Below are 86,735 nucleotides of genomic sequence, written 5' to 3'. Positions count from 1 at the left end.
AGCGTCTGCGTGGAATGCAAACGCCGCGGCACCGTCTGCGTCGCGGTCGCCAACGGGACACCGTGCCTCGGACCGGTCACCCAGGCGGGTTGCGGCGCGCTGTGCCCGGCGTTCACCCGCGGCTGCTACGGCTGTTTCGGTCCTCAGGACACCCCCAATACCTCAGCGCTGGCCGACCGGCTGCTCACCCTGGGCATGCGCCGGGACGAGGTCATGCGCATCTACCGCACCTTCAACGCCGCGGCGGAGCCCTTCCGCCGCGAATCGGAGCGGCACGAGAACGGCACGCCGGGCGAGGCATTCGGGACGGGACCGTCATGAGTCACCAGTTGAAATCCGGTGGGCAGGTCATGCACGTGGGCACCCTGGCCCGGGTGGAGGGTGAGGGGGCTCTGCACATCGAGTACTCGGGCGGTCAGGTGAGCACCGTGCAGCTGCGGATCTACGAGCCGCCCCGGTTCTACGAGGCGTTCCTGCGCGGCCGGGCGTGGACGGAACCGCCGGACATCACGGCGCGGATCTGTGGGATCTGCCCGGTCGCCTATCAGATGAGCTCCTGCGGCGCGATCGAGGATGCCTGCGGGGTAGAGGTTTCCGAGGACATCCGGCAGCTGAGGCGGCTGCTGTACTGCGGGGAGTGGATCGAGAGCCATGCCCTGCACATCTTCCTGCTGCATGCCCCGGATTTCCTGGGCTACGACGGGGCGATCGAGATGGCCGCCGACCATCCCACGGTGGTCGAGCGCGGCCTGCGGCTGAAGAAGGCCGGCAACGACCTGATGGATCTGGTCGGGGGGCGGTCGGTGCACCCGATCAACGTCCGGGTCGGCGGCTTCTACAAGATGCCGACGGCGGCCGAGCTGCGCGCGATCCGTCCGACGCTCGACCGGGCCCGCGACGAGGCAATCGAAACCGTCCGTTTGGTCGCCGGTTTCGACTTCCCGGAGCTGGAGCAGCCGTACGAGTACCTCGCGCTGCGGCCGGCCGTCGGCTACCCGATCGAATCCGGGGACGTCGTGACCACGGCCGGGCAGGCCTTCGCCGTGCGGGACTTCCCCGACCACATCCGGGAACAGCACGTCGAGTGGTCGAACGCGCTGCACGCCACGCTCGACGGCCGCTCACCCTACGTGGTCGGACCCCTGGCCCGGTACACGCTCAACTTCGACCGGCTGTCCCCGCTGGCACAGGACATCGCCCGGGAGGCCGGACTGGGACCGGTGTGCCGCAACCCGTTCCGGTCGATCATCGTGCGTGCCGTCGAGCTGGTGTACGCCTACGACGAGGCGATCCGGATCATCGACGGCTGGCAGGACGGTGGGCAACCGGCGGTGCCGGTGCCACCCCGCGCCGGCTCGGGGTTCGGCGCGAGTGAAGCCCCGCGGGGAGTGCTGTTCCACCGGTACGTCCTGGACGCCGACGGCATCATCACCGACGCCCAGATCGTTCCCCCGACATCGCAGAACCAGGGCAGCATCGAGGCCGACCTGCGCACGATGGTCCAGGCCTGGGCCGACCTGGACGACCACGCCCTGACTCACCGGTGCGAGCAGGCAATCCGCAACTACGACCCCTGCATCTCCTGCGCGACGCACTTCCTGGACCTGACGGTGAGCCGGTCATGAGACCCGTTCCAGTAGAGGGCGGTCGGGTGGCCGTGGTGGGCCTGGGCAACCCGGACCGCGGGGACGACGCGGTGGGCCCGGCGGTGGCCGGCCGGGTGGCCGCGCTACGGCTGCCCGGACTCGAAGTGGTGCAGCGGGAGGATCCGACCTCCCTCATCCACTGGTGGGGCGAGAAGGACCTGGTGGTCGTGGTGGACGCCGTGCGCTCGAACCGTGCCCCGGGCACCGTGCGCATCACCGAGGCCGGTGTCGGCCGCGCCCCGTTGACGAACGACGCCTGGGCCGGCACCGGACGCGGCGGCACCCACGCCTTCGGACTGGCCGCGGCGGTGGAGCTGTCCCGGGCGCTGGGCCGACTTCCGCGACGTCTGGTCCTGGTGGGGGTCGAGGCCGAGGGGCTGGACCAAGGGGCGCTGTCCCCCGCGGTGCGGGGCTCGATGGACCGGGCGGTCGGCGCGGTGTGCCGGATCGTCACCCACATCGGCGCCCCGGCAAGCAGTTCGGACCGTCGAGCCGGCCCGCCCCCGGGCGCCGTCCGGGAGGTCGAATCCTGATGTGCGTGGGCGAGATCGGTCAGGTCATCGACGTGCTGCCGGGCCAAGCACTGGCGTCCTGCGGCGGGCGGGCCCGCCCGGTCAGTCTCCTGACGCTGCCAGATACCGTGCGTCCCGGGGACTGGATCCTCCTGCACTCCGGGTTCGCCCTGGCCCGGCTGACGCCCGACGAGGCCCGGGACGCCATCGCGTTGCGCAACCCACCGACGATGCCGGAGGCAGGCTGATGACCACGAACCTGATGACCACCACCCGACGCCGGGGGCTGCTGCTCGCGCTGCTGACCGCCGTCATCAGCGGTGTGGCGATCTTCCTGAACGCCTACGGCGTCCGGGCCGTCGGCAACGCGACCGTCTACACCACCGCGAAGAACGTGGTCGCGGCCCTGGTGCTGATCGCCGTGACGACGGCCGGCCGGGGCCGCGGCCTGGCCGTCACTCGCCCCCGCGGCCCGGTCCAGTGGTGGGGGCTGGTCGCGGTCGGGGTGATCGGCGGCAGCGTGCCGTTCGTCCTGTTCTTCGAAGGACTGGCGCGCGCGTCGTCCACCCAGGCCGCGTTCCTCAACAAGACCCTGGTGCTCTGGGTGGCGCTGCTGGCCGTCGTCGTGCTCAAGGAGCGGCTGCTGCCCTGGCACTGGGTCGCGATCGGGCTGCTGCTCGTCGGGCAGGCGGGCCTGTCCGGCGGGGTGGGCCCGACACTGGGATCGGGTGAGTTGCTGATCCTCGCCGCCACCCTGCTCTGGGCGATCGAGGTCGTCATCGCCAAACGGTTGCTCGGCGGGCTCTCGTCCTGGACGGTGGGGCTGGCCCGGATGGGCTTCGGCTCCGCCGCGTTGGTCGGTTGGCTGCTGGTCACCGGTTCCGGCGGCGCGCTGCTGACACTGGACGCCGCCCAATGGGGGTGGGTGCTGCTCACCGGGCTGGTCCTCGCCGGCTATGTCGCCACCTGGTTCGCGGCGCTGGCCCGGGCCCAGGCCGTCGACGTCACTGCCGTGCTGGTGCTGGCCGCGTTGATCACCGCCGGGCTGAACGCCGTCGTGAACGGGACCCCACTGGCCCCACAACTGGGCTGGCTGCTGGTCCTGCTGGCCGGCGGAACCCTGATCGGGGCACTGGCCTGGCGGCGGGCGCCACGCGAACAACCGGCGGCGACGTAGGCGATGTCGATGCCTGCCGCGATCGGGACACCAGGCGGCGCGGTGCTGTTCGGGCGCTACGCCTATCCCCCGAACGAGCTCGGGTACTGCGGGCCCGACGCCGACCGCCAGCTGCTGGAGCAGGTGGCCGCGCACGCCGATGACGGCGACCTGCGCCGGTTGGTACGGGGTTTCGACGGCGCCTGGCCGTACCTGGAGCTGATCGCGGCGAGCGCCGGCATCGCCGATCCCTTGGATACCCTTGTGGTGCAGGCCTATTGGGTGGGTAATGAGCTGCTGGACCGGGTCGGACCGGTGGCGTTGGGCCGATCCCTGGACGACCGGTTCCGTGGCCGGGTCGGCCGCCCCGTGTTCGACCGGCTGGTCGGTCCGGTGGGTGGTGCAGGCCTATTGGGTGGGTAATGAGCTGCTGGACCGGGTCGGACCGGTGGCGTTGGGCCGATCCCTGGACGACCGGTTCCGTGGCCGGGTCGGCCGCCCCGTGTTCGACCGGCTGGTCGGTCCGGTACCGGCCGGAGCGTTGCCGCACCACAGCTTTCACGTGTTCGGTGTGTATCCCTGGGTCGGGCTGCTGCGTGGCGGCCGGGTCGCCGAGCCGCTGCGGGTGCTCGACCGGTGCCGGATCCGCTGGGGCCGCGTCATCGCGATCACCGGTGACGGCCGGGCCCGAGTCCGGTCCCGGCCGCTCGTCTGGGACGGCCGGCGGCTCGAGCTGGGCGCCCCCCAGGAGGAGTCGGCGCGGTTGCAGCTGGACGGGCTCGGACTCAGCTCGCGGCTGCGCCCCGGCGATTGGTGCGCGCTGCACTGGGACTGGGTGTGCGACCGGCTCGGACGGCACCAGGTTGCCGCGCTCCGCCGCTATACCCTCCGCCAGCTCGGCGTCGTCAACGCGCAGGCATTCCCGGCGCCGGCCGCGGTGTTGGCATGACGACCACCGGCGGGACGCCCACCGGGCAGCACCTGGACGCTGCGCATCACCGCCCGAACAGCCGCGACAGGGTGACGAGGCTACGTCCCGTGATCCTGCAATTCTCGGGTGATGCGGTCCGCGACAGCCGTCAGTGTGTCCCGGCCGGGTCGGTCGAGATCGGACTGGTCGAGTCGAGATCGGATGAATTCGAGGAGCTCGGTGAGGACTCCTCGGCGCGTGTCCAGGCCGACGGTGTGCCGGTTCAGGTACGCGAGCAGTCCACCGGCGAAGTAGTCGAACAGGTGCTCGGCGCCCAGCAGGTCGGCCAAGCCGGCCGTCGTCAATCGTTCGCGGACGGCGGGATTGATGCCGGCGAGCCAGAGTTGGGCGCCGACGCGGTCAACGCGCTCGTGCAGCTCGGTCAATGCATCGATGGTGGGCACGTCAAGGTCGGGGGTGAGCCGCAGGTCGACCAGCACGACGTCGGGTGTGGGGTCTTCGTCGGTCACCGCCGCCCAGACGGCGTTGCGGACCTCCGCAGCGTTGACGAAGAACATCATCTGCTCGGGCCGTGCGGTGAGCAGCCCCGGTGACGGCGTTGCCGTGTGGGTCTGGGTGTGCGGCTCTTTCGCTGTCCGGCCGGTCAGTTCCAGCCGCGCCTCGGTCCATCGACGGTAGGCAGCCGATCGCGCGGTTCGTAGGGGCGAAAGGCCCAGCAGCCAAAGCCGCACCGATACTCGGATCCAGGGCACACTGGCGCCGGGCCCGGGCGCACCCGGGCCGCGGCGGGGAGTTCCGATGGGCACGACATCTCTGGCCGACATGTCCGATCCCGCAACCTACATCGGCTGGGGGTGGCTGTCCGTGTCGGTCCCCAACCTGATCGTCATCCTGGTCAGGTCTTCGGTCGATTCCCCGATGGATCCCGCTCCACCGGCTAGTCTGGCGCGACTTCTGCCGTGCACGGGCCAAGTCCTGACCGGTAGCCGGCCGTCTGACGGGCAGCAGCTGCGTTCGGTCAGATTCATCGAGTGCCCTCCGTGATACGTCCAGGTTGACGTGGCGGCCGACGGGTCGGCACTTCGCCACCTCGCCCGGCTGCGGCCCGCTGACCGCAGCGGCTCAGCGGTAGTCGTCCGACCAGGTGCCGTAGGCGCCGGTGTTGGCGCGGCGCATGGCGCTGACGTAGCTGCTGCGTTCGGATCCGGTGTGGTCCGCGTCGGCGGGTGCGGCCAGCAGCCCGCGAATCTCCCGGAGGGTGTCGATTCCTCGGTGTCGCATCCAGTCGGCCAGTCCGTCGAGCAGTGCCGCGGCATGGTCCGGGCCATGCCGGAGCAGCGCCGACGTGGTCATCACCACGTCCGCCCCCGCCAGCAGATAGGCCACGACGTCGTCACCGTGCTCCACGCCGGTGGTCGCGGCCAGCGACGCCTCGACCCGGCCGTGCAGCAAGGAGATCCAGGTCCGGGCGAGCCTGCCTTCCGACGGGTCCGACAGGCGCACCGCCGGGACCACCCGGAGTGTTCCCGGGTCGATGTCGGGTTGCAGGAACCGGTTGAAGAGCACCAGACCGTCGGCGCCCGCCCGGTCGAGCCGCACCGCCATCTCACCCATGGCGCTGAAGTACGGACTCAGCTTGACCGCCACCGGTACCGTCACCGATCTCTTCACCGAGTCCAGCACATCGAGGTGCCGCTGCTCGACCTCACGCCCGGTGATGTGCGGATCTCCCGGCAGATAGTAGATATTCAGCTCGATGGCGGCGGCGCCGGCGTCCTGCATCGCCGTCGCATAGCGGGACCAGCCGCCCGGCGTGGCCCCGTTGAGGCTGCCGATCACCGGGATGTCGAGGGCATTCGCCGACCGCTCCACCAGGCTCAGGTACTGCCGCGGGCCCGGGTCGGACTCGGCGGGGTCGACATCGCCCGGGAAGTACGACAGGGCCTCGCCGAAGCTCTCCGCGCCGGCCTGGGCGAGCCGGCTGTCGCGTTCGACGTCGCGCCGGAGCTGTTCCTCGAACAACGAGTACAGCACGACCGCGCCGACGCCACCGTCGGCCATCCGCCGGACCCCATCGACGGTCCGCGACATCGGTGACGGCGAGGCGACCAACGGATTGCGCAGCGTCAGGCCCAGGTAGGGCGTGGACAGGTCCATCTCACGGCTCCCGGCGGGGATCGGTCGGGAATCGGTGTGCGCCACGAGTGGCCATCTCCTCGTAGACCTCCCAACGCTGGGCGACCGACTGCTGCGCCAGGCGCAGGAGCCGCTCGGCCTCCGCCGGATCGGTGTTCACCAGGGAGCGGTATCGAAGTTCCCGGTAGGCGTACTCGGTCAGGTCGATCCGCGGCCGCGGCGAGTCGAGCAGGAACGGGTTGGCGCCGGCCGCGCGGGCGACCGGGTCGTACCGCAGCAAGGGCCAGTAGCCGCTGGCCACCGCACGGTGTTGCTGGTCAAGGCCGTTGCGCAGGTCGATGCCGTGCGCGATGCAATGGCTGTACGCGATGATCAGCGACGGGCCGTCGTAGGCCTCGGCCTCCCGGAACGACTCCAGTGTCTGCTGCGGGTCGGCGCCCATCGCGACGCGCGCCACGTACACATTGCCGTAGGAGATCGCCTGCAGCGCCAGATCCTTCTTGGCCACCTGCTTCCCGGAGGCGGCGAACTTGGCGACCGCACCCAACGGGGTCGACTTGGACATCTGACCACCGGTGTTGGAATAGACCTCGGTGTCCAGGACCAGCACGTTCACGTTCCGCCCGCTGGCCAGCACGTGATCCACCCCGCCGGAACCGATGTCGTAGGCCCATCCGTCGCCCCCGACAATCCACACGCTGCGCCGGACGAGGTGGTCCAGCACGCTGCTCAGGTCATCCACGGCCGGTCCCTGCAGACCGGCCAGCCGCCGCCGGAGCTCGGCCACCCGTTCACGCTGGGCCCGCAGCTCGGATTCGGTCACCTGCGATGCCTCCAGGACCGCATCCACCAGTGGTGCACCGACCACATCCCGGAGTTCGCCCAGCCGCCGGCGGGCCAGATCCGTGTGTCCGTCGGCGGTCAGCCGGAAACCCAGCCCGAATTCGGCGTTGTCCTCGAACAGCGAGTTCGACCACGCCGGCCCGCGGCCCGCGTCGTTCGTCGCCCATGGGGTGGTGGGCAGGTTGCCGCCGTAGATGGACGAGCATCCGGTGGCGTTCGCCACCATCAACCGGTCACCGAACAGCTGCGAGAGCAGCTTCAGGTAAGGCGTCTCCCCGCACCCCGAGCAGGCCCCCGAGAATTCGAACAACGGCTGCAGGAACTGCGTCCCGCGGACCGTCCCGAAATCGACCCGGGACCGGTCACTGATCGGCAGGGTCTGGAAGAAGTCGATGTTGGCCCGCTCGGCCGCCACCCGTGGCTCGCGCGGACCGAGATTGATCGCCCTGCTCGCCGGGTCGTCCGGGGCCACCACCGGGCACGCCTCGACGCACAGCCCGCACCCGGTGCAGTCCTCCACGAACACCTGCAGCGAATAGCGGGTGTCCGGCAGCCCCACCGCATTCAACGGCGCCGATGCGAAGGTCTCCGGCGCACCGTCCAGTGAGTCCTGGCCGAAGAACTTCGATCGGATCACGCTGTGCGGGCAGACGAAGCTGCAATTCCCGCACTGGATACACGAATCCGGGTCCCACACCGCGACCAGCTCCGAGATATTCCGCTTCTCGTAGGCGGCGGTGCCGGTCGGGTAGGTGCCGTCGACCGGGAGCGCACTGACCGGCAGCAGATCACCGCGGCCGGCCATCATCTCGGCGGTGACGGTGCGCACGAATTCGGGGGCGTCGGCGGGCACCGGCGGTGCCGGCACTCGGGTGGCGCTGACCAGCTCCGGGATCGTGATCCGGACGAGACCCTCGACCGAGCGGTCCACCGCGGCATGGTTCTTCGCGACGACCTCGGGCCCACGCCGGCCGTAACTCTTGGCGATGGCCGCCTTGATCCTGGCGATCGACTCCTGGGGTGGCAGCACGCCCGAGATCGCGAAGAAGCAGGTCTGCAGCACGATGTTGATCCGGCCGGCCATGCCGACCTCGCGGGCAATGCGCCCGGCATCGACCACGAAGACGCTGATGCGCTTGTCCAGGATCTGCTGCTGGACCGGCCGGGGCAGCGCATCCCACAGGGTTTCCGGAGGATGGCGGAAATTCACCAGGAGCGTGGCGCCGGGCGCGGCCCGGCCCAGCACGTCCGCCTGTTCCAGCAGGCTGAACTGGTGGCAGCCGACGAAGCTCGCGCTGGTGACCAGGTAGGAGGCTCTGATCGGTCGCGGCCCGAAACGCAGGTGGGACACCGTCTGCGAACCGGACTTCTTCGAGTCGTAGACGAAATAGCCTTGCGCAAAGATGTTCTCCTGGTCGCCCAGGATCTTGATGGTGTTCTTGTTGGCACCGACGGTGCCGTCCGACCCGAGACCGTAGAACACTGCCCGTACGCTGTCCGCCGGCTCGATGTCCAGCGTCGGGTCGTAGGTGATGCTGGTGCCCGAGACGTCGTCGTTGATCCCGACGGTGAACCGGTGACGTGGGCGCTCGCGGGCCAGCTCCGCGAACACGCCGGCAACCATTCCGGGGGTGAACTCCTTGGACGACAAGCCGTACCTGGCGCCGGACACCCACGGCAGGACGGCCAGCGTGCCGTCGGCGTAGGCGTCGTTCACCGCGGCCACGACGTCGAGGAACAGCGGTTCCCCGACGGAGCCCGGTTCCTTCGTACGATCCAGCACCGCGATTCTGGTGGCGGTGGGCGGCAGTGCGTCCAGCATCGCCTGCGCCGGGAACGGCCGGTAGAGGCGGACCTGTACCACCCCGACCCGCTCCCCCCGGTCGACCAGCGTGGTCACCGTGTCCTGCGCCGTCTGCGCAGCCGAACCCATCAGCACCACGACCCGCTCTGCCTCGGGATGCCCGTGGTACTCGACGATGCCCATCGGCCGGCCGGTGCGCTCGGCCAATCGATCCATCAGCTCCTGCACCACGGCCGGGGTGCGGGCGTAGAACGGGTTGACCGTTTCCCGCGCCTGGAAGTAGGTGTCCGGGTTCTGCGCGGTGCCGCGGATGAACGGTCGCTCCGGCGACATTGCCCGGTCCCGGTGCGCTCGCACCAGTTCCTCCGGGACCATCGCCCGCAGGTCGTTGTCGTCGAGCAACTCGATCGTGTTCAATTCGTGCGACGTGCGAAAGCCGTCGAAGAAGTGCACGAAGGGCACCCGGGTGCGCAGCGTGGCGGCCTGCGCGATCAGCGAGAGATCGTGGCATTCCTGGACCGACCCGGCGGACAGCAGAGCCCAGCCGGTCTGGCGCACCGCCATCACGTCCTGGTGGTCACCGAAGATCGACAGCCCCTGACCCGCCAACGACCGGGCCGCCACGTGCATCACCGCCGAGGTCAGCTCACCGGCGATCTTGTACATGTTGGGGATCATCAACAGCAGCCCCTGCGACGCGGTGAACGTGGTCGCCAGCGAACCGCCCTGCAGCGCACCGTGCAACGCGCCCGCTGCGCCGGCCTCGCTCTGCATCTCGACCACCATGGGCACCGTGCCCCACACGTTCGGCTTCCCCTTGCTGGCCCATTCGTCGGCCAACTCGGCCATCGGGGACGCCGGGGTGATCGGGTAGATGCAGCACACCTCATTCAGCCGGTACGCAACCGACACCGCCGCCTCGTTGCCGTCGATGGTGGAGCGCGTCATGACTGAATCTCCCGCACCATGTCGATGGCGTGCACCGGGCACTGCTCATAGCACGCGCCGCACCCCGTGCAGGTGCCGTAGTCGAACCGGTAGCCGTTGCCCGGACCCAGCTTGATCACCGAATCCTCCGGGCAGGCCCCCAGGCACCCGTCACACTCGAAGCAATTCCCGCAGGACAAGCACCGCCGGGCCTCGTACAACGCGCCGTCGACGGTCAACCCGCGGACCACCTCCGCGAACCCGGTGATGCTCTCCTCCGGCGGCAATTCCGGCTGCTGCCGCCGGGCGGCATCCCCGAAATACCACAGGTGCAGTTTCTCGAACGTTGCCGTCGGGTGCTTGGGCCGGCTGGCGGCCGGCATCGACCGCAACCAGGCGTCGATGTGCCTGGCGGCCTTCTTCCCGTGCCCGACCCCGACCGTCACCGTGCGCTCGCTGGGCACCATGTCGCCGCCGGCGAACACCCCGGGGCAACCGGTCATCAACGAGGAATTCACCTTCACGGTGCCGTCCGGCTCGAAGTCGACGCCCGGCAGGGTGTGCAGGAAATCCGTCTCGGCCACCTGACCGACCGCCATGATCACGGTGTCCGCGGCCAATGACTCGAACCGCCCGGTCGGCTGCGGGAACCCGTTCGCGTCCAGCTCCATCACCTCGATCTGCAGTTCCTCGCCCTCGAAGGCGGTGATCGTCCGCAACCAGTTGACCCGCACGCCCTCCCGCTCGGCGTCCTGCGCCTCCTCCTCGTGCGCCGGCATCTGCCCGCGGGTGCGCCGGTACACGATCACCGATTCCTCCGCGCCCAACCGGCGGGCGACCCGAGCGGCGTCGAACGCGGTGTTCCCACCGCCGTAGACGGCGACCTTCCGGCCGATCACCGGGCGGTCACCGGACGCCACGCTCCGCAGGAACTGCACCGCGTCGATGATCGGCGCGGCGTCCTTCGCCGGAATGTCCACCCGCTTGGCCAGGTGGGCGCCGATGGCGACGAAAGCCGCGTCGAAGCCGCCCTGCTGCCGCTCCGCCGCCAGGTCCTCGACCCGGTGGTCGCAGATGATCCGCACGCCCATGGCGGTGATCCGGCCGATTTCGGCGTCCAGTACGTCGCGGGGCAGCCGGTAGGACGGGATGCCGTAGCGCATCATGCCGCCCGGCTGGGGACCCGCATCGCGGATCTCCACGTCGTGGCCGAGCCGTCGCAGATGGTAGGCGGCCGAGAGGCCACTGGGTCCCGAACCGATGATGAGGACGCGGTGGCCGGTGCTGGTGGCCGGCGGGCCGAATTGCCAGCCCTGCTCGATGCCGGCGTCGCCGAGGAACCGTTCCACCGAATGGATCGACACCGCACTGTCCAGATTTGCTCGGTTGCAAACACTTTCGCACGGGTGGTAGCACACCCGGCCATGGATCGCCGGAAACGGGTTGTTGGCGGTCAGCTCACGCCATGCCTGCTCCGGGTGACCCGCGGTGGTGTGCGCCAGCCACGCCTGGATGTTCTCGCCCGCCGGGCACCCCACGTTGCACGGCGGCAGCAGGTCAACATAGACCGGTCTGCGCTCGCGAACCGGGCCGGAACGCGGGACACCGTGCAACAGATCGGGGAGCGCGGTGACGTCCTTCGAGCGATCGACAGCCCGGCGACCGGCCGCATCTGCGGGTCCGTTGTCCATGAATCCTCCTGGTTGAACCCCCGATATCGCCACTGCCATCGGGGAGGCGGGCCGGGAATCCCCGTCGTCGACGTCCGAACTATCCGGCGAAGAGCGACACGGTGTTCATGACGAGCATCCAAAGCCCGAAAACGAGGCCGAGGACCATGGGTAGCAGTGCGGCACGATTCCCCTCCGCCCGCGCCTTGTTGCCGTACCAGACGGCTGCGGCGCAGGGGACCAGGAAGAGGACGATCGCGGGGACGGCAGCGACCAGCGCGACCCACCACGGTTCAGACGCGACCTCCGGCTGGTAGCCGAGTAGTGCGTACAGACCCTCCCCGACGACGAAGGCCAGGACGAATCCCACCGGTATCAATGCCACGGCGATCCACGCCCGCGCGAGGTTCGTGCTCCGCCCCCCACTGCCGTGGGCCCCCCGCGGTGGAATGTGCTTGGCGGTTGTCATGGCGCACCTTCCTCTTTGCGTCATCAGCATGGTCCTCGTCGTCGTCGAGCAGGTAGGGGCCTTCGGCCCGATCCGGGTCGCCGGGTCGGGGCATCGGCCCCGAAGGAAGGCACGCCGCGAGGCGCCCAGCGCTTTCCGAGCGGTCGCAGCGGCACAGCACAGCCCGTCGATCGGCATCTCGATCGACGGGACCGGCGCACCCGCATGAGGCCTGGAGCAGCCGGGGTCGTGCGCCTACGCTGCCGGGGTGTTACACGGTCGGGAACGGGAACAGAAACGCCTCATCGGGCTGCTGGACGACGCCCGCGACTCGCGGGGCGGTTCGCTGGTGGTCCGCGGGCAGCCGGGTGTCGGGAAGTCGGCGCTGCTGGCCGACCTGGTGCAGCGCGCCGGATCTGAGGTCGAGCCGGGCATTCAGGTGCTGCGGACCCGGGGCATCGAGTCGGAGTCGCCGTTGCCGTTCGCCGCCCTGCAACGATTGCTGCGCCCGGTGATGCGGCATGTCGAACACCTCCCGGCGCGGCAGGCGGCCGCGCTGCGCGCGGCGTTCGGCGAGACCGACGCCGCGGCGGGTGATCGGTTCCTGATCTTCCTGGCCACCCTGAGCCTGCTGGCGGAGGCGGCCGAGGAGTCGACGGTGCTGTGCGTCGTCGATGACGCACATTGGTTGGACGAGGTATCCACCGCCGCCTTGCTGTTCGTCGCTCGCAGACTCGGACCGGAACGGGTTGCGCTGCTGTTCGCTGCCCGCGACGGTGATGTCCGCCGCTTCGACAGCGGCGAATTGCCCGAGCTGGTGGTGGGCGGGATCGACGCGGCCGCCGCGGCAGCGCTGCTCACCGAGCGGGGCGGTGTGCCGGTCGCCGACGACGTCCGGGACCGGCTGATGAAGCAGACCGGGGGCAACCCGCTTGCCCTGGTCGAGTTGCCCGGATCTCTGACGCCGGACCAGCTGGCCGGTCGGGAACCACTGTCCTCGGACCTGCCGCTGACCCAGGGGGTACAGCGGGTTTTCCTGGACCGCAGCCGCCGGCTGTCCCCCGCCGCGCAGACCCTGCTGTGTATCGCCGCCGCCGACGACTCGACCAGGCTGAGCGTGGTCCGGCAGGCCGCCGAACTGCTCGGCGTGGGCCCGGCCGCGCTGACCGAGGCGGAGGAATCGGGGTTGCTGACCGTTGCCGGCACCACCATCGGTTTCCGGCACCCGCTCGTTCGTTCGGCCGTCTATCAGGGCGCCGCAACGCATGTGCGCCAGCAGGCCCACGGGGCGCTCGCCCGGGTGATGACCGGCGGTCAGGACGCGGACCGGCGGGCCTGGCACCTCGCCGCGGCGGTCGACGAACCCGACGACGAGGTCGTCGCCGCACTGCAGGACGCCGCCCGGCGCGCGGCGGCCCGGGGTGGCTTCGAGGCCGCGAGTGCGGCATTCGAACGGGCCGCGGAACTAGCGGCCGACGAGCAGGCTCGCAGCACAGCGCTTCTTGCGGCAGCCACGAACTCTTACCTGGCGGCGCAGTTGCCGCGGGCGATGCGCCTGGCCACCACGGCCCGGGCCGATGTCACCGACCCCGTCGTGCGAGCTGATCTGGACCGGCTCCGCGGACGAATCGAATTCGTTGCCGGATCGGTGCCGGTGGGGGTGGGGATCTGGAACCAGGCCGCCCGGGACGTGGTGGCCACCGATCCGCAACGGGCCCGGGAGATCGGCATGATCGCCGCCGCCGGGTCCACCTTCCTGGCCGAACCGGACCGCACCGATCTCGACCCCGCCGAGCTCCTCGCGCCCACGACCCAGGACACGTCCACCCGCACACGGTGTTTCACGCATCTGTTGACCGGGTTCCACCAGCTGAACAACGACGGCCTGGCCGCCGCGGCCGATTCCTTGCGGCAGGCGGTCACCCTCGGACAGGACCTGTCCGAAACGGACCTGTTGACCAACCTCGGGATCGCGACGTTCCACCTCGGCGACGACGACGGCTTCCGCCGCCTGTTCAGCCGCATGCTGACCCAGGCCCGCAACGACGGGGCCATCGGCCTGGTCCTGTTCGCGCTGCCAAGGCTCGCCCTGGCCGACCTCTCGGGCGGGAACTGGACCGGAGCGGTGGCCCATGCCACCGAAGCGGTGGAGCTGGCCACCAGCACCGGTCAACCCGGCCTGGCCGCGATGCCGCTGGCGCAACTGGCACTGGTGGCGGCCTGGCGCGGCGACCAGGGGTATAACGGCTTGCTCGCCGAACTGGATCGGGTCACCGCCGGGCCGCCGGCCGGCATTCTGGGGGTGTTGATGCAGGACACCCGGCGGTGGGCGCAGGGCTGCCACGCGGCGCTCACCGGGGAACCCGCGGCCGCCATGCACCACCTCCAGCAGATGACCCAGCCCACGTTGAGCCGGCTGGCCGCCTATGACCGGTTGGACGTCGCGACCCGAACCGGTCATCTCGACACCGCCAGGAGGTGCCTGACCGAGCTGGCAGAGTTCGCCGACGTGGCCCGCACCCCGCACGCCCGACGGGCCGTCGCCTACGGGGCGGCATTGCTCGCCGCCCAGGGGGATTCACCCGCGGCGGCCGAAGAATACTTCTCCGCTGCGGTTGGCACCGAGCCCGGCCAGGACCGGCCCTTCGAGCGGGCCCGCACCCACCTCGCCTATGGGGAGTTCCTGCGCCGGTCCCGTCGCCGGGTCGATGCCCGAGAGCAGTTGCGGACCGCCCTGCAATCATTTCAGGACCTCGGCGCCCACCCGTGGGTGCACCGCGCCGAACTGGAACTCCGGGCGTCCGGCGAGACCGCCCGGAAACGGGACACGTCGGCCGGCGTCGCGCTCACAGCGCAGGAACGACAGATCGCTTCCTCAGTCGCACAGGGGCTTTCCAACCGCGAGGTCGCCGCCCAGCTCTTCCTCAGCCCCCGAACCATCGACTTCCACCTTCGCAACGTTTTCGCCAAGACGGGTATCACCTCGCGCAGCGAACTGGCGCGGATCAACGTGGACTGATGCTCGACGGCGCCCGACGACACCGTCGCCGTCGAACGGCCAGCGCCGATGGCGGCACCGAAGCAGAGATACCGGCGGTTTCACCGGCGCGATCACAACCCACCGGCCCGAACACTGATGAGACACACCGCACCACGAAGCTCCAGCCATTACCGGACGGCGGCCGATGCCCGGTTGCCGTGGAAGTCCAGGTCCCGCACCGCACCATCACGACGACGGCCGACGCCCGGCTGCCGATGGCGGCGGAGGGATCACGTGTTCGCCCGGAGAGCTCCGGTCGGTCGGTGAACCCTGCCAACGGTGCCCCCCGCACCGTGTCGACCCTGATGAGGGAGCGGTCATGATGTCCGGCACCCCGCGGGTGTTCGTCGGCGCCACCGCGTTCCTGATCGCGGGCATGACCTCTCCCACCGACCTGCGGGCAGTGACTGCAGTGATCAACGGCTTTCCCGGGGTACAGGTGGTGGCCGCCGATCAGCTCACCGGTCTGGTGACGGTGACCACCGAACAACCGGTGAACCGCACGGATGTGACGGCGGCGATCGTCCAGGCCGGTTACACCGTGCTGGCGTAGCACTCGCCGCTTCCGGCGCGGGGCGACCCAGGTGCCCAGCTCGCCGGGCCGGCAGAAACTCACCGCGGTCCGGGACCCGCTGCGCCACTGAGCCCGGCGATGTCGCCGGCGCGATCGGAACCCGCGCCGGCCAAGGCTGAATCATCCGCTTCCAGGTCAGGAGACCCGTGATGTCACCGCACCGCATCAGCATCCACGACACCGCCGCACGGCCACCGGTGCCGACCACCCGCCAGAACGGTCCCCGGTCCGAGCGGGCCACCACACCCCCCACGACGAGCGGCCCGACGGACCCGGCACACGCCCGGCACGCCCGCCGGCCGATGCGGGTGGTCGTCGCCCTGAGTCTGTTCGTCGGGCTCGCGGCCGCCGCGGTCGGTGTGGTCGGGTCGGCGGGCGGGACCGAACCGGTCGTCGACGGGGTGGTGCTCCTCGGTTTCAGCGCAGGATGGGCACTCTTGCTGGTGCTGTCGGTCTTCTTCACCGACCACCCGCAGCGGTGGGCCGCCGTTCCCGCGGCGGCGCTGGGGCTGAGCGGCGCCGCCCTCCTCCTGTTCACCCCGAGCAGCGCCACCCTGGACGCCCTGGGCTGGGTGTGGCCGGCCGCCCTGGTGGGCCTGCTGGGCTGGATCACCATCCGGATCCGGCGGGAACTGCCGCACCGCGGCGGCCGATGGATGCTCTACCCGGTCATCGCGGTCACCGCCCTGGCCGCGGTCGGCGGCGGCTTCCACACCGTCCGGCAGTCCGTCGACCAGGCATCCGCACAGTCACGGCCCGGGCAACTCATCGACGTGGGCGATCACGGGCTGTTCCTGTCTTGTACCGGATCCGGTGAACCCACCGTCATTCTCGAGCCCGGTCTGGGGGGAACCTCCGCCGCCTGGGGATGGATCGCCCCGACCGTCGCGGCCCACACCCGGGTCTGCGCCTACGACCGTGCCGGGCGCGGCCGCAGCGAGCCCTCCCCGGAACCGCAGAACGGTGACCGGATCGCCACCGACCTGCACATCCTGCTGGAGCGCGCAGGGGTCACCGGCCCGCTGGTCATGGTCGGTCACTCCCTCGGCGGCCTCTACGTGCTCGACTATGCCGCCCGGCACCCCCAGCAGGTGGCCGGACTGGTGCTGGTGGACGCCACCCCATCCACCGCGTTCACCTCACTACCGGACTACCCGGCCATCTTCGACATGTTGACGACCATGACCGGGTGGCTCCCCGGCCTGGCCCGGCTCGGCGTCACCCAGCTGGTCAACGGGGTGAGCGATGCCGAGCTGCCCGCCCCGGCCCGGGACCAGGTACGCGCCGACTCCTCCACGGCCGGGCAGGCCCGCAGCGAACGCGACGAGCTCACCATAGTCCCGACGATGATGGCCCGGGCCGGCGCCGTCACCGACCTGGGCGACCTGCCGCTGTCGGTGCTCACCGCGTCGGTGGACACCCAAACCGGTTGGCTGGCCGCGCAAATGGGCCTCGCCGCGCTGTCCGACAACAGCGTCCACCAGGTGGTCGCCGGTGCCGACCACCAATCCCTGCTCGACAACCAGTCCGACGCGGCCATGGTGAGTCAGGCAATCGCCAAGGTTGTCGACGCTGCCCGCACCGGCACGCCGTTGGGCTGAACAGTCCCCGCGAGCGCCGGCCACGTCCTGACGACGCACCTTGTCACCGAACGAGCATCTGAACCCTCGAAAGGGGATCATCATGCGGGTTGACCCCGGAACCGGTCGCCTGGACGCGAACGCGGGAGGGCCCGGCACGCTGCCGCTCTCGCGACGGCAGAGGTTGTTCACCAACGGCCGTGCCCCCGTGATGTGGGGAGTGCTCTGGGGCGTCGGCCAAGCGGCCGCGCCGCTGGGCTTCTTCTGGCTCGACCCGGCGACCGTCTACGGCATGTCCATCGCCCTGATCGCGGCGGTATACGTCGGCTTCGCGGTCGCCGATGGTCGCCCGGCCGTCATCACCGTCGAAACCATCGTTGCCGGCGCATTCGTGGTGCTCGCCGCGGCCGGTGTCGCCGGGTCGGCGTGGCTGATCGTCCTGGGTTTCGTCGGCCACGGGTTGAAGGACCTGTGGCAGCACCGCAGCCAGTACGTGGCCAATACGCGGTGGTGGCCCCCGTTCTGTATGACCATCGACTTCGTCGCGGCCGCGATCATCGCCGTGGCGATCGTCAGTGGGGTGACCTTCCATCCCTGAGTTCCGGACTTACCGACAATGACCCCGCCCGGATGGCCGCCGCGCTGTGGTCGCCATTGGGATCCGCTGGGCGCGGCGACCAGCATCGGTCGGAGCCGGGTTCCCAGCGTTCGCCCACCTCGCCGACCACACCCCGCCGGAGCGGCTCGGCCAAACCATGGGCACGGCCGAGGTCGGCCGCGAACTCGGCGACGCCGGCGGACCGCTGCTCGTCGGTGCTGTCGCCGCGGCCCTGACCCTGAGCTGGGGGCTCGCCGCCCTCGCCCTGATCCTCGGCAGCATCGCCCTGATCAGCGGGCGCCGGACCGACTCACCGACGGGTTCTCCCGGGTGGTGTATCCGGTCGGCACCTGCCGTCCCGACGAACCGGTCATGACGCTCGTCGTGGTTCGATGTGGGTCTGGACGGTGGTGTCGGGCAATGCCGCCTTGATCGCGACCTCGACCTGGTCGGCGATGGCATGTGCTTGGTCGACAGTCCACCTGCCCGGGACGAGCGTGGTCAGCGAGACGAAGCGATGCCGACCGGACTCTCGGGTTCTGAGATCGGTGAACTCCACGTCGGCGGTCCGGGCCTGTTCGAGCACGACCGTGACGGCATCGAGGTCGGCGGACGGCAACGCCGCGTCCAGCAGCGCGGTCATCGATTGGGACACCAACCGGAAGCCGGTCAGCAGGATGTTCACCCCTACGATCGCGGCCACGATCGGGTCAAGGCGCTCCCAACCGGTGATTCCGACGAGGAACACCCCGGCGATCACGCCCACGGACGTCCACACGTCGGTCAACAGGTGCCGGCCGTCTGCGGTCAAGGTGACGGACCGATGGGTCCGCCCGGCCGTGATCAGCAGGACGCCGACCGCCCCGTTCAAGGCCGAGGCAACCGCCGAGATGGCCAACCCGACGCCGATGCTCTCCAGCGGGGCCGGGTTCAGGAAGCGCTGTACGGCGCTGAAGATGATCACCGCGGCCGCAATGAAGATCATCACACCCTCGATGGCGGCCGAGAAGTACTCGGCCTTTCCATGACCGTATTGATGGTGGTCGTCCGGCGGCTTCGACGCCACCCGCAGCGCGATCAACGCCACCACCGCGGCCACCAGGTTCACCACGGATTCCGCGGCGTCCGACAGCAGGCCGACCGATCCGGTCACCAGATAGGCCCCGGATTTCAGCCCGATCGTCACCATGGCCGCGGCAATCGACAACCATGCGAACCGGGTCAACCGGGGAGCGGTACCCGTGCGTTCCTCACCGACCTGCGGGAAGTTGACCTTCTTCATGACATCGGTTCCTGGACTTGTCCCGGCGAATCAGGCCGACACGTCGCGGCGGCGGAATCCGGCGATGCCGACCGCGGCAAAGGCCCCGACCGTGCCCAGCGCGACCAGGACGGCCGGGACGGACAGGCCGTTGGTCAACGGGTCGTGCCCGGTGTACTGATAGAAGGGGGAGAACTTCTGGAAGGGTTCCAGCCAGGACACCTGCGGACCGAGACCGTTCACGATGTAGGCGATCACGGCCAGGACGGCAGGGACCCCGCGGGCCGCGGTCAGGTTGCCGGTTGACGATCCGACCGCTCCGGCCAGTGTCCCGAAAACCATTGCCAGCAAGGCAAGGTGACCCATTGCGGCGATGACCGGCCCGGTCGGCAGACTCATATCGGCCAGGTTCCCCTCGGTCAACAGCGCCGTGGCGGTGACGCCCGCCAGCAGGACGATCCCCACCGTCATCGCCACCAGCTTCTCCAGCACCACCCGTCCCCGGCTCACCGGGTTGGCCAGCAGCAGGTCCAGGGTGCGCCGGTCCTCCTCCCCGGCCACGGCCGCGGCGCCCGTCGTCACCGCATACAAGATCATCAGCAGCGGAGCCATCAGGGAGAGCATCTCGATCTTGACGTACCCGACCGGCGTGCTCATATCGGCACCGGACATCGCGAGCATCGAGCGGACGGCCGGTGGCATGCTGTCCAGGAAATCCGTCATCGCGGGCTGGTCCCGGACGCTGGGCCAGATGGCCGCGTACATGGCGACCAGGAGCACCAGGCTCACCGTCCAGGCAAGCAGGGCCCGCCGTTGATCGAACAGGGTCTTGGTCGCCACGCTATGCAGCATCGGGCTCACCGGTCCCGTAATAGGCCAGGAATGTTTCTTCCAGTTCGGCCTCCGCGCAGTCCAGATCGACCACCGGGTGCCGGGTGATCTGTCGGAGCAGTCCGTCCAGCGCGGATTGCGGGGCGCTGCAGGACATCGCCCGCTCGGTCACCGCCAGATCGCGAATGCCGGGCAAGGCCGCAAACTCCCCGACACTGACATCATCGCCGAATCGTGCGCCGACATGATGCAGGGACTTCGCTCGCAGATCCGCCATCCGTTCGACCGCGATCAGCCGGCCGGCCCGGACCACACCGATCCGGTCCGCCACCCGCTGCACCTCACCCAGCACATGCGACGACAGCAGCACACTCCCTCCGGCACCGGTCTGCTCACGCAGCAGCTCGTGAAACTCTCGCTGGACGATCGGGTCCAGCCCACTGGTCGGCTCGTCCAACACCAATAGCTCGGGTCGCGACATCATCGCCAGCACGATGGCCAACTTCTGCCGATTCCCCTTCGACAGTTCGCGTGCCGGCCGGTCCAGATCCAGATCCAGGCGATCGGCCAGCACCAGGGCCCGCTTGCCGTCGGGATCCCGGCGCAGGTGACCGAAGTAGGACACGTGCTGGCGGCCGGTGAGCCGGTCGTACAACGCCGGCTCGCCCGGCAGGTACCCGACCCGGCGATGCACGGCGACCGCGTCTCGCCACGCGTCAAGGCCCACGACGGTCGCCCGACCGGCGGTGGGCCGAAGCATCCCCATCAACAACCGCAGGGTCGTCGTCTTGCCCGCTCCGTTGGGACCCAGATAGCCGAAAACCTCGCCCCGGCCGATCGTCAAGTTCACGTCCCGCAACGCGACCGTCGGCCCGAACGACTTGCCCAGCCCGACCATGCGGACAGCCAACTTCTCGTCCATATCCTCACGGTCCAAGACCAGGTCAGTTCCGGCCAGAGTAGAAAGACCCCAAGAAGCCACCGCGACGAGCTGGTCTCCATCGGCCAGTCGTCAATGTCGCGCACACTCGGGCTGCGGGGGGAAATCATGACGGCCGAAAAACACGACGCACCGACGCCGGCGACCGTACGAGCGCATTGACATTCAAATGGCCCAACCGGCCGGGAAAATCTGTTGAAATTCGGCCGGTGACCGATCGACGCACACCAGGGCAAAGGCATCCTGGGCCATCCACCGCCGGGACCTTCGGACGCACAGTCAGTGAACGGAGTACAGATATTCAACCAGTTGATTCTGCTCCGTTTCGAGTTCGTCGACACGACTCTTGACCACATCACCGAGACTCACGATCCCGCTGAGGACACCATCGACGACAACGGGTAGGTGCGGGTACCGCTTCTCGGTCATTGTTCGCGCGAGAGTGCTGATCTGATCATCAGGAACACAGGTGGGCACGTCGGCACGCATGACCTCGCCGACGGCCGCGCCGAGCAAGTCGGCTCCTCGCTCCTTCAGCGCTCGAACGATGTCACGGTCGCTGATGATCCCCTCGACAGTCTGTCCGTCACTGGTCACCACCAGCGCACCGATGCCGTGGCGGGCGAGCGAGTCAAGCACCTCCGCCACGGTGGCTGCGGGTCCGATGGTGGCCACGGCCGAACCCTTGCGGACGAGAACGTCGTGAACGCGCATGATCTTTGCCTCCCGCCGAGGCGACCTCCCACCGGACCCCACGCCCTTGGGTAGCTACTCGAAGTTTCCCCAGAGCGCAGAGCCATCGGCCAGAGGCGAAGGTCCCTTGCCCTGAACCTACGCGCTGGCCCGGTCTGGCTGTCCGGTCGCGAAGGGAACTCCGGTCCCGAAAGCCGGCGTACGGTGCAGTATGTATGTCTCAATGTCCCGTTTGCGAGTTCCGGTTGGCAGATCTGATGAGCTGATCGCCGCCTTCAGACGGCGCGCCCATCTCGTGGACTCCCACGAGGGATTCATTGATCTGCAGGTGTGGAGATCCGACCGCGACAACAGCGAGGTGATCATGGTCAGCCGGTGGAAGGACAAGGATTCCTTCCGCGAGTACATGAAGAGCAACAATCATCGGGAATCGCACGACCGAATGGATACGACGTTGAGACGCGCAGTCAGATTGGAGCGGCTGGAGAGTCTGAATACTTACGAGGTGATGGCGCAGTGACTGAGCGCCGACTGCAGCCACCCGCAGGCGGGGACGACCCACCTCGAGTGTCCAATCCGTTGGCGGGTGGGGAAATCCTGGACCTGCTCTCGCTCGCGACAGAAATCTGTCAGCGTTACCGCCTCGAATACCCCGACGAACGGGAGCGCTACGGAGATGCCGGCATCGCATGGTGCGTGCACGACAACCAGTACATTCTGAATTGGGCGACAGAATCGGTCAATGGTGACATTGATATCAGACAGGAGGTCGCTTGGTTGGCCAACATCCTGCAGGCACGAGACTTTCCTGTCGTCCGGCTGGCCCGCGACCTCGATATTGCTGCGGCGGTCGTCTCAGAGCACGTTGGTGAAGCCCACGCCGGGGAAATTGCAGCGGTGCTCACAACCACCGCAGAATTTGTCCGCTCAGGCGAATTCTGGAATTACAGCGTTTGAAACCGGACCTCAGTGGGGGCCCGCTGTAGGGGGCGGCAGGTTCCAGGCGCAGCTGATCAACGTCGTCCGTGGCCGACCGAGGCGCCCGCGCGGTGGCTACGGTCTGACCTGGTCCCGACCCGATCAGCGCTCCAGCAAGCGGCGCCATCAGGGTGCTCGGTGCGAACGCGAAACCACAACCACCGTCGCCGCAAGGATGATCGAGCCGATCGACTCCACCACCAACGTAGTGGTTACCAGCTCGGCGCTCACTACCTCGTGAATGCCGAACAGCCCGACGGTGAGCGCGAGGATCAGCGCCAGCAATGTGCCCACCATGAACAGCAGGCTCAGCACCGTGGCCAGCAGGAGCAACCCACCACGCAGCACGAGGACCGCAATGGCCAGGACGAGCGCGCCAACCGCATTGAGCACGAACAGCACGCCGAGCACCCCGCGCATTCCGTGGAGCACGAGGTAGAGATGGATCCCGCCCATCACCAGGAGCGCGGCCGCGCTCAGGAGGCGCCAGAGCATCAGCGTGCGGTGTCCGACGTCGGACCGGCCGGGTGAATTGGTGGTGGGAGTCTGCGAAGTCATGTCCTGACCTGCCCTTACGAACGTCGGGCCCCGCGCGAGCGGCGATCTACCGGTGACACGTCGGGTCGGTCCGAATGGTTCAGGCGACGGGATCCGTCCTCCCCGGCGGGTCCGGGAGGGCCGTCAAACCCTCCGACGACCGGTCGAGCCTGGGGTGAGCAATCGGCGATTGCCGTCGGGCACCCCGGCGCTGGCCGGCGCCGATGAGTTCCGGCCGACGCCGGGGTCAGCACTCCCATGACTGCGACCTACACGTTCGACGTGTTCACCAGCCTCGACGGGAACGCCTCCTACGGACCGCCTGGCGACTGGGGCGGCTACTGGGGCAAGCAGGGTCCCGAGTTCCTCGATCACCGGTTCGCGGCCTACGACGGCCAGCAGCGGATGGTGTTCGGGGCCACCACGTTCAGCGCGTTCATGCAGATGCTGCCCGAGATGGGCGACAGCCCCGACCCGTGGATCGACCGGATGGTCGGCCTCCCCACCACCGTCATCTCCTCGACGATGAAGGCTCCCCTCGACTGGCCGGATGCGACCGTCGCAGGCGGTGATGCCGTGGGGATCGTCCGCCGCTTGAAGGATGAGTCGGACGTGCCGATCCGCTCGCACGGCAGCCTGTCGTTGAATCGGGCCCTGCTGGCCGCCGGGCTGATCGACCGGATCCAGATCACCGTCTTTCCGGTGATCTCGGCCCGGACCGGGGACGAGCCCGTCTTCGCGGGGGCCGGCGACTTCGACCTCGAGCTGCTGCAGACCCGCACCTTCGACGGCCGCATCCAGGAACTGGTCTACCGGCCCACCCTGCGAACCTGGCCCACCGGCTGAACAGTCGCCGGACCATGGCCACCGAGTTCCCCACGGGTCATGGGTTCGAGGCCGTAGGCATCGGTGGCCGATCGCGTCCTGTGGGGCGCCGACGGCGGATCCTTTCGTCGAGCGCGCCCGACCAGGCAGTGTTCGGGTCCGGGGCGGGCCGAAAGCCCCTGGGCGGAGGCAAGCGGTCGAGTGAATCTGTAGGGAATAGCCAGCCGGCGCCGGTTGCTGAGAAGGGAGGCTCGTGTGCGCGTCACCGGCTTCACCCGGCCGGGCCTGGTCGGCCCGGTGATGCTCCTGGCCCTGGCCGCATTGCTCGGCGGGTGCGGGTCGGCCGGCCCGGCCACGCCCGCCGCCTCGTCGATCACGTCGACCTGGCCGCCGTTGCCGGCCGGGCCGTGCGCCGACGACCAGGAGAACCGTTACGTGGCCGAGATCTTCGACGTCGCCCCGGTTCAGACCACCACCTACACCGACTCCCTCCAGGTGGACGTCTACCGGCCGGCCCAGGATCCCGCGTCCTGCCGAGTGGGAATCGTGTGGGTGCACGGCGGCGGGTTCACCCAGGCGAGCCGGGACGGCACGGCCGAGCAGGCTTGGGGCGCCGCGCTGGCCCGCCGCGGCTACCTGCTGGCCTCGATCGACTACCGCCTGGGAACGGGCGCTCCGTTCAGCCTGGATGAGGCGTCCACCGACCCGAAGGATCAGGCGGTGGTGGACGACGCCATCGCCGACGCGCGTTCGGCGCTGGCGTGGCTCGTCACCAACGCCGACGATCTCGGCGTGGACCCGGACCGCCTGGCCGTCGGCGGTACATCGGCCGGAGCGATGATCGCGCTCGGTGCCGGGCTGACCGCCGCAACCGGAACCCGGCCGTGCACCATCGTGTCGATCGCCGGCGACCTGGATCCCACGTGGGTCGGTGACCGACCACCCGCGACGCTCCTGATCCATGGTGATGCCGATCAGCTTGTGCCTTATGACAATTCGGTGGATGCGCGCGCTGCGCTCATCGAGAAGGGCGGCACCGCCGAGCTCGTCACCATCCCCGGGTCCGGGCACGAGATCACCGGACCGCCGACCGACGAACTGATCGTCCCGACCGCCCGGTGGTTGCGCGGGCACGCCGCCGCCGGATGCGGCTGACGGGTGCGGTCGCCGGCGGTGTACCGGCAACGTCCGACCAACGAGACGCCAACCCCGTCCCCCGGTCCCCGCGGATCCGGACTATTCGACACGACGGTCAGGATACCGCGGTGTCGGTCACCCCCAGGCCGGGGTAAATGGTGATCTCGGTGGCCTTGATCGCGGCGAAAACCCGGTCACCGGGTTGCAGTTCCAGGTCAGCGGCCGCGGCGACGGTGACGTCGGCGAGCAACCCCCCGGCACCGGGGAAGGGAGCGGTGTGCAACCGGACGATCTCCCCGCGCGGTTCGAGTTCGGTGATGGTGACGGGCAGGTGGTTGCGGGGGCTGCCGGTCGGTTCGGTGAGATGCACGGCGACCGCGCTGGGTCGGAACACCGCGACCACCGGATCTCCGGGCCGGCAGGCCGGGTCGAACAATCCGGCGATCCGGGTGCCGTCGTCGGTGACCAGGTGGCGCCCGTCGCTGACGCCGGCGATCAGGTCGATGCCGGCGATCCGCGCGGTGAACGCCGACCGGGGTTGGCTCAGCACCGTGCCCGTCGCGCCGTCCTCGACGATCCGCCCGGCCTCGACGACGACGACCCGGTCGGCCAGCGACAGGGCGTCGATCAGGTCATGGGTGACCAGCAACGCGGTTCGGCGGGTGTCCCGCAGCACCCGGCGCAGCAGGTGCCGCAGGGCCGGGGCGACCGCGACGTCCAGCGCGGCCATCGGCTCGTCCAGCAGCAGCAGGGCCGGGTCGGCGGCCAGCGCCCGCGCGATCGCGATCCGCTGGGCCTGCCCGCCGGACAGTTGCGCGGGTTTGCGGTCGGCGAACTCGGTCGCGTCGACCGCGGCCAACCAGGTGTCGGCGGCCTGCTGCGCGGCGCGGCGGCCGGCGCCCTGGCTGCGCGGGCCGAAGGCGACGTTCGCGGCCGCGGTCAGGTGCGGGAACAGCAGGGCCTGCTGGGCCAGCAGCACCACCTTCCGCCGGTGCGGCGGCACCCACTCCCCGGTCGCGGTGTCGACCAGCACTTGCCCGTCCAGGGTGATCCGCCCGGTGTCCGGGTGCAGCAGCCCGGACAGCAATGACAGCAGCGTGGATTTCCCGGCGCCGTTCGCCCCGAGGACCGCGACCACCTCACCGGGCCGCACCTGCAGCCGTAGGTCGGTGCCCCGCTCGGCGATCGTCGCGGTCAGGTCGACCGCACCGAGGGTGGGCTTTCGCGCCGCCGGCCCGGTCACAGCCCGCCCTCGCTGCCGCGGCCGCGGGTCGCCAGCACGATCAGCACCGCGACGACGACCAGCACCAGGGACAGCGCGACGGCGGCATCGGCGTCGGTCTCGCGTTGCAGGTAGATCTCCAACGGCAGGGTGCGGGTGACGCCCTGCAGGCTGCCGGCGAAGGTCAGGGTGGCGCCGAACTCGCCCAGCGACCGGGCGAACGCCAGCACGGCGCCGGAGAACAGGCCGGGCAGGACCAGCGGGATGGTGACCCGCCGCAGCACCGTGGTCGGGTTCGCGCCCAGGGTCGCCGCCACCGACTCGTACCGGCGGCCCGCGGTGCGCAGCGACCCTTCCAGCGACAGCACGAGAAACGGTAGGGCGACGAAGGTCTGGGCGATCACGACGGCGGTGGTGGTGAACGCAACCCGGATCCCGAAGGCCTCCAGGTACTGGCCGATCAGGCCCAGCCGGCCGTAGGTGTAGATCAGCGCGATGCCGCCCACCACCGGCGGCAGCACCAGCGGCAACAGCACCAGTGAACGGGCCAGCCGGAGCCCGGGAAACTGCGCGCGCGCCAGCACCAACGCCATCGGCGTGCCCAGCAGCAGGCACAGGACGGTGCTGGCCGTCGATGTCTGCAGGCTCAACCACAACGCCGCGAGGGAGGAATCGGAGGTGATCAGCGTCCAGAACTGGGACCACTGCACCCGGGCGAGCATCGCCGCCAGGGGTAGCACGATGAAGATCCCGCCGGCCACGGCGGGCGCGAACACCCAGCCCGGCAGGCCGGACCCGGTTCCCGCGCGCCGCCGCCGGGACGCGGGAACCGGTGGTCCGGCGGTCATGACGGCGTCACGGGGCGGGTTGGAAGCCGGCGTCCTTGAGGATCTGCTGACCGTCCGGCCCGGTGACCAGCTCGACGAACTTCCCGGCCAGCTCGGGCTGCGGTCCGCCCGTGACGGTAGCGATCGGGTACACGTTCACGACGGTGGAGGCCTGCGGGAACGGCACCTCGGTGATCTTGTCGCCGGCACCAGTCGCGTCGGTGACGTAGACCAGGCCGGCGTCGGCCTGCCCGCTGGTGACCTTGTTCAGCACATCGGTGACCGAGGATTCCTCGCTGACCGGGGTCAGGGTGACGCCGGTGTTCTGTTCCACCTTCTGCGTGGCCGACCCGCACGGCACCTGCGGTGCACAGACCACCACCTGCAGGTCCGGGTTGGTCAGGTCGGCGAAACCGGTGACGCCCTTGGGGTTCCCGGGCGAGGTCACGATCGTCAGGGTGTTGCTGGCGAAGTTCACCGGGGTGCCTTCGATCACCCCGCCGGTGACCGCCTTGGTCATGTTGTTCTGATCGGCCGAGGCGAACACGTCGGCCGGAGCACCGCCGGTCAGCTGGGTGACCAGGTCCGACGAGCCGGCGAAGTTGAACGTCACCGTCGTGCCCGGATGCTGCTGCTGGAACGTCTGCCCGATCTCGGTGAACGTCGCCTTCAACGACGCGGCCGCGAATACGGTCAGGGTGCCCGTCGCGGCCGGCGCGGCCGACGACGCGGCCGCCGACCCAGATGCCTTGCTCGGCGACGCGGCTGCAGATGCGGCCCCGGAACTCGTGGCCGCCGAGGTGGTCGGGACCGCACCGCTGCTACCCGAACTGCACGCCGCGAGGGTCAGCGCCGCAGCGACGGCGACAACAGCGCCCGCGGCACGGCGCAGGGTGCGCCGGGACGGCGAGGTCATGATGAGGAGCCTCCAGGTGTTTCGACGATCACCGTGGTCGCCTTGACCACGGCCACGGCCAGCCGGCCGGGCTCGAGTTCCAGATCACGGGCCGCCTCGCTGCTCATCAGGGAGACGACGGTGTGCGGGCCGCACTGCATCTCGACCTGCGCCATCACCCCGTCCATCACGACCTTGGTGACCAGGCCGACGAACCGATTCCGCGCCGATCGCGCCACCCGCGACGGGTCGGGCGCCGGCGCCGCGGCGTGCTGACGGGAGAACTCCGCCAGGGCGACCCCGTCGATGACCTTGCGGCCCACCTCGTTCTTCGATGCCGGCAAGGCGCCGGAGTCGACCCACCGGCGGACCGTGTCGTCACTGACACCCAACAAGTCGGCCGCCTCGCGGATCATGAACTGCGACATGAACCACACCTTAGATCCGCATCCGCGGACCTAACAACTCATCGGAAGCGCATATGTCGAATCGCGACCGACCGGAGCGGAATGCCGGGGACGGTACCCGACCGCAAGGTTGGATCGCGCCGGCGACGTCACGGGGCGGACCGCGGGAGGGCGCGGCCCGATCCGGGCGACCAGGGGGCGCCGGCCACGAGCGCTCTCGCCGATCAGTGGGTCGCCGGCAGCAGACCCGGATGGCCGGGTCGGTTGGCTAGCCTCGACCGATGGCCGAGCACACCGGGCGGACGGGAGCGGCGCCGCCCCGGATCATCGAGGCGACCCTGCCCCGCGATACGGAGCTCGTCGAGCGGGGACTATGCGGGATCCGCCAGGAGGGCGCCCTCGACCACCATACGGTTCAGGTGACGGACGACATCCGCACCGAGCTCATCGCGAATCTCGACTACATCAGCACCAGTATCGATCGAGCCGGCGACCCGGATCTCACGGCCCCGGACCGGATCGGTCGGGGGTGCACCGCCCGTGGGGTGCCCCTGGCAGATCTGCTGGCGGCCCATCGGCTTGAGCTGACCGGCCGCGCCGCCGTGACCACCGCTCGTCCTGAGCGATACCGACCACTGGCCAGCAGCTTCCGACCCGAAGGGCACCCTCGATGACGACTCGCGTCGCCCGACCCACCGACCTGATCGCTCTGGCCGCCGACCAGCCGCACCTGGGCACCGGTGAGTGGCGGGCCATCACCCAACGGCAGGTCGACCTGTTCGCCGACGCCACCGACGACCACCAATGGATCCACATCGACCCGGAGCGGGCCACGGCCGGCCCGTTCGGCACCACCATCGCCCACGGGTACCTGACGATCTCCCTGGCGTCGGCGTTCATCGCCGAGATCCTGCAGGTCGACGGGGTCCGGATGGCCATGAACTACGGCCTGAACAGGGTGCGATTCCCGGCGCCGGTACCGGTCGGCGCGCGGCTGCGCGGCGACCTGCGGCTGACCTCGGCGCAGACCCGCGGAGACATGGTCGAGACCGTGCTGACGCTGACCGTCCAGATCGAGGGCAACGCCAAGCCGGCCTGCGTCGCCGAGATCGTCGTCCTCTTCCGGTGACACGCGCCCGAGTCAACCGGCCAACCGCTCCCACCCGCCCCCGGCACCTACGTCTTCGAGAAGTGAGGAACTCCGGACATGAACACACCGCCGCAGGACCAAAGGCCACCGCAGTACCAGAACATCGGACGATCGCTGGGCACCGACTACTTCCGAATCGCCGACCAGCTCACCGAAGACGAACTGGAGATCTGGCGCCGGGCCCGAGATTTCGTCGATGACGAGGTGCTGCCGGTGATCGGCGAGCACTGGGAGAAGGCCGAACTGCCCTGGCCGCTGCTGCGCCGCCTGGGCGAGCTCGGCCTGGTCGGCGACGGCATCGACGGCTACGGCTGCCCACCGATGAGGGTTCTTCGCCACCAAGCTGGGTCTTGGTGTTGGGTCCTGGGCGACACGCCGGGGCTGAGTTGAGCTGAGGTGGGGCCTGGGGCCCTCACGATCCGTGTTCACGGCCAAGTGACCACGATGCGAGGAGCCCCAGGTGAACCAGAACGTTACTGCCTTGTTCGGCATGCCCGGATTCGAGGTGTGCTCAACCGAGATGGTCGACGGGGAATGGTATGTCGCTATCGAGACACCCAGGGATCTGGTCGGCTGCGGTGAGTGCGGTGCGGTGGCCCGGGTGAAGGACCGGCGCACGGTGACGGTGCGGGACCTGCCCGCCGCCGGGGTGCCAGTGGTGATCCGGTGGCGGAAACGGATCTTCGAGTGCCGATACGCGTTGTGCCCGAACAAGACCTGGACCGAGCTCCACCCGGCGATCGCCTCCCGAGCGGTCCTCACCGACCGGGCCAGGCAGTGGGGGTTCGAGCAGGTCGGCCGGCACGACCGGGCCGTGGCCCCGGTCGCCGCGCAGCTCGGCGTCGGCTGGCACACGATCATGCGGCAGGTCACGGAACGCGGGAAACCGCTGATCGACGACCCGAAACGACTTGACGGGGTATCCGCGATCGGCGTCGATGAGACCGCGTTCCTGCGGGCCTGCAGCACCCACCCGACCCTGTACGCGACCGGCATCGCCGACCTCACCCCGGGTCGGCCGGCGCGGCTGCTGGACGTCGCCGCGGGCCGCTCGGGCACCGTCCTGTCCGGGTGGCTCGCCGCCCGGGACGACGACTTCCGAACCCAGATCGTCACCGCGTCGCTCGACCCGTTCCGCGGCTACGCCACCGCGCTCGCCGCGCAGCTACCCCAGACGGTCCGGGTCCTTGATGCCTTCCACGTCGTTAAACTTGCCCTGACCTGCGTCGACGAGGTCCGCCGCCGCACCCAGCAGGACACCCTCGGGCACCGCGGCTTCGCCCACGACCCGTTGTTCCGGACCCGCCGGTTGCTGCGCCGCCGCGCGGACCGGCTCACCATCAAGCAACGCGCCAAGCTCCTCGCAGCGCTGCTGGCCGGCGACCCCAACGACGAAGTGACCGCCGCCTGGGTCGTCGCCCAAGACCTGATGGCCGCCTACGCCAACCCCGACCGAACCGCCGGACGAGCCGCCGCCGAACAGCTCATCACCACCGCCCGCACCTGCCCCGTCCCCGAGATCACCCGCCTCGGCCGCACTCTCACCGCCTGGCGCACCGAGTTCCTCGCCCGGTTCGACCACCCCGGCGTCTCCAACGGACCCACCGAATGCCTCAACCTGAAAGTCAAGAACACCAAACGCGTCGCACGGGGCTACCGGTCGTTCGCCAACTACAGACTGCGACTACTTCTCAACCACGGACTCATCAGAGATGATCAAGCCACGACGCGGATCCGAACCCGACGACCCAGGATGGTGGCGTAGAGCCCCGATGAGCCCGGTCGCGGCCGGACTGGTGCACATGGAGCTCAACCGCGGTGACGGCAGCATCGGCACCTTCGTCGGCGTGCAGGCCGGTCTGGCCATGCAGTCCATCGCGATGCTCGGCTCGGCGGAGCAGAAGCAACGCTGGCTCCCGGGTATGGCGACGGTCGCCACCCTCGGCGCGTTCGCGCTGACCGAACCCACCCACGGGTCGGACTCGGTCGCGCTCGAGACGACCGCCACCCGCGACGGCGACACCTGGGTGATCAACGGGGAGAAGAAGTGGATCGGCAACGGCACCGTCGCCGATGTCGTCGTCCTCTGGGCCCGGGACACCGCCGACGGGCAGATCAAGGGCTTCCTGGTGGAGAAGGGCACCCCGGGGTACCTCGCCGAACGCATCGACGGGAAGGGCTCGTTGCGCTCGGTCTGGCAGGCCCACCTCACGCTCACCGACCTGCGGGTGCCCGAGCCGAACCGGCTGCCCGGTGCCCGGTCGTTCAAGGACACCGCTCGGGTGCTGGCCGGCACGCGCAACGCCGTCGCCTGGGGCGCCCTCGGGCACGCCGTCGCGGCGTACGAGATCGCCCTGGCCTACTGCCGGCAGCGCGAGCAGTTCGGCCGGACGCTGGTCACCTTCCAGATCGTGCAGAGCCGGCTGGTGAAGATGCTGGCCGAGGTCTGCTCCATGCAGTTGATCTGCCGGCAGCTCGGCCGGCTGCAGAACGAGGGTGCGCTGACCGACACCATCGCTGCGATCGCCAAGATGAACAACACCAGTAAGGCCCGCCAGGTGATCGCCGAGGCTCGGGACCTGCTGGGCGGCAACGGGATCCTGCTCGACTACCATGTGATCCGGCACATGGCGGACATCGAGGCCATCCACACCTACGAGGGCACCGAGACCATCCAGACGCTCATTGTCGGACGGGACATCACCGGAGTCAGCGCCTTCGCCTGATCGAGCCTCCCTCCGCGAGCCGGCGCCCGTCGACCAGCGGTTCATCGAGGGCGACGACGCCAGGCTCCGGGTCCGCGGCACCGGTGATCCGCCGCTGCGGAAATCAGGCCGGTTCGTCGCCGCCGGTCACCGTGAGCACGATCAGTGGACTGTGCCGCATCATCTCCTCCACATCGGTACGGCCCCACCGCCGGGCGGCCGCCGCGATCAACGGTCGGCGCTCGGCGTCGTCGGTCACCACCCGGGCGGTCGCGGCGATGTCCGTCGCGGCGGACTGCTTCAGGTGCACGACGACGTTCGGGTCGGCGGTGACGTTGTGGATCCAGTCCCGCGTCCGGTCGGCCCGCGGCATGCCACTGATGAACAGCACGCCGTCCTCCTCATGCAGGAAGATCTCGATCCTCCTGGGCCGGCCCGTCCGGCGCCCCGTCGTCGTGAGGTCGATGACCTGACTGTGATGCAGCGCGTTCACGACGTCCGCGTCCATGTTTCCTCCGGCGCCAGGGCACATCGTCGGCGAGACGACGGCGGGGTGTGCTGATGTCACTGACAACTCGCCGTCGGCGCGGGATCTTCCCGGGACCGGGTTGCCGGCTCGACCCGGCGCGGTCTTCGCGCCGGCGCGCACGGCTCGCGGTCGCCCCGCCGCGCCCACGCCGGTCCTCGGGCCGGTGGGGACCGTCACCCGAGGCGGGCCAGGAAGAACGTACATCCGGAGGGCTCCGCCCCCGGCAGGATGTCGTCGAGGTGGTGGACCGCCACCAGGTCCAACCCGCCGGCGGCGAGTGCGGTGGTCACCTCGTCGACGGTATGCGTTCGCTGGCGGTGAATCTCCACCTCGGTGCCCGTCGAATCGGCGACCTCGAGCCGGGCGGTCTGGGTCCGCGCCAGCGGGTCGTAGACGGTGCGGACCGAGACCGACCCCGAGGGTGATCGTTGGAGATACACCGGACGCCGCTCGGCCGAATCGTCCAGACGTTCGGTGGTCACATCGAAGACCGCGTAGCCCCCGGCCGTCAAGGACCGGCCGAATGACCCGAGCGCCAGCTGCAGATCATCGGTCGTTGTGAGGTAGTTGAGCGCCTCGAACTGGCACGTGATCAGGTCGACGGTCTGCGGGAGGTGCAACTCACGCATGTCCTGGCACAGGAAGCGGGCCCGATTGCCGGCGTTCTTCACGGCCGCAACCTCGAGCATCTGCGGCGAACGGTCGACCCCCCAGACCGGACCCGCGCCGACCCGACACAGGTAGTCGACGAACGTACCCGTCCCACAACCGATGTCGGCAGCCGAGGCGAAGTGCACGGCATGCCGATCCCGGATCCACTCGAAGGCCAGTCTCATCTCCGGGAACGAATGATCCCCCAGCAGGGCGTCGTAGACCTCCGCGAACCGGCGGTAGGGAACGTCCTCCGACGCCGCCTCGATCATCGGCGCCCGCGGTGCACGGCGGCCCCGGCCGGCCAGCGGATGCCGGACCGTCGACGTTCCCTGCGAAACACGAAGCGCCACCGTCCCGTCCCGCCGGCCTGTGGTCCAGCGGCAGGTCGGGGGTCCACCGCTGGACGGGCCCATTGTCGCCTCGATCGCCGGCGTGTGCATCAGCCACTCCGGGTGAAAGGCTGCTGGGTGTGGCCGCCGGCTGCTCGAGTCGGTGCCGTCACCGGCTCGACACCCTGAAGACGGCGGTCGGAGCCTGCTCGCGTGCCGATCAGACGTCTCAATCGACAGGAAACGCGCGCACCCGCCGGCGGCGGATCGTCACCCGCGACCACACCGACTGCTGGACCGCCAGGGTGAGCCAGCCGGCCACCGCCATCCCCGACAGGTTGACGGCCAGCTGCAGGGCGCTGCCCCACACCTCGTGCCAGACGCCGAGCGCGATCCCCAGCGCGATGTTGCCGGCGGCGGGGATGGTCGTGACCGAGACGAAAACCCCCGATAGGCCGTGCATCTTGGCCGAGGTGACGGACAGCACCCCGGCCGCGGCGGCGATCAGCGCGACGATGAACGACCACTTGTCCGGCGTGTAGATGAACCCGGTGCCCGGTCGCGGGCGGATGACGTCCCAGTCGGTGACCCAGCCGAGCCAACGGGCGACCAGCGCGAGCGCGGTCGCCGCCAGGATCGCGACCACGAAGCCGATGACCAGGGTGCGCGTGGCCAGCCCGAACAACGACCACCGGCGGCGGACGAGCGCGACGCCCAGGGCCGCGACCGGCCCGAAGTCGGGCCCGAGAATCATGGCCCCGATCACCAGGACCTGTGAGTCCAGCACGATGGCGATCGAGGCGAGCAGGGTCGCCAGCGTCATGAAGCTCAGGAACGTCCAGTTCAGCTCGGAGTCGTCGTAGGAGCGCTGCACCACGTCCGACCAGACGACGGCGTCGGCGCTGCTGCCGGGGATGCGACGCTCGGCGTCGAAGCCGGGCCGGGAGATCCAGGTCGGCGCGGGATCGACGTGGATGGTCCCGTCCCGGGGCACGCCCAACCGGTGCAGCTCGTCGATGACCTGATTCGCCCCCTCGCGGGCGACGTCGGCGGTCACCAGGTCACCGGCCGGCTTGATCGAGCCACCCCGCACCGCGCTGATCGCGCTGACCGCGGGATCGCCCTCGAGGAGCTCCAGCACGGCGTCCGACAGGGGTGCGGGAACGTAGATCCGCAACTGCAGCATGGCGGTCAGTGTCGCCGATCCGGAGCGCCTCGCGCGGTGATGGCCGGGGCGCGGCGTCGCTCGCCTCACCGGTCGGCGCCGCCGGCAGGGGGAGCCGCTTGAGCAGCAGCGCGTTGACCGCGACGATCAGGCTGGACCCGGACATCGTCAGCGCCGCGATCTCAGGGCGCAGCACCAGGCCGTAGGCGGGCTCGAACACGCCGGCCGCGATCGGCAACGCGACGGCGTTGTACCCGATAGCCCAGCCCAGGTTCTGCCGCATCTTGCGCAGCGTGCCCCGGCCGATGCGCAGGGCGGTCGGCACGTCCAGCGGGTCCGAGCGCATCAGCACGATGTCCGCGGTCTCGATGGCGACGTCGGTGCCGGCGCCGATCGCGATGCCGACATCGGCCTGGGCCAACGCGGGGGCGTCGTTCACCCCGTCGCCGACCATCGCCACCCGCCGGCCCGCCCGCTGCAGGGCCGCCACCTTGGCCGCCTTGTCACCGGGGAGCACCTCGGCGATGACCTCGTCGATGCCCAGCTGGTCGGCGATCCGCCGCGCGGTCGCCTCGTTGTCGCCGGTCAACATCACCACCCGGACCCCGGCGTCGTGCAGCGCGGCCACCGCGGCGGCGGCCGTCGCCCGCGGTGCGTCGGCCATCGCGATCACCCCGGCGGCCCGGCCGTCGACCGCCACGAACACGGCGGTGCGGCCAGCCGCGGCCAGCTCGTCCCGCCGCGCCGACAGCGCGCCCAGCGGCACGCCCTGGTCGGCCATCAGCGCGCGATTGCCGACGATTACCCGGTGGCCGTCCACCTGAGCGACGGCCCCATGACCGGCGACGCTGCGGAAGCCGCCGGCGATCAACCGGGCCGCGCCACGATCGTCGGCGTACCGGACCACCGCGGCGGCCAGCGGGTGTTCCGAGTCGCGTTCCACCGCGGCGGTCAGCGCCAGCAGTTCCAGCTCGCCGATGCCGTCGACGACCAGGTCGGTCACCGCCGGTTCGCCCCGGGTCAGGGTGCCGGTCTTGTCCATCACCACGGTGTCGATCCGGGCCGACGCCTCCAGTGCGGCGGCGTTCTTGAACAGCACGCCCCGCCGGGCGCCGAGACCGGTGCCGACCATGATCGCCGTCGGGGTGGCCAATCCGAGCGCGTCCGGGCAGGTGACGACCACGACGGTGATCGCGAACAGCAGCGCGGTCTGCACTCCGGCCCCGACGGCCAGCCAGACGAACGCGGCCCGGTCGGCCAACCGTTGCCCGGGGGCCTTGGAGTTCTGCGCCTCCTGCACCAGGGCGACGATCTGCGCCAGCGCGGTGTCCGACCCGACCTTGGTGGCGCGGACCCGCAGCGTGCCCGAGACGTTGACCGACGCGCCGATCACCTGCGTGCCCGGGCGTTTCGGCACGGGGAGGCTTTCCCCGGTGACCATCGACTCGTCGAGCTCGGACTCCCCGGATTCCACCACCCCGTCGACCGGGATCTTCGACCCGGGCCGCACCAGCAGCAGGTCACCGACCTGCACGTCCGCGGTGGGCACCTCGAGCTCCCGACCGTCGCGGAGCACCACGGCCTTGGGCGGAGCCAGTTCCAGCAGGGAGCGGATGGCGTCGTTGGCGCCGCCGCGGGCGCGCATCTCGAACCAGTGACCAAGCAGCACGAACGCGGTGAGAACGGTAGCCGCCTCGTAGAAAACGTCGCCGGTGTGACCGGTGAACAGGCCGGTCAGGGTGACCGCGACGCTGTAGAGCCAGCCGGCGCCGACCCCGACGGCGACCAGCACCATCATGTCCAGGGTGCGGGCCCGCAGCGCCCGGTAGGCGCCGTCGAAGAAGATCCAGGCCGAGTAGAAGATCACCGGCAGGGACAGCAGCAGCGAGAACACGTCGTCGGTCAGGCCGAACGGGGCCGGCACGGTGAACCCGAGCACCTCGCGGCCGATCGGCGACCACAGCAACACGGGCACCGACAGCACCGCGGCGACCACGAACCGGTTGCGCATGTCGCGGACCATGGCGTCCATGGACATTCCGGCCATCCCGGCGTGATGGCCGCCGTGGCCCATCACGTCGTGGGCGGCGTGTCCGTCCGGATGGACACCGCCGTCGGCGGGTGCTTCGGGCTTCGTGGGGCGGGCCGGGGCGCCGACGTGGCCGGCCGGCCCGTCATGGTCATGGTCATGGCCGGCGTGCCGCGCCGGTTCGGCCATCGGGTCGCACAGATGGTCGGGGACGGACTGCCCGGCGCAGTGGTACCCGCAGTCCCGTACCCACCCGGTCAGTGCGGCGACGCTGGTCCGCGAGGGGTCGTAGGTGACGGACGCGGTCTGGGAGACCGGGTTGGCGTCCACGGCGAGCACCCCGGGCCGGCGACCTATGACCGCCTCGGTGACGGATGCCGAGGACGCCCAGTGCACGCCGGACACCTCGATCACTGCGGTCGTACCGTTCTTGCTCATGCTCGGTCAGCCCCTTCCACGATGCGGTGAGTGGGTTCGGGTGGGACGGGAGTGGCGGACGGTCAGGCCGGTACGTCGGCCGCGACCGGCCGCTCGGAGGCCGGCACCGTGCCGGCGGCGGATCCGGAGACGGCGCGAAAGCGGCGCAGTCGCAGGCTGTTGCTGACCACGAACACCGAGGAGAACGCCATCGCGGCCCCGGCGATCAACGGGTTCAGCAGCCCGGCCATGGCCAGCGGCAGCGCGGCCACGTTGTAGGCGAACGCCCAGAACAGGTTGCCCTTGATGGTGCCCAGGGTCCTCCGGGACAGCCTGATCGCGTCGACCGCGGCGCGCAGATCGCCACGGACCAGGGTCAGGTCCGAGGCCTCGATGGCCACGTCGGTACCGGTGCCCATGGCGATGCCCAGATCGGCCTGGGCCAGGGCCGCGGCGTCGTTGACCCCGTCCCCGACCATGGCGACGACCCGGCCCCGGCGCTGCAATTCGGTCACCTTGGCGAGCTTCCCAGCGGGCAGCACCTCGGCGATGACGTCCGCCGGGTCGATGCCGACCTCGGCGGCGATCGCGGCCGCGGCGGCTGCGTTGTCCCCGGTCAGCAGGACGGGCCGCAGCCCGAGCCCGCGCAGCTCGGAGATCGCCTGCTCGCTCGTCGGTTTCACCGTGTCGGCGACGACGAGCAGGCCACGCGCGGCGCCGTCCCAGCCGACCGCGATCACCGTCCGGCCGGCCGACTCCGCGTCCCGGCGGGCCTGCGCCAGGCGGCCGTCCAGCGGTTGCGCCCATTCCTGGGCGAGCCAGCTCGCCCGGCCGGCGGCGACGGCCCGGCCATCGACCACCCCGTGCACGCCCAGTCCCTGGGTGGACGCGAACGATTCCACCGCGGGCAGCTCACCGACCCGTTCCCGGGCGCCGTCGGCGACCGCGGTCGCCACCGGATGCTCGGACGCATCCTCCAGCGCCCCGGCCAGCCGCAGCAGTTCGGTCGCCTCGACCCCGGCGGCGGGAATCACGTCGACCAGCCGCATCCGGCCGGTGGTGACGGTGCCCGTCTTGTCCAGCACGATGGTGTCGACCCGCCGGGTCGACTCCAGGATCTCCGGGCCCTTGATCAGGATGCCCAGCTGGGCGCCGCGGCCCGTGCCGACCAGCAGCGCGGTCGGGGTGGCCAGCCCGAGGGCGCAGGGGCAGGCGATGATCAGGACCGCGACGGCCGCGGTGAACGCCGCCTCCGCCCCCGCGCCCGCGCCCAGCCAGAAGCCGAGAGTGGCGACAGCCAGGGCGATCACGACCGGCACGAACACCGCGGACACCCGGTCGGCGAGCCGCTGGACCGGCGCCTTGCCCGATTGGGCCGCCTCGACCAGCCGCGCCATCTGCGCCAGCTGGGTGTCCGCCCCGACCCGGGTGGCCCGGATCACCAGCCGCCCACCGGCGTTCACGGTGGCCCCGGTGACGACGTCGCCCGGGCCGACCTCGACGGGCACCGGTTCACCGGTGAGCAGGCTGGCGTCGACCGCGGACGAGCCCTCGAGCACCTCGCCGTCGGTGGCGATCTTCTCCCCCGGCCGGACCACGAAATGGTCGCCCACCGCGAGTTGATCGACCGGGACCCGCAGTTCGCGGCCGTCCCGCAGGATGGCGACGTCCTTGGCCCCCATGTCCAGCAACGCCCGCAGCGCCGCCCCCGACCGTCGCTTGGCCCGCGCCTCGAAGTAGCGGCCGGCCAGGATGAACACCGTGACCGCTGCGGCGACCTCCAGGTAGATCTCGCCCGCCCCGCCGCCCGGCTCGGGCAGCAGCCGGAACGTCATCCGCATGCCGGGCATCCCGGCGTCGCCGAAGAACAGGGCGTACAACGACCAGCCGAAGGCCGCCAGCACGCCCAGGCTGATCAGCGTGTCCATGGTGGCGGCACCGTGCCGCAGGTTCGTCCAGGCGGCCCGATGGAACGGCCAGGCCCCCCAGACCACCACGGGCGATGTCAATGTCAATGACAGCCACTGCCAGTTGTCGAATTGCAGGGCCGGCACCATCGCCAGGATCAGCACCGGCAGCGTCAGGGCGGCGGACACGATCAGCCGGCGGCGCAGCCCCGCCACCTCCGGGTCCGGGACCTCGTCGGCCGGAGTCGAACCGACCGGCGGGCGGAGTGGGGTGGGCAGCGCGGCCGTGTACCCGGTGGCCTCGACCGTGGCGATCGCCGCCTCCACGCCGGTGCCCTCGGGCAGCACGACGTGCGCCTTCTCGGTGGCGTAGTTCACCGACGCCTGCACACCCGGCATCCGGTTGAGCTTCTTCTCGATCCGCGCGGCGCACGACGCGCACGTCATGCCACCGATCTGCAGGTCGACCACGTGTTGCGTCATGCCACGAACCTCCTTGAAGAACTTGGTCAACCGGCCGGCGACGGGTCGGATTCGAGCGCTCGAGCGTCAGGAGACCAGGGTGTACCCGGCCTCGTCGATCGCCTCGCGCACGGCGCCCACCGGCAGCGGTGCGGTGCTGGTCACGGTCACCCGGGACTCGCCGCCGGCGTGCAGGTCGACGTCAACGCCGGCGACACCGTCAAGCCGCGAGACCTCCTCGGTGACCGCGGACACGCAGTGCGAGCAGGTCATGCCGGCGACCGAATAGGTGGTGGTGGTGGTGCTCATCGGGTCCTCCACAAGGTTGTGATCGATGAAGTCGTGGCGATGGTTCGGGGAGCCTGACCGCTCCCTACCTGATGCTCCTCAGCATATACCCCCCGTCCGTATAGCCGGTACCCCCTAGGGGTAGTTTCTCAATGACCGTGCCCACCGGATTCACCGTCGTCGTGACCGGGCATGGGCGGCGCCACCGCGGTCGGCACCGACGTCGCGCCGGTGCCGGCAGCCGCCGGGGCCGACGTCTGAGCGGGGCCGGCCCAGACCGTGAACTCGGCGGTGCGGACCACCCCGGCGTGCCGGAAGTTCAGGAACAGACGGTAGTTTCCGGCCGACGGCGCGGTGGCGTCGAAGGTGATCCCCGGGCCGGCGGGCGTCACCCCATCGCCGGGTTCACCGGCCGGATGCACGTGCAGGTAGGCCAGATCACCGGCCCGCAGCGCGACCAGGTGGCCGTACGCGGCCAGGTACGGCTGCAGATCGGTGACCGGGACACCGTCCTTGCTGACGGTCAGCGTCAACTCCGACGGCCGGCCCGGCACCAGCCCGCCGGCCAGGGTGACCTGGTAGCCGTCGGCCAGCTGCGCGACGTCAGCCGGTCCCGGCAGCGGCGCCGGCTGGTAGCCCCCGGGCACGGCGAGATCGGCACCCAGGACAAGCCCGCCGTCGTGACCGGCCGGGGTGAAGTCCGCGAAGACCCGGTAGTCGCCGGCCGCGGGCAGGTCGACCGGCACACTCCAGGTTCCCGTGGCGTCCAGGTCGGGGTGGACGTGTTGGAAGTGCGCCAGATCGCGGCGCACCACGATCAGGTGCAGGTCCTTGTCGTGCTCGGTCCGGTAGCCGCTCACCGGATCGCCTTCCGGGCCGAGGATCCGGAACCGGAGCGGCACCTGCGCACCGGGAGCGACGGACGGCTCGGCGAGCGTCAGGGTGTAGCCGTCCTCGGACACCAGCAGCCCGCCGGGCAACGACGGCGCGCCGCCCGGGGCGGCTTCCGTCCCGCCCATGGCGGCGTGGCCGTCCGGCGTCGGCGTGGATGTCGATGCCCCGGCGGAGGCCGGGGCGACGACCGATCCGACCCCCACGGCCACACCGAACACGGCCGCCAGGCCCAGGGCGAAGCCGCCGACCTTCAGCGCGGTTCTCATGCTGGGACTCCTCCTGCTCGCAGGTCTGATGGTGACGCGGCGGTCCGGCGACCGGCGCGAGGGGCGCTCGGCCGTCACCGATCCTCGGCCGCAGGGCGCGAGGGCGGCCGGGACCGATCAGGAGCGAACCAGCCTGGCGATGGCCTCGGAGGCCTCCCGGATCTTGACGTCCGCCTCCGGACCACCGGCCGCGGCCGCCTCGACGACGCAGTGGCTCAGGTGCTCGTCCAGCAGGCCCAGCGCCACCGACTGCAGGGCCTTGGTCATCGCCGACACCTGGGTCAGGATGTCGATGCAGTACTTCTCGTCCTCGACCATCTTCTGCAACCCGCGGGCCTGGCCCTCGATGCGGCGCAGCCGCTTGAGGTAGTCGTCCTTGCGGTGGATGTACCCGTGCGGGCTCGCGTGCTCGTGCGTCGAGGTATCCATCGTGCGCTCCGTTCGCTCAGCTGGGCCCACGTCCGGCCCCGACAAAATACCCCTCACGGGTATCGGCCAACCTCGAGGGATAGAGTACCCCCCTAGGGTACCGAAGGCAATGGCCGGGCGAGACGCGGCCGGGTCCGGACCCGCGCCCGCCCGACCTGCGTCGACGGTCCAGGAACAATCCTCATGTCCCGACGATGTGCGCAGTGCTGCACGCTCGATCCCGGGGTGGCGTCCGCGAAGATCGGGACCATCGGCCCTGACCGCGATCCGTTCGCGGGCCGACCATCGAATCGGGTGCACTCAGGTGCGCCGGCGACCGCGGGCCGTCCGCCCGCGCGACGGATCGAGGTGGTCGGCCGTGATGTACGGGTACGACGGCGATGGCATGAGCGGCTGGATGTGGCTGTGGGGCGCCGCTCTGGTCATCGGGGTGCTGGTCCTGATCGGGGGTCTCGTGTGGGCGATCGTGGTCACCACCGCGCATCGCCGGGTCCCGCAGGCCGGTGGTGCCGGACCGGCCCCGGCCCGGCAGATCCTGGACGAGCGGTACGCGCGGGGTGAGCTCGACACGCAGGAGTACCGGGAGCGGGTTGCGACCCTCGGCGGCTGACAACCGTGCCTGTGCCCCACAGCCGGCGCCGCGCCCTGCAGTTGGCCGGCCTGGGCCTGGCCACCGCCGCGGCCGGCGCCGTGGGCCTGGCCGGAACCACCACCCGCCGAACCGGTGACCCCGCCGGTGCCCCCACCGGCGATGCGCCGGGCGGGACGTCCGGATCGTTCACCGAGCCGGCGGTCCTGCGGTCCACCGACGGCGTTCTGGACCTCACACTGACCGCGGCCCGCGGATCCGGGCCGCTCGCCGGCCGCACCGCCACCACGCTGCGCTACAACGACGGGCTGCCCGGCCCGACCCTGCGCTGCCGCCCGGGCGACACGCTTCGGGTCACGCTGACGAATCGGCTGGACGAACCGACCAACCTGCACGTGCACGGCCTGCAGGTCAGTCCACAGGCCAACGGGGACAACCCGTTCGTGATGATCCCGGCCGGCGGGTCGTTCCGCTACGAGTACGACATTCCGGCCGACCACCCGGCCGGCACCTTCTGGTACCACCCGCACCACCACGGCCTGGTCGCCGACCAGGTCTTCGGCGGCCTGTACGGCGCCATCGTGATCGACGACCCGGCGCCGATCCCCGTCATCGCCGATCGCATCCTCGTCATCTCCGACATCACCCTCGACGGTTCCGGGTCGGTGGCCGGAGTGACCGCGATGCAACGCCGGCAGGGCCGGGAGGGCGATCTCGTTCTGGTCAACGGGCAGCTCCGGCCCGACCTGGTGGCCACACCGGGGCGGGAGCGCTGGCGACTGATCAACGCCTGCACCGCGCGCCATCTGCGGCTGCGGCTGGACGGGCCGGACCTGACGCTGCTCGGCATCGACCTGCCGTCCGCACCACCGGTTGCGATCACCGAGGTCGCCCTCGCTCCGGGCAACCGGGCCGATCTGCTGATCGACACCCGACCGGGCGCGAGCATCCTCACCGCTGTGCCGGTGGATCGCGGCGCCACGACGATGCCCGGGATGGGCACCGGCGGCGGCACCGACCGTCCCGCCGACGCTCCCCTGGAGCTGGCCACCCTCACCGTGTCGGGTCCGGCAGCGGCCGGCTCGACCGGGATGCCGGACCGCCCCGTCCCACCCGACCTGCGCGGCCGCCCGGTGGCCCGGCGCCGACAGGTCACCCTGGCCATGACCATGGGGATGGGGACCGCCTTCACCATCGACGGCCGCCCGTTCGACCCCGCCCGCACCGACCAGACGGTGGCCGCGGGCGACGTCGAGGAATGGACCTTCACCAACACCAGCCCCATGGATCACCCGCTGCACCTGCACGTCTGGCCCATGCAGCTGCTGGCCACCGGCGGCATACCCGAACCCGGCGTGACCTGGCGGGACGTGGTCAACGTGCCCGCCCGGGCCAGCACCACCGTGCGGATCGCGTTCGACCGGAACGCCGGCCGCAGCGTCTACCACTGCCATATCCTTGACCACGAGGATCTCGGCATGATGGCCGTCATCCAGGTCACCTAGGGGTGGCCTCGCACGTCGGCCGACCGAACCCGCCGGCTCCAGCAGTACTGTCTGCGCATGTGCGCAGCGACCGCGGCCCCTCGAGAACCGTTGCCGCCGGATCAGGTTGCGTTGGTGGCCGAGGTCTTCCGAATGCTCGCCGACGGCACCCGGATCCGGATCCTCTGGGCGCTGATCGACGCCGAGCTGCCGGTCAACGAGATCGCCGCCGCGGTCGGCAAATCGGGTCCGGCGGTGTCCCAGCACCTGGCCAAGCTGCGGATGGCCCGGCTCGTCCGGACCCGCCGGGACGGTAACCAGATCTTCTACCAGCTGGAGAACGAACACATCCAACAACTACTGATCGACGGGGTGTACAACGCCGAGCACGCCGGCCATTCCGTCCCGCCGCATCACCGCGAGGCCGCGACCGGCCTGCCATCGTTCACGGCCAGAACGACGCGGGTCGGGGGCTGACCGACCGGCCGGCGTCCCGGCGTGAGGGCGGCACGGCCGCTCACGCAGGGACCGAAACGCCCCGGCGGAACGGCGGTCCCGATCGTCGCCGAGCCGGCCGACGTTCACCCGGCAGGCACATGGGCCCCGGCGGGGCTGGTGTGAATCGATGCCCCGGACAGCTTGGGCACGGCCCGCAGCAGGTGCTGCTCCGCCGCGTGCGCGATCCGGTGGGACTCCAGCAGCGACAGCTCGGCTTCGACCTCCACGTCCGCCTCGGCGTGCAGGGTGTGCCCGATCCACCGGATCCGCAGGCTGCGCACCGACCGCACCCCCGGCGCCGCCGCCAGACCGGCCTCCGCGAGATCCACCAGTGGCGGATCGACGCCATCCATCAACCGGCGGAACACGTCCCGAACGGCCGAGTACAGCACCGTCACGATCGCCACGCAGATGACCAACCCGATGATCGGGTCGGCGGCCGGGAAGCCCAGCCATACCCCGGCAGCGCCGATCACCACGGCCAAGGAGGTCAGCCCATCGGTGCGCGCGTGCAGCCCGTCGGCTTCCAGAGCGGCGGACCCGATCCGCCGGCCCACCCGGATCCGGTACAGCGCCACCCACTCGTTGCCCACGAACCCGATCACGCCCGCCACCGCCACCCAGAGCAGGTTCTCGACCGGGGCCGGATCGAGAAGCCGGTGGATCGCCTCGTACCCGGCCAGCACCGCCGACAACGCGATCATCGCCACCACGAACAGTCCGGCCAGATCCTCGGCCCGCCCGTATCCGTAGGTGTACCGGCGGGTCGCCGCCCGGCGGGACAACGCGAACGCGATCCACAACGGCACGGCCGTCAACGCATCGGAGAAGTTGTGCACCGTGTCGGCCAGCAGCGCCACCGACCCGCTGATCGACACCACCACCACCTGCAGCACCGCGGTGACACCCAGGACCACCAGGCTGATCTTGACCGCCCGGATGCCTTGCTCGCTACCCGCCAGCTCGGCGTCCACCGCATCGGCACTGTCATGGCTGTGTGGCTTGAACACCGACCGGAACAGGGCCGTCAACCCGCCCGGGTGATCATGACGATGATCGTGGTGGCCGTGACCATGGTCGCCCGGCCCGTGATCGTGGACGTGATCGGTGGGTCGAGGACCGCTCGGTCCGGCACGACCCGGCCCCGTGTCATTCACCCCCACCGCCTCCAGACTCAGTACCTGCGTTGATGCGCAGATACTATATGAGTGGATGAAGGTGCTCGACCACCCGTTTGACGGTCCCGATCGCGGGTATCTTGCACGAGTCGACTGCCGCTCGACCTGTCTGTCTCGGGCTCCGGGGAGGAATCGGTTCGCACGGCGACCGCCCCGGTCCGACACCCCGACTGCTGCCGTCCCGACGTCAGCCCATGGACGACACGAAAGGTCGACTTTCCACATGATGCAAGGCTTTCCGCCACCACCGGTCGAGCGTTGGACGCCGGAGGGCTGGCAATTGGGACCCACCAATCGTTGGACCTTCAGCCATCTGCGGGAGGTTGTCCGCACCGCCCGGGTGCCGGCGGCACCGAGTTCGGCACGGTCGTTCGAGGCGGGCAAGCCGCTCGACCCGGGGATGACGGTGACCTTGCCCGACGGCACCGTCGGGACGTTGGACGCCCTCCTGGACCAGACCTTCACCGACGGGCTGCTGGTGCTGCACCGGGGCCGCATCGTCATGGAGCGCTACCCGGCCGAGTTGACGGCGGCCGACACGCACGCGCTGCTGTCGGTCAGCAAGTCGCTGATCGGCTGTGTGGTCGGCATCCTGATGGACCAGGGGGTGATCGAGGAGCAGGCGAACATCACCACCTACCTCCCCGAGTTCGTCGGACTCGGATACGACGGCGCCACGGTCCGCCAGGTGCTGGACATGCGCTCGGGCATCAAGTATTCGGAGCACTACGAAGACCCGGGCGCGGAGATCACCATGGTCGGTCAGGTGGTGGACTGGTCGCCTCGCCTGCTGGTCGATCTGCCCACCTCGTTGTACGACTACCTGACCCTGCTCATCGCCGCCGGCGCGCACGGCGGCCCCTTCCACTACCGCTCCTGTGAGACCGACGTACTGGGCTGGATCTGCGAACGGGCCTCGGGGCGGCGCATGCCCCACCTGCTCAGCGAATTGATCTGGCAGCCCATCGGCGCCGAACAGGATGCGGACGCGGCCGTCGACCGGGCCGGCACCGTGATCCACGACGGCGGCCTCGCCGCGGGCCTGCGCGACCTCGGACGCTTCGGCCAGATGCTGCTGGACCGGGGACGGGTGGGCGATCGCCAGGTCGTCCCCGAGGCGTTCCTCGAGGACACCTACCGCGGCGGGACCGATTCTCGGGCGGCCTTCGGTTCCACCAGCACCGACACCCGGATGCCGGGCGGCATGTATCGCAATCAGTTCTGGCTGCCCTACCCGGCCGATCGGCAGGTGCTGCTCTGCATGGGCATCTACGGGCAGATGATCTACATCGATCCGGCCCGCGACTTCGTCGCGGTCAAGCTGTCGTCCTGGCCGACCGCGCAGCAACCCGAACTGTTGGGGGCCACGTTGGCGGCCGTCGACGCGATCGGCGACCAGCTCACGACATGATGTGAGTCAGCCGCCGGGGGTCTTCACCGCACCGCGGCGGGGGTCGCGGCGGCGTACCGGCGGGCCTGCACCCGGAGCGCCGCGACCAGCGCATCGGGCCCCTCGACGTGAAAGTCCAGGCCGAGCATGCCGATCCACACCGCCACGACCTCGACGCTGTCCCCGCCGGTGACCAGCACACAGTGATCGTCGTCGACCGGCTCGACGACACCGACCGTCGGGTTGATCCGGGCCAGGACTTCCTCGGCGGACGCGTCCACCAGGACCCGGGCGTGCACGGCCCAGCCGGTGAAGGCGACCTCGCGCAGCACGAACGAGGTGTACTCGTTCTCCGGGAAGGGTGTCGGCCGAAAACGCCGCCCGCCAGGAGTTTTCAGCGTCATCCAGTCGACCCGATAGGGCGCCCAGGTGTCGTCCCGGGCGTCGCGGGCGACGAGGTACCACCGCCGTTGCCACGAGACGAGCCGGTAGGGCTCGACCTGCCGGCGGTCGAGTGACGGCGCCGCACCCGATGGGGCAGGACCCGACGGCACCGGGCCCGACGGGGCCGTCCGGTAGTCGAACCGCACCTCCACCCGATCCCGGATCGCGGCGGCCAGGCCGGTGAGCAGGCCGGCGTCCACCACCGGGTCCCGGACGTTGGAACCGGTGTTCTCCGGGCCCCTGACCACCGCCTCGTGCACCGCGGCGACCTGACGCTGCAGGTGGTGCGGGAGCACCGAGTCGAGCTTGGCCAGGGCCCGGGCGCTGGTCTCCTCGATGCCGGCGATCCCGCTCCCGGCGCGCAGCCCGACGGCGACGGCGACGGCCTCGTCCTCGTCGAGCAGCAACGGGGGCAGCGACGCGCCGACACCCAGTTCGTAGTACCCGCGTGGCCCCCGCACCGCGTCGACGGGATAGCCCAACTGCCGCAGCCGGTCGATGTCCTTGCGGACCGTGCGGTCGCTCACGCCGAGTCGCCCGGCCAGCTCCGGACCGGTCCATCGCCGCTGCGCCTGCATCAACCCGAGCAGGGCCAACAACCGGGCGGAACTGGTCAGCACGTGATCACTCTCGACTTCGAAAAGGTCTCCGGTAATCAGGAACGAAATGATCCTGAACCATCCCTAGCGTAGCGGTCATGACGAACCCCACCCCCGCTTCGATCCGTCCGTTCCGCGTCGCGATCCCGCAGGCGGCCCTGGACGACCTGCACGCCCGGCTGGCCAACACCCGCTATCCGGCCGCCGCCCCGGGTGACTCCTGGTCCTACGGCACGCCGGTGACCTACCTGCGGGACATGGTCGCCCGCTGGCTCGAATTCGACTGGCGGGCGCAGGAGGCGCGGATGAACGCCGTCCCGCAGTTCCTCACCGAGATCGACTGGCAGACGATCCATTTCGTGCACGTCGAATCGGCCGAGGCCGGGGCGCGGCCGTTGCTACTGCTGCACACCTACCCGGGTTCGTTCATCGAGTTCCTCGAGCTGATCGGCCCGCTCGTCGACCCGGTGGCGCACGGTGGTCGCGCCGAGGACGCGTTTCACGTCGTCGTTCCTTCGATGCCGGGAGTCGGGTTCAGCACCCCGTTGAACCCGGCGCCGGACGGGGGCGACTGGACCATGGCCGGGGTCGCCGGCGCCTACGACACGCTGATGCGCCGCCTCGGCTACGACTCCTACGGCACCCACGGCAGCGACGGCGGCGCCATGGTCTCCCGTGAGCTGGCGATCCGCAATCCTGCCGGATTCCTGGGTGCGCATGTCCTGCAGCTGTTCTCGTTCCCGTCGGGGGCCGACGGCGAGATGGACGGGTTCGGCCCCAAGGAGTTCGCCGCCCTGGAATTCCTCGGCTGGTTCCAGTCGGTGGGTGGCTACAACGCGATGAACGGCACCCGCCCGCAGACCGTCGCCGCCGCGCTGTCCGACTCCCCGATCGGGCAACTCGCCTACCACGAGTTGTTCGAGAACTTCGGGAACGGGACCAGCCTGGTCACCGCCGAGCAGGTGCTGACCCAGGTGTCGCTGTACTGGCTGACCAATACGTCGGCCGGCGCGGTCCGCTACCACTACGCGGAGGGCCACTCCGGTGCCGAGCCGCAGGTCAGCCACGGTCGGACCGGCGTCGCCGTCTTCAAGGACGACTTCCAGACCATCCGCCCGCTCGCCGAACGCGACAACACCGCAATCGTGCACTGGTCCGAGTTCGACCGGGGTGGGCACTACGCGGCGCTGGAGGTTCCGGAACTGGTGGTGGACGACTTGCGCACGTTCTTCGCCTGACGGACCTGGGCGCCCGCGTCCGCAACGGCCGTTGGACCGCGCCTGACCACCCTTGAGGTGGCTGCTAGACCGCCGTTGCGGCGAACGCCCAGATCGCTGCGGCCACGGCGTCGGGGTCCTCCCGCTCGGCGCCGTGCGTCTGACCGGCGAGCACGACGCGCCGCGGTGGATGCGGCAACACCTCCGCCAGCGCACCGGACCGATCGATCAGATGAGTCGGACTGTTCTCGCCGCAGAGGAGAAGGGTCGGCACGTCCACCGCGGCGAACCGGTCCAGGCCGACGGGCAGCGCATCGAGCATCTCGTTGTCGGCGATCTGCCCGGCCGCGACGCCGGTGACGAACGACTGCGCCTGCGGATGAGCCAACATCTGATCGATCAGGTCGGCCGGCATGCCGACCAGGTCGATCAGGTGGATACGCATCGCCTCGGCCGGTGAGCCCGCATCGAGGGCCGCCCGTGCCCGGCGCAGCGCGTCCGACCCCGCCGGTGAGTGGGTCACGTCGAGCGGCGGCTCGTACAGAATCAGGCCGCGGAAGGTCGGCGGTTCGGCCAGGGCGGCTTCCAACGCCACCACCGCCCCGGACGAATGGCCGACCAGCAGGACCGGCGCGGCGGCCGCGCGCGCGACCGCAAGCAGGTCGCCGACCTCGGCCGCGACTGCCCGGGCGCCGGTCGGCGGCGGATCGACCCGGTAAAGGGGCCGGGTGTACCGGAGCACGCGGAAGCCGCCGGCGAGTCGCCCCGCGACCTGCGCCCACGCCGTGACGTCGCCCGATCCGCCGTGCACGATCAGCACGCTCGGTCCCGCGCCCTGCTCCACGACGGTGACCGGCCCGGACGGGCCCGACACCTCGTTGGCCGTTTCCGGAGGGCCGGCGAAGTCCGGTCGATCAGTCGATCCGGTCATCGGTTCATGCACCCCCGCCGCATCAGACCGCCGCGAGTCGCGCTTTGAGCAGGCAGAACGGATTGCCTTCGGGATCGGCCAGCACATGCCACGATTCGTCCCCGGTCTGGCCGACGTCGGCCGGGCGGGCGCCCAGCTGCCGCAGGCGCTCGAGTTCGGCATCCTGATCGCGGTCGGTGGGGTTGACGTCGATGTGCAGCCGGTACCGGGCCGGCTGCGGTTCGTCGTTGGGACTGAGGATGATCGTCGGCTGCGGACCGCCGAATCCGGTGCGCGGCCCGATCTCCACCGCCCCACCATCGCGATCGAGCACCACGAAGTCCAGGACCGCACACCAGAACCGGGCCAGCTCCTCGGGATCGCGGCACTCCAGGACCAGCTCGCTGATTCGACAGGCCATGGCGATAAGCTACTCCGACGGCGGCGGCGCGCCGCCCTTCCGAACGGCAGCGTGCTTCGACGGCGCAACCGCGCCGCGAATCATCTCGAACAGCACACCCACCGACCCCGCCAGATCCGCGTCCGCGGGCTGCTGGTTCATCAGCCAGACGTCGATCGCCTGCCCCATCCCCATCACGACGGCGATCAGCAGGGCGGACGGCAGGTCGGTGCGGATGGCCCCGGCGCGTTGGCCGCGGATGACGGCCAATTCCAACCAGGGCAGCAGGGCCTGCGTGAGGTCGGCCTGCGCCTGCGCCAGGACCGGCGTCGTCGAGGCGGCGAGCAGGCCGCGAATCAGGGTGGCCAGATCCGGGGTGGCGGTCAATGCCGTCATCAGCCGGAGGTAATAGCCCTCCAGCGTGGACCAGAACTCATCGGCCGAACCGCCGTCCGGGACCGGGAACGGTCCGAGCCGATCGAAGAGCTGCTCGAGGTCGATCCGCACGACATGGGCGAACAGGTCGACCTTGTCGTCGAAGTAGTAGTACATCGAGCCCTTGGAGATGCCCGCGGCCTCGATGACCCGGTTGAGCGACGCATCGTGGAATCCGTGTGCGGCGAACTCCTCGCGGGCGGCCCGCACGATAGCCTGCTGCTGCTCCGGCGGGAGCTTGGAGAATCGGGGTCGGACCACGGGCTGGTCGGTGGTGTTCAGGCAGCCATGAACGGGGGTAGCTCGACCTTGTCGCGGAAACTCCGGCCCATCACCATGTCCCCCACCTTAGGCAATGCCATCAGCCTCATCCCCCCGTTCCGCAGGAACAGTTGCCACCGGTTCTTCGGTGCGAAGGCCAGACCCAGCCCGGTCGCCGCATCCTGCTTGGACCGGACCAACGGCGCGAGCCGGCGCTCGTATTCGGCGAACGCGGCGACGTGGTCGGTGCACCGGGACAACTCGGCGGCCAGCGTGTACGACTCCACCATCGCCAGCGCCGACCCCTGACCGGCCAGAAAAGACGGGCAGGCCGCCGCGTCGCCCACCAGCGCCACCCGCCCGCGGGTCCACGAGGGCATCCGGATCTGGCTGACCCGGTCGAAGTAGAAGGTTTCCGCCCGCGGCATCGCGTCCAGGATCGCCGGCGTTTCCCAACCGCCGCCGGCCAGCGCCCGGCGCAGCAGGTCCTGCTGAGCCTCCCGATCGTCGAAGGGGACGGCGCCCTCGTGACGCACGCTGAGCAGGAACAGCGTGACGTCATTGCGGAGACAGACCCGGAGCGCCTGGAAACCGACGTCCGCGTGCATGATCGCGATCGATTCGTCGCGGGGCCGGTACCCGGGCACCTCGAACGCGGCGATGACCATGCCCAGATACCGCTCGAACCGTTCATCCGGCCCGAACACCAGCCGCCGGACGGCCGAGTGCAGGCCGTCGGCCCCCACCACCAGATCGAAGTCCCGCGCCGGTCGGGTCTCGAAGGTGACCCGGACCCGGCTCCCCTCGTCCAAGAGCGCCCGGACGGTGTCGTCCAGGATCAGCTCGGCGGCCCCGTCGAGGGCGTCGTCAATGGCGGCCGCAAGGTCCGAGCGGCCGATGGTCACGTACCGCGTGATGTCACCCAGGATCGTTGCCGGCCGCACCGAAGCAACCCGGCGACCCGCGCCGTCGACGGACCGCGCCTGCGTGAACGTGTACCCGCGGTCGCGGAGGTCGGGCACGATGCCCATCCGCTCGGCCACGTCGAAGCCGGCCCCCCAGAAATCGACCACATAGCCACCGCGACGCAGTTGGGGCGCCCGCTCGACGATCGTCACCTGATGCCCGGCCCGCAGCAGCCAGTACGCCAGCGTCGGCCCGCCGATACCGGCTCCGACGATCAGCACATCCATTTCCGGCCTCCTTTAGACCATCGGTTAGACCATCAGTCTAACCCCGGTTCGGGCCCCGGCGACCCGGCTTCCCCCACCGGCCGACCCCACCGCCCGGCGCCGCCGGGCGGCCCGAAGGCGTAGTCGGGCAGTGGTCGGGTATCTGTCCGGGACCGACGGCGAGAGGAGACCGATGGAACAGGTGCTGCCCGTCGTCGGGCTGATTCTGGGAGTGCTGCTGGTCAACGGCGTGGCCGGTCGAACCCCGGTGCCGCCGCCGGTCCTGCTGCTGATCGCCGGGTTCGGCGTCTCGTTCATCCCGGGCGTCCCCGGCTTCGAGGTCAGTCCCGATCTGGTCCTCTACGTGCTGCTCCCCCCGCTACTGTTCGCCGCGGCGCTCGATTCGTCCGCCATCGCGATCCGGCGGTTGATCCGGCCGATCCTCCAGCTGGCCGTCGTGCTGGTGCTGTTGACGGCGTTCACCGTCGCCTTCACCGCCACCGGCGTCATGCCGAGCCTGCCCTTCGCGGTCGCGCTCGCGCTCGGCGCGATCGTCGCCCCGCCCGATGCGGTGGCCGCGGTGGCCGTCGCCCGGCGGGTCGGGCTCCCCCGCCGGCTGGTCACCCTGCTCGAGGGCGAGTCCCTGTTCAACGACGCGACCTCCCTGGTCACCCTGAAGGTCGCGATCGGCGCGTTCGGGGCCGCCTCGATCGCCTGGGCGCCCGCGTTCGGCGCGTTCGTGTGGGCCGCGACGGGTGGGGTGCTACTGGGGGCGGCCCTGGGCGTCGGGCTGTCGTTCGTGCGACGGCGGATCCTGGCCGCCGAGCTGGGTCCGCGACACAATTCCGCGCTGACGATCACTGCGTTGTCCCTGGTGTCCCCGTTCGCGGCCTACCTGCTGGGCGAATCCGTCCACGCATCCGGGATTCTCACCGTGGTGGTGACCGGACTCGTGCTGGGCCACCGTTCGCCGTCCGAGGTGCCGGCGGCGGTCCGGCTGACCGAGAACGCGACCTGGGCGGCCCTGCGCTTCCTGCTCGAGGGGTCGGTCTTCGCCCTGATCGGTTTGCAGCTGCGCGGGATCTTCGCATCGCTGGACACCAGCGAGGGGTCGGTCTTCCTGGTGATCGGCGCGGTGCTGGTCGCCGTGGTGGTCAGCCGGCCGGTGTGGATCTCGCTGATCCATGTGCTGTCCCGGCTGGGCCGGCGCGCCGGTCCGATCACCTGGTCGGGCGTCGCCGCGGTGTCCTGGGCCGGCATGCGCGGAGTCGTCTCGCTGGCCGCCGCCCAGACGTTGCCGCTGGACACCCCGTCCCGTTCGCTGCTCCTGGTCTGCACGATCGGCGTCATCATCGGCACGCTGGTGTTGCAGGGACTGACGCTGCCCTGGGTGATCCGCCGGCTGCACATCGAGCAGGACCCGCGCGGCGACGACGAGCAGGAACGGGCGCGGGCCCATGCCCGGGTCAATGCCGCCATCAACGAGAAGGTCGACGAGATGTGCCGGGCCGGTGACCTCACCGCGAACCAGGGTGAGCTCATGCGCAAGTGGGCCTCGCTCCGGGACTGGCGCAACTGGGATGACGACGACCGATCTCGGGCCTTCGGCCGGCGGTTGGGCCAGTTGTCCGACTGGCGGCGCTCACTCCTCGGCGTCGAGCGATCGGTCATCGTGGCGATGCGCAACGACGGGGAGCTGACCGAGGAGGTCCTGCGCCGGATGCAGCACGACCTGGACCTGGAAGAGGCTCTGCTCCAACGGCGTTCGGAGGCCGTGGACGGGCATCTGAACGAACTGCCGCCGGACGCGAATGCGGCGACCGCCGAGTCCGGCGGCCGGCTCGGCGGAGGGTCCGACGGCCGGGCCGCCCCGCCCGGGTTATCGGGGCAACCCGATGTGTCCGACGCCGATGTCTCGGCGCTGCTGGGCGACGAGGGACCCGGGAACCCCCCTGCCGAGCCCCCGGCATCGGTCTGACCCACCCCGGCCGGCCCGGGCCGGGGCGGGCCGGCTGAGCGGGCTCCCCTGCGACCGTCACCGTCGTCGCGTCGTCGGCCCCGGCGACCGATCGGCAAACCTGGACGCACTCAGCCCTTGGTGACCGCGACCCTGGTCGGCTCCGCGTCGACCGCCGGCCGAACCACCGGCACCCGGATTTCCAGAATGCCGTCCCGGTAGGTTGCCTTGATGTCGGCCTGGGTCGACCCGGCCGGCAACGGCAGACTGCGGGTGAGGCTGCCGTAGCGGATCTCGTGCCGGCGCATTCCCATGTCCGTGAAGTCCTGCTCGAGCTTCCGCTCGGCCGTGATGTGCAGGAGCCCTTGATCCACCGTGATCTCCACGTCCTTGTCCGGGTCGATGCCCGGCAGGTCGGCCCGGACCACCTGGACATCCCCGTCCCGGAATTCGTCCACCCGAATCATCTCGTCGGGGTGGAACGGCCAACGCAGACCGAAATTGACGGCCGGCGGGAATGCCTTGACCCATTCGTCGAACATCCGGTCCATCCAGCTCGGCCGGGTGACCTCGCCGCCGGCGTGCTCGCGGGTTTCGACTGTGCTCATGGTGACCTCCTGGCCTGGGCAGCGTTTCGGATATCGGCTCCAATCTAGGCTCGCCCCGCCCCGGACGGAAGGGCCATTGGTCCCCTATCGACGTGAGATCCGTTATCTTCCAATCATTGTCAGTTCGTCGACGCGGCTCGGGACCATCGGCCCTGGTCGTCGGAATGCGGCCGGATGAGCATGGCGTTGGCGCGCCGCCCGAACCGCGGCCGGCGGCGATGCCGGGGAACCGAACAAGGGTGGCGACAGATGATCAGAAGCCGAGCACTCGCGTGGACCGGAATGGATGACGGCGCCGCCGGGGTGACCTCATGAACGATTTCCGCACCCTCGACGTGCGGGCCGAGGTCGTCGATTGGGATCGGACGATGGACGGCCCGGCCATCGCCGCCCGGCTCGATGCCCTGCACCTTCGAGATGCCCGGCACCGGCGACTGGTGGTGAACACCCTCGACGTGCTGGCCGAGGAACTCGTCGGCCGAGGCGCAGCCGACGACGCGAATCTGAAGGCTCGGATCCAGACGATGCGCCGCGCGGCGCTGTCGGGCGGCGGACGTCCCGCAACGGGGGCTTTGGACCCTGGCGAGACATCGGGCCCATCCGGCACCGTCGGCCAACGTCAGCCGCCCGATCGGGAAGGACAGCCATGAACCCGCTGGAAGCGTCCCGCGCCGTCACCGAGGCCGGGCGTGAGGTGGCCGCCCACACCGGCGAGCCCACCAGGCACGAGCGAGCACTTCAGCAGTACCTCATCTCCGCGCAGTACCGCGGAAACGAACCGACGACGGTGCACACCACGCGGGCCGCCCCGGCCCAACCGGACGCCGAGACCGCCGCGAACACACCGGCCGATAGTGCAGCCGAGCAAGAGATCCGGGCCATGGCCGAGTGTCCCCCCGGCGCCGTCGTCGTCGGCCTCGACGACTCGGCCGGAGCCCGCCGCGCCGCGGCCTGGGCCGCGGAAGAGGCGACCCGCCGGCACGCGCCACTGGCCCTCGTCCATGCCTACCGGCTGCCGACCGCCGGCGGGTTCCCCGGGTACAACCCGGTTCCGGACGACCTCCTGGAGCAACTCCGTTCCGGCGGCGAGGCGCTGCTGGAGTCGGCAGCGACCGAATTGGCCGAGCGGCACCCGGCTCTGCCGATCACCCGGCACTTGTTTCAGGGCCGTCCCGAGGTAGCGATCCGCTCGGCCTCCGCAGACGCCCTGCTTGCGGTTGTCGGACACGCGCCCACGTCCCGGCTGGCCGGCACCCTGCTCGGCTCCGTCGCGCTGGCCGTGACCTCGACCAATCACGTGCCGGTCGCGGTGATCCGCGAGGGCCACGTCACCCCGGACGGGCCGATCGTCGTCGGTGTGGACGGTTCGCCACTGAGCGAGGCCGCCGTGGCTTTCGCGTTCGACGAGGCCGCCCTGCGCAGGGTGGAATTGATCGCCGTGCACGCCCGGAACGACGTCGCTCTCGACTCCCGGCGGCTGGATCCGCTGCTGATCGACCAGGGCACCCTCGAGGAGCAGGAACGGGCTCTGCTGTCGGAACGTCTCGCCGGATGGGCCGAGAAATACCCCGATGTCCGGGTCCGGCAGGTCCTGGCCCACCAACGACCGGTTGCCGGCCTGCTCGGGTACGCGGTCGACGCCGGCGCGGTGATCGTGGGCAGCCACGGCCGTGGCGGCCTCGCGGGGATGCTGCTCGGTTCGACCAGCCATGCACTGGCCACCCACGCCCAATGCCCGGTGATCGTCGTCCGCAACCCTGCGTTCGAGGCTCGCTGACCTTCACCACGACCCCGGCGCTCCCGAGTTGATCATGGCGAACCCTGCCCGACACACCGGGGACACGCCGATGATGCGGCAGACAACGCCATGATCAACTCCGCTGAGGGGCTCGCCCGCCGGGTGACCCGGGCCGGGGTCCGACGGTTGCCGTTCCGGGGCTATCGGCGCCCGTGGCTGGTCGGCGACGCCGTGGCCGGGCTGACCGTCACCGCCTACCTCGTCCCGCAGGTGATGGCGTACGCCGAGGTCGCCGGCCTGCCCCCGGTGACGGGCCTGTGGGCGATCATCGGCCCGCTGGCGGTGTACGCCGTGCTGGGTTCGTCCCGCCTGCTGTCCGTTGGGCCCGAGTCCACGACGGCGCTGATGACCGCCGTGGCGCTGATGCCGCTGGCGGCCGGGGATCCACTCCGGTACGCCTCGCTGGCGGCGACGCTGGCGCTGCTCACCGGGTTCATCTGCCTGCTCGGTCGACTGTTGCGCCTGGGCTTCCTGGCCGACCTGCTCTCCCGGCCCGTCCTCGTCGGGTACATGGCCGGGGTCGCCCTGATCATGATGGCCGGCCAGCTCGGGAAGATCACCGGGGTACCGGTTTCCGGTGACGGATTCGCCGCCGAGGCTGGCTCTTTCGTCAGCGGGCTCGGTCAGCTGCGCTGGCCGACGGTCGCGCTGTCGGCGGCCCTGCTCGCCGGCCTGTTCCTCCTCCACCGCTTCGCCCCGCGGGCCCCCGGCCCACTGATCATGGTCGCCCTGGCCGCCGTCGTCGTTGCTGCCTTCTCCCTTCAGGACGAGGGCATCGACGTGGTCGGCGCCGTTCCGATCGGGTTACCGGTGCCGGCGATCCCCTGGCTCTCACCGGCCGACGTTGGCCTGCTGATCGTGCCCGCCATCGGGATGGCACTCGTCGGGTACACCGACAATGTGCTCACCGCGCGAGCGTTCGCCGTGAAGCGGGGAGAGTTCATCGACGCCAACCAGGAGTTGACCGCCCTGGGGACGGCGAACATCTCATCGGCGCTGCTGCACGGCTTCCCGGTCAGCTCCAGCGGCAGCCGGACCGCGTTGGCCGACTCGGTGGGCGCCCGGACCCAGCTCTACTCGCTGGTTGCCTTCGTCCTGGTGCTCATCACCCTGGTGGCGGCTGGTCCCCTGCTGGCGGTGTTTCCCCGACCGGCTCTCGGGGCGTTGGTGATCTTTGCCGCCCTGCAGCTGATCGACATCGACGAGATGCAGAGAATCGCCCGATTCCGGCGCAGCGAATTGGCATTGACCGTGGTGACCACCATGGCCGTACTCGGGCTCGGCGTCATTGCCGGGATCGCAGTGGCCGTGGGGCTGTCGGTGATGGACCTGCTGCGCCGGGTGGCCCGCCCGCACGACGGCATACTCGGCTATGTCTCGGGCATGGCCGGGATGCACGATGTCGACGACTTCCCTTCCGCGCAGCGCATTCCCGGCCTCGTCGTGTATCGGTACGACGCCCCGTTGTGCTTCGCGAACGCCGAAGACTTCCGGCGCCGGGCGTTGGCCGCGGCCACCGGCCCACCGCCGGGGCGGGATCTGGCGACCCGGGTTCCGGTCGAGTGGTTCGTCCTCAACGCCGAAGCGAACGTCGACATCGACATCACCGCGGCTGATGCGCTGGAACAGGTCCGGGCCGAGTTGGCCCGGCGAGACGTCGTCTTCGCCATGGCCCGGGTGAAACAGGACCTGCTCGCGGATCTGCAGGCCGCGGGCTTCGTCGACAATGTCGGCGCCGACCGGATCTTCCCGACCCTCCCGACGGCCGTCGCGGCCTACCTGGAGGCGTACCGCCGGGCGCACGGCGAGCTGCCGCAGGGTGTTCGCCAGTCCCCACTGCCGAACGACCCGCTGGCGGACGATACCTCGTGAATCTTGGTGCCGAACTCTCTGCCCGGAAAGGACCTTCGACCCGAGATCGGCGGATCAGTGCAGGGCAATCATGAGGAATGTCGCAATTCACCCATTCCCGGATTCTACTCGCGCTCGCCACCGCAGCGGCGTCGGTCCTGCTCGTCGGTTGCAGTCAGGCCGGCACCCCATCCGCGGCCTCCACCTCCGGCACCGTCCCGGCCGCATCCTCGGCGTCCTCCCCGGTGGCACCGTCGTCCACCACCGGGGTTCGCACCCCGTCCTCGACGACCGCCGGCACCACCGGCACCCCGGCGACCACCGTCATACCGCCGACCACACCGCCGACCTTCGCGCCCTCCGGCGCACCGGACACCACCGGAACCGACCTGGCCGGTGAGGTCTACGGACGGATCGTCGACGTCGACCCCGCCGGCTCGACGATCACGCTGGACAAGTACGACTGGTTCACCGGACCGGCCGCCGAACAGGCCTGCGCCGAGGACGGAGTGACCGAGCACGACAACGGCTGGTGCACGCAGTACTACTTCCGGAACCGGAATCCGATGCTCCGGGTACTGCCGGTCAGCTCCGACGCCGGCATCAGCACACTGACCGACGGCAGCCCGGCCGAGGCCCCCGGCGACCTGGGCACCGTCCAGCAGCGGCTGTCGAGCGGGGATTCCACCGGGGTGTTTCGCATCGTCGTCACCGACGGTCAGGTGACCTCGATGAACGAGCTGTACTTCCCGTGAGGTCCGTGGATGGCTGGGGATGGCTGCCGGTGACCGGCGATGACGGTCGGCCGGGGCGCCCGGCGCGGTCAGAACACCGGCGCGGCCCACTGCATCGTGGTGCCGCCCGCCGGTGACCGGGCGATCGTCAACGTTCCGCCGGCCGCATCCGCGCGCCGTTGCAGGCCGGGCAGGCTGCCGTCGGCGGCCAGTCCCGACGGGCCGTCGTGGCTGATCTCGACGACCAGAATCGCGGCTTCGACCGACGCCGCGACCTGCAGGTCCGTCGTCCCGGGGTGCCGGATCGCGTCACTCAGACCGACCCGGACGACCGCCATGACGTCTTCGGCGAGCCCGGCCGACAGCCGGTCCAGCTCGGCGGACAGCCGCACCGTCGTCGTCGGCGACAGATCGGCGACGAGCTCGGAGATCAGGTCCAGCAGCATGGCGCGCAGCGAGGGAGGTCGCGCCGGCACCGTCCGCAGATCGACGATGGCGGAACGGATCTGCTCGATCACCGCGTGCAGCTGGTCGATGTGGCCGCTCAGCCGGGTCGCCAGCGGGCCATCATGCTCCCGCTTCTGGGTGCTCTGCATGCCGAGTCCGATGGCGAACAGCCGTTGGATGACCTGGTCGTGCAGGTCCTGGGCGATCCGGTTCCGGTCCCGCAGGAGCTCGACTTCGCGTCGGGCCAGTCGGATGTCCGCCCGCTCGAGGGCCAGCGCCGCCTGGTCGGCGAAGGTCGCGACCAGGCCGAGTTCCTGATCGCCGAACTCGGGAGCGCCCGGTCGGCGAACGGTGATCAGGACTCCCCCGCTGGTCCCGCCTGATCCCAAGGGCAGCACCAGGGCGGGTCCGAAGGTTCCACCGACGTCGTCGGCCAGGCGTTGAACCCGCCGCGGAACCTGGTCCCGAAGCACCTCACCCACCGTGGATCCGGCGATCGCGATGCGCCGTCCGGCCGCGTCGACCGATTCGATGCCCACACTGATCGCGATCGTCATCTCGGTCGGCACCGACGAACCGGGGGTCGGCTCGGCCGGCAGGGCGATCAGGGTGTGGTCGGCCCCGGTCAGCTCCCGCGCTCGCCCGGCTATCAATTCCAGTGCGGCGACGGCGTCGGTCCCACCCAGCAGCTCGGCGGTGACCTCGCCGATCGCCTCCAGCCATGACTGCCGATCGCGCGCCTGCGCGTAAAGCCGGGCGTTGTGGATGGCAATGCCCGCCGCCGCCGCGAGCGACTGCAGGACCACCTCGTCGTCGACGGTGAATTCCCCACCGTCGTGCTTGCCGGACAGGTACAGCCGACCCAGGGTCTCCCCGCGCGCCCGAACCGGAACGGCCAGCAGCGTTCGCATGGCCGGGTGGTGCGGCGGGAACCCGACCGATGCCGGATGACGGGTCAGATCGGCCAGGCGGATCGACCGATCCTGTTCGATCGGCACCCCGAGTAGGCCTCGCCCGGTGGGTGGCGATCCGATCAGCCCCGCCGTCGACTCGTCGACGCCGACCTGCAGGAAGGTGACGGTCCGCCCGTCCTGGTCAACCACTCCGAGCGCCCCGTACGCCGCCTGTCCGAGATCCGTTGCGGCCTGGACGATCTGCTGCAGAGTGGCCTCCTCGTCCAGTCCGGCCGAGACCGCGAGGACCGCGTCCAACAACGCATCGATCCGTTCCCCGGCACCCGCCAGGATGTCGAGCACGGGATCCAGGGTCTGCGCCGGCAACGCCCGCACGAGGCTGTCGGTGAACGACCGAGCGACCGCGGTCGGCCGCCGGCCAGTCGCACCGTGACCGGCCCGCGGGAGGTTTCGCCCGGCACCCCGGGATCCGTCCCGCGGTGTCCGGGCCGACCCGGCTCCTCGGGGACCATCAGCAGTGGCGCCGCCCGCCGCCTCCACGAGCCGCCTCCGATCGTCACCTGATTGCCCGTCGCCGTCGGTTCCCGCGTCGGCTGGGCATCAGTCAATAGCTCGGCCGCCGACGCTTCACTGGCCATTCGTGGGGTTTCGACAGGTCGAAAGTCCCTTGCCGGACGGCCGCGCCGGGGACCTTCTGCCCTACTGGCGGCGGCGGGCCCGCCGGACACTGGATGTCACAGAGGCTGCTGACGGCAGGAGGTACCGAAGATGGTCGTCGAGGGTGTGTCGATCACGGTCGGCGTCGACGGATCGGTCGAATCGCTCACGGCGGCCCACTGGGCGGCGAAAGAGGCCGAGATCCGCCGCCTTCCGCTGCATGTGGTGTTGGCGATGAACGAGCCGGTCGCGGGTCATTCGGACTACGTGTTCCCGCCCGCGGTCCTCGCAGCGGCCCGGTCGGTCAACCGCGCCCGGCTCGACCGCGCGGCGTCGTTCCTCCGCGACCTCCATCCAGATCTCGACGTGCACACCGACCTGGAGTCGGCCGATCCCCGGCGGGCGCTGGTCGCCGGGTCGAAGGACACCGCCCTGACGGTCGTCGGCTGCCGGGGGCGCGGGCGACTTGCCGAGGTGCTGATCGGATCGGTGGCCCTGCACGTCGCGGCCCACGCCCACTCCCCGGTCGCCGTCGTGCCGCCGGCCACCGATCTGTCCGTGGACGGGCGGGATCGACCGGTTCTGCTCGGTGTTGACGGTGGGTCGTCCGGATCTGCCGCGATCGGTTACGGGTTCGAGGAGGCCGCCGTCCGGGCCACTCGGTTACAGGCCGTGCTGGTCCTGGACGACACCGAGCCGTGGCTGGCCGACGAGGGCCGGGCACCTCGCCGGCCCACCCTGGATCGGGCGCTCGCCCTGCTGTCGGAGCAGTTGGCTCCCTGGGAGGGGAAGTATCCGAGCGTTCCCGTCGACCAGATCGTGCGGCGGGGACGTCCGGCGCCGGCTCTGCTCGAATGCCTCGCCCACGGTCCCGTCCGGGACCGGCCCGGGTTGTTCGTGGTCGGCTCGCGCGGCCGGGGCGGGCTCGCCGGGCTGCTGCTCGGTTCGACCAGCCAGCAATTGATCGCCCGAGGGACGGTCCCGGTCATTGTGGTGCGACCCGAGGGCGGGGACTGACCCCGTGACGGTTGCCCTCGGGGGCGACCCGAGAGCGCGGCGGCACCGCGACGGTGGGGACCTTGGCCCCTGTCCGCACCGGCCGCACGGGACTGGAATGGCCATCGGGGGCCCTGATGCCGATCGTCGGCAGGCAGGTGATCTCGAATCGAAGGAGGCCCGACATGCGAGCACAGGTCGGCGACTGGCTGGTCGTGCACAGCCACACCGAGGGACGACATGATCGGCGGGCGGAGATCGTCGGCACCGGGCCGGACGGTGTCCCTCCCTACACCGTGCGGTGGACCGACGAGGACCGCGAGGCGCTGGTCTTTCCCGGACCCGACGCGCAGGTGGTGACCGCCGCGGAGCACGCGGCGCACGCCCGGAGCGAGGCCGCGCTGATCGACCGGGTCCAGGCCGGCATCGGCGCCCACCCATCACCGGCTGAACGCTGAGATCTATTTCCCCATCACGGGTGTCGCCCGTCGCTGGTCGAGCGAATCGGTCGTGGCGACCCGCAATCGAAAGGATTCACGATGTCCGGTACCAGTGAGTTCATTGTCGTCGGTGTGGACGACTCCGACGCCGCGACCCAGGCGGCCCGGTGGGCCGCCGACGAGGCCTCGCGGCGACACTGCGAGCTACGGCTGGTCCATGGGTTCACCCTGCCGGCCGTTGCCGGCTATCCGGAATTCTCCGCGGATTCCGATGACCTGCCGGAGGTGATGCGACGCGATGGCGAGGCGATGCTCGATCAGGTCGCGACCGACCTGAGACGCCGCCATCCGGGGTTGACGGTGACCACCCGGCTCGTCTACGAACGGACGTCGGTGGTCCTGCGCTCGGAGTCGGCGGGGGCGGTGCTGACCGTGGTCGGATCAGGTGGCGAGAGCCGGCTGTCCGGCGCCCTGCTCGGTTCGGTGACGCTGGCCGCGGCCTCGACCGGACCGGCGCCGGTGGCGATCGTCCATATCGGCGATCGCGAGCGCACGAGCGGACCGGTGGTGGTCGGCATCGATGGCACCGCGACGAGCGACGACGCGGTCGGATTCGCGTTCCATGAGGCCTCGATCCGCCGGGCCGAGCTGCTCGCCGTGCACGTCTGGAACGACCTGGTGGTGCCGGGATCGCACCGGTTGCAGAATCCGTTGCTGGATCCCGAACGGATCCGACAGCAGGAGCGAGAGGTGCTGGCCGAGCGTATCGCGGGCTGGGCCGACAAATACCCGGACGTCGCGGTTCGTCAGATCCTGGTGGAAGGCCGGGCCGTGCCAAGCCTTCTGGAGTACGCCCAACAGGCCCAGCTCCTGGTCGTCGGCAGCCATGGGCGAGGTGGCTTCGCCGGCATGCTGCTCGGCTCGACGAGTCATGCGCTGATCGTCCACAGCGCTGTTCCCGTCGTGGTCGTCCGGTCGGATGCGGCCCACTGATTCCAGCGCCGGACCGTGAGCGCCGGGCCCGTCCAGCCGTACGCAGCAGTCCGGGAGACCCACAGCGGGGTGGTCTTCCTGGTCGGTGATCGGGCGGTCAAGCTCAAGAAGCCGGTCGACCTCGGATTTCTCGACTTCCGGGACCCGGCCGTGCGCCGGGCCTGCTGCCGGCGGGAGGTCGACCTCAACCGGCGGCTCGCCCCGGACGTGTACCTGGGTGTGGGCGAGTTCGTCGGCCCGGACCCGGCCCACACCGAATCACTGGTCGTGATGCGCCGGATGCCGGACTCCCGCCGGCTGAGCACGCTGGTGCGCGAGGGGGTACCGGTCACCGACGATGTGGCCCGGATCGCCCGTATGGTGGCCGCGTTCCACGCCGCGGCGGCGCGCTCGCCGGCTGTCTCGGACCAGGGCACCCGGGCGGCCATCGAAGGCCGGTGGGCGGCCAGCCTGGCGCAGGTGGACCCGCTGGCCGCCGGCACCCTGGGTCGCCGACGATTCGCCGAGATCTCCGAGCTCGTCGGTGAATTCGTGACCGGCCGGGACCCGCTGTTCGCCCGCCGCATCGCCACCGGGCGCATCGTCGATGGTCACGGCGACCTGATCGCGGACGACATCTTCTGCCTGGCCGACGGTCCGCGGATCCTGGACTGCCTGGACTTCGACGACCGGCTTCGCTTCGTCGATGGGCTCGACGACATCTGCTTTCTGGCCATGGATCTGGAACGACTAGGGGCGCCGGAACTGGGTCGCCTGCTGCTGCGTCACTACACCGACCTCGCCGGAGATCCGGCACCGGCGTCGCTGCGCCATCATTTCATCGCCTACCGCGCCTTCGTCCGGTGCAAGGTCAGCTGCCTGCGGTACGAGCAAGGGGACCCGATCGGAGCCGGCGAGTCCGTCGAGTACGCCGACCTCTCGATCCGGCACCTGCGGGCCGGGGTGGTACGGATGATCCTGGTCGGCGGGCTACCTGGATCGGGCAAGTCCACCCTGGCCGGGCTCATCGCGGACCGGCTCGGTGCGGTCGTGCAGGCCACCGACCGGCTGCGCAAAGAACGGGACGGGGTCCCGCCCGGGTCGACGGCGGCCGCTCCGTACCGGTCCGGACTGTACGACCCGGCCCACACCGATCGCACGTACACCGAGTTGCTCCTTCGGGCCGAGCAGCTGCTGGGCGAGGGCGAGTCGGTCGTCCTCGACGCTTCATGGACCGATCGACGCTGGCGCGACCGCGCCAACCGGCTCGCCGAACGCGTCAGCGCGCGAATGAGCCAGATCGAGTGCTGGGCACCACCCGCCGTCCGCCGGGACCGACTGGAGCGTCGCCCCGCCGGCCTGTCCGACGCCGACCCATCGATTGCCGACCGGATGGCGCGCGATGCCGACCCGTGGCCGACGGCAACCCGATTGACGACCACCGAGCCGGCCGTACGCACGCTCGACGAGATGCTCCGTCGCATCGGGATCGAGCCGGCGGATGGCGGCAACCGGTCCGGTGCGGTCGGCGGCCGGGCCGGCCCGTGAGAGGAACCGCCGATCGGCCTGATTCCGGGACCAAAGTCCCTTTCGTCGGTTCACCGTCGTCGGGTTGAGTGATGACTGGCACTTGCGGGACCGGTGACGCCCCGAATCGGGTCGGGCGGCCACCCGTCGATCGGGCTCAAGTGGGTGGTCGCTCAGAAAGAAGGACCCGTTGGCGATGCTCCGGAAGTTCCACCTTTCGATGGTGCCGGTCCACGGAACGCGACGACCGGATCGTGTCGATTCGACGATCGACATCCGTGATCACCGGACGGCTCGGGGTGAGCACACGATGCCCCGGTGGCCCCGGTTCCGGCAGCCGTGGTCCGCCGGGGACGCCGGGCAGCCGGCGGACGGCAGCCGCCGTCGGCCCGGGATTCGGTTGGGGCAGGTGAGATGAGGACCCGGTCCGGGCCGCCGGCGCGCGAGCGGAGCCTGTCGGAGACCTGGGACCGAGCCAGGTTGGACCCGGCGCCGGCCACCCGGTCCGACGCGGAAGAGACGTTGTTCCGGTACTACCTTCCGCTGGCGACTGACCTTGCCCACCGGTACGCGAGCACGCACGGCAATCTGAGCCGGGCGATGCACGCGGCGGAGGTGGGGTTGGCCCGGGCCATTCTCGACTGGCAACACCGCGACTGCACCCGATTCGAATCCTTTGCCCGGCTGTCGATCGACCGAAGCCTGCGTGGCCCCGCTGCCGCTGCTCGTGCACGGTCACCCCGCACCGCGACCGGCCCCGCCCGATGACGGCAGCAGGGAAATCGATGCCCCGACAATTCCTCTCGGCGCCTGCGGGTCCGGCCGCGGCGACCCCTCGCTGGCGGGACCGGGACGTCGCCCGGAGCCTGTGGACCACGATCGACGAACTGACCGCGGAGTTCGGTGGCCGGTACTCCGAGGCGCGGATCATCGGGGTGGCGATCGGAGCACTGCGGGATCTCCGCGGATCGACCGGGGTCGAGGCGCTGCCCGAGCTGATCAGCCGGCTGGTTCGGGTCCGCCTGCTCGATGGGGTCCCTAGCGGCGATCGCGGCGCGGCGTAGCTCACGCAGCGGCCCGCTTCCGGTCGACGCGCCGGACCTGGCCGTCCGGCAAATCGGTCAATTCACCCCTTGCCGCTCGCGTGGTCGGGTGCTTCCATGGAGGTGCCCACCACAGAAACTGGCACCGTTCACGGCGACCCTACGAAAGTCCGGAAGACCACGTCGCCGAGCTTGCCCGGCCGTATCCGGGCGGAGCGAAGCGCCGGGCACCGCACAGCGAGGTGATCATGCCGTTCGACCCGCCGGACCCTGTACAGGAGGAACCGGGGGTGAGCCCACCCCCGTCGACGGATCGCGACCTGACCTTCGCCGACCAGCCTCGGCTCGAACTCGACCAGCTGCTTGCCCAGTTGGTCGACCGCGCGCGGGAAGTCATGGGCACCCAGGACCGGTTACGCGGGCTGCTTCGCGCCAATCAGTCGATCATCGGCGATCGCGGCATGCGCGACGTGCTGGCGCAGATCGTCTCGGCGGCTCGAGAACTGGTAGGCGCCCGGTATGCAGCGCTTGGCGTGCTGGACCGGCACGGCGGCCTCGCCGAGTTCGTGCACGAGGGCATGCCCCCCGAAGCGGTCGGTGCCATCGGCGATCTCCCCAGGGGCAAGGGCCTGCTCGGCGCCCTGATCGACGACCCGCAACCGGTGCGACTGGACGACCTGAGCCGGCATCCGCGCTCGTCCGGGTTCCCGGCCCACCATCCGCCGATGGGCAGCTTCCTGGGTGTGCCGATCCGCATCCGGGACGAAGTCTTCGGCAACCTGTACCTCACCGAGAGCAACCGGGGTGGCTTCACCGGCGACGACCAGGAGCTCGTCATCGCGCTCGCCGCAACTGCTGCGATGGTGATCGACAACGCGCGATTCTACGAGGCCGGTGTGCGCAAGAGCGCCTGGCTGGCGGCCACCGCCGAAGTCACCCGCCGCATGCTGGATCTGGCCGGCGAATCGGCTCCGCTGCAGCTGATCGCCGAGCATGCGTTGCGGCTTGCGGACGCCGACCTGGTCGCCGTGCTGCTTCCCGAGGACGCGCACCGCGCGACGCTGCGGATCGAGACCGCCGTCGCCCGCCCCGACGACCTCGCCACCGCCGACCGGCTCATCGGGACCGTGAGCCCGATGGGGACGACCCTGTCCTCGATGGTCTTCAACACGGGCCGGAGCGTCCGGCTGGACGACGCGAAGGTCCACCCCGGCCTTCCACCGTCGATGCTGACCGACGTCATGGATGCCGGGCCGATCCTGATCACGCCGTTGCGGGATGCGGACCGGACCCGCGGCGTATTGGCCATTGCCCGCCGAGCCGGCCGGGTTCCCTTCGAGCCCGAGGATCTCGAACTGGCCGGCGGCTTCTCGAACCAGGCCTCCCTCGCCCTCGAGCTGGCCGAGGCCCGGACGGAACGGGAACGCGCCACCATCCTGGACGAACGCGACCGGATCGCCGCCGATCTGCACGACCACATCATCCAGCGGCTTTTCGGGGCGGGCCTGGCGCTGCACGGCGTGGCCGCCCGCCTGACCGGCGACCCGATGCGGGACCGAGTGGTCCGGGTGATCGACGACCTGGACGACACGATCGCCCAGATCCGCACCTCGATCTTTGCCATGCGGCACGCCGGCACCGAGACCCCGGACGGCCTCCGGTCCCGGGTGCTGGCCGCCGTCACCGAGGCCGCGGCCACGCTCGGCCACACCCCGGCCCTCCGCTTCTCCGGGCCGATCGACGCCCTGACCGGGTCCGACCTCGAATCATCACTGTCCGACGACCTCATCGCGGTTCTCCGCGAGAGCTTGAGCAACGTCGCCCGGCACGCACGGGCCCGGCGGGTGGAGGTGGACCTGAGCATCGGCGAACGCCGCCCCCTCGTCGAAGGGACCGAGCAGGCACCCACCTCGAGCTGGCTGACTCTGCAGGTCAACGACGACGGCGTCGGGATGGGGGACACCACCCGGCGCAGTGGCCTGGCCAATCTTGAGCGGCGCGCGCGGCGGCACAACGGCACGATGAGCATCGAGGGCATCCGGCCGAGCGGCACTCGACTGCGGTGGTCGGTGCCGGTCGACGGCTGACGCCGGCCGACCCGGCGTCCCGGATGCATCCCCGGCCCGGGACGGGGTCCGCCCGCCGGCTACTGCACATCGGAATCGGGGCCCGGAACCGACGCAGCGATCTGGGAGTCGATCGAGGCCACGCCGGGCACGGATCGAAGCGCCGAAGCCGCAGCCGCCGTCGGCAGCGAACCGATGATGCACCCGGCCGCCGAGAGAACCCGGTCCACCGTCATCCCGTGCGCCGCGAGTTCGCGCGCGACGGTGGCGATTGATCGCAGGTGGGCGTCGTCCACGGTGACGGTGACATCGGTCATGCATCAACGGTAGGCCGTCCCGGCGGTTGTTCGGCCGGGCCGAAAGTCCCCAGTTGAGAAGCCATGTCGCGACCGATCCGGGACCCGTCCGCCCATCGGGTGGGACCAAGTTCCCTACCGCCGCCGGCCGGGCCGATGCATCGTAGAGAGGTGAGCGAATCGGGTATCCGGCTTCCGGACGCCTCCCGGCTCGACGTCGCACTCGACCGACTCGTGACGTCCGGGCGGTTGACGGCCGATCAGGCCACCGCGGTCCGGGGCGAGTTCGCCTCCACTGCGGATGTATTGGGGTCACCCCCGGCGGCGGAACGGCTGCGGACCGGGTCCGCACTGCCGGCCCCCACCTGGCGGGTGATCCTGCCCGAGGTCGGCGGGTACGTCGGCGCCGCCTTTGTCGCGGCCGCAGCCGCCGTTCTGGTCGGTCCCCATTGGGAGACCCTGTCCCGGGCGGCGCAGGTGTTGCTGTTCGCCGTTCCGGCGGCTCTGCTGATCGGTGCCGGCGTCCTGATCGCCCGGAACGCGCCCGGTGGCTGGAACCCGCACGCCGGCTCGGTGGCCGCCGGGCGCCGCCGGGTGGTGGCGGTCCTGCTCACCGTCGGCGCCGGACTCGGCGCGGCCGCCACCGGTGTGGCCGTCGGCGAGGACGCCACGGACCGGGCCATCTTCACCGCCGCCGCCGTACTCCTGATCGGTGCCTACCTTTTCTGCCGGAGCGCGCTGATCCAGCTCGCCGCCCTGGTGGCCGTCGCGCTAGGGACCCTCTCCTGGACGGCCTGGTGGGCGCAGGAACGTTGGGGCATGTCGAACCCCTCGGTGGCCATTGGTCTGGCCCTCGGTGTGGTCGCCGCCGGGTGGGCGGCCGCGACCATGGCCGGCTGGTTCGACGAGCGGCGGCTCGGCACGATGGGGGCCTACACCGTCGGTTTCGTGGCGGCGGAGATCCTTGCCGTCGGCAGTGAATCCGGCCTGGTGGCTACCGCCGGGTACCTGGCACTGACGGGCCTGGCCGTCAGCGGGTTCGTCGGCTACGTGCGCACCAGGTTCGTCGGCCACCTGATCGTGGGCGTCGTCGCCCTGGCCACAGTGGTCCCCCAGGCCGTCCTGGACTACACCGGCGGGGCGTTCGGCGCCGGCGGCGCGCTGCTGCTCGTCGGCTTGTCGATCGTCGGCGCCAGCCTGATCGGCTTTCGCGTGCGCCGGCGCTGACCGGTTCGGCCCAGCGGACCCGCGGGGTCACGACGCGAGGCCGGCGGCCGTGGGCCGGGATCATCCGGCGCGGCCCGGTCCGGACGGATCCTCGCTCATGACCGCGAGCACCGCGTCGCGCAGCGCAACCGCCGGATTCCGCCCGTCGACCTCCTCGACGTTGCAGAGCGCCACGAGGGTGAGATCGCCTTCGGGCCAATGGTTGACGATCGCGCTGACGCCGGGATCACCGCCGCCATGGCCCCACCGTTCGTCCGGATAGACGTACAGGCCATAACCGTACGACCAGCCGTCCTCGATCGCGGCCTGCCGCTGCGTGGCCGACGTGGTGAGCTCGCCGAGCAGAGTGCCGTCCGCCAGCGCGCGGCAGAAACGCACCAGGTCGGCCGCGGTGCACACGCATCCGCCGTCACTTCCGCCGATCACCGGAACGCTGTGCACGTTGGTCCGTCCGGACGGCCGGTAGTGGGTCGCCGAGTCCGCCCGGGGCTCGTCCGAGCGGTCGAAGGCGCTGGCGGTCATCCCGGCCCGGCGCAGCACCCGCTGCTCGATCACGGTGGCACAGGGTTGGCCGGTCAGTTGTTCGAGCAGCTCACCGAGCAGGACGTAGCCGGCGTTGGAGTAGCGCCAGATCTGGCCCGGCGGGCAGTAGGCCGGCAGCTCGCCGTACAACGTGAGGAAGTCGGCGGGGCGTTCGACGCGGGCCGGTGGGAGGGCGCGCCACAGCGCACCGTAGTCGGCGCAGTAGGCGGGCAGCGACTCGTCCTCCTCGCAGTAGTCGGCGATGCCGGACGTGTGGCAGAGCAGATGATGGACGGTGACATCCGTCGACAGGTGGCGGGGCCGGCGATCGGACGGGACCACGTCGACGACCGGGGTGTGCACGGTCACCCGCCCCCGCGCCACCTGGTCGAGTACCGCAGCCGCGGTGAACATCTTGGTCACCGACGCGGTCTGGAATCGCGTGCGGGGCGTGATCGGAACGCCGTTGGCCCGATCGGCAAGTCCGAGGCAGTGCTGCACGACGGGAGTCCCGGCCTCGGCCAGCAGCACGGTGCCCGAAACGCCGCTCGCCGCGAGATCGTCGAGCCGGCCGATCAGGTGGGTTCGGGCGGAGTCGCCGAGCTGTCGTCCGGACATGCCGCGAGCATGCCCGGATTCGGCCGACCGGGGCAACGCGATTTCCCGGCAGCGCCGGCGCCGCGTGGCGCGATGCCACCGGCGGGGGTGGCGATCGAGGGGCGGTCGCCCGGGTCGCCGCCGGCCACCGGTCGCCGCGGACGCGCGTCGCCGGGGTTAATGACCGATAACCGACAGGGTAGGCTCGGCCCGTGCCCGGTTCACCGAGGAGCGGTCCGCCGACGTCCCGCCGCGAGCAGATCATCGAGGCGGCCGCCGGCCTGTTCGCCGAACGCGGCTTCCACGGGGTCTCGGTCTACGACATCGGTGCGGAGCTGGGGATTTCCGGGCCTGCCCTGTACAAGCACTTCGCGAACAAGGAGGCACTGCTCGGCCAGATCCTGGTCGGCATCAGCGAGCACCTCCTCGCCGAGGGTCGCCGTCGCGCGGACGCCGCCGCGGCGGACGGACCGGCAGCGGTGCTCGAGTCCCTGGTGGACGGGCACGTCGAGTTCGCGTTGACGCGCCCGTCGTTCATCACGGTCCAGTTCCGCGACCTGGCCAGCCTGTCGGAGGCCGATCGGCACACGGTGCGGCGACTGCAACGCAACTACGTCGAGCTGTGGGTCGGCGTGATCCGGCCGGTGGTCGGCGCGGACGAGACGCGCGCCCGCGCCGCGGCGCACGCGGCCTTCGGCCTGATCAACTCGACCCCGCACAGCGCCCGGCTGGGCACCGCTCGGATGGCGAACCTGTTGCGGGCCATGGCCCTGGGCGCCCTGCACGCCGCCGCACCCCAGCCCACCCAGCCCGTCCAGCCCACCCGCAGTTGATCATGGCGTTCTCTGCCGCCCCACCGGCGTGTCGTCGGGGTGTCGAGCAGAGATTGCCATGATCAACGCGGGGGACGGGGACGGTCAGGGGGTGGGGCGGGTCAGGGGAATCAGGGGGCGAAGCGATAGCCCATTCCGGGTTCGGTGAGCAGGTGGCGGGGGCGGGCCGGGTCGTCCTCGAGCTTGCGGCGCAGGTGGGCCATGTACTGGCGCAGGTAGTGGGTCTGGGTTTCGTACCCGGGGCCCCACACCCGCTGCAACAGGCTGGTCTGGGTGATGAGCTTGCCGGGGTGGGCGCAGAGGATCTCCAGCAGCTGCCACTCGGTGCGGGTCAGATGCGGTGCGTCGCCGTCAGCGGCCACGATCGTCCGATCGCCGAGGTCGACCCGGTGCCGGCCGATCGTGACCGTCGGCGTCTCCGCCGGGCCGACGCGGCGGGTGACCGCCCGGATCCGGGCCAGCAGCTCGTCGAGGCTGAACGGCTTGGTGACGTAGTCGTCGGCCCCCGCGTCCAGCGCGTGCACCTTGTCCGAGCTGCCGGCCCGGCCGGACAGCACGATGATCGGGACCGGCGTCCAGCCGCGGAGCGCCCGGATGACGTCGACCCCGTCCAGGTCCGGCAGGCCCAGGTCGAGCACGACCAGATCGGGCGGCCGGGCCGCGGCGGTGCGCAGCGCGCTTTCGCCGTCGTCGGCGGTGTCGACGTCGTAGTGCCGGGCGGCCAGGTTGATTCGCAGCGCGCGCAGCAACTGCGGCTCGTCGTCCACCACCAGCACGCGGGCCGCTCGATCGGTGGCCGGCCGGCCGGCCGGATCGTCCCCCGTCGGCGTGCCCATCACCGGCTCCCCTGGTGTGGCCGCGACCACTCGTCGACCTGGTCGATCAGCACCGCGTCGGCCCGGTCGTCGTCCGGCACCGGGCCGTGCTCCCCGTCCACGACGGGCAGCGCCACCGTCATGGTGAGCCCACCGCCCGGCGTGCTCTCCGGGGTGAGGGTGCCGTTCATGGCTTCGGTCAGCCCGCGCGACAGGGCCAGCCCCAACCCGAGCCCGGTGGTGTTGTCGGTGTCCCCCAACCGTTGGAATGGCAGGAAGATCCGCTCGTGGTCGTCCACCGGGACACCGGGACCGTGGTCGACCACCCGCACCTCGACCCGATCGTCGTGCTCGCTGACGGTGACCGTGGGCGGCCGGTCGGGCGGGCTGTACCGGACGGCGTTGGCAATCAGATTGGCCAGCACGCGTTCCAGCAACGCGGCGTCGGCCCAGGCATCGGGCAGATCGTCCGCCTCCGGCACGACCACCGGACGGCCGAGTTCACCGAGTTCGTCCAGGGCCCGCGGGATCAGCTCGGCCACACTGATCGGCTGCCGGTGGATGGCCATCCCGCCGGCCTGCAGCCGGCTCATGTCCAGCAGGTTCTCCACCAGCCGGGTCAGCCGATCCAACGATTCCTCGGCGGTGGCCAGCAGTTCCGCGCGGTCCGCGGGCGAGAACGTCACGTCCGGGCTGCGCAGGCTGGTCACCGACGCCTTGGCCGCGGCCAGCGGGGTGCGAAAGTCGTGGCTGACGGCGGTGAGCAGCGCGGTGCGTAACCGGTCCAGCTCGGTCAGTTGGCTCAGCTCGGCGGCCTGCGCGGCCAGTCGTTCCTGGCGGAGCGCGACGGCCGCCTCGGCGGCGAACGCCGCCAGCACCCGCCGATCGCCGGCGGCCAGGACCGGCCCGCGCAGGACCAGGGTCAGGTGGTCGTCGATGGGCACGTCGGCGGCGCCGTCCGCGGGTACCGCGCAGGGCGGCCCGCCGACGCAACCCACCACTCGCCAGGCCTGGGGTTCGTGCCGCAGGCCCGGGCCGGCGGCCGTATCGGGGACCCGTTCCAGCAAGGTGACGCTGTCCTGGCCGAACGTCTCGCGCACCCGCTCCAGCAGGGCCGGCAACGGTCGCGCACCGCGCAGGACGCTGCCGGCCAGGGTGGACAGGGTGGCGGCTTCCGCCTGCGCGCGGGTCGCCTGGGTCGTGCGTCGCGCCGCGAGGTCGACCACCAGGCTCACCGCCACCGCCACCAGCACGAACGCGAGCAGGGCGAGCAGGTTCTCGCCCTGGGCGATGGTGAACTGGTGGATCGGCGCGACGAAGAAGTAGTTCAGCAGCAGGAAGCCGAGCACCGCCGCGAGCACGGCGGGCAGCAGGCCACCGACCAGGGCGACCGCGACCACCCCCAGCAGCAGCGTGAGGATGTCGCTGGGCAGGCTCAACTGCCCGCGGAGCAGGGTCAACAGGAGCGTCAGCGCGGGCATACCGACGACCGCCACCACGAAGCCGGCGGTCTGCCGGCGCCGGGTCAGCGCCCCGCGGCCGGTGAACCGGACCCGGTGCCGACGGGCCGGAGCCTGCTCGTGGGTGACCAGGTGCACGTCGATCGCGCCCGACCCGGCGGTGGTCGTCACACCGACCCCCCGGGTGAACAGCTGGGCGATCCGGCCGCGCCGGCTGGCCCCCAGCACCAGTTGGGTTGCGTTCACTCCGCGGGCGAAATCCAGCAAAGCAGAGGGAATGTCACTGCCGATCACCTGGTGGAAGGTTCCGCCGAGACTCTCCACCAGGGTGCGCTGCCGGCCCAGGTGCACCGGGCCGGGCCCGGTGAGCCCGTCGGCCCGGGCGATGTGCACGGCGACCAGGTCGGTGCCCTTGGTGCGGTCGGCGATCCGGGCCGCCCGCCGGATCAGCGTGTCGCCCTCGGGGCCACCGGACAATGCGACCACGACCCGCTCGCGGGCCTCCCAGGTGTCGGTGATGTGGTGGTCGGCGCGGTACCGGTCGAGCTGGTCGTCCACCTTGTCGGCCAGCCAGAGCAGGCCGAGCTCGCGCAGGGCCGTCAGGTTGCCGACCCGGAAGTAGTTGCTCAGGGCCGCGTCGACCTTGGTCGGGGCGTAGATGTTGCCGTGCGCCATCCGCCGCCGCAGCGCCTCGGGAGTCATGTCGACCAGTTCGATCTGGTCGGCCCGGCGGACGATCTCGTCCGGCACGGTCTCCCGTTGCGGCACGCCGGTGATCTCGGCGACCACGTCGTTGAGCGACTCCAGGTGCTGGATGTTCACCGTGGTAATCACGGTGATCCCGGCGTCCAGCAGTTCCTGGACGTCCTGCCACCGTTTGGCGTGGCGGCTGCCGGGCACGTTGGTGTGCGCCAGTTCGTCGACCAGCGCCACCTGCGGGCGGCGGGCCAGCACGCCGTCCAGGTCCATCTCGGCGAACTCGGCGTCCCGGTACCGCACCACCTTCCGGGGCACCTGCGCCAACCCGTCCAGCAGGGCCTCGGTCAACGGCCGGCCGTGGCTCTCGACCAGTGCCACCACCACGTCGGTGCCCCGCTCCAGCCGCCGGTGCGCCTCTTCGAGCATCTTGTAGGTCTTGCCCACCCCGGGAGCGGCGCCCAGGTACACCCGCAGCCGACCTCTCGTCGCCACCGGCTCACCTCCGTCCACCCGGTCGCCCATCACCCACTGAACGGGTACCGCTGATCCAACTCCATGTTGAGCTCCAGCGCGTTGACGGTCGGCTCACCGAGGAAACCCAACGTCCGGCCGGCGGTGTGCTCGGCGATCATGGCCCGCATGGTCGCGTCGTCGATGCCCCGGGCCCGGGCCACCCGGCCGGCCTGCAGCGCCGCGTACTCCGGGCTGATGTCGGGATCCAGCCCGCTGCCGCTGGCGGTCACCGCGTCAGGGGGCACGGCCGGGACGTCCGGTGCATCACCGCGGATCGGGGTGATGACGCCGCCGGAGTAGTCCGTCCCCGGGGTCGCACACTCCACGGCCACGCCCTGGTAGCGGCCCAGGAACGGGGCCGCCGGGCAGGGTTCGTTGACGCTGATCACCCGGGTCACCTGGCCGGTCAGCCCGTCGGCGTGGAAGACCGAGAGCACCGCGCCGATCCCGTCGGCGGTGCAGTACGGCCGGCCGCCGTCGACGCCGTTCAGTTCCCCGGCGGCCCGGCTGCGTGCGCACACCTGGGTGAGCAGGGATGCGGGCGAGCCATCCACCGTACCGTCGACGACGTTCTCCGGGCCGAGGTTGGACGCGCCCGACGCCGTCGGGTCGTATCCGCCGGCGGACGGCCGGGTCTGGAAGTACTGGACGAGGGCATGGCCGTCGGCATCGGTGAACGACTGGCCGATCAGGGCGCTGCCGACCACTGCTCCACCGGGGTCGACGACGAGTGACCCGTCGGCCCTGCTCTGCAGGCCGGGGAACTGGGCGATGGCGAGCACGGCCAGCGGGTAGCCGATGCCGAGCAGCACGGTGAACACGAGCAACGCGCGCAGGGCGGCCAGGTGGTGGGACACGGCGGTGGGGAGGCGCATCACGAGATCCCGGGGATGAGGGAGACGACGAGGTCGATGAGCTTGATGCCGATGAACGGAGCGATGATGCCGCCGAGCCCGTACACCAGCAGGTTGCGCCGGAGCAGCACCGACGCACTGCCTGGGGTGTACCGGACACCGCGCAGGGCAAGGGGAATCAGCACCACGATGATGATCGCGTTGAAGATGACGGCGGACAGGATCGCCGACGTCGGGCTGGACAGCCGCATGATGTTGAGCGCGTCCAGGCTGGGGTAGACCGCGACGAACATGGCCGGGATGATCGCGAAGTACTTGGCGATGTCGTTGGCGATGGAGAAGGTGGTCAGCGCCCCGCGGGTGATCAGCAGCTGCTTGCCGATCTCCACGATCTCGATCAGCTTGGTCGGGTCGGAGTCCAGGTCGACCATGTTGCCGGCTTCCTTGGCCGCGGACGTCCCGGAATTCATCGCGACCCCGACGTCGGCCTGGGCCAGCGCGGGAGCGTCGTTGGTGCCGTCCCCGGTCATCGCGACCAGCCGGCCGCCGGCCTGCTCCTGCTTGATGAGGGCCATCTTGTCCTCGGGCGTCGCCTCGGCGAGGAAGTCGTCGACGCCCGCCTCCTGCGCGATACTCCTTGCCGTCAACGCATTGTCGCCGGTGATCATCACCGTGCGGATGCCCATCCGGCGCATCTGGTCAAACCGCTCGCGCATCCCGGACTTGACCACGTCCTTGAGGTGGACCACGCCGAGGGACCGGGCCGGTTGGCCGGGAACCAGCTCGGCGACCACCAGCGGGGTGCCCCCGCCGGCACTGATCCCGTCCACCAGCGGGCCGATGCTCGTCAGCGCCCGACCGCCGTTGTCGCGGACCCAGGCCATCACCGCGCTCGCCGCGCCCTTGCGGACCTGCCGCAGGCCCCCGCCGGCCGGCAGATCGACGCCGGACATGCGGGTCTGCGCCGTGAACGGCACCCACCTCGCGCCGGCCAGTTCGCCCGGATGGCGTTCACGCAACCCGTAGGCCGACTTGGCCAGCACCACGATCGAACGGCCCTCCGGGGTCTCATCGGCCAGGCTGGAGAGCTGCGCCGCGTCCGCCAGCTCGTCCGCGGACACCCCCTCGACCGGCAGGAACTCGCTGGCCTGCCGGTTCCCCAGGGTGATGGTGCCGGTCTTGTCGAGCAGGAGCGTGTTCACGTCGCCGGCGGCCTCGACGGCCCGCCCGGACATGGCCAGCACGTTGCGCTGCACCAGCCGGTCCATCCCGGCAATGCCGATCGCGGACAGCAGCGCGCCGATCGTGGTGGGAATGAGACAGACGAGCAGGGCGACCAGCACGACCCCGGTCAGCCCGGCCGCGCCGAGCGCCGCGGAATCCACCGATGCCGGGTTCTGCGCCTTCGAGTAGATGGCCATCGGCTGCAGGGTGGCCACGGCGAGCAGGAAGACGATCGTCAACGAGGCCAGCAGGATGTTCAGGGCGATCTCGTTCGGCGTCTTCTGCCGGTTCGCCCCCTCGACCAGTCCGATCATCCGGTCCAGGAAGCTCTCCCCCGGCCGTTGGGTGATCCGGACGACGATCCGGTCCGACAGCACCTTGGTGCCGCCGGTGACCGCGGACCGGTCACCGCCGGACTCGCGGATCACCGGCGCCGATTCTCCGGTGATCGCCGACTCGTCGACGCTGGCGATGCCCTCGACGACATCCCCGTCACCGGGGATGATTTCGCCGGCCTCGACCACCACCACGTCGTCGACGGTGAGCTGGGCGGCCGGCACGCCCATTTCGGCCGCGGTCGTCGAGCCGGGTGTCCAGCCGGTGAGCCGGCGCGCCACGGTGTCCTGCTTGGCTTTGCGCAGGGAGTCGGCCTGCGCCTTGCCCCGGCCTTCGGCGACCGCTTCGGCCAGGTTGGCGAACAGCACGGTCAGCCACAACCAGACGGTGATCGACCAGGCGAACACCGACGGCTGCACGAGCGCCAGCACGGTGGTGAAGACCGAGCCGATCTCCACGATGAACATGACCGGGTTACGCCACAGGGTCGCGGGGTTCAACTTGCGCAGGGCGTCCGGCACGGATCGGACCAGCTGCCCGGGGTCGAGCAGGCCGCCGCCGACCCGGCGCGGGCCCGGCGCTGCCGTCGCGGTCGAAGCCGGATCGGCGGGCACGGTCGTGATCGACATCGGCGTTCTCCTACAGACCCTCGGCCAGCGGGCCGAGAGCGAGCGCGGGCAGGTAGGTGAGGGCGACCAGGACAACGGTGACCCCGACGAGCATGCCGACGAACAGTGGTTGATAGGTCTTGAGCGTGCCCGCGGACTCCGGCGTGGGTTGCTGCGCGGACAGCGAACCGGCCAGGCCGAGCACCAGGATGATCGGCACGAACCGGCCGAGCAGCATGGCCAGGCCAAGTGCGGTGTTCCACCATGGGGTGTTGACCGACAGGCCGGCGAAGGCCGACCCGTTGTTGTTGCCGGCCGAGGTGAAGGCGTACAGGATTTCCGACAATCCGTGCGGCCCGGCGTTCAGTGTGGCGTCCTGCCTGCCGGTGGCGAACGCGGTGGCGGTCCCGACCAGCACCACCATCGGCGTCACCAGGAAATACATGGCGGCGAACTTCATCTCGCGGGCACCGATCTTCTTCCCCAGGTACTCCGGGGTGCGCCCGACCATCAGCCCGGCGATGAAGACGGTGACGACCGCCAGCACCAACATCCCGTACAGCCCGGACCCGGTCCCCCCGGGCGCGACCTCGCCGAGCATCATGTTGACCAGCGGCACGCCGCCGCCCAGTGCGGTGTAGGAGTCGTGGAACGAGTTCACCGCGCCGGTCGAGGTCAGGGTGGTGGCCGCCGCGAAGGTCGCGGACTGCGGGACGCCGAAACGGGTCTCGACACCTTCCGCCGCCGCCCCGACCGCCTGCGGCACGGTCCCGCCGTGCGCGAGTTGCAGGGCGTTCAGCGTGATCACGCTGCCGATGGCCAGCACGCCCATGACGGCGACGATCGCGTAGCCCTGCCGGTTGTCGCCGACCATCCGGCCGAAGGTGCGCGGCAGCGCGAACGGGACCACCAGCAGGAGGAACACCTCGAGCCAGTTCGTCCAGCCGGTCGGGTTCTCGAAGGGGTGCGCGCTGTTGGCGTTGTAGAACCCGCCGCCGTTCGTGCCCAATTCCTTGATCGACTCCTGGCTGGCCACCAGCCCGCCGGTCAGGTGCTGGGTGCCACCCGCGAGGGTGACGACATCCGTTCCGGCCGAGAGGTTCTGCACCACACCGCCGGCGATCAGCACGATCGCGCCGACGACCGCGACCGGCAGTAGCACCCGGAGCACGATGCGGACCAGGTCGACCCAGAAGTTGCCGAGCCGGTCGGTGGCCCGGCGGGCGAACCCGCGGACCAGCGCGGCGGCGACCGCAATGCCGACCGCCGCGGACACGAAGTTCTGCACCGCCAGACCGGCCGCCTGCACCAGGTAGCCCATCGTCGTCTCGCCCGAGTACGACTGCCAGTTGGTGTTGGTGACGAAGCTGACCGCCGTGTTCCAGGCCTGGTCCGGCGCCACCGCATCGAAGCCCAGGGACAGGAACAGGTGATCCTGCAGCCGTTGCAGTCCGTAGAGCAGCAGCACCGACACCGCCGAGAAGGCCAGCACGCTCCGGGCATAGACCCCCCAGGTCTGCTCGCCATCGGCGTCCACCCCGACCAGCCGGTAGATGCCCCGCTCCACCCGGGAGTGGCCGGCCGGGGTGAGCACCCGGTACAGGTAGTCGCCGGCCGGGCGGTAGACCAGGGCCAGCACCAGGATCAGGGACGCGATGAACAGCACGCCCGCGGTCGCCGTCGTCATCTCAGAACCGCTCCGGGAACAGCAGGGCGGCCACCAGGTAGCCGACCAGCCCGATCGCCAGCACGGCACCGACCACATTCACCCACGTCACAGCCGTTCCACCGCCCGCACCAGCAGGCCGAGGACGACGAACGCGAGCACCGTCAGCAGCAGGAAGATCAGATCGGACACGAGAACCCCTGAGAACCGGCGCGGCCGAGGATCGGCCGCCGGAGCCCATGTAAGACCCGCATCCCCGGTCGGCGGCCCGTTTTCACGAAATCTCTACGCGCCGGAGCCGGGATTTCACGTTTTCGATACGGCGGCGCCCGGCGGCCGGGAGTTGGATCGGTGGGGTGAGGATCGACGTGAATCGAGGGGCCCTGCGCGGATCGCTGATCGGTGCCTCCGTCGCCGTCCCGCTGCTGGTCTGCTGGCTGCTCTCGTTCGGCCGCGGCACGATCGCGAGCACCACCGCGGTGCTGGTGCTGGTGCTGGTGGTGGTCGCCGCCGCCGCCACCGGCAGCCGACCGGCCGGGATCGCCGCCGCGCTCGCCTCGACCGTGGGCTTCGACTTCTTCCTCACCGAGCCGGTGCATACCTTCACCATCACCGACTCGGACGACGTCGAGACGGCGGTGCTGCTCCTGCTGGTGGGCGCCGCCGTCGGCGAGATCGCGCTCTGGGGGCGACGGCAGCAGGCGCACGCCAGCCGCGAACAGGGTTACCTCGACGGGTTGCTCGGCACCGCCGGTGCAGTGGCGGCCGGCGCCACGGCCAGCGGTGAGGTGGTGGATCTGGTCCGCGCCCAGCTCGTCGCCCTGCTGCAGCTCGACACCGCGCGATTCGACCCGGCGACTCGATTCGGTCTGCCCACCCTGAACGGTGACGGCACCCTGATCCGCGCCGGCCATCCCGTGGACGTGACCCGCAAGGGCCTGCCCACCGACACCCAGGTGACCCTGCCCGTCCGGCACGGCGGCACCGTCTACGGGCACTACCTGCTCACCGCCGCCACCCGGGTCGTCCGGCCCAGCCGTAGCCAGCTGCGCGTTGCGGCCATGCTGGCCGACCAGGCCGGTACGGCGCTGGCCACCGATGCCCGCGCCGGGTGAACGGGAGGCGGCGCGGCGGGCCGCGCGGACGAAGTCGGCGACATCCGTCCCACCCGTCCCATTCCCGGTCAGTTGATCCGCGCCGGCGTAGTTGATCCGCGCGGGGAGGGGTCGACATGTCTTCAGGCGGACCGGCCCGGGACATGGATCGGCCCGGGACACGTGGTTCGTGTCCCGGGGCCGATCACGCGTGGTGCCGGTGGTCCGGCGTCCGAGGGATCAGCCGACGGCCGGCCCGAAGTACCACTGCTGGTTCCAGTCACCGTTGTAGTACCACTGGTCGATGGCCGCACCGGCATTGGTGCTCGCCCCGGCGACATCGGCGAACAGACCGGTGGCCCGGTTCTGCACGGTCTTGGTCTGGCCCAGCAGGCTCTGGCCCTGGTACACGTTCAGGAACCACTGCTGGCCGGGGTTGCCGGTGCAGGCGACCTGGATCAGCTGCTGGCCGGCGCCGTAACCGGGTGCCGCCAGGCACTTGCCGCTGTTCCGGTTGACCAGTTCGGCGTACCCGCTGTCGGTGGGCAGCACGTACCACTGCTGGTTGTGGCCGCCGTTCCAGACCCATTGCAGCAGCGGCGCACCGTCCGCGGTGCTGCCGTAGGAGACGTCCCAGAGCAGCGGGGCGGAGTACCACGGGTGCGACGACGGCGAGTAGGCGCCCGAGTTGAACACGCTGGCCAGGGCGTCCAGGGTGCTGGAGCCGGCAGCACCGATGGACGTCATCACGTTGTAGATCGCGGCCTGCCCGTCACCGAACGCGTTGGTCAGCGCGGCCTGGATCGTCTGCGCCGGGACCCCGATCTGCTGGAATGCGACGGCCACCTGGCGATCGGTGTCGCCGAACACGGCGTGCAGGGTGCCGGCGACGCTGGTCGCGGTGTTGCCCAGGCCCAGCAGCACGGAGGCGATCCGGGCGTCGGCGTCGCCGTAGAAACGAACCAGCAGGTTGGTGATCTGGGTCTGCTGGTAGCCCAGCTGGGACAGCGTGGACGCGACCTGGCTATCCGCGGCGCCGAGCACGGACTTCACCGCGGAGATCGCGGTGTCGACGCTGAAGCCGGTGCTCAGCAGCACCCGCATGACCTTGTCATAGCCGTCGCCGTAGGCGTTCTGCAGGGCGCCGGCGATCTGGTTCGGCGTGGCCCGCAGGGTGTTCAGCGCCGCGGCGGCCTGCGCGTCGGTCCAGCCGTACGCGTTCTTGAACGCCCGGGCGACCTGAGCCGCGTCGCCTTGAAGCTGCTGCCAGAGCGCGCCGCTGGTGGTGGAGTAGCTGAAGGGCACCGAGCCGAGCGGTACCCCTTCGATCGTGACCGACGCATTGCCGGAGGCCGAGAACGACGCACCGCTGCCGCTCACCGACACCGACCCGGCCAGGTCCGCGCCGGCCTGCAGGTACTTCGGCTGCCCACCGGCGATGTGCAGGGAGACGGCCGCGTTGGCCATCGACGCGGAGGCACCCTCGTCGATGCCGGCGAGGAACGAGATGCCGGTGTACTTGTCGGTGAACCCGCCGTGGAAGCTGAAGTCCGCCTGCGGGTTCGCCGGGTTCGCCGACAGATTGATCTTCAGATCCGTGTTGTTCAGGGTGACCGGTCCGACCGCGAAGTTCCCGACGCTGGCATCGGCGGTCAGGCTCGGGTACGGCAGCACGGCCACGTTTCCGTCGACGTGCACCGGAACCCCGGCGACGGTGCTGTCGAAGACCACCGTCGCGCCCGGGTTGATGGCGTGACCCGTGGCGTCGTTTCCGCCCAGCGGGGCGAACAGCAGCTGCGCCGTGTTGACCTGGACCGAATCCGGCAGGGAGGCCGGGATCGCATTGCCGGCGACGGACTTGACGATGGTGAACGGCTTGAGCGCGATACCGTTCGGGTTCTGCGCGGTCTTCTGACCGACGATCGAGACGCCCAGGATGGGGTTGTTCACGTCAAAGACGAGGTTCAGCGATGACGTCGCGCCGTCCTGGATGCCGATGGCGTCATTCCAGGCCTTCGGCAGCTTCAGGTTGTCGACCTTGAAGGCCAGGGTGGGCACCGGAAGGCCCGCCGTCGTCGGGCTGATCTCGACGCCGATCTTGCCGGCGACCTCGCCCACCGACAGGCCCTTGATGCCGAACGCGTCGGTCCACGGGCCGCCCAGGCCGGTGATGTCGAACTGGATGGAGACCGACACCGCGCCCTCGGTGCTGACGCCGAGGCTGCCGCCGAGCGTCACCTCGACCTGCGACGTCTGGCCGTCCGGGTAGAGCTTGGGAATCGTCACGAAGGCCGAGCCGGACACGGTCAGCGTGCCGCTGGAGGCGCCCAACTGGAATCCCAGCGTCAGGTCGTTCACATAGGCCGACGCGCCACCCGGGGTGTCCTGCTTGAACAGCTTGGCGCCCTGGTCGGCGGCGCCGAACTGCAGATGGGCGCTGGCGGCGAAGCCGTTGTTGGACAGGGTGGCCCGGACCGCGATGGTCTTCGGGGTGGGCAGCTGCAGGTTGTTCAGCGCCGCGCTGACCGCGCCGGTGGGCTGGTAGTTCAGCAGCAGCGTGATCCCGGCCGGCAGGGTGAACGGGTCGCCGGTGGCACCGACGGTGGTCGGGTCGAAGGCGGGGACCTGCTTGCTGGCCAGCACCAGGGTGCCATTGCTACCCGTGGCGCCGACCCCGAGCGCACCCAGGTCGACCCCGGCCGATGCGGTGAAGCTGCCGTCGTCGGCGAAGTTCAAGGTGACCGGGACGTGCACCGTGTGCGCACTGTCGGGGGTCACCGTCAGGGTCGCCTGGGCGGTCACCGCGACCTTGGCCTGGGCGGTGCCGACGCCGGTACCGGTGATCGACACGGACGGGTTGTCGATCGAGAAGCCGCCGGTGTTGGGCAGCGTGATGGTCGGGGAGCTCGCGGTGATCTGGAAGGACTTCGCGGCCGGTACCACGCAGGCCTGCGCGGTGCCGCTGATGCCGGCGGCGGCGTCGGCCAGGCCGCCCTGGACGTCGAACCAGACCTGCCCGGGATCGGCGGCGGGACAGGCCAATCCGCTCGGCACGGCGGCGTTGGAGACCTCGACGTGGGTGAGCGACAGGGTGGCGCCGCCGGTCGTCCAGCTCCCGGTGTCGTCACCGGCGACGTCGAAGGTGATCTTGCCTGCAGTGTCGGTGATCGATCCGGTGAACGCCGGGCTGATGGTCAGGCCGTCGATCGGGCTGAAAGCCTCGGTGTTGACAGTGTCATTCGCTTTCAGCGACCAGTTCTTGCCGTCCTTGATCGCGCCGCTGACGGAGACCGTGAAGGCCGTCGCGCCGGAGCCGAGAACCGCGCTGCCGCTGATGCTCAGTCCGGTGTCGGTGGCCAGGGTGACCGTGCTGCCGCCCTTGACGGTGAGCACCCCGTCGGCGACGACCGCGTCCGCGCTGAGCGTTCCGGTCAGCGAGGCGGCGAGCGTGCCGCCCGTGTAGGACAGCGACCCGGACACCCCGACGGTGGCGCCCAGCACCGAGATCCCGGTGACGTCGACGGTCGCGGTCAGGTCGGTGCCGGACAGGTCGGTGGTGTCGGCGTGGGCGATGGTGACGGTCAGCGAACCGCCGAGCCCGTTGGTGGCGGCCACGTTCGCGGTGAGGGTCAGGGTCTTGGTCGACTCGTCGATCGTCACCGTCGCGCCGGTGAAGGACACGGACTGACCGGCGACCGGCAGCTGGAACGGGATCGCCGGCGATCCGGCGTCGACCGTGAGCACCGAGCCGTTCAGGGTGCCGGTGACGGTGCCGGAGCCCACGTTGAGCTGCAGGCCGGCCAGCAGGCTGCGCGCCGCCGACGACAGCGTGAAGGTGGTGGCCGGTGCCGCGGTGGCATCGGTGGGGCCGGCGCTCGAGGTAGGGACGGGCGTCGCGACCGACGGCGCCGATGCGGAGGTCGGCGCCGGCGCGGCGGACGTCGGTGCGGCGGCCGGTGCCGCGGCGGCCGGTGCCGGACTCGGCGCCTGGGCGGCCACCGGGGCAGGCGTGACCGGGGCGGGCGTGGTCGCTGGGGCGGCGGGCGCCGGAGCCGGATCGGCGGCCGGGGCCGGGCTGTCGGCGGTGGTGACCGGCGCCGTCGCCACCGGGGCGGCGGCGAGGGCGACCCCGAGTGGATTCACGGACGCCGCGGCCGGGGTCACCGGCAGCACACAGATCGTGGCGGCAGTGGATACCGCGAGCAGGCTGAGCAGGCTGCGCCGGGCCAGGACGCGCAGGGCGACCGGCCCTTCGCGGTTGATTCGTCGGGACATTCGATTTCCTCGGGTCAGGGAGAATTGCGGACCAACAAAGGTTCGCTTTTCGACCCGAGGAAATCGATGGTGCGCACTACCAGGTTGATTCGGGGGTGCACGCACCCCTGAAGAGTTATCGAACCGACACGGCGAAATAGGTATCAGGTTCGACAGTGCCTGCTGCGGGCAGCCTTCCGGTTCACATCAATTGATGATGAGATCCCGACCGTGGCCGATCGGCCCGCCGCGTTCGCGATCGGCCGGCGGTGCCTGACCCGGAATGGGCGGGGCAGCCGGCGGTGGCGGCGGCGGAATGAGCGGGGCGGCCGGCCGTGCCGTGGGGGCAGCCGCCGCCGGCGCTGCCGTGGGCGCGGCCGGCGGTGCCGTGGGCGGGTCGGCGGTCTGCGCCGTGGGCGTGCTGCGCTCCAGAAAGCGGAGCAGTTCGACGGGGAACGGCAGGACCAGGGTGGAGTTCTTCTCCGCCGCGACCGACACGATCGTCTCCAGCAACCGCAGTTGCAGGGCGCCCGGTGTGTCCGCCATCGTGCCGGCGGCCTGGGAGAGCTTCTCGGACGCCTGGAGTTCGCCGTCGGCGGAGATCACCCGGGCCCGGCGTTCGCGCTCCGCCTCGGCCTGCCGGGACATCGAGCGTTTCATGGCCTCCGGCAGCGCGACGTCCTTGATCTCGACCCGGTCGATATGGATCCCCCAGTCCAGCGCCGGGCTGTCGATCATCAATTCCAGCCCCTGGTTGAGGCGCTCGCGATTGCTCAGCAGGTCGTCCAGATCGCTCTTGCCGATCACCGAGCGCAGCGACGTCTGCGCGACCTGGGAGACGGCGAACATGTAGTCCTGCACGTTGACGGTGGCCAGCACCGGATCGAGGACCCGGAAGTACACCACCGCGTCCACCCGCACCGTGACGTTGTCCCGGGTGATGCCGTCCTGGGCCGGTACCGGCATGGTGGTGATCTGCATGTTGACCTTCCGCAGCCGGTCCACCACCGGCAGCATGGTCGTCAGGCCCGGTCCGCGGACACCGTCCCGGAGCCGGCCGAGCCGGAAGACCAGGCCCCGTTCGTACTGCTGCACCACCCGGGCGGACATCGCCGCCGCGCTGACGAACAGGACCAGCGCCACCAGAATCACGATCCACCAGAGGTACATGAGAACCCACCTCCGACCGGCGTTCGAGACGGCCTCCATCCGAGGCTAACCCTCGGTCGGGCCGGGCGGGGGTGCGTCGGTCAGTCGAGCAGGGCCGGCACGTCGAAGTCCTGCTTGCGGACGAACCGGGCGGCCCCGCAGCCGTCGACGCCGGGTAGATCGGCGCGTTCGTAGGTCGACACCAGGACGATTCGAACGCCGGGCCGGGCCCGCAGGATCCGCCGGCAGGCCTCCGTCCCGTCGATGCCGGGCAGCCGGACGTCCATCACGATCAGGTCGGGCGCCAGCTCGTCCGCGAGGTCGACGGCCTGCTCACCGGAGCCCGCCTCGCCGACCAG

At 70.6% G+C, this 86,735-nt stretch carries 81 protein-coding genes and 1 pseudogene; 40 read left to right on the top strand and 42 right to left on the bottom strand.

Annotation, left to right across the window (positions count from 1 at the left end; translation table 11 throughout):
- The 7 genes and pseudogenes from ACILSK_RS21745 to ACILSK_RS21715 form a co-directional block, all read left to right on the top strand.
- Positions 1 to 321: pseudogene (locus tag ACILSK_RS21745) on the top strand (oxidoreductase); the annotation flags it as partial.
- Complete coding sequence (locus ACILSK_RS21740) at positions 318 to 1,625, top strand: Ni/Fe hydrogenase subunit alpha (RefSeq protein WP_395729277.1); 1,308 nt, start codon at positions 318 to 320, stop codon at positions 1,623 to 1,625. The pseudogene ACILSK_RS21745 and the gene ACILSK_RS21740, both read left to right, overlap by 4 nt.
- Positions 1,622 to 2,179 (top strand): hydrogenase maturation protease, encoded by a 558-nt coding sequence (locus ACILSK_RS21735; protein ID WP_395729276.1) that lies wholly within the window; start codon positions 1,622 to 1,624, stop codon positions 2,177 to 2,179. Before ACILSK_RS21740 ends, ACILSK_RS21735 begins: the two co-directional genes overlap by 4 nt.
- A gap of 5 nt (positions 2,180 to 2,184) precedes the next feature.
- Complete coding sequence (locus ACILSK_RS21730; RefSeq protein WP_395729275.1) at positions 2,185 to 2,406, top strand: HypC/HybG/HupF family hydrogenase formation chaperone; 222 nt, start codon at positions 2,185 to 2,187, stop codon at positions 2,404 to 2,406.
- On the top strand, positions 2,406 to 3,335 hold the full coding sequence (locus tag ACILSK_RS21725; protein ID WP_395729274.1) for a DMT family transporter: 930 nt from the start codon (positions 2,406 to 2,408) through the stop codon (positions 3,333 to 3,335). Before ACILSK_RS21730 ends, ACILSK_RS21725 begins: the two co-directional genes overlap by 1 nt.
- A 9-nt stretch (positions 3,336 to 3,344) precedes the next feature.
- The gene (locus ACILSK_RS21720; protein ID WP_395729273.1) at positions 3,345 to 3,737 is read left to right on the top strand and encodes a DUF6390 family protein; all 393 of its coding nucleotides are present in this window, start codon (positions 3,345 to 3,347) and stop codon (positions 3,735 to 3,737) included.
- Entirely contained in the window at positions 3,712 to 4,263 is a 552-nt protein-coding gene (locus ACILSK_RS21715; protein WP_395729272.1) for a DUF6390 family protein, read from the top strand. The genes ACILSK_RS21720 and ACILSK_RS21715 overlap by 26 nt, the downstream gene beginning before the upstream one ends.
- Positions 4,264 to 4,343: 80 nt before the next feature.
- Here ACILSK_RS21715 and ACILSK_RS21710 read toward each other — a convergent pair whose 3' ends face one another.
- The 5 genes from ACILSK_RS21710 to ACILSK_RS21690 form a co-directional block, all read right to left on the bottom strand.
- Positions 4,344 to 4,976, bottom strand: a complete 633-nt coding sequence (locus ACILSK_RS21710; RefSeq protein ID WP_395729271.1) for a sodium-independent anion transporter — start codon at positions 4,974 to 4,976, stop codon at positions 4,344 to 4,346.
- Positions 4,977 to 5,367: 391 nt separating this feature from the next.
- Entirely contained in the window at positions 5,368 to 6,402 is a 1,035-nt protein-coding gene (locus tag ACILSK_RS21705; RefSeq protein WP_395729270.1) for a dihydroorotate dehydrogenase-like protein, read from the bottom strand.
- Position 6,403: 1 nt separating this feature from the next.
- Entirely contained in the window at positions 6,404 to 9,976 is a 3,573-nt protein-coding gene (gene nifJ / locus ACILSK_RS21700) for a pyruvate:ferredoxin (flavodoxin) oxidoreductase (RefSeq protein WP_395729269.1), read from the bottom strand.
- Complete coding sequence (locus ACILSK_RS21695) at positions 9,973 to 11,646, bottom strand: NAD(P)-binding protein (RefSeq protein WP_395729268.1); 1,674 nt, start codon at positions 11,644 to 11,646, stop codon at positions 9,973 to 9,975. The genes nifJ and ACILSK_RS21695 overlap by 4 nt, the downstream gene beginning before the upstream one ends.
- A gap of 79 nt (positions 11,647 to 11,725) precedes the next feature.
- Positions 11,726 to 12,010 (bottom strand): hypothetical protein, encoded by a 285-nt coding sequence (locus tag ACILSK_RS21690; protein ID WP_395729267.1) that lies wholly within the window; start codon positions 12,008 to 12,010, stop codon positions 11,726 to 11,728.
- 331 nt (positions 12,011 to 12,341) lie between these two features.
- Here ACILSK_RS21690 and ACILSK_RS21685 point away from each other — a divergent pair, with 331 nt between their 5' ends.
- From ACILSK_RS21685 to ACILSK_RS21665, 5 genes are all read left to right on the top strand, one after another.
- A complete protein-coding gene (locus ACILSK_RS21685) occupies positions 12,342 to 15,092 on the top strand; it encodes an AAA family ATPase (protein ID WP_395729266.1) in 2,751 nt (916 codons plus the stop codon).
- Between the two features lie 340 nt (positions 15,093 to 15,432).
- Positions 15,433 to 15,666 carry a heavy-metal-associated domain-containing protein gene (locus ACILSK_RS21680; RefSeq protein ID WP_395729265.1) on the top strand — a complete coding sequence of 78 codons (234 nt, stop codon included), beginning with the start codon at positions 15,433 to 15,435 and terminating at the stop codon, positions 15,664 to 15,666.
- Between the two features lie 170 nt (positions 15,667 to 15,836).
- Complete coding sequence (locus ACILSK_RS21675; protein ID WP_395729264.1) at positions 15,837 to 17,288, top strand: alpha/beta fold hydrolase; 1,452 nt, start codon at positions 15,837 to 15,839, stop codon at positions 17,286 to 17,288.
- An 82-nt stretch (positions 17,289 to 17,370) separates the two neighbouring features.
- Complete coding sequence (locus tag ACILSK_RS21670) at positions 17,371 to 17,865, top strand: hypothetical protein (protein ID WP_395729263.1); 495 nt, start codon at positions 17,371 to 17,373, stop codon at positions 17,863 to 17,865.
- Positions 17,866 to 18,022: 157 nt separating this feature from the next.
- Complete coding sequence (locus ACILSK_RS21665) at positions 18,023 to 18,241, top strand: hypothetical protein (RefSeq protein WP_395729262.1); 219 nt, start codon at positions 18,023 to 18,025, stop codon at positions 18,239 to 18,241.
- On the opposite strand, the gene ACILSK_RS21660 is transcribed toward ACILSK_RS21665, so the two are convergent.
- From ACILSK_RS21660 to ACILSK_RS21645, 4 genes are all read right to left on the bottom strand, one after another.
- The gene (locus tag ACILSK_RS21660) at positions 18,236 to 19,147 is read right to left on the bottom strand and encodes a cation diffusion facilitator family transporter (protein ID WP_395729261.1); all 912 of its coding nucleotides are present in this window, start codon (positions 19,145 to 19,147) and stop codon (positions 18,236 to 18,238) included. The two genes, ACILSK_RS21665 and ACILSK_RS21660, sit on opposite strands and share 6 nt — an antisense overlap.
- A gap of 30 nt (positions 19,148 to 19,177) precedes the next feature.
- Positions 19,178 to 19,978 carry an ABC transporter permease subunit gene (locus ACILSK_RS21655; protein ID WP_395729260.1) on the bottom strand — a complete coding sequence of 267 codons (801 nt, stop codon included), beginning with the start codon at positions 19,976 to 19,978 and terminating at the stop codon, positions 19,178 to 19,180.
- Positions 19,968 to 20,879 (bottom strand): ABC transporter ATP-binding protein, encoded by a 912-nt coding sequence (locus ACILSK_RS21650; protein WP_395729259.1) that lies wholly within the window; start codon positions 20,877 to 20,879, stop codon positions 19,968 to 19,970. The genes ACILSK_RS21655 and ACILSK_RS21650 overlap by 11 nt, the downstream gene beginning before the upstream one ends.
- A 297-nt stretch (positions 20,880 to 21,176) precedes the next feature.
- Positions 21,177 to 21,611, bottom strand: coding sequence for a CBS domain-containing protein (locus ACILSK_RS21645; RefSeq protein WP_395729258.1), 435 nt, complete (start codon positions 21,609 to 21,611; stop codon positions 21,177 to 21,179).
- Positions 21,612 to 21,813: 202 nt separating this feature from the next.
- On the opposite strand from ACILSK_RS21645, the gene ACILSK_RS21640 reads away from it, so the two are divergent.
- Together ACILSK_RS21640 and ACILSK_RS21635 are read left to right on the top strand one after the other, a co-directional pair.
- Entirely contained in the window at positions 21,814 to 22,110 is a 297-nt protein-coding gene (locus tag ACILSK_RS21640) for an antibiotic biosynthesis monooxygenase family protein (RefSeq protein ID WP_395729257.1), read from the top strand.
- A 47-nt stretch (positions 22,111 to 22,157) separates the two neighbouring features.
- A complete protein-coding gene (locus ACILSK_RS21635) occupies positions 22,158 to 22,547 on the top strand; it encodes a hypothetical protein (RefSeq protein ID WP_395729256.1) in 390 nt (129 codons plus the stop codon).
- Between the two features lie 147 nt (positions 22,548 to 22,694).
- Here the strand turns inward: ACILSK_RS21635 and ACILSK_RS21630 are convergent, their stop codons facing one another.
- Positions 22,695 to 23,126: a hypothetical protein gene (locus tag ACILSK_RS21630; protein WP_395729255.1), complete on the bottom strand. Its 432-nt coding sequence runs from the start codon at positions 23,124 to 23,126 to the stop codon at positions 22,695 to 22,697.
- 237 nt (positions 23,127 to 23,363) lie between these two features.
- On the opposite strand from ACILSK_RS21630, the gene ACILSK_RS21625 reads away from it, so the two are divergent.
- Positions 23,364 to 23,951 (top strand): dihydrofolate reductase family protein, encoded by a 588-nt coding sequence (locus tag ACILSK_RS21625; protein WP_395729254.1) that lies wholly within the window; start codon positions 23,364 to 23,366, stop codon positions 23,949 to 23,951.
- A 234-nt stretch (positions 23,952 to 24,185) separates the two neighbouring features.
- Positions 24,186 to 25,085, top strand: coding sequence for an alpha/beta hydrolase (locus ACILSK_RS21620; protein ID WP_395729253.1), 900 nt, complete (start codon positions 24,186 to 24,188; stop codon positions 25,083 to 25,085).
- A 97-nt stretch (positions 25,086 to 25,182) separates the two neighbouring features.
- On the opposite strand, the gene ACILSK_RS21615 is transcribed toward ACILSK_RS21620, so the two are convergent.
- Genes ACILSK_RS21615 through ACILSK_RS21600 form a run of 4 tightly spaced genes read right to left on the bottom strand, consistent with a single transcriptional unit; the run spans position 25,183 to position 28,439 of the window.
- Positions 25,183 to 26,310, bottom strand: a complete 1,128-nt coding sequence (locus ACILSK_RS21615; RefSeq protein ID WP_395729252.1) for a sulfate/molybdate ABC transporter ATP-binding protein — start codon at positions 26,308 to 26,310, stop codon at positions 25,183 to 25,185.
- Positions 26,307 to 27,137: an ABC transporter permease gene (locus ACILSK_RS21610; protein WP_395729251.1), complete on the bottom strand. Its 831-nt coding sequence runs from the start codon at positions 27,135 to 27,137 to the stop codon at positions 26,307 to 26,309. The genes ACILSK_RS21615 and ACILSK_RS21610 overlap by 4 nt, the downstream gene beginning before the upstream one ends.
- 7 nt (positions 27,138 to 27,144) lie before the next feature.
- Positions 27,145 to 28,032: a molybdate ABC transporter substrate-binding protein gene (gene modA, locus ACILSK_RS21605; RefSeq protein WP_395729250.1), complete on the bottom strand. Its 888-nt coding sequence runs from the start codon at positions 28,030 to 28,032 to the stop codon at positions 27,145 to 27,147.
- Positions 28,029 to 28,439, bottom strand: coding sequence for a molybdopterin-binding protein (locus ACILSK_RS21600; RefSeq protein WP_395729249.1), 411 nt, complete (start codon positions 28,437 to 28,439; stop codon positions 28,029 to 28,031). Before ACILSK_RS21600 ends, modA begins: the two co-directional genes overlap by 4 nt.
- A gap of 260 nt (positions 28,440 to 28,699) precedes the next feature.
- Here ACILSK_RS21600 and ACILSK_RS21595 point away from each other — a divergent pair, with 260 nt between their 5' ends.
- The 5 genes from ACILSK_RS21595 (at position 28,700) to ACILSK_RS21575 (ending at position 32,294) form a co-directional block, all read left to right on the top strand.
- Entirely contained in the window at positions 28,700 to 29,092 is a 393-nt protein-coding gene (locus ACILSK_RS21595) for a hypothetical protein (RefSeq protein ID WP_395729248.1), read from the top strand.
- A complete protein-coding gene (locus ACILSK_RS21590) occupies positions 29,089 to 29,547 on the top strand; it encodes a MaoC family dehydratase (RefSeq protein ID WP_395729247.1) in 459 nt (152 codons plus the stop codon). Before ACILSK_RS21595 ends, ACILSK_RS21590 begins: the two co-directional genes overlap by 4 nt.
- A gap of 78 nt (positions 29,548 to 29,625) precedes the next feature.
- A complete protein-coding gene (locus tag ACILSK_RS21585) occupies positions 29,626 to 29,958 on the top strand; it encodes an acyl-CoA dehydrogenase family protein (RefSeq protein ID WP_395729246.1) in 333 nt (110 codons plus the stop codon).
- A gap of 70 nt (positions 29,959 to 30,028) precedes the next feature.
- Positions 30,029 to 31,333: an ISL3 family transposase gene (locus ACILSK_RS21580; protein WP_395729245.1), complete on the top strand. Its 1,305-nt coding sequence runs from the start codon at positions 30,029 to 30,031 to the stop codon at positions 31,331 to 31,333.
- 7 nt (positions 31,334 to 31,340) lie between these two features.
- On the top strand, positions 31,341 to 32,294 hold the full coding sequence (locus tag ACILSK_RS21575) for an acyl-CoA dehydrogenase family protein (protein ID WP_395729244.1): 954 nt from the start codon (positions 31,341 to 31,343) through the stop codon (positions 32,292 to 32,294).
- Positions 32,295 to 32,397: 103 nt separating this feature from the next.
- On the opposite strand, the gene ACILSK_RS21570 is transcribed toward ACILSK_RS21575, so the two are convergent.
- The 8 genes from ACILSK_RS21570 to ACILSK_RS21535 all read right to left on the bottom strand — a co-directional run bounded on the left by ACILSK_RS21570 (position 32,398) and on the right by ACILSK_RS21535 (position 41,642).
- Positions 32,398 to 32,781 carry a nitroreductase family deazaflavin-dependent oxidoreductase gene (locus tag ACILSK_RS21570; protein ID WP_395729243.1) on the bottom strand — a complete coding sequence of 128 codons (384 nt, stop codon included), beginning with the start codon at positions 32,779 to 32,781 and terminating at the stop codon, positions 32,398 to 32,400.
- A gap of 194 nt (positions 32,782 to 32,975) precedes the next feature.
- Complete coding sequence (locus tag ACILSK_RS21565) at positions 32,976 to 33,806, bottom strand: class I SAM-dependent DNA methyltransferase (protein WP_395729242.1); 831 nt, start codon at positions 33,804 to 33,806, stop codon at positions 32,976 to 32,978.
- 208 nt (positions 33,807 to 34,014) lie between these two features.
- Positions 34,015 to 34,962: a DUF389 domain-containing protein gene (locus ACILSK_RS21560; RefSeq protein WP_395729279.1), complete on the bottom strand. Its 948-nt coding sequence runs from the start codon at positions 34,960 to 34,962 to the stop codon at positions 34,015 to 34,017.
- Positions 34,847 to 37,417, bottom strand: a complete 2,571-nt coding sequence (locus ACILSK_RS21555; protein ID WP_395729241.1) for a heavy metal translocating P-type ATPase — start codon at positions 37,415 to 37,417, stop codon at positions 34,847 to 34,849. Before ACILSK_RS21555 ends, ACILSK_RS21560 begins: the two co-directional genes overlap by 116 nt.
- 62 nt (positions 37,418 to 37,479) lie before the next feature.
- Complete coding sequence (locus ACILSK_RS21550) at positions 37,480 to 39,786, bottom strand: heavy metal translocating P-type ATPase (RefSeq protein WP_395729240.1); 2,307 nt, start codon at positions 39,784 to 39,786, stop codon at positions 37,480 to 37,482.
- Positions 39,787 to 39,852: 66 nt separating this feature from the next.
- Positions 39,853 to 40,074, bottom strand: coding sequence for a heavy-metal-associated domain-containing protein (locus ACILSK_RS21545; RefSeq protein WP_395729239.1), 222 nt, complete (start codon positions 40,072 to 40,074; stop codon positions 39,853 to 39,855).
- Positions 40,075 to 40,202: 128 nt separating this feature from the next.
- Complete coding sequence (locus tag ACILSK_RS21540; RefSeq protein WP_395729238.1) at positions 40,203 to 41,213, bottom strand: hypothetical protein; 1,011 nt, start codon at positions 41,211 to 41,213, stop codon at positions 40,203 to 40,205.
- A gap of 117 nt (positions 41,214 to 41,330) precedes the next feature.
- On the bottom strand, positions 41,331 to 41,642 hold the full coding sequence (locus ACILSK_RS21535; RefSeq protein WP_395729237.1) for a metal-sensitive transcriptional regulator: 312 nt from the start codon (positions 41,640 to 41,642) through the stop codon (positions 41,331 to 41,333).
- Positions 41,643 to 42,003: 361 nt separating this feature from the next.
- Between ACILSK_RS21535 and ACILSK_RS21530 the strand changes: the two genes are divergently transcribed.
- Genes ACILSK_RS21530 through ACILSK_RS21520 form a run of 3 tightly spaced genes read left to right on the top strand, consistent with a single transcriptional unit; the run spans position 42,004 to position 44,192 of the window.
- The gene (locus tag ACILSK_RS21530) at positions 42,004 to 42,252 is read left to right on the top strand and encodes an SHOCT domain-containing protein (protein WP_395729236.1); all 249 of its coding nucleotides are present in this window, start codon (positions 42,004 to 42,006) and stop codon (positions 42,250 to 42,252) included.
- Between the two features lie 5 nt (positions 42,253 to 42,257).
- Positions 42,258 to 43,736, top strand: a complete 1,479-nt coding sequence (locus ACILSK_RS21525) for a multicopper oxidase family protein (protein ID WP_395729235.1) — start codon at positions 42,258 to 42,260, stop codon at positions 43,734 to 43,736.
- A gap of 57 nt (positions 43,737 to 43,793) precedes the next feature.
- A complete protein-coding gene (locus tag ACILSK_RS21520) occupies positions 43,794 to 44,192 on the top strand; it encodes an ArsR/SmtB family transcription factor (protein ID WP_395729234.1) in 399 nt (132 codons plus the stop codon).
- Positions 44,193 to 44,296: 104 nt separating this feature from the next.
- Here ACILSK_RS21520 and ACILSK_RS21515 read toward each other — a convergent pair whose 3' ends face one another.
- Together ACILSK_RS21515 and ACILSK_RS21510 are read right to left on the bottom strand one after the other, a co-directional pair.
- On the bottom strand, positions 44,297 to 45,244 hold the full coding sequence (locus ACILSK_RS21515) for a cation diffusion facilitator family transporter (RefSeq protein WP_395729233.1): 948 nt from the start codon (positions 45,242 to 45,244) through the stop codon (positions 44,297 to 44,299).
- Entirely contained in the window at positions 45,241 to 45,366 is a 126-nt protein-coding gene (locus tag ACILSK_RS21510) for a hypothetical protein (RefSeq protein WP_395729232.1), read from the bottom strand. Before ACILSK_RS21510 ends, ACILSK_RS21515 begins: the two co-directional genes overlap by 4 nt.
- A gap of 248 nt (positions 45,367 to 45,614) precedes the next feature.
- On the opposite strand from ACILSK_RS21510, the gene ACILSK_RS21505 reads away from it, so the two are divergent.
- Positions 45,615 to 46,802: a serine hydrolase domain-containing protein gene (locus ACILSK_RS21505; RefSeq protein ID WP_395729231.1), complete on the top strand. Its 1,188-nt coding sequence runs from the start codon at positions 45,615 to 45,617 to the stop codon at positions 46,800 to 46,802.
- A gap of 23 nt (positions 46,803 to 46,825) precedes the next feature.
- Here the strand turns inward: ACILSK_RS21505 and ACILSK_RS21500 are convergent, their stop codons facing one another.
- Positions 46,826 to 47,845: a helix-turn-helix transcriptional regulator gene (locus tag ACILSK_RS21500; protein ID WP_395729230.1), complete on the bottom strand. Its 1,020-nt coding sequence runs from the start codon at positions 47,843 to 47,845 to the stop codon at positions 46,826 to 46,828.
- Positions 47,846 to 47,922: 77 nt separating this feature from the next.
- Here ACILSK_RS21500 and ACILSK_RS21495 point away from each other — a divergent pair, with 77 nt between their 5' ends.
- Positions 47,923 to 49,062 carry an epoxide hydrolase family protein gene (locus tag ACILSK_RS21495; protein ID WP_395729229.1) on the top strand — a complete coding sequence of 380 codons (1,140 nt, stop codon included), beginning with the start codon at positions 47,923 to 47,925 and terminating at the stop codon, positions 49,060 to 49,062.
- Between the two features lie 64 nt (positions 49,063 to 49,126).
- Here ACILSK_RS21495 and ACILSK_RS21490 read toward each other — a convergent pair whose 3' ends face one another.
- From ACILSK_RS21490 to ACILSK_RS21475, 4 genes are read right to left on the bottom strand one after another with little or no spacing between them, the layout of a single operon-like run.
- Positions 49,127 to 49,972, bottom strand: a complete 846-nt coding sequence (locus ACILSK_RS21490) for an alpha/beta fold hydrolase (protein WP_395729228.1) — start codon at positions 49,970 to 49,972, stop codon at positions 49,127 to 49,129.
- Positions 49,973 to 49,994: 22 nt separating this feature from the next.
- Complete coding sequence (locus tag ACILSK_RS21485; RefSeq protein WP_395729227.1) at positions 49,995 to 50,372, bottom strand: VOC family protein; 378 nt, start codon at positions 50,370 to 50,372, stop codon at positions 49,995 to 49,997.
- 9 nt (positions 50,373 to 50,381) lie between these two features.
- Positions 50,382 to 51,047 carry a TetR/AcrR family transcriptional regulator gene (locus tag ACILSK_RS21480; protein WP_395729226.1) on the bottom strand — a complete coding sequence of 222 codons (666 nt, stop codon included), beginning with the start codon at positions 51,045 to 51,047 and terminating at the stop codon, positions 50,382 to 50,384.
- Positions 51,048 to 51,064: 17 nt separating this feature from the next.
- Positions 51,065 to 52,240 carry an FAD-binding domain gene (locus tag ACILSK_RS21475; RefSeq protein WP_395729225.1) on the bottom strand — a complete coding sequence of 392 codons (1,176 nt, stop codon included), beginning with the start codon at positions 52,238 to 52,240 and terminating at the stop codon, positions 51,065 to 51,067.
- Between the two features lie 172 nt (positions 52,241 to 52,412).
- Here ACILSK_RS21475 and ACILSK_RS21470 point away from each other — a divergent pair, with 172 nt between their 5' ends.
- Positions 52,413 to 54,197 (top strand): Na+/H+ antiporter, encoded by a 1,785-nt coding sequence (locus ACILSK_RS21470; RefSeq protein ID WP_395729224.1) that lies wholly within the window; start codon positions 52,413 to 52,415, stop codon positions 54,195 to 54,197.
- Positions 54,198 to 54,307: 110 nt separating this feature from the next.
- Here ACILSK_RS21470 and ACILSK_RS21465 read toward each other — a convergent pair whose 3' ends face one another.
- Positions 54,308 to 54,784: an Hsp20/alpha crystallin family protein gene (locus ACILSK_RS21465; protein ID WP_395729223.1), complete on the bottom strand. Its 477-nt coding sequence runs from the start codon at positions 54,782 to 54,784 to the stop codon at positions 54,308 to 54,310.
- Positions 54,785 to 55,095: 311 nt separating this feature from the next.
- Between ACILSK_RS21465 and ACILSK_RS21460 the strand changes: the two genes are divergently transcribed.
- The 4 genes from ACILSK_RS21460 (at position 55,096) to ACILSK_RS21445 (ending at position 59,188) form a co-directional block, all read left to right on the top strand.
- The gene (locus ACILSK_RS21460; RefSeq protein WP_395729222.1) at positions 55,096 to 55,434 is read left to right on the top strand and encodes a hypothetical protein; all 339 of its coding nucleotides are present in this window, start codon (positions 55,096 to 55,098) and stop codon (positions 55,432 to 55,434) included.
- Positions 55,431 to 56,561 (top strand): universal stress protein, encoded by a 1,131-nt coding sequence (locus tag ACILSK_RS21455; RefSeq protein ID WP_395729221.1) that lies wholly within the window; start codon positions 55,431 to 55,433, stop codon positions 56,559 to 56,561. Before ACILSK_RS21460 ends, ACILSK_RS21455 begins: the two co-directional genes overlap by 4 nt.
- Positions 56,562 to 56,651: 90 nt before the next feature.
- The gene (locus tag ACILSK_RS21450) at positions 56,652 to 58,454 is read left to right on the top strand and encodes a SulP family inorganic anion transporter (RefSeq protein ID WP_395729220.1); all 1,803 of its coding nucleotides are present in this window, start codon (positions 56,652 to 56,654) and stop codon (positions 58,452 to 58,454) included.
- A 77-nt stretch (positions 58,455 to 58,531) separates the two neighbouring features.
- On the top strand, positions 58,532 to 59,188 hold the full coding sequence (locus ACILSK_RS21445) for a hypothetical protein (protein WP_395729219.1): 657 nt from the start codon (positions 58,532 to 58,534) through the stop codon (positions 59,186 to 59,188).
- A 68-nt stretch (positions 59,189 to 59,256) separates the two neighbouring features.
- Here the strand turns inward: ACILSK_RS21445 and ACILSK_RS21440 are convergent, their stop codons facing one another.
- Entirely contained in the window at positions 59,257 to 60,903 is a 1,647-nt protein-coding gene (locus ACILSK_RS21440) for a GAF domain-containing sensor histidine kinase (RefSeq protein WP_395729218.1), read from the bottom strand.
- 393 nt (positions 60,904 to 61,296) lie between these two features.
- On the opposite strand from ACILSK_RS21440, the gene ACILSK_RS21435 reads away from it, so the two are divergent.
- The 6 genes from ACILSK_RS21435 to ACILSK_RS21410 all read left to right on the top strand — a co-directional run bounded on the left by ACILSK_RS21435 (position 61,297) and on the right by ACILSK_RS21410 (position 68,250).
- Complete coding sequence (locus ACILSK_RS21435; RefSeq protein WP_395729217.1) at positions 61,297 to 62,202, top strand: universal stress protein; 906 nt, start codon at positions 61,297 to 61,299, stop codon at positions 62,200 to 62,202.
- Positions 62,203 to 62,366: 164 nt separating this feature from the next.
- Positions 62,367 to 62,639 carry a DUF1918 domain-containing protein gene (locus ACILSK_RS21430; RefSeq protein ID WP_395729216.1) on the top strand — a complete coding sequence of 91 codons (273 nt, stop codon included), beginning with the start codon at positions 62,367 to 62,369 and terminating at the stop codon, positions 62,637 to 62,639.
- Between the two features lie 81 nt (positions 62,640 to 62,720).
- Positions 62,721 to 63,614, top strand: a complete 894-nt coding sequence (locus ACILSK_RS21425; protein ID WP_395729215.1) for a universal stress protein — start codon at positions 62,721 to 62,723, stop codon at positions 63,612 to 63,614.
- Positions 63,615 to 63,629: 15 nt separating this feature from the next.
- Positions 63,630 to 65,141 (top strand): AAA family ATPase, encoded by a 1,512-nt coding sequence (locus tag ACILSK_RS21420; protein WP_395729214.1) that lies wholly within the window; start codon positions 63,630 to 63,632, stop codon positions 65,139 to 65,141.
- A 764-nt stretch (positions 65,142 to 65,905) separates the two neighbouring features.
- Positions 65,906 to 66,184, top strand: coding sequence for a hypothetical protein (locus tag ACILSK_RS21415; RefSeq protein ID WP_395729213.1), 279 nt, complete (start codon positions 65,906 to 65,908; stop codon positions 66,182 to 66,184).
- A 269-nt stretch (positions 66,185 to 66,453) separates the two neighbouring features.
- On the top strand, positions 66,454 to 68,250 hold the full coding sequence (locus ACILSK_RS21410; RefSeq protein ID WP_395729212.1) for a GAF domain-containing protein: 1,797 nt from the start codon (positions 66,454 to 66,456) through the stop codon (positions 68,248 to 68,250).
- Positions 68,251 to 68,309: 59 nt separating this feature from the next.
- On the opposite strand, the gene ACILSK_RS21405 is transcribed toward ACILSK_RS21410, so the two are convergent.
- Complete coding sequence (locus ACILSK_RS21405; protein ID WP_395729211.1) at positions 68,310 to 68,546, bottom strand: hypothetical protein; 237 nt, start codon at positions 68,544 to 68,546, stop codon at positions 68,310 to 68,312.
- Positions 68,547 to 68,696: 150 nt separating this feature from the next.
- Here ACILSK_RS21405 and ACILSK_RS21400 point away from each other — a divergent pair, with 150 nt between their 5' ends.
- Positions 68,697 to 69,752 carry a hypothetical protein gene (locus ACILSK_RS21400; protein WP_395729210.1) on the top strand — a complete coding sequence of 352 codons (1,056 nt, stop codon included), beginning with the start codon at positions 68,697 to 68,699 and terminating at the stop codon, positions 69,750 to 69,752.
- A gap of 60 nt (positions 69,753 to 69,812) precedes the next feature.
- Here ACILSK_RS21400 and ACILSK_RS21395 read toward each other — a convergent pair whose 3' ends face one another.
- A complete protein-coding gene (locus ACILSK_RS21395; RefSeq protein ID WP_395729209.1) occupies positions 69,813 to 70,892 on the bottom strand; it encodes a serine hydrolase domain-containing protein in 1,080 nt (359 codons plus the stop codon).
- 191 nt (positions 70,893 to 71,083) lie between these two features.
- Here ACILSK_RS21395 and ACILSK_RS21390 point away from each other — a divergent pair, with 191 nt between their 5' ends.
- On the top strand, positions 71,084 to 71,704 hold the full coding sequence (locus ACILSK_RS21390) for a TetR/AcrR family transcriptional regulator (protein WP_395729208.1): 621 nt from the start codon (positions 71,084 to 71,086) through the stop codon (positions 71,702 to 71,704).
- 110 nt (positions 71,705 to 71,814) lie between these two features.
- On the opposite strand, the gene ACILSK_RS21385 is transcribed toward ACILSK_RS21390, so the two are convergent.
- The 6 genes from ACILSK_RS21385 to kdpF all read right to left on the bottom strand — a co-directional run bounded on the left by ACILSK_RS21385 (position 71,815) and on the right by kdpF (position 79,991).
- Complete coding sequence (locus ACILSK_RS21385) at positions 71,815 to 72,540, bottom strand: response regulator (protein WP_395729207.1); 726 nt, start codon at positions 72,538 to 72,540, stop codon at positions 71,815 to 71,817.
- Positions 72,540 to 75,104, bottom strand: coding sequence for an ATP-binding protein (locus ACILSK_RS21380; protein WP_395729278.1), 2,565 nt, complete (start codon positions 75,102 to 75,104; stop codon positions 72,540 to 72,542). Before ACILSK_RS21380 ends, ACILSK_RS21385 begins: the two co-directional genes overlap by 1 nt.
- Before the next feature lie 95 nt (positions 75,105 to 75,199).
- The gene (locus tag ACILSK_RS21375; protein WP_395729206.1) at positions 75,200 to 76,066 is read right to left on the bottom strand and encodes a potassium-transporting ATPase subunit C; all 867 of its coding nucleotides are present in this window, start codon (positions 76,064 to 76,066) and stop codon (positions 75,200 to 75,202) included.
- Entirely contained in the window at positions 76,066 to 78,234 is a 2,169-nt protein-coding gene (gene kdpB / locus ACILSK_RS21370) for a potassium-transporting ATPase subunit KdpB (RefSeq protein WP_395729205.1), read from the bottom strand. Before kdpB ends, ACILSK_RS21375 begins: the two co-directional genes overlap by 1 nt.
- Before the next feature lie 10 nt (positions 78,235 to 78,244).
- Complete coding sequence (gene kdpA, locus ACILSK_RS21365; RefSeq protein WP_395729204.1) at positions 78,245 to 79,900, bottom strand: potassium-transporting ATPase subunit KdpA; 1,656 nt, start codon at positions 79,898 to 79,900, stop codon at positions 78,245 to 78,247.
- Position 79,901: 1 nt separating this feature from the next.
- Positions 79,902 to 79,991 carry a K(+)-transporting ATPase subunit F gene (kdpF, locus tag ACILSK_RS21360; protein ID WP_395729203.1) on the bottom strand — a complete coding sequence of 30 codons (90 nt, stop codon included), beginning with the start codon at positions 79,989 to 79,991 and terminating at the stop codon, positions 79,902 to 79,904.
- A gap of 256 nt (positions 79,992 to 80,247) precedes the next feature.
- Between kdpF and ACILSK_RS21355 the strand changes: the two genes are divergently transcribed.
- Positions 80,248 to 80,994, top strand: a complete 747-nt coding sequence (locus tag ACILSK_RS21355; RefSeq protein ID WP_395729202.1) for a DUF4118 domain-containing protein — start codon at positions 80,248 to 80,250, stop codon at positions 80,992 to 80,994.
- 219 nt (positions 80,995 to 81,213) lie between these two features.
- Here the strand turns inward: ACILSK_RS21355 and ACILSK_RS21350 are convergent, their stop codons facing one another.
- The 3 genes from ACILSK_RS21350 to ACILSK_RS21340 all read right to left on the bottom strand — a co-directional run.
- Positions 81,214 to 85,248 carry an RICIN domain-containing protein gene (locus tag ACILSK_RS21350; RefSeq protein WP_395729201.1) on the bottom strand — a complete coding sequence of 1,345 codons (4,035 nt, stop codon included), beginning with the start codon at positions 85,246 to 85,248 and terminating at the stop codon, positions 81,214 to 81,216.
- A gap of 186 nt (positions 85,249 to 85,434) precedes the next feature.
- On the bottom strand, positions 85,435 to 86,397 hold the full coding sequence (locus tag ACILSK_RS21345; protein ID WP_395729200.1) for a slipin family protein: 963 nt from the start codon (positions 86,395 to 86,397) through the stop codon (positions 85,435 to 85,437).
- An 80-nt stretch (positions 86,398 to 86,477) separates the two neighbouring features.
- Positions 86,478 to 86,735: response regulator transcription factor (locus ACILSK_RS21340; protein ID WP_395729199.1), on the bottom strand; the 258-nt coding region annotated here is incomplete at its 5' end.

This window comes from Nakamurella sp. (assembly GCF_044224575.1).
Classification (GTDB): domain Bacteria; phylum Actinomycetota; class Actinomycetes; order Mycobacteriales; family Nakamurellaceae; genus Nakamurella.
This window is presented reverse-complemented; position numbering and strand designations above follow the sequence as displayed.

Coding starts and splice junctions, on each gene's coding strand:
- ACILSK_RS21740 (WP_395729277.1), top strand. CDS start 318: ATGAGTCACCAGTTGAAATCCGGTGGGCAGGTCATGCACGTGGGCACC.
- ACILSK_RS21735 (WP_395729276.1), top strand. CDS start 1,622: ATGAGACCCGTTCCAGTAGAGGGCGGTCGGGTGGCCGTGGTGGGCCTG.
- ACILSK_RS21725 (WP_395729274.1), top strand. CDS start 2,406: ATGACCACGAACCTGATGACCACCACCCGACGCCGGGGGCTGCTGCTC.
- ACILSK_RS21720 (WP_395729273.1), top strand. CDS start 3,345: ATGCCTGCCGCGATCGGGACACCAGGCGGCGCGGTGCTGTTCGGGCGC.
- ACILSK_RS21705 (WP_395729270.1), bottom strand. CDS start 6,402: ATGGACCTGTCCACGCCCTACCTGGGCCTGACGCTGCGCAATCCGTTG.
- nifJ (WP_395729269.1), bottom strand. CDS start 9,976: ATGACGCGCTCCACCATCGACGGCAACGAGGCGGCGGTGTCGGTTGCG.
- ACILSK_RS21695 (WP_395729268.1), bottom strand. CDS start 11,646: ATGGACAACGGACCCGCAGATGCGGCCGGTCGCCGGGCTGTCGATCGC.
- ACILSK_RS21680 (WP_395729265.1), top strand. CDS start 15,433: ATGATGTCCGGCACCCCGCGGGTGTTCGTCGGCGCCACCGCGTTCCTG.
- ACILSK_RS21675 (WP_395729264.1), top strand. CDS start 15,837: ATGTCACCGCACCGCATCAGCATCCACGACACCGCCGCACGGCCACCG.
- ACILSK_RS21670 (WP_395729263.1), top strand. CDS start 17,371: ATGCGGGTTGACCCCGGAACCGGTCGCCTGGACGCGAACGCGGGAGGG.
- ACILSK_RS21665 (WP_395729262.1), top strand. CDS start 18,023: ATGGGCACGGCCGAGGTCGGCCGCGAACTCGGCGACGCCGGCGGACCG.
- ACILSK_RS21660 (WP_395729261.1), bottom strand. CDS start 19,147: ATGAAGAAGGTCAACTTCCCGCAGGTCGGTGAGGAACGCACGGGTACC.
- ACILSK_RS21655 (WP_395729260.1), bottom strand. CDS start 19,978: ATGCTGCATAGCGTGGCGACCAAGACCCTGTTCGATCAACGGCGGGCC.
- ACILSK_RS21650 (WP_395729259.1), bottom strand. CDS start 20,879: ATGGACGAGAAGTTGGCTGTCCGCATGGTCGGGCTGGGCAAGTCGTTC.
- ACILSK_RS21645 (WP_395729258.1), bottom strand. CDS start 21,611: ATGCGCGTTCACGACGTTCTCGTCCGCAAGGGTTCGGCCGTGGCCACC.
- ACILSK_RS21640 (WP_395729257.1), top strand. CDS start 21,814: ATGTCCCGTTTGCGAGTTCCGGTTGGCAGATCTGATGAGCTGATCGCC.
- ACILSK_RS21630 (WP_395729255.1), bottom strand. CDS start 23,126: ATGACTTCGCAGACTCCCACCACCAATTCACCCGGCCGGTCCGACGTC.
- ACILSK_RS21625 (WP_395729254.1), top strand. CDS start 23,364: ATGACTGCGACCTACACGTTCGACGTGTTCACCAGCCTCGACGGGAAC.
- ACILSK_RS21610 (WP_395729251.1), bottom strand. CDS start 27,137: ATGACCGCCGGACCACCGGTTCCCGCGTCCCGGCGGCGGCGCGCGGGA.
- modA (WP_395729250.1), bottom strand. CDS start 28,032: ATGACCTCGCCGTCCCGGCGCACCCTGCGCCGTGCCGCGGGCGCTGTT.
- ACILSK_RS21600 (WP_395729249.1), bottom strand. CDS start 28,439: ATGTCGCAGTTCATGATCCGCGAGGCGGCCGACTTGTTGGGTGTCAGT.
- ACILSK_RS21595 (WP_395729248.1), top strand. CDS start 28,700: ATGGCCGAGCACACCGGGCGGACGGGAGCGGCGCCGCCCCGGATCATC.
- ACILSK_RS21590 (WP_395729247.1), top strand. CDS start 29,089: ATGACGACTCGCGTCGCCCGACCCACCGACCTGATCGCTCTGGCCGCC.
- ACILSK_RS21585 (WP_395729246.1), top strand. CDS start 29,626: ATGAACACACCGCCGCAGGACCAAAGGCCACCGCAGTACCAGAACATC.
- ACILSK_RS21575 (WP_395729244.1), top strand. CDS start 31,341: ATGAGCCCGGTCGCGGCCGGACTGGTGCACATGGAGCTCAACCGCGGT.
- ACILSK_RS21570 (WP_395729243.1), bottom strand. CDS start 32,781: ATGGACGCGGACGTCGTGAACGCGCTGCATCACAGTCAGGTCATCGAC.
- ACILSK_RS21555 (WP_395729241.1), bottom strand. CDS start 37,417: ATGAGCAAGAACGGTACGACCGCAGTGATCGAGGTGTCCGGCGTGCAC.
- ACILSK_RS21550 (WP_395729240.1), bottom strand. CDS start 39,786: ATGACGCAACACGTGGTCGACCTGCAGATCGGTGGCATGACGTGCGCG.
- ACILSK_RS21545 (WP_395729239.1), bottom strand. CDS start 40,074: ATGAGCACCACCACCACCACCTATTCGGTCGCCGGCATGACCTGCTCG.
- ACILSK_RS21540 (WP_395729238.1), bottom strand. CDS start 41,213: ATGAGAACCGCGCTGAAGGTCGGCGGCTTCGCCCTGGGCCTGGCGGCC.
- ACILSK_RS21535 (WP_395729237.1), bottom strand. CDS start 41,642: ATGGATACCTCGACGCACGAGCACGCGAGCCCGCACGGGTACATCCAC.
- ACILSK_RS21530 (WP_395729236.1), top strand. CDS start 42,004: ATGTACGGGTACGACGGCGATGGCATGAGCGGCTGGATGTGGCTGTGG.
- ACILSK_RS21520 (WP_395729234.1), top strand. CDS start 43,794: ATGTGCGCAGCGACCGCGGCCCCTCGAGAACCGTTGCCGCCGGATCAG.
- ACILSK_RS21510 (WP_395729232.1), bottom strand. CDS start 45,366: ATGACACGGGGCCGGGTCGTGCCGGACCGAGCGGTCCTCGACCCACCG.
- ACILSK_RS21505 (WP_395729231.1), top strand. CDS start 45,615: ATGATGCAAGGCTTTCCGCCACCACCGGTCGAGCGTTGGACGCCGGAG.
- ACILSK_RS21495 (WP_395729229.1), top strand. CDS start 47,923: ATGACGAACCCCACCCCCGCTTCGATCCGTCCGTTCCGCGTCGCGATC.
- ACILSK_RS21490 (WP_395729228.1), bottom strand. CDS start 49,972: ATGACCGGATCGACTGATCGACCGGACTTCGCCGGCCCTCCGGAAACG.
- ACILSK_RS21485 (WP_395729227.1), bottom strand. CDS start 50,372: ATGGCCTGTCGAATCAGCGAGCTGGTCCTGGAGTGCCGCGATCCCGAG.
- ACILSK_RS21475 (WP_395729225.1), bottom strand. CDS start 52,240: ATGGATGTGCTGATCGTCGGAGCCGGTATCGGCGGGCCGACGCTGGCG.
- ACILSK_RS21470 (WP_395729224.1), top strand. CDS start 52,413: ATGGAACAGGTGCTGCCCGTCGTCGGGCTGATTCTGGGAGTGCTGCTG.
- ACILSK_RS21465 (WP_395729223.1), bottom strand. CDS start 54,784: ATGAGCACAGTCGAAACCCGCGAGCACGCCGGCGGCGAGGTCACCCGG.
- ACILSK_RS21460 (WP_395729222.1), top strand. CDS start 55,096: ATGAACGATTTCCGCACCCTCGACGTGCGGGCCGAGGTCGTCGATTGG.
- ACILSK_RS21455 (WP_395729221.1), top strand. CDS start 55,431: ATGAACCCGCTGGAAGCGTCCCGCGCCGTCACCGAGGCCGGGCGTGAG.
- ACILSK_RS21450 (WP_395729220.1), top strand. CDS start 56,652: ATGATCAACTCCGCTGAGGGGCTCGCCCGCCGGGTGACCCGGGCCGGG.
- ACILSK_RS21445 (WP_395729219.1), top strand. CDS start 58,532: ATGTCGCAATTCACCCATTCCCGGATTCTACTCGCGCTCGCCACCGCA.
- ACILSK_RS21435 (WP_395729217.1), top strand. CDS start 61,297: ATGGTCGTCGAGGGTGTGTCGATCACGGTCGGCGTCGACGGATCGGTC.
- ACILSK_RS21430 (WP_395729216.1), top strand. CDS start 62,367: ATGCGAGCACAGGTCGGCGACTGGCTGGTCGTGCACAGCCACACCGAG.
- ACILSK_RS21425 (WP_395729215.1), top strand. CDS start 62,721: ATGTCCGGTACCAGTGAGTTCATTGTCGTCGGTGTGGACGACTCCGAC.
- ACILSK_RS21415 (WP_395729213.1), top strand. CDS start 65,906: ATGCCCCGACAATTCCTCTCGGCGCCTGCGGGTCCGGCCGCGGCGACC.
- ACILSK_RS21405 (WP_395729211.1), bottom strand. CDS start 68,546: ATGACCGATGTCACCGTCACCGTGGACGACGCCCACCTGCGATCAATC.
- ACILSK_RS21395 (WP_395729209.1), bottom strand. CDS start 70,892: ATGTCCGGACGACAGCTCGGCGACTCCGCCCGAACCCACCTGATCGGC.
- ACILSK_RS21385 (WP_395729207.1), bottom strand. CDS start 72,540: ATGGGCACGCCGACGGGGGACGATCCGGCCGGCCGGCCGGCCACCGAT.
- ACILSK_RS21380 (WP_395729278.1), bottom strand. CDS start 75,104: ATGCTCGAAGAGGCGCACCGGCGGCTGGAGCGGGGCACCGACGTGGTG.
- ACILSK_RS21375 (WP_395729206.1), bottom strand. CDS start 76,066: ATGCGCCTCCCCACCGCCGTGTCCCACCACCTGGCCGCCCTGCGCGCG.
- kdpB (WP_395729205.1), bottom strand. CDS start 78,234: ATGTCGATCACGACCGTGCCCGCCGATCCGGCTTCGACCGCGACGGCA.
- kdpA (WP_395729204.1), bottom strand. CDS start 79,900: ATGACGACGGCGACCGCGGGCGTGCTGTTCATCGCGTCCCTGATCCTG.
- ACILSK_RS21350 (WP_395729201.1), bottom strand. CDS start 85,248: ATGTCCCGACGAATCAACCGCGAAGGGCCGGTCGCCCTGCGCGTCCTG.
- ACILSK_RS21345 (WP_395729200.1), bottom strand. CDS start 86,397: ATGTACCTCTGGTGGATCGTGATTCTGGTGGCGCTGGTCCTGTTCGTC.